Annotated in this window: 103 protein-coding genes and 1 tRNA gene (1 of these 104 cut by a window edge); 50 read left to right on the top strand and 54 right to left on the bottom strand. The window is 67.1% G+C overall.

Going from position 1 to position 111,655, the window contains the following annotated elements; all coding sequences use genetic code 11:
- From atpD to A7X12_RS04080, 6 genes are all read right to left on the bottom strand, one after another.
- A protein-coding gene (atpD, locus tag A7X12_RS04105) for a F0F1 ATP synthase subunit beta (RefSeq protein ID WP_064310376.1) crosses the window boundary here: on the bottom strand, positions 1–41 show its 5' portion. The gene continues 1,432 nt to the left of window position 1, outside the view; 41 of the gene's 1,473 nt are visible here — the first part of the coding sequence; the start codon lies at positions 39–41; its stop codon lies beyond the left edge, outside the window.
- Between the two features lie 27 nt (positions 42–68).
- A complete protein-coding gene (locus A7X12_RS04100; RefSeq protein ID WP_064310375.1) occupies positions 69–944 on the bottom strand; it encodes a F0F1 ATP synthase subunit gamma in 876 nt (291 codons plus the stop codon).
- Between the two features lie 14 nt (positions 945–958).
- Positions 959–2,488: a F0F1 ATP synthase subunit alpha gene (atpA, locus tag A7X12_RS04095; protein ID WP_064310374.1), complete on the bottom strand. Its 1,530-nt coding sequence runs from the start codon at positions 2,486–2,488 to the stop codon at positions 959–961.
- Between the two features lie 10 nt (positions 2,489–2,498).
- Positions 2,499–3,053, bottom strand: a complete 555-nt coding sequence (locus A7X12_RS04090; protein ID WP_064310373.1) for a F0F1 ATP synthase subunit delta — start codon at positions 3,051–3,053, stop codon at positions 2,499–2,501.
- A gap of 235 nt (positions 3,054–3,288) precedes the next feature.
- The gene (locus A7X12_RS25875; protein WP_064310372.1) at positions 3,289–3,996 is read right to left on the bottom strand and encodes a PEPxxWA-CTERM sorting domain-containing protein; all 708 of its coding nucleotides are present in this window, start codon (positions 3,994–3,996) and stop codon (positions 3,289–3,291) included.
- Positions 3,997–4,221: 225 nt separating this feature from the next.
- Positions 4,222–5,727, bottom strand: coding sequence for a DEAD/DEAH box helicase (locus tag A7X12_RS04080; protein WP_064310371.1), 1,506 nt, complete (start codon positions 5,725–5,727; stop codon positions 4,222–4,224).
- A gap of 294 nt (positions 5,728–6,021) precedes the next feature.
- Here A7X12_RS04080 and A7X12_RS04075 point away from each other — a divergent pair, with 294 nt between their 5' ends.
- Positions 6,022–6,399 (top strand): PilZ domain-containing protein, encoded by a 378-nt coding sequence (locus A7X12_RS04075; RefSeq protein WP_232318353.1) that lies wholly within the window; start codon positions 6,022–6,024, stop codon positions 6,397–6,399.
- A gap of 339 nt (positions 6,400–6,738) precedes the next feature.
- Positions 6,739–6,891, top strand: a complete 153-nt coding sequence (locus tag A7X12_RS25870) for a hypothetical protein (protein ID WP_198161878.1) — start codon at positions 6,739–6,741, stop codon at positions 6,889–6,891.
- A gap of 253 nt (positions 6,892–7,144) precedes the next feature.
- On the opposite strand, the gene A7X12_RS04070 is transcribed toward A7X12_RS25870, so the two are convergent.
- Together A7X12_RS04070 and A7X12_RS04065 are read right to left on the bottom strand one after the other, a co-directional pair.
- Positions 7,145–8,779, bottom strand: coding sequence for a glycoside hydrolase family 43 protein (locus A7X12_RS04070; RefSeq protein ID WP_064310369.1), 1,635 nt, complete (start codon positions 8,777–8,779; stop codon positions 7,145–7,147).
- The gene (locus A7X12_RS04065; protein WP_064310368.1) at positions 8,776–10,026 is read right to left on the bottom strand and encodes an MFS transporter; all 1,251 of its coding nucleotides are present in this window, start codon (positions 10,024–10,026) and stop codon (positions 8,776–8,778) included. The genes A7X12_RS04070 and A7X12_RS04065 overlap by 4 nt, the downstream gene beginning before the upstream one ends.
- Positions 10,027–10,163: 137 nt before the next feature.
- On the opposite strand from A7X12_RS04065, the gene ada reads away from it, so the two are divergent.
- Positions 10,164–11,207, top strand: a complete 1,044-nt coding sequence (gene ada / locus A7X12_RS04060) for a bifunctional DNA-binding transcriptional regulator/O6-methylguanine-DNA methyltransferase Ada (RefSeq protein WP_064310367.1) — start codon at positions 10,164–10,166, stop codon at positions 11,205–11,207.
- 40 nt (positions 11,208–11,247) lie between these two features.
- On the opposite strand, the gene A7X12_RS04055 is transcribed toward ada, so the two are convergent.
- Both A7X12_RS04055 and A7X12_RS04050 read right to left on the bottom strand, forming a co-directional pair.
- Positions 11,248–12,798 (bottom strand): S1C family serine protease, encoded by a 1,551-nt coding sequence (locus A7X12_RS04055; protein ID WP_232318352.1) that lies wholly within the window; start codon positions 12,796–12,798, stop codon positions 11,248–11,250.
- 46 nt (positions 12,799–12,844) lie between these two features.
- Positions 12,845–15,010 carry a primosomal protein N' gene (locus tag A7X12_RS04050; protein ID WP_064310366.1) on the bottom strand — a complete coding sequence of 722 codons (2,166 nt, stop codon included), beginning with the start codon at positions 15,008–15,010 and terminating at the stop codon, positions 12,845–12,847.
- On the opposite strand from A7X12_RS04050, the gene A7X12_RS04045 reads away from it, so the two are divergent.
- From A7X12_RS04045 to A7X12_RS04030, 4 genes are all read left to right on the top strand, one after another.
- Positions 14,994–15,539 carry a hypothetical protein gene (locus tag A7X12_RS04045; RefSeq protein ID WP_232318351.1) on the top strand — a complete coding sequence of 182 codons (546 nt, stop codon included), beginning with the start codon at positions 14,994–14,996 and terminating at the stop codon, positions 15,537–15,539. The genes A7X12_RS04050 and A7X12_RS04045 overlap by 17 nt on opposite strands.
- A gap of 63 nt (positions 15,540–15,602) precedes the next feature.
- The gene (locus tag A7X12_RS04040) at positions 15,603–16,019 is read left to right on the top strand and encodes a hypothetical protein (RefSeq protein ID WP_064310365.1); all 417 of its coding nucleotides are present in this window, start codon (positions 15,603–15,605) and stop codon (positions 16,017–16,019) included.
- 33 nt (positions 16,020–16,052) lie between these two features.
- Complete coding sequence (gene fsa / locus A7X12_RS04035; protein WP_064310364.1) at positions 16,053–16,706, top strand: fructose-6-phosphate aldolase; 654 nt, start codon at positions 16,053–16,055, stop codon at positions 16,704–16,706.
- Between the two features lie 277 nt (positions 16,707–16,983).
- Positions 16,984–17,877: a tyrosine recombinase XerC gene (locus tag A7X12_RS04030; protein ID WP_064310363.1), complete on the top strand. Its 894-nt coding sequence runs from the start codon at positions 16,984–16,986 to the stop codon at positions 17,875–17,877.
- Position 17,878: 1 nt separating this feature from the next.
- Here the strand turns inward: A7X12_RS04030 and A7X12_RS04025 are convergent, their stop codons facing one another.
- Genes A7X12_RS04025 through rsmI form a run of 4 tightly spaced genes read right to left on the bottom strand, consistent with a single transcriptional unit; the run spans position 17,879 to position 20,653 of the window.
- Entirely contained in the window at positions 17,879–18,466 is a 588-nt protein-coding gene (locus tag A7X12_RS04025; RefSeq protein ID WP_064310362.1) for a DedA family protein, read from the bottom strand.
- Between the two features lie 15 nt (positions 18,467–18,481).
- The gene (gene gshB, locus A7X12_RS04020) at positions 18,482–19,438 is read right to left on the bottom strand and encodes a glutathione synthase (RefSeq protein ID WP_064310361.1); all 957 of its coding nucleotides are present in this window, start codon (positions 19,436–19,438) and stop codon (positions 18,482–18,484) included.
- A 31-nt stretch (positions 19,439–19,469) separates the two neighbouring features.
- A complete protein-coding gene (locus tag A7X12_RS04015; RefSeq protein ID WP_064310360.1) occupies positions 19,470–19,823 on the bottom strand; it encodes a YraN family protein in 354 nt (117 codons plus the stop codon).
- Positions 19,820–20,653, bottom strand: a complete 834-nt coding sequence (gene rsmI, locus A7X12_RS04010) for a 16S rRNA (cytidine(1402)-2'-O)-methyltransferase (protein WP_064310359.1) — start codon at positions 20,651–20,653, stop codon at positions 19,820–19,822. Before rsmI ends, A7X12_RS04015 begins: the two co-directional genes overlap by 4 nt.
- A gap of 11 nt (positions 20,654–20,664) precedes the next feature.
- Between rsmI and A7X12_RS04005 the strand changes: the two genes are divergently transcribed.
- Entirely contained in the window at positions 20,665–21,864 is a 1,200-nt protein-coding gene (locus A7X12_RS04005; protein ID WP_064310358.1) for a penicillin-binding protein activator, read from the top strand.
- 134 nt (positions 21,865–21,998) lie between these two features.
- On the opposite strand, the gene hemW is transcribed toward A7X12_RS04005, so the two are convergent.
- From hemW to A7X12_RS03970, 7 genes are all read right to left on the bottom strand, one after another.
- Positions 21,999–23,141, bottom strand: coding sequence for a radical SAM family heme chaperone HemW (gene hemW / locus A7X12_RS04000; RefSeq protein WP_064310357.1), 1,143 nt, complete (start codon positions 23,139–23,141; stop codon positions 21,999–22,001).
- Positions 23,142–23,152: 11 nt separating this feature from the next.
- Positions 23,153–23,226: transfer RNA gene (locus A7X12_RS03995), tRNA-Gly, on the bottom strand.
- Between the two features lie 38 nt (positions 23,227–23,264).
- Positions 23,265–24,794 carry an efflux transporter outer membrane subunit gene (locus tag A7X12_RS03990; protein ID WP_064310356.1) on the bottom strand — a complete coding sequence of 510 codons (1,530 nt, stop codon included), beginning with the start codon at positions 24,792–24,794 and terminating at the stop codon, positions 23,265–23,267.
- Entirely contained in the window at positions 24,791–27,991 is a 3,201-nt protein-coding gene (locus tag A7X12_RS03985) for an efflux RND transporter permease subunit (protein ID WP_064310355.1), read from the bottom strand. Before A7X12_RS03985 ends, A7X12_RS03990 begins: the two co-directional genes overlap by 4 nt.
- Positions 27,992–27,997: 6 nt before the next feature.
- The gene (locus A7X12_RS03980; protein ID WP_064310354.1) at positions 27,998–29,230 is read right to left on the bottom strand and encodes an efflux RND transporter periplasmic adaptor subunit; all 1,233 of its coding nucleotides are present in this window, start codon (positions 29,228–29,230) and stop codon (positions 27,998–28,000) included.
- A 196-nt stretch (positions 29,231–29,426) separates the two neighbouring features.
- Positions 29,427–30,353, bottom strand: a complete 927-nt coding sequence (locus A7X12_RS03975) for a Gfo/Idh/MocA family protein (protein WP_064310661.1) — start codon at positions 30,351–30,353, stop codon at positions 29,427–29,429.
- 130 nt (positions 30,354–30,483) lie between these two features.
- Complete coding sequence (locus tag A7X12_RS03970) at positions 30,484–30,864, bottom strand: winged helix-turn-helix transcriptional regulator (RefSeq protein WP_064310353.1); 381 nt, start codon at positions 30,862–30,864, stop codon at positions 30,484–30,486.
- A 99-nt stretch (positions 30,865–30,963) separates the two neighbouring features.
- Here A7X12_RS03970 and A7X12_RS03965 point away from each other — a divergent pair, with 99 nt between their 5' ends.
- Entirely contained in the window at positions 30,964–32,025 is a 1,062-nt protein-coding gene (locus tag A7X12_RS03965) for an SDR family oxidoreductase (RefSeq protein ID WP_064310352.1), read from the top strand.
- On the opposite strand, the gene A7X12_RS03960 is transcribed toward A7X12_RS03965, so the two are convergent.
- Complete coding sequence (locus A7X12_RS03960) at positions 32,022–32,765, bottom strand: FadR/GntR family transcriptional regulator (RefSeq protein WP_064310351.1); 744 nt, start codon at positions 32,763–32,765, stop codon at positions 32,022–32,024. The genes A7X12_RS03965 and A7X12_RS03960 overlap by 4 nt on opposite strands.
- Positions 32,766–32,943: 178 nt before the next feature.
- Between A7X12_RS03960 and A7X12_RS03955 the strand changes: the two genes are divergently transcribed.
- Positions 32,944–33,822, top strand: a complete 879-nt coding sequence (locus tag A7X12_RS03955; RefSeq protein ID WP_064310350.1) for a 2-dehydro-3-deoxygalactonokinase — start codon at positions 32,944–32,946, stop codon at positions 33,820–33,822.
- The gene (locus tag A7X12_RS03950) at positions 33,819–34,442 is read left to right on the top strand and encodes a 2-dehydro-3-deoxy-6-phosphogalactonate aldolase (protein ID WP_064310349.1); all 624 of its coding nucleotides are present in this window, start codon (positions 33,819–33,821) and stop codon (positions 34,440–34,442) included. Before A7X12_RS03955 ends, A7X12_RS03950 begins: the two co-directional genes overlap by 4 nt.
- Before the next feature lie 51 nt (positions 34,443–34,493).
- On the opposite strand, the gene A7X12_RS03945 is transcribed toward A7X12_RS03950, so the two are convergent.
- Genes A7X12_RS03945 through A7X12_RS03935 form a run of 3 tightly spaced genes read right to left on the bottom strand, consistent with a single transcriptional unit; the run spans position 34,494 to position 36,158 of the window.
- Entirely contained in the window at positions 34,494–35,546 is a 1,053-nt protein-coding gene (locus tag A7X12_RS03945) for a ribonucleotide-diphosphate reductase subunit beta (protein WP_064310348.1), read from the bottom strand.
- Positions 35,547–35,604: 58 nt separating this feature from the next.
- On the bottom strand, positions 35,605–35,826 hold the full coding sequence (locus tag A7X12_RS03940; RefSeq protein ID WP_064310347.1) for a hypothetical protein: 222 nt from the start codon (positions 35,824–35,826) through the stop codon (positions 35,605–35,607).
- Complete coding sequence (locus A7X12_RS03935; protein ID WP_064310346.1) at positions 35,823–36,158, bottom strand: hypothetical protein; 336 nt, start codon at positions 36,156–36,158, stop codon at positions 35,823–35,825. Before A7X12_RS03935 ends, A7X12_RS03940 begins: the two co-directional genes overlap by 4 nt.
- A gap of 98 nt (positions 36,159–36,256) precedes the next feature.
- Between A7X12_RS03935 and A7X12_RS03930 the strand changes: the two genes are divergently transcribed.
- Positions 36,257–36,520, top strand: a complete 264-nt coding sequence (locus tag A7X12_RS03930; RefSeq protein WP_064310345.1) for a DUF2171 domain-containing protein — start codon at positions 36,257–36,259, stop codon at positions 36,518–36,520.
- A gap of 786 nt (positions 36,521–37,306) precedes the next feature.
- Entirely contained in the window at positions 37,307–37,540 is a 234-nt protein-coding gene (locus tag A7X12_RS03925; protein ID WP_064310344.1) for a hypothetical protein, read from the top strand.
- A gap of 222 nt (positions 37,541–37,762) precedes the next feature.
- On the opposite strand, the gene A7X12_RS03920 is transcribed toward A7X12_RS03925, so the two are convergent.
- Complete coding sequence (locus tag A7X12_RS03920) at positions 37,763–39,652, bottom strand: ribonucleoside-diphosphate reductase subunit alpha (protein WP_064310343.1); 1,890 nt, start codon at positions 39,650–39,652, stop codon at positions 37,763–37,765.
- 436 nt (positions 39,653–40,088) lie between these two features.
- Positions 40,089–40,970 (bottom strand): AraC family transcriptional regulator, encoded by an 882-nt coding sequence (locus A7X12_RS03915; RefSeq protein ID WP_064310342.1) that lies wholly within the window; start codon positions 40,968–40,970, stop codon positions 40,089–40,091.
- Between the two features lie 140 nt (positions 40,971–41,110).
- Between A7X12_RS03915 and A7X12_RS03910 the strand changes: the two genes are divergently transcribed.
- On the top strand, positions 41,111–42,673 hold the full coding sequence (locus A7X12_RS03910) for an amidase (protein ID WP_064310341.1): 1,563 nt from the start codon (positions 41,111–41,113) through the stop codon (positions 42,671–42,673).
- A gap of 130 nt (positions 42,674–42,803) precedes the next feature.
- On the opposite strand, the gene gpmA is transcribed toward A7X12_RS03910, so the two are convergent.
- Positions 42,804–43,490: a 2,3-diphosphoglycerate-dependent phosphoglycerate mutase gene (gene gpmA, locus A7X12_RS03905; protein WP_064310340.1), complete on the bottom strand. Its 687-nt coding sequence runs from the start codon at positions 43,488–43,490 to the stop codon at positions 42,804–42,806.
- A 76-nt stretch (positions 43,491–43,566) separates the two neighbouring features.
- On the opposite strand from gpmA, the gene A7X12_RS03900 reads away from it, so the two are divergent.
- The 3 genes from A7X12_RS03900 to A7X12_RS03890 all read left to right on the top strand — a co-directional run bounded on the left by A7X12_RS03900 (position 43,567) and on the right by A7X12_RS03890 (position 48,048).
- On the top strand, positions 43,567–44,292 hold the full coding sequence (locus tag A7X12_RS03900; RefSeq protein ID WP_064310339.1) for a dienelactone hydrolase family protein: 726 nt from the start codon (positions 43,567–43,569) through the stop codon (positions 44,290–44,292).
- Between the two features lies 1 nt (position 44,293).
- Entirely contained in the window at positions 44,294–45,397 is a 1,104-nt protein-coding gene (locus A7X12_RS03895) for an FUSC family protein (protein WP_064310338.1), read from the top strand.
- A gap of 134 nt (positions 45,398–45,531) precedes the next feature.
- The gene (locus A7X12_RS03890; protein ID WP_064310337.1) at positions 45,532–48,048 is read left to right on the top strand and encodes a TonB-dependent receptor; all 2,517 of its coding nucleotides are present in this window, start codon (positions 45,532–45,534) and stop codon (positions 48,046–48,048) included.
- Between the two features lie 109 nt (positions 48,049–48,157).
- On the opposite strand, the gene A7X12_RS03885 is transcribed toward A7X12_RS03890, so the two are convergent.
- The 6 genes from A7X12_RS03885 to A7X12_RS03860 all read right to left on the bottom strand — a co-directional run bounded on the left by A7X12_RS03885 (position 48,158) and on the right by A7X12_RS03860 (position 56,573).
- Positions 48,158–48,961 (bottom strand): LytR/AlgR family response regulator transcription factor, encoded by an 804-nt coding sequence (locus tag A7X12_RS03885; RefSeq protein WP_064310336.1) that lies wholly within the window; start codon positions 48,959–48,961, stop codon positions 48,158–48,160.
- Entirely contained in the window at positions 48,958–50,097 is a 1,140-nt protein-coding gene (locus tag A7X12_RS03880; RefSeq protein WP_198161874.1) for a sensor histidine kinase, read from the bottom strand. Before A7X12_RS03880 ends, A7X12_RS03885 begins: the two co-directional genes overlap by 4 nt.
- A gap of 91 nt (positions 50,098–50,188) precedes the next feature.
- Positions 50,189–53,494 (bottom strand): TonB-dependent receptor, encoded by a 3,306-nt coding sequence (locus A7X12_RS03875; protein WP_232318350.1) that lies wholly within the window; start codon positions 53,492–53,494, stop codon positions 50,189–50,191.
- Positions 53,495–53,645: 151 nt separating this feature from the next.
- Positions 53,646–55,772: an NAD-dependent DNA ligase LigA gene (gene ligA / locus A7X12_RS03870; RefSeq protein ID WP_064310334.1), complete on the bottom strand. Its 2,127-nt coding sequence runs from the start codon at positions 55,770–55,772 to the stop codon at positions 53,646–53,648.
- A gap of 31 nt (positions 55,773–55,803) precedes the next feature.
- Positions 55,804–56,316, bottom strand: a complete 513-nt coding sequence (locus A7X12_RS03865) for a hypothetical protein (protein ID WP_064310333.1) — start codon at positions 56,314–56,316, stop codon at positions 55,804–55,806.
- Positions 56,313–56,573 carry a helix-turn-helix transcriptional regulator gene (locus A7X12_RS03860; protein ID WP_064310332.1) on the bottom strand — a complete coding sequence of 87 codons (261 nt, stop codon included), beginning with the start codon at positions 56,571–56,573 and terminating at the stop codon, positions 56,313–56,315. Before A7X12_RS03860 ends, A7X12_RS03865 begins: the two co-directional genes overlap by 4 nt.
- A gap of 110 nt (positions 56,574–56,683) precedes the next feature.
- Between A7X12_RS03860 and A7X12_RS03855 the strand changes: the two genes are divergently transcribed.
- From A7X12_RS03855 to A7X12_RS03830, 6 genes are all read left to right on the top strand, one after another.
- A complete protein-coding gene (locus A7X12_RS03855) occupies positions 56,684–57,850 on the top strand; it encodes an MBL fold metallo-hydrolase (protein ID WP_064310331.1) in 1,167 nt (388 codons plus the stop codon).
- Between the two features lie 51 nt (positions 57,851–57,901).
- On the top strand, positions 57,902–58,357 hold the full coding sequence (locus tag A7X12_RS03850) for a hypothetical protein (protein ID WP_064310330.1): 456 nt from the start codon (positions 57,902–57,904) through the stop codon (positions 58,355–58,357).
- Between the two features lie 63 nt (positions 58,358–58,420).
- Positions 58,421–60,616 carry an excinuclease ABC subunit UvrB gene (uvrB, locus tag A7X12_RS03845; protein ID WP_064310329.1) on the top strand — a complete coding sequence of 732 codons (2,196 nt, stop codon included), beginning with the start codon at positions 58,421–58,423 and terminating at the stop codon, positions 60,614–60,616.
- A gap of 429 nt (positions 60,617–61,045) precedes the next feature.
- Positions 61,046–61,279 carry a type II toxin-antitoxin system HicB family antitoxin gene (locus tag A7X12_RS03840; RefSeq protein WP_064310328.1) on the top strand — a complete coding sequence of 78 codons (234 nt, stop codon included), beginning with the start codon at positions 61,046–61,048 and terminating at the stop codon, positions 61,277–61,279.
- A 90-nt stretch (positions 61,280–61,369) separates the two neighbouring features.
- A complete protein-coding gene (locus tag A7X12_RS03835) occupies positions 61,370–61,897 on the top strand; it encodes a hypothetical protein (protein WP_064310327.1) in 528 nt (175 codons plus the stop codon).
- A 531-nt stretch (positions 61,898–62,428) separates the two neighbouring features.
- The gene (locus tag A7X12_RS03830) at positions 62,429–64,111 is read left to right on the top strand and encodes a putative bifunctional diguanylate cyclase/phosphodiesterase (protein ID WP_232318344.1); all 1,683 of its coding nucleotides are present in this window, start codon (positions 62,429–62,431) and stop codon (positions 64,109–64,111) included.
- A 16-nt stretch (positions 64,112–64,127) separates the two neighbouring features.
- Here A7X12_RS03830 and mutS read toward each other — a convergent pair whose 3' ends face one another.
- A complete protein-coding gene (mutS, locus tag A7X12_RS03825) occupies positions 64,128–66,707 on the bottom strand; it encodes a DNA mismatch repair protein MutS (protein WP_064310326.1) in 2,580 nt (859 codons plus the stop codon).
- Between the two features lie 108 nt (positions 66,708–66,815).
- Here mutS and A7X12_RS03820 point away from each other — a divergent pair, with 108 nt between their 5' ends.
- The 3 genes from A7X12_RS03820 (at position 66,816) to A7X12_RS03810 (ending at position 71,119) form a co-directional block, all read left to right on the top strand.
- A complete protein-coding gene (locus A7X12_RS03820) occupies positions 66,816–68,351 on the top strand; it encodes a hypothetical protein (RefSeq protein WP_064310325.1) in 1,536 nt (511 codons plus the stop codon).
- Positions 68,352–68,441: 90 nt separating this feature from the next.
- A complete protein-coding gene (locus tag A7X12_RS03815; protein ID WP_064310324.1) occupies positions 68,442–70,697 on the top strand; it encodes an NADP-dependent malic enzyme in 2,256 nt (751 codons plus the stop codon).
- Entirely contained in the window at positions 70,697–71,119 is a 423-nt protein-coding gene (locus tag A7X12_RS03810; RefSeq protein WP_064310323.1) for a hypothetical protein, read from the top strand. Before A7X12_RS03815 ends, A7X12_RS03810 begins: the two co-directional genes overlap by 1 nt.
- Here A7X12_RS03810 and A7X12_RS03805 read toward each other — a convergent pair.
- Positions 71,116–71,904: an SDR family oxidoreductase gene (locus tag A7X12_RS03805; protein WP_064310322.1), complete on the bottom strand. Its 789-nt coding sequence runs from the start codon at positions 71,902–71,904 to the stop codon at positions 71,116–71,118. The genes A7X12_RS03810 and A7X12_RS03805 overlap by 4 nt on opposite strands.
- Before the next feature lie 125 nt (positions 71,905–72,029).
- The gene (locus A7X12_RS03800) at positions 72,030–73,175 is read right to left on the bottom strand and encodes an acyl-CoA dehydrogenase family protein (RefSeq protein WP_064310321.1); all 1,146 of its coding nucleotides are present in this window, start codon (positions 73,173–73,175) and stop codon (positions 72,030–72,032) included.
- Between the two features lie 147 nt (positions 73,176–73,322).
- Here A7X12_RS03800 and A7X12_RS03795 point away from each other — a divergent pair, with 147 nt between their 5' ends.
- Positions 73,323–74,771 (top strand): MFS transporter, encoded by a 1,449-nt coding sequence (locus tag A7X12_RS03795; protein WP_198161872.1) that lies wholly within the window; start codon positions 73,323–73,325, stop codon positions 74,769–74,771.
- Between the two features lie 61 nt (positions 74,772–74,832).
- Here A7X12_RS03795 and A7X12_RS25860 read toward each other — a convergent pair whose 3' ends face one another.
- Both A7X12_RS25860 and aceA read right to left on the bottom strand, forming a co-directional pair.
- Positions 74,833–74,988, bottom strand: coding sequence for a hypothetical protein (locus A7X12_RS25860; protein WP_019367690.1), 156 nt, complete (start codon positions 74,986–74,988; stop codon positions 74,833–74,835).
- A 16-nt stretch (positions 74,989–75,004) separates the two neighbouring features.
- Entirely contained in the window at positions 75,005–76,294 is a 1,290-nt protein-coding gene (aceA, locus tag A7X12_RS03790) for an isocitrate lyase (RefSeq protein ID WP_064310320.1), read from the bottom strand.
- A 588-nt stretch (positions 76,295–76,882) separates the two neighbouring features.
- On the opposite strand from aceA, the gene A7X12_RS03785 reads away from it, so the two are divergent.
- Positions 76,883–78,268: a helix-turn-helix domain-containing protein gene (locus A7X12_RS03785; RefSeq protein ID WP_064310319.1), complete on the top strand. Its 1,386-nt coding sequence runs from the start codon at positions 76,883–76,885 to the stop codon at positions 78,266–78,268.
- Positions 78,269–78,334: 66 nt separating this feature from the next.
- On the top strand, positions 78,335–79,852 hold the full coding sequence (locus tag A7X12_RS25385) for a HEPN domain-containing protein (protein ID WP_198161870.1): 1,518 nt from the start codon (positions 78,335–78,337) through the stop codon (positions 79,850–79,852).
- 59 nt (positions 79,853–79,911) lie between these two features.
- Here A7X12_RS25385 and A7X12_RS03780 read toward each other — a convergent pair whose 3' ends face one another.
- From A7X12_RS03780 to A7X12_RS03770, 3 genes are all read right to left on the bottom strand, one after another.
- Positions 79,912–82,011 (bottom strand): S9 family peptidase, encoded by a 2,100-nt coding sequence (locus tag A7X12_RS03780; RefSeq protein ID WP_064310318.1) that lies wholly within the window; start codon positions 82,009–82,011, stop codon positions 79,912–79,914.
- 199 nt (positions 82,012–82,210) lie between these two features.
- The gene (locus tag A7X12_RS03775; RefSeq protein ID WP_064310317.1) at positions 82,211–82,510 is read right to left on the bottom strand and encodes a hypothetical protein; all 300 of its coding nucleotides are present in this window, start codon (positions 82,508–82,510) and stop codon (positions 82,211–82,213) included.
- Positions 82,511–82,531: 21 nt separating this feature from the next.
- Positions 82,532–85,369: a M16 family metallopeptidase gene (locus A7X12_RS03770; protein ID WP_064310316.1), complete on the bottom strand. Its 2,838-nt coding sequence runs from the start codon at positions 85,367–85,369 to the stop codon at positions 82,532–82,534.
- Positions 85,370–85,875: 506 nt separating this feature from the next.
- Between A7X12_RS03770 and A7X12_RS03765 the strand changes: the two genes are divergently transcribed.
- The 8 genes from A7X12_RS03765 (at position 85,876) to A7X12_RS03730 (ending at position 90,817) form a co-directional block, all read left to right on the top strand.
- Entirely contained in the window at positions 85,876–86,523 is a 648-nt protein-coding gene (locus A7X12_RS03765; protein ID WP_064310315.1) for a queuosine precursor transporter, read from the top strand.
- Between the two features lie 20 nt (positions 86,524–86,543).
- Positions 86,544–87,443 carry an acetylglutamate kinase gene (argB, locus tag A7X12_RS03760; protein WP_064310314.1) on the top strand — a complete coding sequence of 300 codons (900 nt, stop codon included), beginning with the start codon at positions 86,544–86,546 and terminating at the stop codon, positions 87,441–87,443.
- Between the two features lie 75 nt (positions 87,444–87,518).
- Complete coding sequence (locus A7X12_RS03755) at positions 87,519–87,815, top strand: YggT family protein (RefSeq protein ID WP_064310657.1); 297 nt, start codon at positions 87,519–87,521, stop codon at positions 87,813–87,815.
- A gap of 3 nt (positions 87,816–87,818) precedes the next feature.
- Entirely contained in the window at positions 87,819–88,127 is a 309-nt protein-coding gene (locus A7X12_RS03750; RefSeq protein WP_064310313.1) for a DUF167 domain-containing protein, read from the top strand.
- On the top strand, positions 88,117–88,992 hold the full coding sequence (folD, locus tag A7X12_RS03745; RefSeq protein WP_064310312.1) for a bifunctional methylenetetrahydrofolate dehydrogenase/methenyltetrahydrofolate cyclohydrolase FolD: 876 nt from the start codon (positions 88,117–88,119) through the stop codon (positions 88,990–88,992). Before A7X12_RS03750 ends, folD begins: the two co-directional genes overlap by 11 nt.
- Complete coding sequence (locus A7X12_RS03740) at positions 88,989–89,612, top strand: MarC family protein (protein ID WP_064310311.1); 624 nt, start codon at positions 88,989–88,991, stop codon at positions 89,610–89,612. The genes folD and A7X12_RS03740 overlap by 4 nt, the downstream gene beginning before the upstream one ends.
- A 155-nt stretch (positions 89,613–89,767) precedes the next feature.
- A complete protein-coding gene (locus A7X12_RS03735) occupies positions 89,768–90,133 on the top strand; it encodes a cupin domain-containing protein (protein WP_198161868.1) in 366 nt (121 codons plus the stop codon).
- Positions 90,134–90,250: 117 nt separating this feature from the next.
- Positions 90,251–90,817 (top strand): carboxymuconolactone decarboxylase family protein, encoded by a 567-nt coding sequence (locus A7X12_RS03730; RefSeq protein ID WP_064310310.1) that lies wholly within the window; start codon positions 90,251–90,253, stop codon positions 90,815–90,817.
- A 12-nt stretch (positions 90,818–90,829) separates the two neighbouring features.
- Here the strand turns inward: A7X12_RS03730 and A7X12_RS03725 are convergent, their stop codons facing one another.
- Entirely contained in the window at positions 90,830–91,534 is a 705-nt protein-coding gene (locus tag A7X12_RS03725; protein ID WP_198161866.1) for an EF-hand domain-containing protein, read from the bottom strand.
- 112 nt (positions 91,535–91,646) lie between these two features.
- On the opposite strand from A7X12_RS03725, the gene ubiA reads away from it, so the two are divergent.
- The 4 genes from ubiA to A7X12_RS03705 all read left to right on the top strand — a co-directional run bounded on the left by ubiA (position 91,647) and on the right by A7X12_RS03705 (position 95,239).
- Positions 91,647–92,579: a 4-hydroxybenzoate octaprenyltransferase gene (ubiA, locus tag A7X12_RS03720; RefSeq protein WP_064310308.1), complete on the top strand. Its 933-nt coding sequence runs from the start codon at positions 91,647–91,649 to the stop codon at positions 92,577–92,579.
- Between the two features lie 31 nt (positions 92,580–92,610).
- A complete protein-coding gene (locus A7X12_RS03715; protein WP_064310307.1) occupies positions 92,611–93,957 on the top strand; it encodes a TldD/PmbA family protein in 1,347 nt (448 codons plus the stop codon).
- The gene (locus tag A7X12_RS03710; protein WP_064310306.1) at positions 93,950–94,723 is read left to right on the top strand and encodes a 3'(2'),5'-bisphosphate nucleotidase CysQ; all 774 of its coding nucleotides are present in this window, start codon (positions 93,950–93,952) and stop codon (positions 94,721–94,723) included. Before A7X12_RS03715 ends, A7X12_RS03710 begins: the two co-directional genes overlap by 8 nt.
- A 195-nt stretch (positions 94,724–94,918) precedes the next feature.
- Positions 94,919–95,239, top strand: coding sequence for a hypothetical protein (locus A7X12_RS03705; protein ID WP_064310305.1), 321 nt, complete (start codon positions 94,919–94,921; stop codon positions 95,237–95,239).
- A 27-nt stretch (positions 95,240–95,266) separates the two neighbouring features.
- Here A7X12_RS03705 and A7X12_RS03700 read toward each other — a convergent pair whose 3' ends face one another.
- The 3 genes from A7X12_RS03700 to A7X12_RS03690 all read right to left on the bottom strand — a co-directional run bounded on the left by A7X12_RS03700 (position 95,267) and on the right by A7X12_RS03690 (position 97,343).
- The gene (locus tag A7X12_RS03700) at positions 95,267–96,343 is read right to left on the bottom strand and encodes a 5-(carboxyamino)imidazole ribonucleotide synthase (RefSeq protein ID WP_064310304.1); all 1,077 of its coding nucleotides are present in this window, start codon (positions 96,341–96,343) and stop codon (positions 95,267–95,269) included.
- Entirely contained in the window at positions 96,340–96,825 is a 486-nt protein-coding gene (gene purE, locus A7X12_RS03695; protein WP_064310303.1) for a 5-(carboxyamino)imidazole ribonucleotide mutase, read from the bottom strand. The genes A7X12_RS03700 and purE overlap by 4 nt, the downstream gene beginning before the upstream one ends.
- Positions 96,826–96,887: 62 nt before the next feature.
- On the bottom strand, positions 96,888–97,343 hold the full coding sequence (locus A7X12_RS03690) for a DUF2721 domain-containing protein (protein ID WP_064310302.1): 456 nt from the start codon (positions 97,341–97,343) through the stop codon (positions 96,888–96,890).
- An 85-nt stretch (positions 97,344–97,428) separates the two neighbouring features.
- On the opposite strand from A7X12_RS03690, the gene A7X12_RS03685 reads away from it, so the two are divergent.
- Positions 97,429–98,466, top strand: coding sequence for a GNAT family N-acetyltransferase (locus tag A7X12_RS03685; RefSeq protein ID WP_064310301.1), 1,038 nt, complete (start codon positions 97,429–97,431; stop codon positions 98,464–98,466).
- Here A7X12_RS03685 and A7X12_RS03680 read toward each other — a convergent pair.
- The 7 genes from A7X12_RS03680 to lnt all read right to left on the bottom strand — a co-directional run bounded on the left by A7X12_RS03680 (position 98,442) and on the right by lnt (position 105,252).
- The gene (locus A7X12_RS03680; RefSeq protein WP_064310300.1) at positions 98,442–99,035 is read right to left on the bottom strand and encodes an NUDIX domain-containing protein; all 594 of its coding nucleotides are present in this window, start codon (positions 99,033–99,035) and stop codon (positions 98,442–98,444) included. The genes A7X12_RS03685 and A7X12_RS03680 overlap by 25 nt on opposite strands.
- Positions 99,022–99,702 (bottom strand): tRNA (guanine(46)-N(7))-methyltransferase TrmB, encoded by a 681-nt coding sequence (trmB, locus tag A7X12_RS03675; protein WP_064310299.1) that lies wholly within the window; start codon positions 99,700–99,702, stop codon positions 99,022–99,024. Before trmB ends, A7X12_RS03680 begins: the two co-directional genes overlap by 14 nt.
- A 50-nt stretch (positions 99,703–99,752) precedes the next feature.
- Positions 99,753–100,493 (bottom strand): EAL domain-containing protein, encoded by a 741-nt coding sequence (locus tag A7X12_RS03670; RefSeq protein WP_064310298.1) that lies wholly within the window; start codon positions 100,491–100,493, stop codon positions 99,753–99,755.
- A 158-nt stretch (positions 100,494–100,651) separates the two neighbouring features.
- Positions 100,652–101,413, bottom strand: coding sequence for an EAL domain-containing protein (locus A7X12_RS03665; protein ID WP_084445067.1), 762 nt, complete (start codon positions 101,411–101,413; stop codon positions 100,652–100,654).
- Between the two features lie 90 nt (positions 101,414–101,503).
- Positions 101,504–102,259 (bottom strand): EAL domain-containing protein, encoded by a 756-nt coding sequence (locus A7X12_RS03660; RefSeq protein ID WP_064310297.1) that lies wholly within the window; start codon positions 102,257–102,259, stop codon positions 101,504–101,506.
- A 148-nt stretch (positions 102,260–102,407) separates the two neighbouring features.
- Positions 102,408–103,619, bottom strand: coding sequence for a methionine adenosyltransferase (metK, locus tag A7X12_RS03655; protein ID WP_064310296.1), 1,212 nt, complete (start codon positions 103,617–103,619; stop codon positions 102,408–102,410).
- 73 nt (positions 103,620–103,692) lie between these two features.
- Positions 103,693–105,252: an apolipoprotein N-acyltransferase gene (gene lnt, locus A7X12_RS03650; protein WP_064310295.1), complete on the bottom strand. Its 1,560-nt coding sequence runs from the start codon at positions 105,250–105,252 to the stop codon at positions 103,693–103,695.
- Between the two features lie 176 nt (positions 105,253–105,428).
- Here lnt and A7X12_RS03645 point away from each other — a divergent pair, with 176 nt between their 5' ends.
- The 8 genes from A7X12_RS03645 to miaB all read left to right on the top strand — a co-directional run bounded on the left by A7X12_RS03645 (position 105,429) and on the right by miaB (position 111,219).
- On the top strand, positions 105,429–106,004 hold the full coding sequence (locus A7X12_RS03645; RefSeq protein ID WP_064310294.1) for a NifU family protein: 576 nt from the start codon (positions 105,429–105,431) through the stop codon (positions 106,002–106,004).
- Between the two features lie 44 nt (positions 106,005–106,048).
- The gene (locus A7X12_RS03640; protein WP_064310293.1) at positions 106,049–106,642 is read left to right on the top strand and encodes a malonic semialdehyde reductase; all 594 of its coding nucleotides are present in this window, start codon (positions 106,049–106,051) and stop codon (positions 106,640–106,642) included.
- 32 nt (positions 106,643–106,674) lie between these two features.
- Entirely contained in the window at positions 106,675–107,319 is a 645-nt protein-coding gene (tsaB, locus tag A7X12_RS03635) for a tRNA (adenosine(37)-N6)-threonylcarbamoyltransferase complex dimerization subunit type 1 TsaB (RefSeq protein ID WP_064310292.1), read from the top strand.
- Positions 107,316–107,792 (top strand): ribosomal protein S18-alanine N-acetyltransferase, encoded by a 477-nt coding sequence (gene rimI / locus A7X12_RS03630; protein WP_064310291.1) that lies wholly within the window; start codon positions 107,316–107,318, stop codon positions 107,790–107,792. Before tsaB ends, rimI begins: the two co-directional genes overlap by 4 nt.
- Before the next feature lie 109 nt (positions 107,793–107,901).
- Positions 107,902–108,318 (top strand): MucR family transcriptional regulator, encoded by a 417-nt coding sequence (locus tag A7X12_RS03625; protein ID WP_064310290.1) that lies wholly within the window; start codon positions 107,902–107,904, stop codon positions 108,316–108,318.
- Between the two features lie 136 nt (positions 108,319–108,454).
- A complete protein-coding gene (locus A7X12_RS03620) occupies positions 108,455–108,877 on the top strand; it encodes a Fur family transcriptional regulator (protein ID WP_010543711.1) in 423 nt (140 codons plus the stop codon).
- On the top strand, positions 108,855–109,736 hold the full coding sequence (locus tag A7X12_RS03615) for a lysophospholipid acyltransferase family protein (protein WP_443029287.1): 882 nt from the start codon (positions 108,855–108,857) through the stop codon (positions 109,734–109,736). Before A7X12_RS03620 ends, A7X12_RS03615 begins: the two co-directional genes overlap by 23 nt.
- Positions 109,737–109,908: 172 nt before the next feature.
- Positions 109,909–111,219, top strand: coding sequence for a tRNA (N6-isopentenyl adenosine(37)-C2)-methylthiotransferase MiaB (miaB, locus tag A7X12_RS03610; RefSeq protein ID WP_084445065.1), 1,311 nt, complete (start codon positions 109,909–109,911; stop codon positions 111,217–111,219).
- Positions 111,220–111,300: 81 nt separating this feature from the next.
- Here miaB and A7X12_RS26140 read toward each other — a convergent pair.
- Positions 111,301–111,655 (bottom strand): PEPxxWA-CTERM sorting domain-containing protein (locus tag A7X12_RS26140; protein WP_232318340.1); only part of this gene is annotated, 355 nt, incomplete at its 5' end.

Raw genomic sequence — 111,655 nt, 5'->3', positions numbered from 1 at the left:
GTGCCCGTGGTCGGGGTGGTGTCTACAGCGGCGGTTGCCATTGTTGCTTTCCTTGCTTCGTGCAGCTTTTAGAGCGCTTCGGCGCCCGAAATGATTTCCACCAGTTCGGTCGTGATCGCGGCCTGGCGGGAACGGTTATACTGGATCGTCAGACGGTTGATCAGGTCACCGGCGTTGCGCGTCGCGTTGTCCATCGCGGTCATCGACGCGCCCTGCTCGCTGGCCTGGTTTTCCAGCAGCGCCTTGAAGATCTGCACCGTCAGGTTGCGTGGCAGCAGATCGGCGAGGATCGTCTCTTCGTCCGGCTCATACTCGACCGAAGCACCCGCACTCGCCACCGTCATCTCCGGCACCGAAACCGGGATCAGCTGCTGCTCGGTCGGCACCTGGGCCAGTGCCGAGCGGAAGTGCGAGTAGAACAGCGTCGCCACGTCGAACTCGCCCGCGAAGAAGCGGTCGGTCACGTCCTTGGCGATGGCGCGCGCTTCGTCATACCCCGGCGTCCGCACGGCAGTGGTGTCGAACTGGCCGACGATCATGCCGGGGAAGGTACGGGCGATCACCGCGCGGCCCTTGCGGCCGACGAGGTAGAACTTCACCGTCTTGCCCTCGGCGATCAGCGTGCGGGCCTTGAGGATCGCCGCCTTGACGATGTTGGCGTTGAACGCACCCGACAGGCCCTTGTCGCCATTGGCGACGATGAGGAGCTGCGTGTCCGCCTTGCCGGTGCTGGCGAGGAGACGCGGCGCATTGTCGCTGGCCCCGACCTTGCTGGCGAGGCTGGCGACCACGCCCTCAAGGCGCTGGGCATAGGGGCGCGCGGCTTCTGCGGCGGCTTGCGCCTTCCGCAGCTTCGCCGCCGCGACCATCTGCTTGGCCTTGGTGATCTTCTGGGTCGACTTGACCGAGGCGATCCGGCCCTTGAGTTCCTTGAGGTTGGCCATCCGGCGGCAGTCCCTTAGGCGAAGGTCTTGGTGAAGGCGTCGAGCACGCCCTTCACCTTGTCTCGCGTACCGTTCTCGAAGGCCTTGGTGTCGCGGATCTCGGCGAGCACCTCGGCATGCTGCGAACGGAAGTGCGCGAGCATCGCGGCTTCGAAGCGGACCACGTCCTTGACCGCGACATTGTCGAGGTAGCCGTTGGTGCCGGCGAAGATCGAGATGGTCTGCTCTTCGAACGACAGCGGGCTGAACTGCGGCTGCTTGAGCAGCTCGGTCAGGCGCGCGCCGCGGTTGAGCAGCTTCTGGGTCGAGGCGTCGAGGTCCGAACCGAACTGCGCGAACGCGGCCATTTCGCGATACTGGGCGAGCTCGAGCTTGATCGAGCCCGAGACCTTCTTCATCGCCTTGGTCTGCGCCGACGAACCCACGCGCGACACCGACAGGCCGACGTTGATGGCCGGACGGATGCCCTGGTAGAACAGGTTGGTCTCGAGGAAGATCTGGCCATCGGTGATCGAGATCACGTTAGTCGGGATATAGGCCGACACGTCGCCCGCCTGCGTCTCGATGATCGGCAGCGCGGTCAGCGAGCCCGAGCCGTTGGCGTCATTCATCTTCGCGGCGCGCTCGAGCAGGCGGCTGTGGAGATAGAACACGTCGCCCGGATAGGCTTCGCGGCCCGGCGGGCGGCGGAGCAGCAGCGACATCTGACGATAGGCGACGGCCTGCTTCGACAGATCGTCATACACGATCACGGCATGCATGCCGTTGTCGCGGAAGAACTCGCCCATCGCGCAGCCGGTATAGGGCGCGAGGAACTGCAGCGGGGCCGGCTCCGAGGCGGTGGCGGCGACGACGATCGAATATTCCATCGCGCCATTCTCTTCGAGCTGGCGGACGATCTGCGCCACGGTCGAGCGCTTCTGGCCGATTGCGACGTAGATGCAGTAGAGCTTCTTGCCTTCGTCGCCCGAGCTGTTCGGGCCCTTCTGGTTGATGAAGGTGTCGATCGCGACGGCGGTCTTGCCGGTCTGGCGATCGCCGATGATCAGCTCGCGCTGGCCACGGCCGATCGGCACCAGCGCGTCGATGGCCTTGAGGCCGGTCTGCACCGGCTCGTGCACCGACTTGCGCGGGATGATGCCCGGTGCCTTCACTTCGACGCGGCGGCGCTCGGTATACTCGATCGGGCCCTTGCCATCGATCGGGTTGCCCAGGCCGTCGACGACGCGGCCGAGCAGGCCCTTGCCGACGGGGACGTCCACGATCGTGCCGGTGCGCTTGACCGTGTCGCCTTCCTTGATCTCGGCGTCCGAGCCGAAGATCACGACGCCGACGTTATCGGCCTCGAGGTTGAGCGCCATGCCCTGCACGCCATTGGCGAATTCGACCATCTCACCGGCCTGGACATTGTCCAGCCCGTGGATGCGCGCGATGCCGTCGCCGACGGACAGCACCTGGCCGATTTCCGAAACCTGCGCTTCGGTGCCGAAATTGGCGATCTGGTCCTTGATGACCTTCGAGATTTCTGCGGCGCGGATATCCATCTTCTTGCCTTCAGCCTTTCATCGCGTGCGCGAGGGAGTTCAGTCGGGTCTTGATCGACGAATCGATCATCTGGCTGCCGATCTTCACGACCAGGCCGCCGAGGAGCGAGGGGTCCACCGACAGGTCGACCGAGACCTCGCGGCCGATTCGGGTACGCAGCTGCTGCTTGAGCGCGTCGACCTGTTCGGCATTGAGCGGGTGTGCCGAGGCCACCTCCGCGGTCGTCTCGCCGCGATGGCTGGTCGCCAGCGCGCGGAAGGTGCGGATGATCGCCGGCAGCTGTGCCAGACGGCGGTTCTCGGCGAGCACGCCGAGGAACTTGGTCGTCGTCGCATCCAGGCCCATCGCGCCCGCCGCAGCGGCCACCGCCTTGCCGGCGTCCTTCCGGCCGATCAGCGGGCTGGTGGTCAGCGCCTTGAACTCGGGCGACTCGTCGAGCGCCGCCCGCACGGTCGCAAGGCTCGCTTCGACGGCCTCGATGGCCTTGGCGTCACGTGCCAGCTCGAACAGCGCGGTTGCGTAGCGTCCGCTTAGGCTGGCCTGAATACCGCCGGAATTCTCCACGCGATTCGTTTCCTCTCGGAGGGTCGGAAGTGACCCCATGCACAAAAGGGGGGCGACGCATACTGCGCCCCCGATGGGTTGCCGGGCTGCTAGCATCGCGGTTCAAGGGATGCAACCCGAGTCGCTGAAACGTCACACGGGCATTTCATGCCTGCATTTGCGTGTGTCGCCAAACGGCAAAGAAAAAGGGCAGGCGAACCATGCGCCTGCCCCGAATTCAGCGTGATAGCCGCGCTCAGGCGACTCGGTAGGCCATGCTGCGGCGGCGACGCAGCATGCCGCCGACGAAGGCGAAGCCGCCGATCATCATCGCCCAGCTGGCCGGTTCCGGCACGGCGGTGAGGAACACCTGGCTCTGCTGGGTGGGCGAGTAGAGCACCTGCAGCTGTTGGCCGGCAATGGGGGCCCAGCCGCCACTGGTGACCTGGGTAAGATAGCTGTTGGCCAGGCTGCGCGCATCATTGCTGTTGCCGCCATAGGTGTAGAAGTCGCCGGCGGTCGTATCATACTTGCCGCTTTCGGTGAGGATTTCCCACACGGCGAGCTGGGTCGCGGCGGAGATTGTCTGCTTGCCCGATAGATCCGTCTCGGCGGCAAGCAGCAGATCGGAATGGGTGAGCAGCGTCAGCATCTGCTGCTGGCGGGTGGGATCGCCCAGGACCGAGCCGATGCCTGCGCGTTCATACGCGCCTTCGCCTACCGGCTTGAAGGGATCGATGCAGTAGCTGAGGAACGAGACGGCCTTGCCGCCTTCGGTGCCGCTCAGCAGGAAGCGGCCCATGCCCGGCCAGGCGCCCAGAAAGTTGCCGGGCGTGTAGACCATCATGTCCGCCATCAGGATGCCGGGATTGCTGTCGACGCCGGTGATCACCACCGCCGCGTCCGCGGCTGCCGGCGCCATCGCGCCGAATGCAAGAGCTGCCGCCATCAGGGCCGTGCGCATTGTCTTTCTGTCCCACCCGTTGAGTTGCACGGGCGGTATCGTGATCGCAGGGGGCGGCGCTAGATTATTGAAATTGGTAAATGGCCGGCTTTGATACAGCCGTGCCGCGATGGGACGGCACGGCGATCCTCCCGGCCGCAAAACGCGAAGGGCCACACCTCGCGGCGCGGCCCCTCCACCATGCTCGCATGGATCGCCTCCCCATGTCGGGGAAGCGCGCGGACGTCAGCGCCCGCGACCCTGACCGCCGCCCTGGCCCTGGCCGCGATTGCTGCCGGGGCGACCCTGGCCGCTGCCGGCCGGACGCGCGTTGAACTTGCGCTTGGGCGCGCCCGGGCCGCGACCCGCGCCTGCCCCTGCACCGGCATGGCCGGCACCTTCGGCGCGACGCGGTTGGTCGCTGCGCGCGCCGCCCTCGGCCCGACGCGGCTCGCCGCTACGCGGCGCATCGCTGCGCGGACCGCCGCGACCGCGGCCGCCCGGCTGGCCGTCGCCACGCCGACCCGAGGCATGCTGCATCGCGCGGCCGTTGCGGCCGTTCTGCTCGTCGCGGCTCGCCGGCATCGGCGAGCGGGTCGACTTGATCTTGTCGGCCTCGGCCATGAAGTTCTCCGGCAGCGGCTGCACGGTGAGCTTCTGGCGGGTCAGCCGCTCGATGTCCTTCAGGTACGGACGCTCGTCATCGGCGCAGTAGCTGATCGCGATGCCGTCGGCGCCGGCGCGCGCGGTGCGGCCGATGCGGTGGACATATTGCTCCGGCACGTTGGGCAGCTCGAAGTTGAACACATGGCTCACCCCCGATACGTCGATGCCGCGCGCGGCGATGTCGGTCGCCACCATCAGCTTGACCTTGCCCGAGCGGAATTCGCCCAGCGCGCGCTCGCGCTGCGGCTGGCTCTTGTTGCCGTGGATCGCGTTTGCGGCGATGCCGTTGCCGGCGAGCAGCCGCACGACGCGGTCGGCACCATGCTTGGTGCGGGTGAAGATCAGCGCGCGGTCGATCTCCGGGTTGCGCAACTGCATCGTCAGCAGCGCCTGCTTCTCGGCCTGCGTCACATAGGTGACGAACTGCTCGACGCGCTCGGCGGTGGTGGCGACCGGGGTCACCTTCACTTCGACCGGATTGTGGATGAACTGGCTGGCCAGCTCGCGGATCGTCTTCGGCATGGTCGCCGAGAAGAACAGCGACTGGCGCTTGGTCGGCAGCTCCTTCACGATGCGGCGCAGCGCATGGATGAAGCCCAGGTCGAGCATCTGGTCGGCTTCGTCAAGCACCAGGATCTCGATGCCTAGCAGGATCAGGAAATGCTGGTCGAGCAGGTCGACGAGGCGGCCCGGCGTGGCGACGAGGATGTCGACGCCGCGCGCCAGATCGGTCTTGTTCTTGTGGACCGAGGTGCCGCCGAACACGGTGGCGATGCGCAGGCCGGTGCCGCTGGCATAATGCTTGGCGTTGTCGGCGATCTGCGCTGCCAGCTCACGCGTCGGCGCGAGGACGAGCATGCGGCAGCCGCGCGGCTGCGGACGCTTGGCGCTGGCGATCAGGCGATCGATCGAGGGCAGCATGAACGCCGCGGTCTTGCCGGTGCCGGTCTGCGCGATGCCGAGCAGGTCGCGGCCTTCGAGCAGCGCGGGGATCGACTGCGCCTGGATCGGCGTCGCGTCGGTATAGCCCTTGGCGGCGAGCGCAGCCAGGACGGTCTCGGAAAGGCCGAGTTCTTTGAATTGCATGGTAAAACCTTATAGATGCGGCCGGCGCGCACGCATCTTCAAAGGGCGCACGCGAAGGCGGGGTCAACAAGTGACGCCCCGCGTGATTTGGGAAGCCGATAAGCGACGAAGCAGAGCCTAGCGGAGCAGGTCCCCAACAGGGGCGCGCCGCCGATCACGCTGCATATAAATGCCTCGTCGTGGTTTCGCATATGGCAGCGATGTTGCGCCGCGTCAAGAAGCGGCGGCGCGTTGGTCAGGCGTTAACCCCGTTTGTCGTAGAGCCGGTGTGCTGGGGCAAGGGAACAGGCACGAGTGCTCGTCGCGCGACTGGAAGTTTGGGGAAGCATGGACGCGCGCGGCGCGGTGCGCTTCCTGGTGAATCGGGAAACCACCGTGCGCGGCATGGACGGCCGCCCGTTCGACGCGGTGGTCGAGAATTTCTCGCGCACCGGCTTCCTGTTCAACGCCGATGTCGAACTGCCCGAGGGCACGCTGATCTGGATCGGCATGTCCGGCGCCGGCGCGCGCGAGGCGCGGGTGGTGTGGCGCGAGGACACCCGCCACGGCTGCGAGTTCCTGATGCCCCTCAGCCAGCGCGACCTGCAGCATGCGTTCCGGAGCAGGGAAAGCATGGTGGAGGATCTGGAGGCGCGGCTGCGGCGGGCGAGCATGTTGCGCGAGGGGGAGTAGGCCCTCCAAATCCTCCCCTGCCAAAGCAGGGGAGGGGGACCATGGGCGTCAGCCCATGGTGGAGGGGCCGCCGCGCCAGCGGCGGAAGTCCGACCTCCCGGCCTTTACCGCGCCTCGCGGCGCGGCCCCTCCACCACCGCCTTCGGCGGCGGTCCCCCTCCCCCGTTGGGGGAGGATCTGAAGGCGCGGCCGCGGCGGGCAGGCATGTTGCGCGAGGGGGTGTAGGGCGATTTATCGGCACCGTCCGATAGGGAGTGCCGTACGGCAGCTCTCGCCCCAGTTGCGGATATTGACACTTGTGAGACAATATCGTCTCTGGTGGCCCAAAGGATTGTTTCGATGCTCCGCTATGGAATCGGCCTAGTTATCCTGATTGCTGCTCTGACTTCTCTTGAAATGCTCGGGATGTCGATAAGCCCGGCGGCGGTTGGCGGAGCAGCCGGCTTTGCTACCATCCTCTGGCTTTACCGTAAAAGGCTGACCGTCGGCTAGCGCCACACTTTTAGACGTAGCAAATCCGCGTATAATCATTCGATGCAGCCGAGAAAACACTCCCGCGTGAGGTTCAATAACCCCGGCGATTGGTTCGTAGAAGGGCGAGGAAAGCCGTTTTTTCCAGCTACGTGGGAGGGCTGGGTTATATTCCTCACCCTCTTGCTCGGCCCGTTCATCGCTGCGGCATTCGGTCTGGGAGGCTAACGGCCGCTTCCCACAAGATTCGGGCATGCGCGACGCGCCTACGGGTTTAGCCCACCGTCGGATCCACCACGAACGCCCGCTCGCGATACGCGAACCAGTCGAAATCCGCCGGCATCCCCGTGCCGCCCATGTCCTGGCAGGCCATGCCGATGAACGCGCCGGTGAAGTTGGGCAGGCCGGGGGCGCTCGCCTCGTCGGAGAGGATCGAGGCGTCGAACAGTTCGGGGAGCCAGTGCCAGGCCTCCGCGCCTGCCATGCGCCAGCCGAAGCGCAGCCGCTCGTAATCCACCTCGCAGCGTAACTCCACTGGCCCCGCCGGCAGCGGGATCGGCGCGGTGAAGGCATCGCCCTGCGGCGCGTCGGGCAGCGCTGTCATCACGCGGAGATGGCGGCCCATGTCCTCGTCATGGCTGACATGCAGGTAGTGGAACTTGGTGCTGTTGTAATAGACCACCAGCCCCGCCGCCTGCTGGAAGTCCTGCGGCTCGAAGTCGAGCACGCAGCTGGTCGAGGTGCAGAAGGCCTGCAGCCGGCGCGCGACCAGCGCCTGGGTGAACACGCTGCCGATCGTTTCGCGCCCGAACAGGCGGAGATGGCCGGGCCGCGCGGTGAGGCTGAAGATGCGGTCGGGCTCGGGGGTGCGCAGCCATTGCAGGTCGATCGGCAGGGTGGCCGAATCGAAGTCGTGGTGCTCCTCGGTCTGCCGCCCCGGCGAGGGGGTGTTGCTCAGCGCCGGCACTTCCAGCTCGGGCAGGCCGCGGCCGTCTCGGGTGTAGAGCCAGCCATCCTCGGCCCAGCGCATCGGCTGGATCGCGGTCTCGCGGCCGAGCACGCAGCGGCCGCGATTCGGCAGCGGGCGCCCACACAGATAGGCGAGCCAGGGTTCGCCGTCCGCGGTGTGGACCAGATCGGCATGGCCCGCGCGCGCCAGCACCGCGTCGGGGCGGGTGCGGCTGGAGAGAATGTACGTGTCCGGGTGCAGCTCGTATGGCCCGGTGATGTCGCGCGACCGCGCCATGGTGACGGCATGGTTCCAGCCGGTGCCGCCCTCGGCGGTGAGGAGGTAGTAGAAGTCGCCGCGGCGATAGAGGTGCGGCGCCTCGGTCAGCCCCAGCGCGGTGCCGGGGAAGATGTTGGTGCGCGCGCCCACCAGCTTGCCCGCCGCCGGATCATATTCCTGCAGCACGATGCCCGCGAAGCGGTTGCGGCCGGGGCGATGGTCCCAGAGCTGGTTGACCACCCATTTGCGGCCGTCCTCGTCATGGAACAGCGAGGGGTCGAACCCGCTCGAATTGAGGTGGATCGGATCGGACCAGTCGCCGTCGATCGTGTCGCAGGTGACGAGATAGTTGTGGAAGTCGCGCAGCGATGCGCCCGAGGCGCCCCCCATCGTCGTGCGGCCATAGCGCTTCACATCGGTGTAGAGCAGGTGGAAGCGGGTGCCGTCATGGGTGAGGCACGGCGCCCACACCCCGCAGCTGTCCGGATCGCCGCGCATGTCGAGCTGCGAGGCGCGCACCAGCGGCCGGGCGACCAGCGTCCAGTTGGCGAGGTCGCGGCTGTGGTGGATCTGCACGCCGGGGAACCACTCGAAGGTCGAGGTCGCGATATAATAATCGTCGCCGACGCGGCAGATCGACGGATCGGGGTTGAAGCCGGGCAGGATCGGATTGCGGATCATCGGGGCGCCTTGACGAGGGTCCAGAGAAGAAGGGCGGCGACGAGGTCGAGCAGCCCGAGGGCGATGAAGAAGGGGCCATAGCCGAGCGAGGCGACCAGCCCGCCGATCAGCAGCGAGAAGATCAGGATGCTGCTGTTGGCGAAGGTGCCGGCAAGCCCCGCGACGGTGCCGAGCTCGTTGCGCGGGAACAGGTCGCTGGCCATGGTGATGACGGTGACCGACAGCGTTTGGTGCGCGAACCCGCCCAGGCAGAGCAGCGCCACCGCCAGCCAGGCGCTCTCGACGCTGGCGACGAACACCATGCCGGTCATCAGCAGCGCGCCGAAGGTGAAGGTCCAGCGCCGCGCGTTGATCAGGCTGATGCCGCGCCGCTGCAGGAACAGCGCCAGGGCGGGTCCGAACATGCAGCCCAGGTCGGCGGCGATGAACGGCAGGAAGGCGGAAACCGCGATCTCGCCCAGGTTGAATCCGCGCACCTTCACCAGATAGAGCGGCATCCAGAAGGTGAGCGTCCCCCAGGTCGGGTCGGCGAGGAAGCGCGGCAGGGCGATGCCCCAGAAGTTGCGCTGGGTGAGCAGGCGGACGATCGAGGGGCGCTCGGCGCGTTCCTGGATATGCGCCTCCTGTCCGCTGAGGATCAGGTCACGCTCCTGGTCCGAGAGGCTCGGATGCGTCTGCGGCGTGCGATAGTTGGCAAGCCAGAGCAGCGCCCAGAGCAGCGCCAGCACGCCGGTGACGACGAAGGCCGCGCGCCAGTTCCACAAGGCGATCGATCCCGCCACCAGCGGTGCCGCAAGTGCCGCACCTGCCGAGGCGCCGAGGTTGTAGATCCCGCCCGCAAAGCCGCGCTCGCGCGCCGGGAACCACTCCGAGACGACCTTGAGGCCGCCGGTGTGCGACGTCCCCTCGGCAAAGCCCAGCATGCCGCGCAGCGCGAACAGCCATTGCCAGCTGAACGCGAGGCCGTGCGCCATGCTCAGCAGGCCCCAGCCGGCGGCGAACAGCACCATGCCGGATCGCAGGCCCACCACGTCGAGGATATAGCCCACCACCGGCTGCAGCATGATGCCGCCCTGAAAGGCCGCGGTGATGTAGGAATATTGCTGCTCGTTGATGTGGAGATCGACCATGAAGCTCGGCGCCGCGACCGCCAGCGTGCTTCGCGTCAGATAGTTGAGCATCGTGCCCAGCATGACGATGCCGATGATCCACCAGCGCAGCGCGCTCGTGCGGTGCCAGAAGGACATGCACTCTCCCCAAACCGCGCCAGCACGCGTGTTAACGTTAACGTTGCCAGCAAAGCGCGCCGACTGCAAGAGCCGGAGCGGCTTTGCGCGCAAGCGACGGGATGCCGCAACTACGCCAATGGGCGTATAGCGATGGCATGACCGATGCTGCAGCCCTCGACGATGCCCGCTGGAACGCCTTCGCCGCGCGCGACCGGGCGCAGGATGGCCGCTTCGTCGTCGCGGTGACGACGACCGGGATCTACTGCAAGCCCAGCTGCCCGGCGCGGCGACCCCGACCGGAGAATGTCCGCTTCTTCGATGCGGGGTGGGAGGCCGCCGCCGCTGGCTTCCGCGCGTGCCTGCGCTGCAAGCCCGACGAAGCCGCACGCGACGCCACTGCCGTCGCCCGTGCCACGGCGCTGCTCGATGCGGCCGAGGAACCGATCGGCCTCGAGGCGCTGTCGGCGGCGGTCGGCTATGCCCCGCATCATTTCAACCGGCTGTTCAAGCGTGCGACCGGCGTGACCCCCGCCGCCTATGCCCGGGGCCTGCGCGCACGGCGGGCCGCCGCGGCACTCGACGAGGAGGCAAGCGTGACCCAGGCGATCTATGCCGCCGGCTATTCGGCCCCCAGCCGCTTCTATGCCGAGGCAGGCGCGCGGCTCGGGATGGTGCCGAGCGCGTGGCGTAGCGGCGGGGCGGGGGTGACGATCCGCTGGACGATCGCGGATACCAGCCTCGGCCCGCTGCTCATCGCGGCGACGGACAAGGGCCTTTGCCGCATCGCCTTCGACGAGGATGCGGACATGCTCGCCCGCCGCTTCCCTGCCGCGACGGTGGTGGCTGGCGACGCGGACTTCGCCGCGCTCGCGGCCGAGGTGGTGGCGATGGTCGAGGATCCCAATCGTCAGCGCGACCTGCCGCTCGACGTGCAGGGCACCGCCTTCCAGGAGGCGGTGTGGCAGGCGCTGCGGACGATCCCGGCCGGCGAGACGCGCAGCTATGCCGAACTTGCGGCGATGGCGGGAAAGCCCGCGGCCGTGCGCGCGGCGGGCACCGCATGCGGCGCCAATCCGGTCGCGCTCGCCATTCCCTGCCACCGCGCCCAGCGCGGTGACGGGAGCATGGGCGGCTATGCCTATGGTCTGGAGCGCAAGCGCACGCTGCGCAGCCGCGAAGGCGTGCGCGAGCGGAAATAGGCGTCGTATCCTCCTCCCACGACGGGAGAGGGTTCAGGCGTTACTGCGCTGCGCCGGGCGCGCAGTGATAGACGAGCTTTTCGTTATAGGCCGAGGGCAGTGCCGCGCGCATCGACTGCTGCAGGCTGGCCAGGCTTGCGCGCTTGGCCTGGTCGGCGGTGCACTGGCTCACCGGTACGGCGGGCTTCACCTCGCGGACCTTCTCCATGTCGGCGGCGGAGAGAAAATAGCGGGTGTCGGTCAGCGTCTCGCTGTCCGGATCGAACTCGCGCACCGTTACCGTCTGCTCGTCGGCGGGGACGAGCACGCGCTGCCAGCGGCGGCCGGACTCGGCATATTGGGTGCCGCCGTCGAAACAGCCGTCCGGGCCTGCGTTCAGCCGCACTGCTTCGCCTGCCGACACCGTGATGCGGCTGCGATCGGGCTGGAGGGTGCAGACCAGCGGCCCCTGCGCGGTGTCCGCCGGCAGCTTGGCCTCGGCCGTTTCGTTGCCCTCGCTCGGCGCGGCGATGCTCGCCTCGTCGAAGCTCGGGCGCAGTACGAACAGCGCCACCGCACCGAGCAGCAGCGCTCCGCCGCCGACGGCGGTCCAAACGCCCGCCCGCTGCTGGTCGCGCGAGAGCAGCAGTCCTGCCGCGCCGAGTGCCAGCGCGCCGAACACCAGCAGCACCGCCGCGCCGGCCATATAGGTTTCTCGGGTGGACTCATTCGCCGCGCGCGCCTTGTCGATCGCGGCTTCGCGGGCGCGGGCGGCGGCGGATTCTGCCTGCGCATTCCGGTTGGCGGCGTCGGCGCGATCCTTTTCCTCGGCCGCCTTGTCGAGCGCGCTGCGCTGGTCGACGCTGATGCACGGCGCCGCCACCGATACGAAGGGCTGCTTGGCCTGGGTAAGGAATCCGTTCAGCTCGGCATCCGAGATGGCGAAGGCGAAGGTCGAATCGCCCTCCTCGCTGTTGGTGATCGCCGAGTTCACGCCCAGCACGCGGCCGCAGGCATCGAGCAGCGGGCCGCCCGAATTGCCGCGCGCGATATTGGCGGTGTGGAGCAGCACCGAAATGCCCTCCAGCGTTCGAGTGCCGGCAAAGCCGCCCTGCGAGCGCACCGGCGATTGCGGGGTGATGAAGTCGGCGGCCGACCGCGCCGTGGCGACGTCGACATTGCCGGGATAGCCGAGCGCGATCAGCGTTTCGCCGTCGGTGACGGCGGCGCTGGACAGCGCCAGCGTCGGCAGCTTGGCGCCGCTGAACTCGATCAGTGCCAGGTCGCGCTTGGTGTCGATCGCGATCAGCTTGCCCTGGAAGGACTTGCTCCCCTCGGACGGCACCACTCCGATCACGACATTGCCGGGATAGCGCGAGGCGAGCTCGACGACATGCGCGTTGGTGACGACGCGGTTCGGCGCGACCGCAAACCCGCTGCCATGGCCGAAGCCGACCACCTCGTCGTCCGCGACCGCGATGGTGACGATCCGCACGACACCGCGCCCGGCCGCCGATATATCGTCGGCATGGGCCGGCGCGGCCCAGGCAAGCAGCGTCACCATCAGCACGAAGATGAGCCGCATGCGCGAAAACAACCCGGTCAAAGTCATGCCGCGCGCTTTCGGCGAAAAGCGGCGGCGGTTCAAGCGGCGACGCTCACACGAAGCTATAGGGATCCACGTCCACTGCCACGCGTACCCGGGCGCTCCAGCTGAGGGCGCCCAGCCAGTTGCGCACCACGTCCTGCACGTCGAAGCTGCGCCTGGCGTGCACGAGCAGGCGGAATCGATGCCGCCCGCGCAGCATTGCCAGGGGCGCGGGGGCTGGGCCGTAGACGTGCATCTCGGCGAGCTCCGGCGCCGAACGGCCGATCATCCGCGCGGTTTCCTCCGCCGCCGCCTTGTCCTCGGAGGAGACGATGATCGCAGCATAGCGGCCGAAGGGCGGCGCTTCGGCGTGGCGACGCGCCTCGGTCTCGGCCGCATAGAAGGCTTCGGCATCGCCGGAGACGAGCGCCTGCATCACCTGCGCCTCGGGCGCATGGGTCTGGATGAACACCGTGCCCGGCTTCTCGCCGCGACCGGCGCGCCCCGATACCTGCATGATCTGCTGGAAGGTGCGTTCGGAGGCGCGCAGGTCGCCGCCGTCGAGCCCGAGATCGGCGTCGACCACACCGACCAGCGTCAGGTTGGGGAAGTGATAGCCCTTGGTGACCAGCTGGGTACCGACGACGATGTCGATCGCGCCATGCTCCATCCGTGACACGAATTCGGCGGCCTTGGCCGGGGACCAGAGCGTGTCCGAGGTGACGATGGTGGTGCGCGCCTCGGGCCACAGCGCCGCCACCTCGTCGGCGATGCGCTCCACGCCCGGGCCGCAGGCGACCAGCGTGTCGTCGGACTTGCATTCGGGGCACATGCTTGGCGTCGGCATGGTGTGGCCGCAATGGTGGCAGGACAAGCGATGGAGCAGCCGGTGCTCGACCATCCACGCCGTGCAGTTCGGGCACTGGAAACGGTGGCCGCAGTGGCGGCACAATGTCAGCGGCGCGTAGCCGCGGCGGTTGAGGAACAGGAGCGACTGTTCGCCGCGCTTGAGCGTCTCCTCGATCGCGGCGACCAGCCGGGGGGCCAGCCAGCGGCCGCGCTCCGGCGGCTCGCGGATCAGGTCGATCGCCTCGATCTTCGGTAGTTCGGCGGCGCCGTAGCGGCCGGGCAGCTTGAGCTCGGCATAGCGGCCGACTTCGACCTGGTGCCGCGTCTCGATCGCCGGCGTGGCGGAGGCGAGGACCACGGGGCACCGTTCGAACATGCCGCGCATCACCGCCACGTCGCGGGCGTGATAATGCACGCCATCTTCCTGCTTGAAGCTGGTTTCGTGCGCCTCGTCGACGACGATCAGGCCGAGCTTGGGATAGGGCAGGAACAGCGCCGAGCGCGCGCCTACCGTCACCATCGCCTCGCCGCTGGCGATCGCGCGCCAGGCGCGGCGGCGCTCGGAGCTGCGCAGACCCGAATGCCACGCCACCGGCTCGCAGCCGAAGCGGCGGGCGAAGCGGGTGAGGAAGGGCTCGGTCAGCGCGATCTCGGGGAACAGCACGAGTGTCTGCTTTCCGGCCTCGATCGCGGCGGCGACCGCCTCGAAATAGACTTCGGTCTTGCCCGATCCGGTGACGCCGTCGAGCAGGAAGGGCTGGAAGGCGGCGGTCTCCACCGCGGTGCGCAAGCCGCCCGCCACCGCTCCCTGGGCGGGGTTGAGTTCGGGGGGCGCGAAGGCGGGATCGGGGAGCGGATAGGGGGCCTGGGTGTCGACGGTTACGGCCTCGATCGCGCCGGTCTTTACCAGGCCGCGGATCACGGCGTCGGAGACCTCGGCGATCGCGGCGAGCTCGCGCACCAGCCCTTGGCGCTGGCCGATCCGCTCCAGCGCCTGGGCGCGCTGCGGGGTCAGGCGGTCGGGGACCGCGCCGGTCGCGCGATATTCGGTGATCGTCGGCGCTGCCTCGAACGCCGCCGAGGTTCGCAGCGTCATCGCCAGCACCGAGGAGGGCGGGGCGAGATAATAGTCCGCGGTCCACTCGATCAGGCGGCGCACGGGCGCGGGGATCGGCGGCGCGTCGGCGACGGCGAGGATCGCGCGCAGGCGATTGTCGCCGATCTCCTCGGTCGGCAGCCGCTCGGGCTCCCACACCACGCCGGCGAACTGGCGCGGGCCGATCGGCACGATGACGATGCTGCCGGGCTCGACCGCCATGCCATGCGGCACGCGATAGTCGAGCGGCCCCAGAGCCGGATGGAGGACGAGAATGCGCGCGCGGGACATGATCGGCCCTCATATGGGCATTTTCGACGGAACGGGAATCCCGTATCGCCGGTTCGTCGTCCAAGGAGACCCGCCGATGCTGTTGCTCGCCCTGCTGCTCGCCCAGACCGCGCCCGCCCAGGCGACCACCGCGTGCAAGGCGCCCGACGCCAGCCTGCCGGTCGCGCTCGCCGGCTGGAGCACCCCCGGCGACGAGCTGGTGGCGGACAAGGCAGTATCGCTGGCGACGGTCGACGCCTCGACGCTCAAGGGCCTGCCCAAGGGCGCCAAGCCGGGGCGGGCGGCGACGATCGAATTCCGCATCGCCAAGGCCGGCACCTATGGCATCGCGCTCGACCAGCCGGGCTGGATCGACGTGGTGCCGGGGGCGGCTGGGGGCGCGGCGCTGAAGTCGGTGGCGCATGGGCATGGGCCGGATTGCTCGACGATCCGCAAGATCGTGCGCTTCGAGCTGGCGCCGGGCACCTACCGGGCCTTCGCCAGCGGCCTGGCGCAGACCAAGGCGAAGATGATGCTGGTGCCGAACTGAATCGGCTTGTTCTCGGGGTGGAACGAATATAGAACAGCGACTCGCTGAACAGGGGAGTCGGCGATGCTGATATTCGTAGCTGGAATGATGTTGACGGTGCCGCAATGCACCGAGCTTCCGCGATCCTTGTCGGGCTGGGAACGCAGCGCCGACGGGCTTGATACCCGCCATGCGACGACGATTGCCGCGAAGAACGGCGCGGCGGAAACCCAGGTGACCATCCGCAAGGCCGGCACCTTCGGCATCGCGGCGGACCAGCCCGGCTGGATCGACGTGGCCAAGGGCAGCGGCCGTCCCTTGCGCATGGCCTCCCGCGCGCCGGGTGTCACCTGCGCGAAGATCGATAAGATCGTCTATTACCGCCTCGAACCCGGCACCTACCGCGTCACCATCGGCAAGCTGCAGAAGCCGCAGGTGAAGCTGATGCTGGTCTATGGCAACCCTTCGCAGGGGTTTGCCCGGCGCGGCCGGGTCGGCTAGGCGGGCGGCAACACTCCACTGGAAGGTTCTGCCATGAAGTTCTTCGCCGACACCGCCATCATCGACGACATCCGCGACCTGGCCGATGCCGGGCTGCTCGACGGCGTCACCACCAACCCGTCGCTGATCGCCAAGTCGGGCCGCAACTTCCTCGAAGTGGTGGCGGAGATCTGCGAGATCGTCGAAGGCCCGGTCTCGGCCGAGGTCGTCGCGCTCGATTTCGAGGGCATGATGCGCGAGGCGGAAATCGTCCGGAAGATCGCCGACAATGTCGCGGTCAAGCTGCCGCTGACGATCGACGGCCTCAAGGCGTGCAAGGCGCTCACCGACGACGGCACGATGGTCAACGTCACCCTCTGCTTCTCGGCCAACCAGGCGCTGCTCGCTGCCAAGGCGGGCGCGACCTTCATCTCGCCCTTCGTCGGCCGCCACGACGATATCGGCTTCGACGGCATGGACCTGATCGAAGACATCCGCCTGATCTACGACAATTATGATTTCGCCACCGAGATCCTGGTCGCCAGCGTCCGCCACCCGATCCATGTGCTGCAGGCCGCCAAGATCGGTGCCGATGTGATGACCGCCCCGCCGGCGGTGATCAAGCAGCTCGTCAAGCATCCGCTGACCGACAAGGGCATCGAGTCGTTCATGGCCGATTGGGCCAAGACCGGCCAGACGATCGGTTGAGTCTGGGTTGAAGCGTAACTTCCCCTCCCGCTTGCGGGAGGGGTTAGGGGAGGGACTGGCGTGGAAGGTTCGGACTCCGCTGCGGCCTTCCCGTCGCCCGGTCGTGCGATGCACCCGCGTCCGGTCAGGTCCCTTGTCATTCCCGCGAAGGCGGGAATCCATTGGCGCTGATGCGGCGGTTCGTTCCTCCGGCGTACAGGCGAATGGATTCCCGCCTCCGCGGGAAGGACGACGGTCTCTTTGGGGGGCTCAAGTCCAAGGCAGGGGCGCCGCACCCATGACCGACCTCCCCCTCCCGCGCCGCTTCGCCGAGCATCTCGGTCGCGACCGGCGGCGCTCTGTGCACACGATCCGTGCCTATGAGGCGACCGCCATCCGGTTGCTGCGCTTTCTCCAAGAGCATTGGGGCGGCCCCATCGCGCAGGACACGCTCGCCAAGGTCGGCGCCGCCGATCTACGAGCCTATCTCGCCCATCGCCGCGGCGAGGGGCTGTCCAATGCCTCCGCCGCGCGCGAGCTTTCCGCCGTTCGCGCCTTCCTGAAATTCGCCGGCGGCGACGATGCCCAGCTGCCGCGCTTGCGTGGCCCCAAAGTGAAGAAGGGCCTGCCCCGCCCGATCGCGCCGCACGAGGCCGTGGCGCTTGCCGAATGGGCGTCGGACGAGGCGCGCGAGCCCTGGATCGCGGCGCGCGATTGGGCGGTGCTGCTGCTGCTCTACGGTGCCGGCCTGCGCATCGGCGAGGCGGTCGCGCTGAGCGGTGCCGCACTCCCGCTGGGCGCGACGCTGCGCGTCACCGGCAAGCGCGACAAGACACGCGACGTGCCGTTGTTGCCGGAGGTGCGTGCGGCGATCGAAGCCTATGTCGCCGCCTGCCCCTGGGGCACCGCGCGCGACCTGCCGTTGTTCCGCGGCGCCAAGGGCGGCCCGTTGCCGCCGGGCGCGATTCGCAAGGCGGTGCGGTCGGCACGTACCAGCCTGGGCCTGTCGGACCGCACCACGCCGCACGCGTTGCGGCACAGCTTCGCAACGCATCTGCTCGGTCGCGGCGCGGACCTTCGCGCGTTGCAGGAATTGCTCGGGCATGCGAGCCTAAGTTCGACGCAAGTCTACACCGCGGTCGATGCCGCGCATCTCCTGGATGTGTATCGAAACGCCCATCCGCGGGCCTAGGCTATGCTTGGCGCGGCTTCCAGGTCAGCACGCGCCATACATAGAAGACCAGCATCGCCGCCACGCCGACGATGATCGCGGGCGTCACGAAGCGGTCGATCTCCGCCACCGCTCTGCCCAGCCCATAGCCGACCCCCACCAGTGCCGCGTTCCAGATCGCGCTGCCCGCCGCCGTATAGGCACAGAACCGCCAGAAGGGCATGTGCATCAGGCCGGCCGGCAGCGAGATGATGGTGCGGCCGAACGGCATGAAGCGAAACACGAAGATGGTGGGCCCGCCCCAGCGATCGAAATAGCCCTTGAAACGCTCGACATCGTGCCATTCGACCGTCAACCAGCGACCCCAGCGCGCCACGAAAGGCTGTAGCCGCTCATAGCCTAGCCGCCGCCCGATCTCCCACCAGAACAGATTGCCGAGCACGGTGCCGAGCGTGCCGACCACGACGAGCAGCACCGGGTCGAAATGTCCCTTTGCCGCGCCGATGCCGGCCATGCCCATGATCGCCTCGGAGGGCACCGGGGGCACGACATTTTCCAGCACCATCAGCAGGAAGATGCCCCAATAGCCCCAGCCGAGGATCATCGCCATCGCGTCAGGATCCGATCAGCCGCGCGCGGCGACCCGGGCCTCGATCGCGTCCCAGATCATGCCTGCCGTATCGGAGCCGTTGAACCGGTCGATCGCGACGATGCCCGTGGGCGAAGTGACGTTGATTTCGGTCAGCCATTGTCCGCCGATAACGTCGATACCGACGAAAAGGAGCCCGCGCCTCTTCAGTTCCGGGCCCAATACCGCGCAGATTTCCTTCTCGCGGGTCGTCAGTTCGGTCTTCGCCGCCGATCCGCCGACCGCCAGATTCGAACGGATCTCGCCCTCGCCGGGTAGCCGGTTGATCGCGCCGGCGACTTCGCCGTCGACCAGCACGATTCGCTTGTCGCCCTTCACGATGTCCGGAAGGAAAGCCTGCACCATATGCGGCTCGCGATAGGCGGTGTTGAACACCTCGATCAGCGAGGAGAGGTTGGCGCCGTCGCGGCCGATCTTGAAGATGGCCTTGCCGCCATTGCCGTGCAGCGGCTTGACGACGATCTCGCCATGCTCGGCGAGGAACGCCTTGGCCTCGTCCACCGAACGGGTGACGAGCGTCGGCGGCATGAATTGCGCGAAATCGAGCACCCACACCTTTTCCGGCGCGTTGCGCACATGGGCGGGGTCGTTCACCACCAGCGTGCGATCGGCTATGCGTTCGAGCAGGTGGGTCGCGGTGATATAGCCCAGGTCGAAGGGGGGATCCTGGCGCATCAGCACGACATCGGCCTTTTCGCCGAGATCGAGCTTCACCGGATCGCCAAAGTGGAAATGGTCGCCCGCGACGCGTTGCACCGTCACCGGGTGCGCGCGGGTCCACACCCGGCCGGCGCTGTAGTTCAGGTCCTCGGGCGCATAGTGGAACAGCCGGTGGCCGCGCGTTTGCGCCGAGAGCATCAGCGCGAAGCTCGAATCGCCCGCAATGTTGATCGAATCGAGCGGGTCCATCTGCACGGCGACGGTGAGCGACATTGGGCCTCCGAGGGTGTTTTGTCGGGCTACATCACCCGATCCAGGCGTTCTCGATATGGCGAGGCAGCGTGCGCGGGGCAATGAGGATCACGTCCACGCGGATATCATCGCCGGGCCCGGCATAGCGCGGCATCAACAGTTCGGCGGCGGCTGCGACGCGGGCGAGGCGGCGCTCGTCGATCGCATAATCGAGTTCGGCCGCGGATTTGCGCGTCTTCACTTCCACGAACGTCACCAGGTTGCCGCGCCGCGCGACGATGTCGACTTCTCCCGCCGGCGTGCGGATGCGCTGGCCGAGGATGCGCCAGCCGCGGAGCCACAGCCACCAGGCGGCGCGGCGCTCGCCGTCGCGACCACGGGCCTCGGCAGCACGGCGGTCCCTCATCCCTTCAGCTCCATTGCGCGGGCGTATAGCGCCTTGCGGTCAAGCCCCAGCTTCTTGGCAACCTCCCCCGCCGCCTTGGACGCCGGCAGGCGGGTCAGCGCCTCGGCAAGCGCGGTGTCGGCATCCTCTTCGGTCGCGGGCGGCGCTTCGCCGGGCGGGCCGACGATGATGACGATTTCGCCCTTGGGCGGCGCCTCGGCGTAGCGCGCGGCGAGGGTGGCGAGCGTGCCGGTCACGCATTCCTCGAACTTCTTGGTGATTTCCCGCGCGACCCCGGCCTCGCGATCCCCCAAGCCCTCCGCGAGCGCGGCGAGGCACGCGGCGAGGCGCGGTCCCGATTCGTAGAGGATCAGCGTCGCCTTGATCGCGGCGACTTCCGCGATGGCTTCCGCCCGCGCATGCGCCTTGCTCGGCAGGAAGCCGAGGAAGAAGAAGCGGTCGGTGGGCAGGCCGGCCAGCGTGAGCGCGGCGATGGCGGCGCAGGGGCCGGGGATCGTCACCACGGTGTGGCCCGCCGCGCGGGCGTCGCGGACCAGCTTGTAGCCGGGGTCGGAGATCAGCGGCGTGCCCGCGTCCGAGACCAGCGCCACCGCTTCGCTCCCCATCCGCGCGATCAGGCCGGGGCGCACCGCATCTGCATTATGGTCGTGATAGGGCTGCATCGGCCGCTTCACCCCGATATGGCGGAGCAGGCCGGCGGTTACGCGGCTGTCTTCCACTGCAACCACATCGGCTTGAGAGAGTATCATGCTGGCGCGCGGCGACAGGTCACCGAGATTGCCGATCGGGGTGGCGACGATATAGAGGCCGGGCGCAAGCGTGTTTTCCATCGGGGAGTGTCATGGCAGAGGGCAGCGGCAGATCGCAACCGGGACGCATCGCGTCCCTTCGTTTGGCCGTAACCGGTCTCGCGCTTTTGGCCAGCGCCTGCGTCGCGCCGCGCGGCGGTCCGCCGACCGCGCCGCTCGCCCCGGCCGAGCGCCCGGCCGAGCGGCCGAACACGCCGATCCAGCAGGGGCTGCCGCAGGACGTCGCGCGCCACCGCGTGGCGCTGCTCGTGCCGCTTACCGGCACCAATGCCGGGCTCGGCCGCTCGCTGCAGAATGCGACGCAGCTTGCGATCCTCGACACCAACACCGATGCGATCCGCATCACCAGCTATGACACCGCCGGCCCCGGCGGGGCGGTCGCCGCTGCCGAGCGCGCGGTGGCCGAGGGCAACAAGCTGATCCTCGGGCCGCTGCTGGGCGAGGATGCCCGCGCGGTCGCGCCGATCGCGCGCAAGGCGCGGGTGCCGGTGCTCAGCTTCTCCAACGACGCCAGCGCCGCCGGGAACGGCGTGTACCTGCTCGGCTATTCGCCCACCCAGTCGATCGAACGCGTCGTCGATTATGCCAAGGGGAACGGCATTACCCAGTTCGCCGGGTTGATCCCCTCCGGCGTCTATGGCCAGCGCAGTTCGACGGCATTTCTCCGCGCGGTGGAGAGCGCCGGCGGCAAAGTGCTTGCCATGCAGAATTACGATGCACGGCCGGGTTCGATGAACGCGGCGATCGCGAAACTTTCGGGCGTTTCCTATCAGGCCATCCTGATTGCGGGCAGCGCAGGATCGGCCACGCTCGCGGTGCCGGCCATTCGCCGCACCCCCGCCGGCAAGGCTGCGCGCGTGCTGGGCACCGAATTGTGGAACACCGATTCGGCGATCGCCAGCCGCCCGGTACTCAACGGATCCTGGTTCGCCAGCGTGCCGGACGGCGTCTACCGTCAATATGCGGTGAAGTATCGCACCCGCTTCGGCGCGGCCCCGTACCGGCTGTCGGCGCTGGGCTATGACGCGGTACTGCTGACGGTGCGGATCGCGCGCGACTGGAAGAACAACACCGACTTCCCGGCATCGATGTTGGTCGACCACGACTTCGGCGGCGTCGATGGCGCCTTCCGTTTCGGCCGCGACGGCATCGCCGCACGCGCGTTGGAGGTGCAGGAAGTGCGCGACGGCTCGATCGTGACGGTGTCGGCCGCGCCGGCCAGCGCGAACTGACCGCGGGCGCTCGGCACAAACCTATAGTTTGTCATCCCGGCGAAAGCCGGCATCGAGCGGGGTGGTGCTCAAGGGTCTTGCCGTCACCCGGAGGCGAATGCACCCCGGCTTTCGCCGGGATGCCAACTCCAGGTTCAAGCGACGATCTCGCGCAGAATGGCTTCGAGCACGGGCATGCCCGCGTCGGTGATTCGCAGCCGGCTTCCCTCGCGTGCCGCAAGGCCATGCCCGACCAGCCGTTCGAGCGCGACGGCATCGATCGGCGAAGCACCATCTGCCAGTGCAGTGATGCGCTCGAGATTCACGCCTTCGCCGATCCGTAGCCCCATGAGCAATGCCTCGACCGCACGGTCGACCGGCGCAAGCCGATCCTCGCGCTCCATGCCATGGCCGTTGCGGTCGATCGCGGCGAGCCAGTTCTCCGGCTTCTTGTGGCGCAGCGTTGCGATTCCACCACGGCGACCATGCGCGCCGGGGCCGATGCCGGCATAGTCGCGGTAGCGCCAATAGGTGAGGTTATGTCGGCTCTCCGCACCTGGCCGGGCATGGTTGGAAATCTCATAGGCGGGCAGCCCTGCCGCCGCGGTGATCGCCCGTGTCGTCTCGAACAGATCGGCGCCGGTGTCGGCATCGGGGATCGTCAGCTGGCCCTTGGCGGCGAGCGTTGCGAAACGCGTGCCGGGCTCGATCGTCAACTGGTATAGCGAGAGATGCTCGGTTCCGAAGCCGATGGCGCGACGTAGCTCCGCTTCCCAGGCTTGCAGCGACTGGCCGGGCCGGGCGTAGATCAGGTCGAAGCTCACGCGCGCAAAGGTCGCTTGTGCGGTCGCCAATGCGGCCAGCCCCTCGTCGACGCCATGTGCGCGGCCCAGGAACCGGAGCGCATCGTCGTCAAGCGCCTGCAACCCCAGCGATACGCGGTTCACGCCCGCCGTGGCGATATCCGCGAAGCGCGCAGCTTCGACCGAGGAGGGATTAGCCTCCAGCGTGATTTCTATCCCGTCGGCGAAGGTCCAGGCCTTGGCGGCGGCATCGAGAATCGCCGCCACCGTTTCGGGCGGCATCAGCGAGGGTGTCCCGCCGCCGAAGAAGATCGAGCCCAACTGCCGGCCCGGCAGCGCCGCGGCCTCGTACGCGAGATCCGTTAACAGCGCATCGCGCCATCGCGCCTGATCTACGCTTTCGCGGACATGGCTGTTGAAGTCGCAATAGGGGCATTTTGACACGCAGAACGGCCAATGCACATACAGCGCGAGAGGGGCGGAATCATATGTCATGGGGCAAGGACTGGAGCGGGTAGCGGGAATCGAACCCGCGTATTCAGCTTGGAAGGCTGCTGCACTACCATTGTGCTATACCCGCCCGCTGCCGATGCGCCTGCCACAAGCAGGGGCGTTCGGTCAACCGCCTGGATTCGCCGTCGTTCCGCCGCCATTTGCCGGCTGCGGGCCTTGCTGCGTCACATCCAGCTGCGAATCGCCACCCAACGCGCGGTAAAGGTTTACCCGGTTCGTCGCCGCAGTCAGCTGCACCGTCACCAGCTGCTGCTGCGCCGAATATAGCGAGCGCTGCGAAACCAGGCTCTGCAGGAACGTGTCGATTCCGCCACGATACCGTGCCTCGCTCAGCCGATATGTGTCTGCGGCCGCATCGGCCTGGAGCTGGGTTGCACGCAGCTGGGCGTCGATCGTCCCGCGGGTCGCCAGTGCGTTGGCCACGTCCCGGAAGGCTGTCTGGATCGCGCGTTCGTAGCTGGCGACGGCAGCCTGTTGCTGGGCCTCGCTCAGCTGCACGCTGGCGCGCGCGGCGCCGCCACGGAAGATCGCATAGCTCGCGTTGCCGCCTGCCTGCCAATTGAACGCGTCGCCGTTGAACAGGCTGGACAGCGCCGTACTGGCGAAACCCAGGACGCTCGTCAGGCTGATCCGCGGGAACAGCGCTGCGCGTGCCGCACCGATCTGCGCGTTGGCGGCGCGCAGTTGATATTCGGCCTGCACAACGTCCGGGCGACGCAGCAGGATACCCGAATCCAGCCCCGCCGGTACTGCTGCGATGGTCGCGGCCGCCTGCTCGATCGAGACGGGAAGCAGCGCCGGGTCGATCTCTGATCCGGCGAGCAACCGCAGCGCGTTCACGTCCTGCGCCAGCGCCGTGGTCTGGCGCGCGACGTCGTTCTGGGCGGTGGCAAGCGTCTGCTCGGCCTGACGGAGGTCGGTGCGGGGGGCTATGCCGCCTTCCAGTCGGGCACGGGTGAGGCGTACGCTGTCTTCCGCGCTCTTCGCCGTCTGCTGGGCCACGGCGAGGAGGCTCGCGTCGGAGGCGTAGTTGAGCCATGCGGTCGCGATGTCGCCGACCAGCGTCAGCCGCGTCGCGCGGGCGCCGGCCTCCGTCGCGAAATAGGTATTCTGCTGAACCCGCGTGAGGGACGCGAGGCGACCGAACAGGTCGAGTTCGAAACCGGTGATACCGATCTGAGTCGAATAGTTGGTGCGCAGGCCGTTGCCGCCGCCGCCCGCGCCCGCGCCGCCTACATTGCCGCCTGTACCGGTGCCGCCGGTGTTGCCTCCGTTCGCGCCGTTGCCGATGGTGGTCACATTGCCTCGCCGCTCGGTGACGCCCGCGCTGGCATCCACTTCGGGAAACTGCGCGCCGCGCTGGATGCGATACTGCGCGCGCGCCGCCGCGATGTTGGCCGCTGCCACGCGCAGGTCGCGGTTGTTGACGAGCGCCTGCTCGATCAGCGCCTGCAGCCGCGCGTCACGGAACACCTCGCGCCAGGGGAGCGCGGGCAGGGTCGCCTCGCTCGTCCGCAGATAGGAATCGCCGACCGGCCAGCTCGGCGGCACGGGCGCGGCGGGGCGCACGTCCTTGGGCGCCATCGAGCAACCCGCGAGCGCGGCGGTGGTGAGGAGCGTCAGCGCGCGCTTCATGCCTGGGCCTCCGGGGTGTTGCGATGGCGGCGGTTGCGCAGCGCGGCCAGGCCGTCGCGCACGCCGCGGCGGACGAGCACGAAGAACAGCGGGATGTAGAAGATCGCGAGGATCGTCGCGGTCAGCATGCCGCCGATCACCGAGGTGCCGATCGCGACCCGGCTGTTGGCGCCGGCGCCGGTGGAGATGGCAAGTGGCAGCACGCCGAAGATGAAGGCGAGGCTGGTCATCAGGATCGGGCGGAGGCGGATCCGTGCGGCGTCCAGCGCTGCCTCGATCACCCGCTTGCCCTGCTTCTCCGCTTGTTCGGCAAACTCGATCATGAGGATCGCGTTCTTCGCAGCCAGACCCATGGTGGTGAGCAGGCCGATCTGCAGATAGACGTCGTTCTGCAAGCCCCGCAGCGTCACCGCGAAGATCGCGCCGACCAGGCCCAGCGGAATGATCAGCAGTACCGCGATCGGGATCGACCAGCTTTCGTAGAGCGCGGCGAGGCAGAGGAACACGACCAGCAGCGACACGCCGTACAGGAGCGGCGCCTGGCCCGAGGAGAGCCGTTCCTGGTAGGACAGGCCCGCCCAGGCGACGCTGGTGCCGGGGATCTGCGCGGCGAGTTCGGCGATGCGCTTCATCGCCTCGCCCGAGCTCTTGCCGGGCGCCGCCTGGCCGCTGAACTCGAACGACTGGACGCCGTTGAACCGCGCCATCGAGGTCGGCGCGGTCGCCCAGCTGGTCGAGGCGAAGGAGGTGAACGGCGCCATCTGGCCGTTGCTGCTGCGCACGAACCATTGCGCGAGGTCGCTCGGCTCCGAGCGATAGGGGGCATCGCCCTGCACATAAACGCGCTTCACGCGGCCGCGGTCGATGAAGTCGTTGACGTAGCGGCCGCCCCAGGCGGTCGACAGCGTCGAGTTCACATCGGCCTGGGACAGGCCCAGCGTGGCGAGCTTCTGCTGGTCCAGGTTGACCTTGAGCGTGGCCACGTCGGGCAGGTCGGTCAGGCGGACGGCGGCGAGTTCCGGATCGGCCATTGCGGCCGCGAGCAGCTTGTCGCGTGCCGCCAGGAATTGCTCGCGCGGCATGCCGCTGGAATTGAGCAGCTCCATGGTGAAGCCGGTCGACTGGCCGAGGCCGCGGATCGCCGGCGGCACCAGCGCGAAGACTTGCGCGTCGCGGAAGTTGCGGAAGGCGGCGGATGCGCGGTTGACGATGCCGTCCGCGCTGTTTTCCTGGCCCTTGCGATCGGACCAGTCGGCGAAGTTGAGGAAGCCCTGGCCGGTATTCTGGCCGGCGGGGCCGCCGCCGCCACCGCCGCCCGCGACCGAGAACATCACCGAGACGTTCTTGGCTTCCTTGGTGAGAAAATACTTCTCCACCGCCAGCTGCACCTCGCGGGTGCGCGACATGGTGGCGCCGGCGGGCAGGCGGATCTGGAGCGAGGCCGCGCCCTGGTCCTCGGTCGGAAGGAAGCCGGTGGGCAGGCGGACGAACATCAGCACCAGCACGGCGCACACCGCGACGTAGAGCAGCAGGAAGATCCACTTGCGGTGGATCACCGCCTGCACCCAGGCTGTGTAGCGCTCGACGCCGCGGTCGAATCCGTTGTTGAACGTGGTCTTGGCCGTGGTCAGGCCGCGCCCGACCCAGGGGAATTTACGGGCGAACCAGGTGTCCTCGATGTCCTTTTCCTGGCTCTTCTGCTTGAGCAGCGTCGCCGTGAGCGCGGGGCTCAGCACCAGCGCGACGAGCACCGACAGGACCATGGCGGAGACGATCGTCACCGAGAACTGGCGATAGATCACGCCGGTCGAGCCGCCGAAGAACGCCATCGGCAGGAACACCGCCGACAGCACCAGCGCGATCGCGACCAGCGCCACCTGGATCTCGTCCATCGAGCGGATCGTCGCCTCGCGCGGCGTCATGTCCGGATTCTCTTCCATCAGGCGCTCGACATTCTCGACGACGACGATCGCGTCGTCGACGAGCAGGCCGATGGCGAGGACGAGGCCGAAGAGCGTGAGCGTGTTGATCGAGAAGCCGAGCGCGTAGAACACGCCGAAGGTGCCGAGCAGCACCACCGGCACCGCGATCGCCGGCACCAGTGTCGCGCGCCAGCTCTGCAGGAAGACGAACATCACGATGACGACGAGCACGATCGCCTCGAGCAGCGTCTTCACCACTTCCTCGATCGAGAGCTTGATGAAGCCGGTGGTGTCGTTGGCGTAGGCGTATTTGAAGCCCGGCGGGAAGCCCTTCGAGGCCGCCTCGACCTGCTGCTTGACGAGGTCGGCGGTCTTGAGTGCGTCGGCACCCGGGGACAGCGAGATGGCGAGGCCGGCACCCGGATGGCCGTTGATGCGGCTGGAGGAGTTGTAATTGTCCGAGCCAAGCTCGACCCGGGCGACGTCGCGCAGCTTCACCGCGGCACCGGTCGGATCGGTCTTCACGATGATGTTGGCGAACTGTTCGGGGGTCTGCAGCCGTGACTGCGAGGTCACCGTGGCGTTGAGCATCTGCTCTTGCGGCATGGGCTGGCCGCCCAGTTCGCCCGCGGCGATTTCGGTGTTCTGGTTCTGGATCGCGGTGATGATGTCGTTCGGGATCAGCCCGTAGCTCGAAAGCCGCGCGGGGTTGAGCCAGATGCGCATCGCATAAGGGGCGCCGAACACGTTGGTGTCACCCACACCCTCGATCCGCGACAGCGGATCCTGCAGGTTGGAGGCGAGCCAGTCCGAGACGTCAAGATTGGTTTTCTGATCGGTCGAGTCATAGACGCCGACGATCATCAGGAAGTCGGGGTTCGACTTGGTGACGGTCAGGCCCTGCTGCTGCACCTGCTGGGGCAGGCGGGACAGCGCCTGCTGCACCTTGTTCTGCACCTGCACCTGGGCGATGTCCGGGTTGGTCCCCTTCTCGAAGGTCGCCGAGATCGTCACCTGGCCGCGCGAGGTGGACGAGCTGCTGAAATAGAGCAGCCCGTCGATGCCGCTCAGCTGCTGCTCGATCACCTGGGTGACGCTGTTCTGCACCGTCTCCGCCGAGGCGCCGGGATAGGTGGCGCGGATGTTGACCTGCGGGGGCGCGATGTCCGGATATTGCGCGATGGGCAGCGAGAAGATCGCGCCCAGGCCCATCAGCATCACGATGATGGCGAGTACCCAGGCAAAGATCGGCCGATCGATGAAGATGCGGGACATGGGGGCTCAGCCCGCCTTGGCCTGGCTGCCGCCCTTCGTCTGGGCGCCGCCTTGCCCCTGGCCCTTCTTGGGCGGCTCGATCTTTTGCGGCGTGTTGGCAGGCACCGGCTTGATGTCCATGTCCGGCTTGAGGTTCGCCGTGCCCTGCACGATCACCTTGTCGCCCGGCGCCAGCCCCTGGGTGATCACCCAGTTCTGCCCGACCGTGCGATCGGCGACGACGGTGCGCGCTACAGCCTTGTTGCCGGGCCCGACGACATAGACGGTCGCATTGCCCTTCGGATCACGCGACACGCCTGCCTGCGGCACGAGATACGCCTGGGTATCGATCGCCTGCGCGAACAGTGCGCGGACGAACATGCCTGGCAGCAGGATGTTCTGGGGGTTGGCGAAGCGGGCGCGCAGCGTGACGGTGCCGGTGCTTTCGTTCACCATCACCTCGGAGAATTCGACCGTACCGGCCATCTCGTAATCGCTACCGTCTTCCAGCTTCAGCCGAACGGCCGCGCTGGCAGGGGTGATGCCGTCCTTCGCCAGCGCCTTGCGCAGCGCCAGCATGTCGGCGCTCGACTGCTGGATGTCGACATAGATGGGATCCAGCCGCTGGATCGTCGTCATCGGATCGGTCTGGTTGGTGGTGACCAGCGCGCCTTCGGTGACGAGGCTGCGGCCGATCCGGCCGGTGATCGGAGCGGGGACCTTGGTGAAGCGCAGGTTGATCCGTGCGGTCTGCAGCGCGGCGCGCTGCTGCGCCACCTGTGCGGCCGCCTGGCGCGACGCGGCGACGGCGTCCGTATAGTCCTGCTGGCTCACCGCCTGCATCGCCGCGAGCGGCTTGTAGCGATCGGCCTTGATCCGCGCGGCCTCCAGATTGGCCTGCGCGTTCTGCAGATTGGCCTGGGCCTGCGCGGTGCTCGCCTGATACAGGCTGGGATCGATCTGATAGAGCGTCTGCCCCTGATGGACGATCGTGCCTTCCTGGAAGAAACGGCGTTGCACGATGCCCGCCACCTGCGGCCGTACCTCGGAGGACTGGAATGCGGTGACGCGACCGGCCAGTTCCGTGGTAACCGGAACGCTGCTCGGCTGCACCACCACATAGCCGACCTGCGCCGGGCCCGACGGGCCCTTGCGGCCGCCCTGCTTGCCCGCACTATCGCCCCCGCTGCACGAGGCGAGGAGCAGGGCCGATGCAAAGACGATCAGGCCCGAACGGCCATAGCTGGTCGGAGCGTTCAAATTTCAGAACCCGCTTAGGGGTGGCCCGAGGAATACCGAACCACCGGTCACTGCCAAACTCGGCATTAGATGCCACGTTTCCGCAGTGCCATAAAAGAGTTGTCGCAAAATATGTCGAAAGACGTAGCGACTGCGACATGTCGTCCAGGGCTTGCCTGCATCCGCTGCGTCCGCAGGCAGATGCAGGCGGACGCGCTCAGAATTCGAACGTCTCGCCGATCGCCCGCGCGCCTACCAGGAAGGCATCCGCGACCAGCTGGAGCGGACGCACGTCGACATCGCTTTTCCCCGCGGCCACCAGCTCCGCGAAGCGTGCGTAGAGCCGCGCATATTCGCGGTCCGGCGCCTTCTGCTCGTCCTCTCCGGGCAATTGGAGGATGCTGCCCCCCATGGCAAGGCGCAGCATGCCCGCGTCGGTATCGATCTCGATGTCCCAGGTCTGGGGCCCCGTCTGAAGGAAATCGAACTCGGCGGTCACCGGTGCACCCGCGCTGCGCATGTGCAGCTTTGCGCGAAGCGGCGAGGCGCGTCCTTCGGGGACTTCCATCCAGGCCGAATCGAGCAGCAGCGCGCCCGGCAGGATCTTGGTCGCGATGGACAGGGCGTTGATTCCGGGGTCGAACACGCCGAAGCCGCCCGCCGCAAGGATCCATTCCTGGCCCGGATGCCAGCGACGGATGTCCTCGCGCCAGGCGATCCGCACTGCCTCGATCCGCTTGTCGGCCAGCCAGTCCTTGGCGGGCTGCACGCCCGCCGCCTCCCGCGAATGCCAGGTGGTGAACAACGTGACGCCGTTCGCCTGCGCCCGCTCGGCCAGATCGGCGATTTCGGTCAGCGTCGCGGCGGGCGGCTTTTCGAGCATGACGTTCAGCCCGGCCTCGATCGCTATCCGTGCCTGGTCATAGCGGCCTTCGGGAGGGGTGCAGAGCGAGACCGCGGTCAGACCGTGCCCGGCGGCGATCAGCGACTCGATGTCCTTGTGGGCCGCGACTCCCTCGACGGATGCGTGGCGGCTCGCGGTCGCGACCAGGTCGAACCGGTCGCTTTCAGCCAGCGCGGGCAAATGCTGGTCACGTGCAATCTTGCCGATGCCGACGAGGCCCAGGCGAATCCGCTCCGACATATCCATCATCCTTTTTGTACGATTTATTCACGTCCTATGGCCGCGCACGCTCGGCATCAAGTCGCATCACGGAGGATTTCACGCCGATCCCGCACGAAGCTCTCCGTGCACTACGCCGACAAGAAACGGATCATGCACGGCGTGCGCTGGGCCTGCTCCCGAGCTGGTCGAGTGCATCGGCATTGTCACGCCCCCAGGCATAGAGCAGCTCGACCGGTTCCACGAAGCGACGGCCAAGGGATGTGAGCCGATATTCCACGGCGGGCGGTACGGCGTTCTGCACGATCCGGTCGATCAAGCCCGCTTCCTCCATGTCCCGCAGGGTCTGGGTAAGCATCTTTTTCGAGATGCCGGGCAGGCTGCGCAGCAGTACGCCGCTGCGGGCCGCACCTTCATGCCGGGCGTGCAGGGTGTGGAGCACCATGCTGGTCCATTTGGTGGCGAACAGCGCCAGCACGCGACGCGGCCCGCAATCCTCCCGCCATTCCGATTCAACCGATCCTGGACGCATGACTGGGTACCTTTGGGTGCCTAGGTTCCGATTTGGTGCCGTCTAGAAGCGGCGCGGGTGCCTGCCTAGTTCCCGATCCAGCACAAGATGGAGACAGAAATGGCCAGGACGGCATTGGTGGTAGGCGCCAGCGGCATCGTCGGGAGCGCAACCGCGGATCTTCTCGTCGCGCAGGGCTGGTCGGTGCACGGCCTGGCGCGCAGGCCTGTGGCGCAAGCGGGCGTGGCGCCGATCGCCGCGGATCTGACGAACGCCGCCGCGACGGCACGGGCACTTGCCGATGTGTCGCCGGATGCGGTGTTCCTCACCACCTGGCTGCGGCAGGACAGCGAGGCCGAAAATATTCGCGTCAACGCGGCGATGGTGCGCAACTTGCTGGACGGGCTGCAACCGCCAAGCGGTCCCCGCCACGTCGCCTTGGTGACCGGCCTCAAGCACTATCTCGGACCGTTTGAGGCCTATGGAAAGGGCGTGCTGCCGCAAACGCCGTTCCGCGAGGAGCAGGGACGGCTCGATGTCGACAACTTCTACTATGCGCAGGAAGACGAAGTGTTCGCCGCTGCCGCGCGCGACGGCTTCACCTGGAGCGTGCATCGCCCGCACACCGTCATCGGCAAGGCCGTGGGCAACGCCATGAACATGGGCACGACGCTTGCCGTGTATGCCACGCTCTGCCGCGAGACCGGCCGTCCGTTCCGGTTCCCCGGATCCGCCGCCCAATGGTCGGGCCTGACCGACATGACCGATGCCGGCCAGCTCGCGCGCCATCTGCTCTGGGCAGCGGAAACCCCCGCCGCGCGGGATCAGGCGTTCAACGTCGTGAATGGCGACGTTTTCCGCTGGCAATGGATGTGGGGGCGTATCGCCGGCTGGTTCGGTCTGGATCCGGCACCGTTTGACGGCACCGTTCATCCGCTCGAGGCACAGATGGCGGGCGACGCCGGCCTTTGGCGGCAGATCGCCGAACGAGAGGGGCTGGCGGAGCCGGTGCTCGGACGGCTTGCTTCGCCCTGGCATACCGATGCCGATCTGGGGCGGCCGATCGAAGTGGTTACCGACATGTCGAAGAGCCGAAGGCTCGGCTTCACGGCCTATCAGCCTACCGACGACGCCTTTTTCGCGCTGTTCGCGCGGCTGCGCGCGGATCGCCTGATCCCCTAGGCGGCCGTTTCGTTGCCTTCGGCGGCGTCGATCAGTTCGACGACATCGCCGATCAGCGCCTGCATCGCCCTGCGGGCGCGGGCGGGGTCGCCGGCGGCGATCGCATCGTGAACGGCGGCATGATCCGCGACGCTCGCGCTGCGACCTTTGATTCGATTGGTGAAACGGATCGAGGTGCGCAGTGCGGTCGCCACCATGTCGCGGAACTGGGCGTAGAAGGGATTGCCCGAGGCGCGCAGTACCGCGACGTGGAAGGCGATGTCGGCGTCCAGCGTGTCGTCCAGCCCGCGCTCGGCGGCCTCCATCCGGGCGAGGCCCGCGGCGATCTGGCGCCGGTCCTCCTCCGTGCCGAACCGCGCAGCCAGCGCGGCGGCCTCCGGTTCGATGGCGATGCGCAGCTGGCTGAACTGGCGCAGCAGGTCGACCGAAAATTGCCGTTCGAGCAGCCAGCGCAGCACATCGGTATCGAACAGATTCCAGGAGGAGGCGGGCTGGACCACCGTGCCTTGCCGCGGCCGCGCGCTAAGCAGCCCCTTGGCGGTCAGCATCTTCACCGCCTCACGCGTTACCGATCGGCTCACCCCATGCTGCTTGGCGAGCTCGGCCTCGGTGGGGAATGGGTGTTGCTCATAGCGACCGGTGACGATCGCGCGCCCCAGCGCGTCGAGCAGGCCGTACGTCAGGTTGCGTCCAAGTCCCGTGCGTACGTCGCTGGACGGAGTCGATAGAGACGTGGACATTCTCGGTGGCGTTTCCTGTTCCTGCCGCGGCGGTGCATGTGCTTGGCGCGGGGACAAACTAGCGCAACCACGCCGCTGGACAACCCTGATATATCCTATAAATGAACCGCGCCGCCTGCTGGACCCTCTTTCTGCCGTTGCGGCGTTGCGGGATGGCATCGCTGAGAGGAATGCCGCCATGGTGAAGCGCTTTTCGGGTTCCTTCCTCGCGGTGGACTGGGGGACGACCAACCGTCGCGTCTTTCTGATCGAACATGGTGCGGTCATCCATAGCGAGCGCGATGACAAGGGCGTCACCGCCGTCACGGATTTCGTCGCCGAGGCAGCGGGCATCCGCGCCCGGCATGGCGACCTGCCGCTGCTGATGGCAGGCATGGTCGGTGCCAATATCGGCTGGGCCCCGGCGCCCTATGTGGCGGCGCCCGCCGGCATCGCCGAGCTGGCGGCCGGGCTTCTCTGGGTCGAGGAACGCAGCGCGATCGTGCCGGGCGTCTCGACCATGGTCACCGGGCGTCCGGACGTGATGCGCGGCGAGGAAGTGCAACTGCTCGGCGCGGTGCATGCCGGCCTGGCGCCCGCCGATGCGCTGCTCGTCCAGCCCGGCACGCATTGCAAATGGGTCGAGATGGCCGATGGCCGCATCGCCGACTTCACCACCGCGATGACCGGCGAGCTGTTCGCCACGTTGCGCAAGCACGGCCTGCTGGCGGCGCAGCTTGGCGGCGAGGTGCATGTCGGCCCCGCCTTCCATGCGGGCGTGGAGGAGGGGCGCAAGCGCGATCTCGCCGCGTCGCTGTTCGGCATTCGTGCCGCCAAGATGCTGGGGGTGCGCGACGATGCGGACGCGGCGGCCTTCGCCAGCGGGCTGCTGATCGGCAGTGACGTCGCCGCGCGGCTGGCGCATGCCGGGCACGACACCGTCCATATCCTGGCCGACCCGATGCTGGGCGGCCTCTATGCCGCCGCGATCGGCGCGCATGGGCGCGAGGCGGTCATCGCCAGCAGCCAGGATGCCTTCCTTGCGGGAATTCTCGCACTTTCGGAGCAGATTGCATGAGCCACCTTGCCGCATTCGACGCCGCCTTCGCCCGTTGCCCGCTGATCGCGATCCTGCGCGGCGTGCGACCTGACGAGGTGGAGGCGATCGGTGACGAGCTGGTCGCTGCCGGCTTCACGCTGATCGAAGTGCCGTTGAACTCGCCGGACCCGCTGGAAAGCGTGTCCCGCCTCGCCAGGCGCTTCGCCGGCCGTGCGATCATCGGCGCGGGCACGGTGCTGCGGGTGGAGCAGGTACAGGCCGTGGCGGACGCCGGCGGCACGATGATCATCTCGCCCAACGCGAACCTCGACGTGATCCGTGCGAGCGCGGCGGCGGGGCTCGTCTCGCTGCCCGGCATCCTGACCCCGAGCGAGGCCTTCGCCGCGCTCGACGCCGGCGCGACGGCGCTCAAGCTGTTCCCGGCCGAGGCGGCGAGCCCGACGGTGCTCAAGGCGATGCGCGCGGTGCTGACCGAGGCGCGGATCCTGCCGGTGGGCGGCGTGTCGCCGGATACGATGGCGCCCTGGATCGCCGCGGGCGCACCCGGCTTCGGCCTGGGCTCGGCGCTCTACAAGGTGGGGATGCGCGCCGAGCAGGTCGGCGCCAACGCGCGGGCGTTCGTCGCCGCGCTGGGATAAAGCGGGTTTCGCAATCGCCCTTCCCGCACGCGAGAAGGGCGATTGAAAAGCTTACTCCGCCGCGATCCCCGCCTTGGCGAACATGTCGCCTTCGATCGCGTCTTCGTTGGCGATCGTGCTGGTCTTAGCCTGGCGGCGCTTGTCGAAGCTGTCCCACACCTCGTTCCACTGGCCGCGCGTAGCCGCCTTCGAATATTCGGTGGCGCGCGTCTCGAAGAAGTTGGCGTGCTCGACGCCGTTGAGCAGCGGTGCGAGCCAGGGCAGGGGATGCTCGTCGATCATGTAGATCGGCTTGAGGCCCAGCTGGCCCAGCCGCCAGTCGGCGATGAAGCGGACGTACTTCTTGATGTCCTTGGGCGTCATGCCGTTCACCGGGCCCATCTCGAACACCAGGTCGATGAACGCGTCCTCGATGCGTACGGTCTTCTGGCACATGTCCAGAATGTCGTCGCGCACGCTCGGCGTCATGCAGTTCCGTTCCTTGCAGAAGGTGTGGAACAGCTTGATGATGCCCTCGCAGTGCAGGCTCTCGTCGCGGATCGACCAGGTGACGATCTGGCCCATGCCCTTCATCTTGTTGAAGCGCGGGAAGTTCATCAGCATCGCGAAGCTGGCGAACAGCTGCAGACCCTCGGTGAAGCCGCCGAACATCGCCAGCGTCTTGGCGATATCCTCGTCGGTATCGACGCCGAAGGTGCTCAGATAGTCGTGCTTGTCCTTCATCTCCTTGTACTGGAGGAAGGCGCTGTATTCGGTCTCGGGCATGCCGATCGTGTCGAGCAGGTGGCTATACGCCGCGATGTGCACCGTCTCCATGTTGGAGAAGGCGGTGAGCATCATCTTGATCTCGGTCGGCTTGAACACGCGGCCGTATTTCTCGTGGTAGCAGTCCTGCACTTCCACGTCGGCCTGGGTGAAGAAGCGGAAGATCTGGGTCAGCAGGTTGCGCTCGTGATCGGTCAGCTTCTGCGCCCAGTCGCGGCAATCCTCGCCCAGCGGCACTTCTTCCGGCAGCCAGTGGACCTGCTGCTGGCGCTTCCAATATTCATAGGCCCAGGGATATTCGAAGGGCTTGTAGGTCTTGCGGGCTTCGAGAAGCGACATGGGGGTACTCCGGCAGGTAATCGTTAGATTTGAAAAAGGTGAATAGCGGCGGGCCGGGTCATGCGACCCCTCCCGCACTTGCAAAGGCCAGCGCGAAGCCGGTGAGGAACAGGCCGAGCGCGACCAGCATCATGCCGCCGATGCGCAGCGCATAGGTCGCCGGCTCGCTGGCTTCGACGCGCAGCAGCCCCCGCGCCGCCGAAGGGCGGAGGAGGACGATCAGTCCTGCCGTGCCAGCAGCGATGCCGAGGCCGGCCTGAAGGGTGAGCATGCGCGTCATTGGTCGATCACCCGTCCGCGGACGGTCTTCATCCCATCGCGCACGACGATCCGCTCGCGATAGACGACCTTGCGGCCACCCTGCGCGCCGACGCCCAGGAACACGACGCCGATGAAGAAGCCGAAATCATACCAGCCGCCATTGTTCGGCACCGCATAGACAGCGACCTCCGGGAAGATCAGCGACAGCCCCCAGGCCACGGGGAAGATGAAGCCGTGCCACAGCCCGAGCAGGAAGCCCGGCGCCTGGGGGGCCACGGCGCCCGGTACCTGGTGCGCGCAGGCGGCGAGCAGGGCGAGGGCGGTGAAGGCGAAGAGGGCGCGGATCTTCATGCAGCTATCCCTGCGTATGGCTGACGTCCCTTGGGGCAGCGTGCATCGTTTCGCGAGCGCGTGCGTTCGGTGCGCGAACCCCTAGCAGGAGAATACCCATGGCAGATCTGAGCGCGATCAAGGAGCATATGGAAGTCATCGGCGCCGACGGCGTCCATGTCGGCACCGTCGACCATGTCGAGGGCGATCGCATCAAGTTGACCAAGAAGGATTCGGCCGCGCAGGTCGAAGGCGCGCATGGCAGCCACGAAGGGCACCATCACTATGTCTCCGGCGGCCTTGTCGCCGAAGTCGAGGGTGACAAGGTCCGCCTGTCGGCCAATGCCGATGTTGCGGTCGAAATCTTCGAAGAAGAAGCCTGAACGCGCTGCGCGGGGGAGGCTTCGGCCTCTCCCGCCCCGTCGCCGCGCCGCACGCACGGTGCCGCATACACCGTCTTCGCCCCTTGCCGGAACGGCAGCTGCGCCAGAAGCGCGGGAGGCGGCAAGACATGCGTGCATAAGAAGCTTTCGGCGATCCTTGGTCTGTCAATATGCCGCGTGCGGCACTGCCCCTTTCGCGGCTTTGCACCTTACCGGAAGCGCCCGGCGGGCGCTACCAAAATAGCGCTGCCGATGGCCGCTTTGATTGTGGATAATTCGATATGTAGAGGCCGGGCGGCGTGGCTTGCCCCCAGATATGGTATTCGCTGCGGAGTTTCCGTTTTGACCCGGTCGCACGTCGTTGGCCAGCCGCGCAGGCTGCGCGCGCTACTTCACGCGCGGAAGCGGACGTGCGCTGTTGAGGGCGCGCGGCGGAAGACCGCGCTGGCCACCGAGTGCCACCGCCATCCCCGCGCGTCGGCGCCCCGTATCCGCTCCATCTTGAACTAAACGTTGATCTGCAGCTCGTTGTCGGACGTAATTACTAGATCAGGGCGCTGCGTCGGTTGGAAGGTCCAGGTCAATTCCATCCGAAATGACTTGGCTTGCTATGATCTTTGGACCGTGAAGCGTTCGCTGGAGTCTTGCGGGTATTGATGCTGCAAGCTGCTGCTGTCGGACATAAACCGTTGCTGTTTCGTAACTTTGCGGGACTGCCAAATCGTGGAAATTAGCTGGTAACGTTTCCTTGTAGATCATGCTAAAAGCGAGTCGGGGAGATCGGCTATGCATTATCGCTTTTATGCATTGGACGGAAACCGGGGCATTCGCGCCGGTCACGATCTCGATGCCTCGCAAGACGCAGAAGCCCTTCTTCTGGCAGCGCAATTTGGCGAGGCGTCCTGGGAACTGTGGTGCGGTACGCGAAAGATCGCCCATGTCTGCGGTGATGAAGGCGTGCCGCCCGAATGCGCGGCGTCGGCTGCCCTCGGCAGGGGCGCCAGCAGGATTTCCGCCTAGTTCCTCTCCGCGTCGGCTCCCATTCTGCGGTGAGGAACCGTATCGGGGGGCGCGCCGCGTCCCCCGATACGACACGACGCGCGGAGGGATTTGCGATCTCGGCGAGGCGCTCCTCCAGATAGGAAGCGGTTGTGTGGCGAACGCAAAAACGCCCTCCCGATCGGTGGACCGGAAGGGCGTGGAAGCTTCAGGCAGCCGCGCCGTGGCGCTGCCCGCGGCGGCTTACTGGCAGGCCAGGCATTCGTCGTAATCGGTCGATTCACCCAGATCGAACTTGGGCTTCTCGATCGTGTTGTCGGCCTCGACCCCGCCTGCGAAGCCGGCGCGCTGCACCGACTTGGAGCGCAGATAATAGAGCGACTTGATGCCCAGTTCCCAGGCACGGAAGTGGAGCATCAGCAGGTCCCACTTTTCCACGTCCGCCGGGATGAACAGGTTGAGCGACTGCGCCTGGTCGATGAACGGCGCGCGATCGCCCGCCAGTTCGAGGATCCAGCGCTGGTCGATCTCGAAGCTGGTCTTGTACGTGTCCTTCTCTTCCGGCGTCAGGAAGTCGAGGTGCTGGACCGAGCCGCCCTGTTCGAGGATCGAATTCCACACCGCGTCGGAATTCTTCGACTTCTCCTTGAGCAGCTTCTCCAGATACGGATTGCGCACCGAGAAGGAGCCGCTGAGCGTCTTGTGGGTGTAGATATTGGCCGGGATCGGCTCGATGCAGGCGCTGGTGCCGCCGCAGATGATCGAGATCGACGCCGTCGGCGCGATCGCCATCTTGCAGCTGAAGCGCTCCATCACGCCCATGTCGGCCGCGTCGGGGCAGGGCCCGCGCTCGACCGCCAGCGCCATCGAGGCTTCGTTCACCTGCGCGCTGACATGCTTGAAGATGCGCAGGTTCCAGCTCTTCGCCATCGCGCCTTCGAACGGGATGCCGCGCGCCTGGAGGAAGCTGTGGAAGCCCATCACGCCGAGGCCGACCGAGCGCTCGCGCGCCGCCGAATAGCGGGCACGGGCCATCTCGTCGGGCGCGCGCTCGATATAGTCGGTCAGCACATTGTCGAGGAAGCGCATCACGTCCTCGATGAAGCGCTTGTCCTTGTTCCACTCGTCCCAGGTTTCCAGGTTGAGCGAGGAGAGGCAGCACACCGCGGTGCGATCATTGCCGAGATGGTCGCGACCCGTCGGCAGCGTGATTTCCGAGCAGAGGTTCGAGGTCGAGACCTTGAGACCCAGATCGCGGTGATGCTTCGGCATGGTCGAGTTCACGTGGTCCGAGAACACGATGTACGGCTCGCCGGTGGCGAGGCGGGTCTCGACCAGCTTCTGGAACAGCGCGCGCGCATCGACGGTCGAGCGGACCGAGCCGTCCTTCGGGCTCTTCAGCTGCCATTCGGCGCCTTCGCGCACCGCTTCCATGAAAGCGTCGGGGATCAGCACGCCGTGGTGCAGGTTGAGCGCCTTGCGGTTGAAATCGCCCGACGGCTTGCGGATCTCGAGGAACTCCTCGATCTCGGGGTGCGAGATGTCGAGATAGCAGGCGGCCGAACCGCGGCGCAGCGAGCCCTGCGAGATCGCGAGGGTGAGCGAATCCATCACGCGGACGAAGGGGATGATGCCGCTGGTCTTGCCGTTGAGGCCCACCGGCTCGCCGATGCCGCGCACGCTGCCCCAATAGGTGCCGATGCCGCCGCCGCGCGACGCGAGCCAGACATTCTCGTTCCAGGTCTGGACGATGCCGTCCAGGCTGTCCGGCACCGAGTTCAGATAGCAGCTGATCGGCAGGCCGCGGCCCGTGCCGCCGTTCGACAGCACCGGGGTGGCCGGCATGAACCACAGCTTGGAGATATAGTCGTACAGGCGCTGGGCGTGCGCCTGGTCGTCGGCATAGGCCGAGGCGACGCGGACGAACAGGTCCTGGTAGCTTTCGCCGGGGAGCAGATAGCGGTCCTTCAGCGTCTCCTTGCCGAAATCGGTGAGCAGCGCGTCGCGCGCATGATCGACCTCGACCGGATAGGGCGGCGGCACGATCGCCTTGCTGTCGAGCGCCTTGCTGGCGGGGGCGGCTTCGATGGTGGCGGTCTCGTTCACGCTGGTCTCACTATCTCTGAATTCCATCACTCGGACCCCTGTCTTCTGCATTACGCAACAACCGACTCGGGGCACGGTAGCGATCGTAGCACCAGCCGGGTTTGCGCGAGAACAAAAAGTGTCCATCGGCCCGGCGCCCGGCACGAGTCTACCCAAGCCGCATTTGGGGATGCGAACGTTGGGTTACCAGTGCTTGGGCTTGCCCCTTGGTGCGACCACTACAGATTGTGCCAATCCGAGTCCGGGCACAAGAGCCCAAATGAAGCTGGAATGCAACGGCTCATCGCTGAATTGACTCGACTCGTGGCGCATCCCGAGCGGGGAAAAAGCCGCGACGCGCGGTCGTCCCTTGCCTTCCAAAAAGGCAAGGGAACGAACGCGGAACTGCAAATAAATTTTGGGGGATGAATCACCGCTGCCACCACCGCTGGTGGGCGCGGCGGCGCGCGCTGCACCATGGGCGCTATTTCAGCGGCAGGTAGAGCTCGGTGACCGACTCATGCTCGGGCACGTCGGGAAAGAAGGCGACGCGCCGGGCGAAGAGCGGGAAGTCGCCGGGCTCCTCGCCGCTTTCCGGCAGCCATGCGCGGTAGAGGAACAGGGCGGCGGGTTCGAGATCGTCGGCATGACCCACCACCCGCAGCATCGCGCAGCGGCCGGCGGGGATCAGGCCGGGTTCGATGCCATGCACAGGGTCCGCCATCGGGTGCGCCGCGCCGGCGCACAGGTCGAGGCGATAGTCCTCGGGCGGCGTGGTGCGCGGATCGGTGTGGAAGATGGTGTAGGTGGCGCTCGCCGGCGGACGGTGGCCGGTCGTCTTGCGCCAGGCGATGAAGCGGCGGATCGTGTCGCCGAGATGGGCGGGGTCGCCCCGGTGCGTGAGGAAGGCCACCGGGGTAGCGGGGAAGTCGAGCGTCGTCACGTCGTCGAGGGCAAAGCGGGTCTGCATCGTCTGGCTCCTTGCTTGGGTGAGCGGCGCGAGGGCCGCGTGCCAGGGGTGCCAGTCCGGCGCCGCGCGAAACTGCGAGGGCGCCTGTCCGAAGCGCTGTCGAAAGGCCCGGGCGAACGCCTCGGGCGCTTCGTAGCCGGCGTCGAGCGCGATATCGGTCACGGCCTCGCCTGGCCGATAGGCGAGGCGATAGGACGCCCGCTTCATCCGCACGAGCTGGACGTAGCGATGCACCGACACGCCGAACAGCGCGCTGAACTGGCGGTGGAAATGATGCTTCGAAAACGCCGCGACACCCGCCAGCGTCGCCAGGTCGAGATCCTCCTCGGCATGCGTGTCGACATGGTCGAGCACGCGCTGCATCCGGGCGTGATAGCGGGCGAGCGGCGTCTGCATCTTTTCCTCCGTGGCGCCGCCTTCCTACGCGGCGGGGATTCGGGCCGCCCGACCGATCTTGCCCATTGTCCGTTGGGGCAGGATTGCGCTCGGTCCGGCACAGGCTAGGCTGCCCGCGAACCAGACAAAAGGGGGATGCGATGCGGGCTTCGGGTGTGGCGATGGTGGCGCTGGCCGCGGCGAGCCCGGCGGTGGCGCAGGTTCGGGTGGAGGAAGTGCCGGCGACGAAGATCGCCGCCGACCTCGCGTCGGGCAAGACCAGCAGCGCGGCGGTGACCGCCGCCTATCTCGCGCGCATCGCGGCGATGGACCGGAAAGGCCCGACGCTGCGCGCCGTGATCGCTGTGAGCCCCGATGCGCTCGCCCAGGCGCGTGCCAGCGATGCGCGGCGCAAGGCGGGCAAGGCGCTGGGGCCGCTCGACGGCGTGCCGGTGCTGATCAAGGACAATATCGAGACGAAGGAACTGCCGACCACCGCCGGCAGCCTCGCGCTCAAGGAGAACCGCACCGGCCGTGACGCCCCGCTGGTGGCACGGCTCCGCGCGGCGGGCGCGGTGATCGTCGGCAAGACCAACCTCAGCGAATGGGCGAACATCCGTTCCGATCATTCGATGAGCGGCTGGAGCGCGGTCGGCGGGCTGGTGCGCAATCCCTATGCGCTGGATCGCACGGCGTGCGGCTCGTCTAGCGGCTCGGGCGCGGCGGCGGCGGCGAGTCTGGCGGCGGTGGCAGTGGGGACCGAGACTGACGGCTCGGTGGTATGTCCCTCGGCGATGAACGGACTGGTCGGCCTCAAGCCGACCTTGGGGCTGGTCAGCCGTAGCCGTGTCGTGCCGATCAGCCACAGCCAGGATACGCCGGGGCCGATGGGGCGCAGCGTGGCCGATGTCGCGCTGCTCTTTTCGGCGATGGTCGGCGAGGATCCCGCCGATCCGGCGACCAAGGGCGCCAATGCGTATCGCAAGGAGTACGCAGCAGGCCTCGCTGCCGATGCGCTGAAGGGCATGCGGATCGGCTATTGGCGGCCGGAGATGGCCGACGATCTCGCCGCCCGCTTCGACAAGGCGCTGGACGAGCTGCGCGCGGCGGGCGCGACGCTGGTCGAGGTAACGATGCCCAAGCTGGATGGGCTGGGCGAGGCCGAGGGGCTGGTACTCTACACCGAGCTCAAGGCCGATCTCGCTGCCTATCTGGCCACCACGCCGGCGGCAGTGAAGGTCCGCACGCTGGCCGATGTGATTGCCTTCAACAAGGCGCATGCGGGCGAGGAGATGGTGTTCTTCGGCCAGGAGACCTTCCTGAAGGCCGAGGCGACCAAGGGGCTCGACGATCCCGACTACAAGGCGGCGCGCGCCAAGTCGCAGCGTCTGGCGGGGCCGGAGGGGATCGATGCGATGCTCAAGGCGGCGGGCGCGGAGATACTGGTGACGCCCACCTATGGCACACCCTGGCTGAGCGATCCGGCGCATGGCGACCAGTTCGTGGGGCCCTCGGCGAGCGAGCTGCCGGCGGTGTCGGGCTATCCGCACCTCACCGTGCCGATGGGGCTGGTGAACGGGCTGCCGGCGGGGCTGTCGTTCCTCGGCACGGCCCATGCGGACGGGCTGCTGCTGCGTGCGGGCTATGCGTACGAGCAGGCGAGCAAGGCGCGGGTGGTGCCGCAGTACCGCGCGACGATCCCGGCGGACCTGGGGCCGCGGTGATACCCAAACTAAGCCCCTACTCCTGGGAGGAGGGGTTGGGGTGGAGGGATTCCAGAACGTGCGTTGGTCTCGGTGAGACACTGCCCCACCCCAACCCCTCCCCTGAAGGGGAGGGGCTATTTCGCCACTCTTACCGCTCGCTCAGATAATAGCGCTCGATTTCCTTCAGGTCCCCATCCAGCTGATACACGATCGGCTGGCCGGTCGGGATTTCCAGGCTGACGATCTCGTCGTCCGGGATGCCCGACAAATGCTTGACCAGCGCGCGCAGCGAGTTGCCGTGGGCGGCGATCAGCACGCGCTTGCCCGCCTTGAGCTCGGGGGCGATCCGCTGCTCCCAATAGGGCAGTACGCGGGCGATCGTGTCCTTCAGGCTCTCGGTCTGCGGGATCGGGATGCCGGCATAGCGTGGGTCCTTGGTCAGGTCCCAGGGCGAGCCTGCCTCGGGGAGCGGCGGCGGCACGTCGAAGCTGCGGCGCCAGATCTTGACCTGGGCGTCGCCGTGCTTGGCCGCGGTCTCCGCCTTGTCGAGCCCGGTCAGGCCGCCATAATGGCGCTCGTTGAGGCGCCAGTCCTTCTCTTCCGGCAGCCACAGCCGGTCCATCGCCTCCAGCGCCAGGTGCAGCGTCTTGATCGCGCGGCTCTGGAAGCTGGTGAAGCACTGGTCGAAGTCGAGGCCCTTCTCCTTCATCAGCGTGCCGGCGGCGGTCGCCTCGCGCGCGCCCTGCTCGGTCAGGTCGACGTCCCACCAGCCGGTGAAGCGGTTCTCCAGGTTCCAGGCCGACTGGCCGTGGCGGATCAGGACGAGGGTGGGCATGGGCGTTCTCCTTGTAACTGCGCGTCGCCGTCCTTAGCGAAAGGGCCGACAGGGACAAGCGCAGGAGACGATACGCATGGCATTGGTTCGGCAGACGCTGGTCTATGACGGCCCCGGCGGTCCGTTCGAGGGCGTGGCGGCATGGGACGATGCGGTTTCGGGCAAGCGCCCGGCGGTGCTGGTGCTGCCCAACATCCTCGGCCAGAAGGAAGAGGACAATGTGAAGGCCGATGCGCTGGCGGCGCTCGGCTATGTCGCGCTGGTCGCGGACGTGTACGGGCAGGGCAAGCGCACGACGCTCGGCGATCCGGAGATGGGCCGCTACATGGCCGAGCTGAACGCCGATCGCGGACTGCTCCGCGCCCGGCTGGAAGCATCGCTGGAAGCGCTCGCCAGCCTAGCACAGGCGGACGGCGCCCGCATGGCGGCGATCGGCTTCTGCTTCGGCGGCAAGTGCGTGCTGGACATGGCGCGCGCCGGGCTGCCGATCCTCGGCGGCGTCTCGTTCCACGGCGTCTATGATCGGCCCGACTATGCCAATGTGTCCCCGATCACCGCGAAGCTGCTGGTCTGCCATGGCTGGGAAGACCCGATCGCCCCGCCCGAGGCGACGGTCGCGCTGGCGCAGGAGCTGACCGACGCCGGTGCCGATTGGCAGCTCCACGCCTATGGCCATGCCGGCCATGCCTTCACCGATGTCAGCCGCAAGGGCGGCGACAACCCCAAGGTCGCCTTCGAGCCCAGGGCGGACCGTCGCAGCTGGCAGGCGATGACCACTTTCCTCACCGAGCTGTTCGGGTGAGATGAATCATCTCGCGGCCAGCTGGAACGCCCTGATCGCGCGGATCAGCCCGCGCGCCGTCGATGTCGGCGAGTGCGTGGTCTCCGTGCTGCTGGCGATCCTGGTGGCGCATGCGATCGGCGGCGACAACGTCGCCTGGGCGGCGTTCGCCGGCTATATGGTCATGCGCGGCCATGCCAGCGAAACGGTGCTCCGCGGCCTGCTGCGGATCGTCGGCACCGTCGCGGGCGGGCTGCTCGCGCTGGGACTGGCGCCGCTCGTCACGACCAGCTGGATGGGCAGCGCCATCGCGATGATGGCGGTGGGCACGCTGAGCCTCTATCGCGCGCTCACGGCACGCCGCGCCTATGCCTGGCTGTTCTTCGGCCTCACCTTCGCGATGGTACTGCTGGACAAGATCGAGGCCCCGACGATCGCGCTGGATCAGTTCGTCCTTACCCGAATCCTGGAGACCGTGGCAGGCACGCTCGCCTGCGCAACCGTCAGCATCGTCTCGACGCTGACCTTGCGACGGCGCTGGCCGGCGCCGCCCACACCGCCGCCCGTGATCGCCTTCTGGCACCCTGCCGCGTTTCGGCACGCCTTGCAGGCGGGGATCGCGCTGGCGCTGCTGATCGGTGTTGCGCATGCGTTCGCGCTTCCGGCGCTGGCGCAAAGCGCTGTGGGCGTGATGGCGGTGATGCTGGTGCCTGTCCATGGCCTCGGCGCGAGCGGTCTGGTGCCGGTCAGCGTGCGGCTGGCGCAGCGGTTCGTCGGCTGTCTGGCCGGCGCGGCGATGTCGGCGGTGTGCCTGCTGCTCGCGCAGGGACATGCGCCGGTGCTGATCGCGGGCACCGCGATAGGCGTGGCGATCGGGCGCACGATCGAGAACGGGCCCCACAGCTATCGCTATGTCGGTACCCAGTTCACGCTTGCCGTGCTCGTGATGCTGGTACCGGACAGCTATGCCGATGGCGATGTGCTGCCGGGCGTCGAGCGGCTGATCGCGGTACTGATCGGCATGGCCGTGCTGGAGCCGGTGCTGCTGGCCGGCCATTGGCTCGGCCCCCGCCATGCCCCGGTCGCGCGGAGCCGGCAGGGGCTGGACGAGCCCGGCGGCGTCTGAACGGCTGCGCCTAACCCGTCGAAGCAAAAAGGCAACGTCACGCCAGTTTTATCGAAACGCCTCCGAACTGAAACATCGCGTCCCTAGCGGCCCCTCATCTCCTTACCGCACCATCAGACCTGGGGGGTCGCAGAATGAAGTTCCACCATGCTCTCCGCGCGACGGTTTCCGTCGCCGCCTTCCTCACGGTCGCCGCCGCGATGCCCGTACAGGCACAGGAAAGCAGCACCATCGCCGCTGCCGACGACAATGCCGGCGGCAGCGACACGGATACCGCCGGCAACATCGTCGTCACCGCCAAGACGACGCGTTCGGCCACGGCGCTGTCCTCCGAGGAAATCCAGAAGATCCTGCCGGGCGTCTCGCCGCTCAAGGCGATCCAGACGCTGCCCGGCGTGCTCTACATCACGGCCGATCCGTGGGGGAACAATGAGCAGAACGCTCAGATCTTCATCCACGGCTTCAATTTCCAGCAGCTCGGCTACACGATGGACGGGGTGCCCCTGGGCGACCAGAGCTACGGCAACTATAACGGCCTGTCGCCGCAGCGCGCGGTGATCTCGGAGAATGTCGGCCGCGTGGTGGTGACCACCGGCGCGGGCGATCTCGGCACCGCCTCCACCAGCAACCTCGGCGGTACGGTCGAGACCTTCTCGGCCGATCCGGCCAAGGCGCTGGGCGGCACGATCAACCAGACGGTGGGCAGCTACGGCACCTCGCGCACCTATCTGCGGCTCGACAGCGGCGCGTTCGGCCCGGGCGGCGAGAACAGCGCCTATGTGTCCGGCGTCCGCCAGCGCGCCCGCGCCTGGGACTTCAACGGCATCCAGGGCGGCTGGCAGGCCAACGCCAAGTTCGTCCATGACAATGCCGCGGGCAAGCTGACCGTCTTCTTCGACTATTCGGACAAGACCGAGCCGAACGAGGACGCGACCAGCTTCTTCAAGCCCTCCCCGGGCAAGACCGCGAGTCCCGCGCAGCTCTACACGCCGGGCACGCGTCCCTTCTATTATCCCGATCTCGCCGGCATGCGTGCCTATATGGACGCCTTCGGCAACACGCCGTCGACGCAGGGCGGCAACTATCGCAACTATTATTCGGATGCCCAGCGCACCGACTATCTGACCTATGCGCGCTACGACGCCAAGCTGGGCGACCGGATCACCTGGTCCAACACCGGCTATTACCACCATAACGACGGCGTCGGCGTCGTCGCCGGGCCGCTCGGCCAGTCGATCACGGTGATCCAGGCCTATCTCGATCCCAACTACGCCACCGGCCCCAAATACGGGACGAACGCCAATGCCTCGGCGGCGCTGGTCGCGGCGACCGGCGGCTCGGGTCTGGTGACCCGCACGACGGAATATCGCATCGATCGCGAAGGCGGCATCTCCAACCTCGACCTCGATCTCGGCGCGCACCAGATCCAGCTCGGCGCCTGGTTCGAGCACAACAGCGCCACCCAGTGGCGCCGCTGGTACGGCTTCGACGTCAACAACCCGAACGCCAGCACGCCCTATATCCGCCCGTCCAACCCGCTGTTCACCCAGTATCAGGGCGAGGCGCGCGTCAACGTGCTGCAGCTCCATGTGCAGGACGCGTGGAAGGTCAACGAGAAGCTGCGCGTCGAGGCCGGCGTCAAGACCAGCGCCCAATGGGCGAACGGCTGGTTCCCGGTGCAGCCCAAGGCGGGCTCGCTCTCGGGCCTGACCGGCAATCTGCCGAGCGGCCGGATCAACACCAAGAACTGGTTCCTGCCCTCGGTCGGCGCGACCTATGACCTCAACGGCCATGAGCAGCTCTACTTCAACGTCCAGAAGAACCTGCACCAGTATATGGCCTATCTGGGCGGCGGTTCGCTGTCGCCCTGGTTCACCGGCAGCCAGTCGGCGTTCAACAGCTTCGCCCAGCAGGGCAAGCCGGAGACCAGCTGGACCTACGAAGCCGGCGCGCGCACGCATCGCAGCTTCGACGGGATCCTGAGCGGGCTCGACGCGCAGGTGAACTATTATCACGTCACCTTCAGCAACCGATTGCTGGCGATCAGCACCAATCCGGGCGGCATTGCCGGCGGCGCGATCGCGGGCGGCACCTCGATCCTGGTAAACGTTGGCAGCGTGCACACCGACGGTGTCGACGCCGCCTTCACCCTGCACTTCGGCCGCATGCTGTCGCTCTACAATGCGACGTCGTACAACAGCTCGACCTACCAGAGCGACTACAGCTCCACCGCGACCGGCATCGGCGCGGCGGTGCCGGGGTGCGTCGGCGGCGGCGTGGTGGCCGGCGGCGTCGTGCCGACCTGCGGCAAGCAGGTGCCGGGCTCGCCGAAATGGATGAACAAGTCGGTCGCGACGCTGTCGCTCGGCGCGTTCGAGGCGCAGGTGACCGGCGACTATGTCGGCCGCCGCTATGCGACCTATGCCAACGACACCAGCGTGAAGTCCTACTTCCTCACCTCGCTGCGCGTCGCCGCCAAGCTGCCGTCGGAACTGGTGCGGCTGAAGAAGGCGGAGCTCAGCCTCAACGTCACCAACCTGGCGGACGTGGGCGGCTGGTCGACCATCTCGGTGGGCTCGGCGACCAACAGCTATTCGGTCTATCCGATCGCACCGCGCCAATTTTTCGTGACGCTCTCGGCCGGGTTCTGACCGCCTTCCGCGCAACCCCGCTTGCCGATGGCGGCGGGGGGGCTGCGGGCATGAAAAAGGCCTCGTCCGATCGGGCGAGGCCTTTTTCGTCGGTTCCGGCGAGCCGTCCTCAGTGGACGAAGCGCGCCACCACGTCGCGATAGGAGCGCGAGACCTTCACCTGCGCGCCCGAATCGAGCACCAGGAAGCACTCGCCATTGGTGTGCGGCTTCACCTGGCGCACGAGATCCAGATTGACGATCGTCGAGCGGTGCACGCGCTGGAAGCGGCGCGGATCGAGCCGCTTCTCCAGATCCTTCATCGTCTCGCGCAGGATCAGCGTGTTGTCGCCGGTATAGATGCACATATAGTCGCCGGCCGCGTCGATCCGCTCGATCGTGTCGACGTCGACGCGGAAGATCTGGCCGCGATCCTTGATGTTGATCAGCTTCTCGAAGCGGTTGGAGGCCGGCTCGGTGCCGTCGCCGGTGGCGATGTCGTCCACCGCATCCGGCGCCACTTCGGCGAGCACTTCCTTCAGCTTCTCCACTTCCTCCACGCCGCGCTTTTCGGCGAGGCGCTGGCGGACGCGGTCGAGCGTGTCGGCCAGCCGCGAAGGCTCCACCGGCTTCATCAGATAGTCCACCGCCTGTGCCTCGAAGGCACGGATGGCGTGGTCGGAATAGGCGGTGACGAAGACGAACAGCGGCGGTTCGACTTCCATCAGGCCCTGGATCACCGAGAACCCGTCGAACCCAGGCATCTGGATGTCGAGGAAGACGAGGTCCGGCTTGTGCGTCTTGATCGATCGGATGGCTTCGCGGCCATTGGAGCATTTGTCGATGATTTCGACATCCTCATGCTCCTGGAGCCGGAGCTCGAGTCCCTGAATCGCCAGGGATTCGTCGTCTACGAGGATGGTACGGATGGTCATGCGGCCTCTCGGTTCGGTTCCTCAAGCTGGAACGGTATTTCGATCTCAACGCTGAAACCTTCCCCGGGTTTCGTTCGCGTCTCGAAACGATGGTCAGGCCCGAAGGCCTGTGCCAACCGCTCCCGGATATTGGCGAGCCCCACGCCAGTCGAAAGCGTCGGCCTGGGACGCGCTTCGATCAATCCCGGACCCGTATCGGACACGGCGATCTGCACCCTATCGCCGGTGAGCCGAGCCGAAACGATGATGTCGGCGCCATCCTCCTGCGTGCTGACGGCATATTTGATCGCGTTTTCGACCAGGGGCTGGAGCAGCAGCGACGGCAGCCGGCCCTTGGCGACGCGCGGATCGAGATCGAAATGCATCCGCAGCCGCTCGTCGAAACGCATCTTCTCGATCTCGAGATAGAGCTTCAGCGTCTCGATCTCCTGCGCCAGCGTGACGTGCGCGGTCGGCTCGTTGGCCAGCGTGTAGCGCAGGAAGGAGGAGAGGCGGGACAGCATGATGTTGGCCCGTTCGGTCTGCTTCAGCAGTACCAGCGTCGAGATCGAGTTGAGCGTGTTGAACAGGAAATGCGGGTTCAGCTGGTAGCGCAGCATCGCCAGCTGGGCGCTGGACGCCTGGTTCTCCAGGATCTGCATCTGGTCGATCTGCTGCTCGACGATCAGGTAGAAATTGATCCCGAAATAGAGCGCCGACCAGCCCGCCAGCACCGTGAAGGTAAGGAAGCTGTAGCCGATCACCCGGGCGAAGGTGATGCCCGGCTCGGCCGCGGTGAAGGAGTAGGTGAAGGCTTCCAGCACCGCATAGACCAGCGTCGCCGCACCCAGCGTCGCCAGGGTCAGCAGCACCGCCGGGATGCGCGGCAGGCGGCGATAGAAGCCGTAGAGCGCCGAGAGCAGCAGCGTCAGGCAATAGCCGACGATCGCCTCGATGATCGCCTTGATCAGTCCTTCGACCGAAAAACCGTTCGAGATCGACGATACGGAGCGCAGCAGCAGATAGCCGCTCCAGCCGGTCGCCTGGAGAATCCAGAAGGCCCGCCCCTTGTCTTCGAAAAAGGGACGCGAAAACAGATCCGGCTTGGACAGGCCGAAGGTCCTGGCGCGCGTCTGCGGAAGGGAAGTCTTTGCCACGCTGCGCCTGTACCATCGTGATGGCGAGGGGGCAAAAAAAATGCCGGGTGCGTGTGGCGCACCCGGCATTCCGAAAGGTTGATCGTGCCGCTTAGAAGCTGAAGCGGGCGCCGACGCGGATCGCGTAGAGCGACGAACCGTTCGCGGTGATCAGGTCGTCGGCAAGGTTCTGCGACGACGTCGGCTGCGAGTAGAGATACTGGCCGCACGGATTGGTGCCGTTCGCCACGCAGGCCACCCGCACTACCGACTTGTAGTAGGGGAAGGCGGTACGGAGCTGCTGGCCCCAGCGCGGGTTGATCAGGTTCGTGAAGTTCTCGATGTCGGCGAACACCGAAACGCGCGAACCGAGGAACGCCGGGACTTCCTGCTCGATGTGCAGGTCGACCTTGGTGAACCACTTCGAACGAAAGCCGTTACGCGGCGCGATCTGGCCGCGATAGTTCTTCAGCCCGCTCGAGGCGATCAGCGATTCCACTGCCGTCTGCGTCGCCTGGTCGGCATAGATGACGCGGGTGTCGTTCACCTGCGGCACGTAGAACAGGTAGCGGTTGTTGTTGCCGACGGTGCCGAACACGTTGCCCGGCTGGCCGCGGCCATTGGCTTCCTGGAAGGTGTAGCTGAACGGCGAGCCGCTGCGGGTTTCGCCGAACAGGTCGATCCGGGTCTTGTAGTCGCCGAAGAACGCGTGGTCGAACGACACGTTGTACTTGAACGCGCTGCGGACCTCATCGTTCGAGTGGCCATAGCCGCCGAAGTTCGGATCGAAATAGGCGCCGTTGTTGTAGATCGACGAGGCGATCGACGAGGTCAGGCCGCCGGCATCCTTCACCCACTGGTAGGTGTAGCTGCCGCCCACGGTCAGGCCGAAGTCGAAGTTCTTCTGGAAGTGCACCACGCCGATCAGGCTGCGGCCCTTGTCGGTGTTGGTGAGCAGATAGTCGCCGTTGGTGTCGGTCGGATTCGCGGTGATGATGCTCGCATAGCGCGGGCGGCCATCCGGGGTGGTCGTGCCGTTCTGGCGCGAACGGATGTCGGTCACGATCACCTGGTTGCGAACCTTCGAGTACAGGCCGTCGACGCCGAAGTTCCAGCCTTCGCCCAGTGCACCCAGCGGGCCGTCATAGTTGACGGAAAGCGTGGCGCGCAGCTGCGACGGGAGCTTGAAGTTCGGATCCAGCGCGTTGAGCGTGGTCAGCGTGTTGGGGTTCGAGGTCAGGCCGGCCGCCGCGGTCTGCAGCGCGGTGTTCGCCGCCGCCGGGATGGCGTTGATGTTGACGTTCTGCAGGATCGACTGCGCGGCCGGATTGGTGATGTTGTTCAGCTGGTAGATGCCGCCATCGGTCTGACGCGCCGAAATCGAGGTGTTGAGCACGCCCGTGTTCGAGAACGAGTTGCCGATATAGACGTCCGGCGAACCACCGCCGAAGATCGCCACGCCGCCGCGGACGGAGACGTGGTTGATCGGCGTGTAGTCGAAGCCGAAGCGCGGCTGCAGCAGGCCGCGGCCGCTGACGAAGCTGCTGTTCGAGAAGCCGTAGCGGTTCGAGAAGACCGGGTTGGCCGCCGGGCGCGTATGCCCGCCGAACAGATCGTAACGCACGCCCAGCGTCAGGTTCAGGTCGGGCGTCGCTGCCCAGTTGTCCTGCACGCCGAAGGTGTAGGTGTCGTACGAGAACTTGGCCGCCGCATCGTTCGGGTTCAGGCTGCCGGCGTTGTTGTAGCTGAACGACTGGGCGTTGCGGTTCGCGAAGTCGAGCAGCGAGTCGAAATAATAGGTGCCCGCCGACGGGTTCACGAAGAGGTTGTAGTTCTTCGTGTGCTGATATTCGGCCAGCATGCGGAAGGTGTGCGAACCGGCACGCAGGCGGCCGAGGAACGAACCGCCCCAGGTTTCGACCTTCAGGATGTTCGACTGGCTGGGACCGCCGGGGCCGATGATGACCTGCGGGGTGTTGGCCGGGCAAACCGTGCTGGCGTTGGTGGTGACGCTGGTGCCGTTGTTGCTGCGATCCGAAACCGGCGCGGTGCAGATGCTGAACTGCGCGGCGCGGCCCATCAGCGGGAACTGGCCGCTGTTGTACTTCTTGTAGAGCGCGCGGATTTCGGTGGAGAACTGGCTGCTCCACTCCGAGTTCAGCTGCGCGACACCGGCATAGGTCTCGTTCGGCTTGGTGTAGGCGTTCGACTCCAGGCCCAGCGAGGTGGTGCTGGTGGTCGTCGGGACGATCAGCTCGTCCTTGGTGTAGATGCCGGTCAGCGCCAGGCGCTGGGTGTCCGAGATGTTGGCGTCGATCTTGGCGACGACGCGGTCGTCCTTGTCGCCATTGTTCCGGAGGATGCCGCCGGCGTTGTAGCCGTAGAGCCTCTGTGCGCCGTCCTGGATGAGCTTGACGACGCTCGAGGTCAGGCCGGGGACCGGGCTGCCGGCGTTGTCGTCGGCGGGGCCGTAGGTGACCGGGAGGCCGGCACGGACGCGCTCGGCGGCGACCATGAAGAACAGCTTGTCCTTGATGATCGGGCCCGACAGCTCGGCGCCGAAGTCCTTCGAGGTGAAGTTCGGCTGCACGATGCGGCCGCTGGTGTTCTTGATGTACGGCTTGGTGCGGTGGCCGGTCAGGTCATCGCTGTTGTAGCTGTAGAAGCCGGTGCCGTGGAACTCGTTGGTGCCCGACTTCAGGATCGCGTTGACCACGCCGCCCTGGAAGAAGCCTTCGCGGATGTCGTACGGGGCGACCTTGACTTCGAACTGGCCGATGGCGTCGAGCGGCACGGGGCCGCGGCGCGACGGCAGCGCGTCCGGGTTGAGGCCGAAGCTGTCCGTGATCGGCACGCCGTCGATGGTGAAGCGATTGAAGCGCGGGTTCTGGCCGGCGAACGACACCTGGCGGCCGTTCGACGAGCTGGTGTCGAGCGTGGCGAAGGGGTCGCGGCGCATCAGGTCGCGGATGTCGCGGTTGACCGAGGCGACCTTCGAGATGTCTTCGGCGGTCAGGGTGGTCGTCGGGCCGGTGGCACGCGAACCTGCGCCGCTCACCGAGCGGGCGGTCACGACGAGCTCAGCACCGCCGCTGGCGTCGGCAACTTCGACCGGCAGCTCGAACGGCTGACCGGCGAGGGTGAATATGTCGGTGACAGTCTTGCTACCCGAACCACTCGTCACTTCAACGGTGTAGGGGCCGCCGGTGCGCAGACCCGAGAAGGTGAAGTTGCCCTGCGAGTCGGCCTTGCTCTGCGAACGCGTACCCGACGGGACGTGCGTGGCGACCAGCGTCGCATCGGCGACGGGGGCGCCGTTGGCGGTCACGGTGCCGCGGATGGTCGAGGTGGTTTCCTGTGCGTGTGCGGCAACCGGAAGAACCAGCGCGGCCGCAGCCACGCCTGCAAGAAAGTGCATTCGCATCGAGAGTTCCCTTTTTTAGCCTGTGGCTACCAGTCGTGGCACTTTTCGCGCCATCTGTCTGGCTGCCCCCTGCTTGGCTTTGATTGCGGAATTGTGACAGTCAATCCTTGCGTAACGTTCCACTATGGTGCGTTGCAAAAAGGCATCACTCGGAAGCGCTTACAATTGCCAGCCAATCGCTCTCGGTGATGACCCGGATTTCCAGATCCGCTGCTTTTTTTAACTTTGAGCCCGCCCCCGGGCCGGCAATGACCAAGTCCGTCTTCGCCGATACCGAGCCGGCGACGCGCGCGCCAAGGCGCTCTGCCTGGGCCTTGGCCTCGTCACGGCTGAGCGCCTCCAGTGTGCCGGTGAACACCAGCGTCTTGCCCGTGACCTCCGAGGCGCGTGATTCCACGACGAAAGGCGGCGGCGATACTTCTCGCAGAAGGTCCTGCCAGACGGCGCGGTTATGCGGTTCGTGGAAGAAGTCTGCCAATGCATGGCCAACAGCGGCACCGACATTCTCTACGCCGATACGTTCCGCGATCGCCTTGTCGAGCCTTGTGCTATGCTTGGCTTCGGTTTCGCCGAGCTGGGGCAGGGTGGCATCGCGCAGGGCGATCAGCTCGTCGGCGAGTGCTTCCAGCGCAGGCAGGGTGACATAGCGCTTGAGCAGATCGCGCGCGGTGATCGCCCCGATATGGCGGATGCCGAGGCCAAACAGGAGCCTTGCCGCGTCGGGCGCGCGTTTCGCCTCAATCGCGGCAAGCAGCCCGTCGACCGACTTTTCCTGCCAGCCTTCGCGGCCGAGCAGGTCGTCCCGGTAACGGGTGAGGCGGAAGATATCGGCAGGTTCGGCGATCCAGCCCAGGTCGAGCAGCTCGATCAGCGTCTTCTCGCCCAGCCCGTCGATATCGAGCCCACCCCGGCTGACGAAATGCTTCAGCCGCTCGAGTCGCTGCGCCGGGCAGATCAGCCCACCGGTGCAGCGGACGTCGACTTCGCCTTCCTCGGCAACGGCCTCGGACTGGCAGATCGGGCAATGGGTGGGGAAATGCCAGTCGGCGCGCGGTTCGTCGCGCGTCAGGTTCTCGACGATCTGCGGGATCACGTCGCCGGCGCGCTGGAGCACCACGCGGTCGCCGGGGCGGACGCCGAGGCGGGCGATCTCGTCGGCATTGTGGAGCGTCGCGTTGCTGACGACGACGCCGCCCACCGTCACCGGCTCGAGCCGGGCGACCGGCGTCAGCTTGCCAGTACGGCCAACCTGAATGTCGATTGCCTGGAGCGTGGTCTGCGCGCGCTCGGCCGGAAACTTATGTGCAAGGCCCCAGCGCGGGGCGCGGCCGACATATCCCAGCCGCTCCTGCCAATCGAGCCGGTCGACCTTGTAGACCACGCCGTCGATATCGAACGGCAGGTCGGCGCGGCGTGTCTCGATCGCGCGATACTGGGCGAGCGCGTCCTCGAGCGTGGGCGCGCGGACGAACAGGTCGGAGACCGGGAACCCCCAGGCGCGGATACGGTCGATCGCTTCATATTGCTTGTCGGCGAGCGGTTCGCTCAGCTCGCCCCAGCCCCAGGCGAGGAAGCGCAGCGGCCGCGTCGCGGTGACGGCGGCATCTTTCTGGCGCAGCGAGCCGGCAGCGGCGTTGCGCGGATTGGCGAACTGGCGCGCTTCCTTGCCGGTCTCCTCGGCTTCGAGCAGCAGCCGCGCGTTGAGCGCCGCAAAGTCAGCCTTGGCCATATAGACTTCGCCGCGCACCTCGCAGACCGGCGGCGCGCCTTCGATGCGATGAGGGATGTCGGCAATGGTGCGGACATTGGGGGTCACGTCCTCGCCGATCCGGCCGTCGCCGCGGGTGAGGGCCTGCACCAGCACGCCGTCCTCGTAGCGCAGCGAGCAGGAGAGGCCGTCGATCTTGGGCTCGGCGGTGAGTTCGACGGGCGCATCGTCGGCCAGCTTGAGGAAGCGGCGCACGCGGCCGAGGAAATCGGCGACGTCCTCGTCGGCAAAGCCGTTGTCGAGGCTGAACATCTGCCGCGCATGCGCTACCTTGGCGAGCGGGCCCGACGGCGTGGCCCCCACCTGGCGGGACGGCGAATCGGCGCGGACGAGGTCGGGGAAGGCGGCTTCGAGTTCGGCGTTGCGGCGGACGAGTGCGTCGAAGTCCGCGTCGCTGATCTCCGGCGCGTCTGCATCGTGATAGCGGCGGTTGTGGTGCGCGATCTCCGTGGCGAGGCGTTTGAGCTCGGCGGCGGCGTCTTCGGGCGTAAGGGGCAGCGTCATGCCCGCAGCTAGGGGAAGGGGGCCTGCGCGATCAAGCCTCCTCCTCGGCCGCGTCGAGCGGGCGCGTCGCCCAGCTGGCGTAGAGCGTGGGGACGGCGCCATAGAGGGGCATCAGGAAGAAGGTGCAGCCCATCGCCCGGAAGCTCATGTCCGACGCCGACCAGTTGCTTAGCGCGGCGGCTGCGGTGATGCCGCAGAACAGCGCCAGTCCTGCGAAGCCCATGGCGGCGAAGCCGACGAGGAAAGCGCGACGGCGCAGATCGCGGTCCCACTCGTCGACATTTTCCGTGGTGCCCCAGGGCTTCAGCGGGCCGAATAGCGGGCAAAAGGTGGCGATCACGAAGCTGCATGTCAGCAGGGCGTGCCCGAGATACGCCGGCCGCGCCGTCGAAAGGAACTCGATCCCAAGCTCGGGTATCGCCAGCGCCAGCGCTACCACTGGCGTCCAGCGCAGCAGGCGGCGGCGCGGTGCGCCTTCGGCAAGCGCGGGGATGCCGGTGCGGCGGGAAAGGTCGTCCAGCGTTGCAATAAAGCGATTGGTCATGCCTCTCTCTCCTGAGCGTGGATTCCGGCGCGCTGCAGCGCGTCAGCCACGGGTTCGAAGGGTTCGAAGGAAAAAATCAGCTCCACCGGCACGCCGAAAACCCGAGCGATGCGCATCGCAAGTTCGAGGCTGGGCTTGTAGTCGCCACGTTCGAGGTAGCCGATCGTCTGCGGGTTGACCTCCACTGCCTCGGCAAGCGCGCGGCGGCTCAGGCCGCCTTCGGCACGAAACAGTGCAATACGATTGTGAATGACCATGGAACTATCGGCCCTACAGTTCGATTCGTTGTGTATATACAACAAGTCTTCGGGTCAATGCACCGGTAGACAGTCTTGATCTGCGGCAACGCGATTGCGAGAGGGACGGTATGGCAAAGGCAAGGACGTTCGCGCGCTGGTTGATCGCCGCATTGCTCTGGATCGTGGTAGCGCTCTGCTTGTTCCTCACGCTCGTTCCGCCCTTCCTCGACCGCATCTATTATCGCGGCGTCGAGACCGGGCATTTCGACGGGCAGCGCTTCGCGAATCCCGATGGCGAGACGGCGCCCGCCCCGGCGCTCGCTTTCGTGTTCCTCGCGCACCGGGTCGCCAGCGCCACACAGCAGCCGCTATGGCCGACCAGCATTGCCGTGGCCCGGGGCCGCCCCCCGGCGCGCGTGGGCGGGCAAACGATGAAGGTCACCTGGATCGGCCATGCCAGCGTGCTGATCCAGACTCAGGGGCTCAACATTCTCACCGATCCGGTATGGAGCGACGTGGCGGGGCCGTTCGGCATCGGGCCGAAGCGGGTAGCTGCGCCTGGTGTGCGGCTGGTCGACCTGCCCAAGATCGACCTGATCGTCGTCAGTCACAACCATTATGACCATCTCGACCTCGCGACGTTGAAGAGAATTTGGCAGCGCGACCGGCCGGTGATCGTCACCGGCCTGGGCAACGACAGCGTGATCGGCCAGGCGGGCGTGCCGGCGCGGGGACTCGACTGGGGGCAGCGGCTGGTGTTGCGGCCCGGCATCAGTGTCGTCGTGACCCGCAACCATCACTGGAGCAGCCGCTGGTTCGCCGATCGCAATCGCGCCTTGTGGTCCAGCTTCGTGGTGACGCTGCCCGGGGGCAATCTGTTCTTCGCGGGCGACACCGGCTGGGGTGACGGGAAGTGGCCCGCCGAAGCCGCCGCGCTGGGGCCAGTGCGGTTCGCCGCGATCCCGATCGGCGCCTTCCGCTTCAAGCCCGGCCAGATGGCGGCGGATGCGCATATCGGCCCGCGCGACGCGATTCGGGTCTGGGAGGGGCTGGGTCGGCCCTGGGCACTGCCGATCCATTGGGGCACCTTCCGGCTTTCCTGGGAATCCTATCGCACCCCGCCCGACATGCTGGCGGCGATGCTGCGCTGTGGCGGGACCGACTCCGGCCGCTTCACGGATCACGCCATCGGGCAGAGCTTCGACATACCGGCGATCGGTACACCGCCCGTATCGCCGAGCGACGCCGGAATCGCGCGCTGCCGCGCGGAGGGGCGGTTCGACCAGTTCCGCTAAGCTTGAGACGCTTCGCAACCGTTCCTAAGAGAAGGGCGGGGACGGGGACGCATGTACGACAAGAACGGCGCAGGGCGCCACTACGCAACGAGCGCGGCGGGCATCGGCAAGGCGCTGGTCGCCGGAAGCGGGCTTAGCGGCCTGCTGATCCTCCTGCTGCTGATCGCGGCGGGGCAGCGTGCACCGATGGCACTGCTGGCCGGCTGGGCCATCGGGACGCTGCTCGCCGGCATCGCGCTCGCGGCAGTAGGCGGCCCGATCTGGTTGCTGCTGCACGCGATCGAGTTGCGCCGCGGCCGCTACGCCGCGGCAGTGACGGGGCTGCTTGGGCTCGGCCTGTTCGTCGGCGCGCAAAACGGCGGCGGCATGTTCAGCCTGGCACCGATCGATACGCGCAGCTGGCTGCTGGGGCTGGCGTTCAAGCTCGCCCAGGCCGCGGCGGTGACGCTGCTCGCGGGCGGGATCGGCCTGGCGATGTGGCGCATCGCCTACCGCCCAACACCCTGATCGCCCAAGTTCCTGATCGAAAGGCCGCTTTTCAGACGGCGCCCCGCACCCCATATTCCGGCCATGGCGATCCAGATCCGGACCAACCTTGCCGAGCCCGAGACGGGCCAGGCCTTCATCCCCCACCGTCCGCAGCGCCCCGAAAAGGCGGAGGGCGGCAAGGCGTTCAAGCTCGTCTCCGAATACCAGCCCTCGGGGGACCAGCGCTTCGCGATTCCGGAACTGGTCGAGCAGGCGCGGGCCGGCGAGCGCGACCAGGTGCTGCTCGGCGTCACCGGATCGGGCAAGACCTACACCATGGCCAAGGTGATCGAGGAGCTGCAGCGCCCCGCGCTGATCCTGGCGCCGAACAAGATCCTCGCCGCGCAGCTCTATGGCGAGTTCAAGAACTTCTTTCCCGAGAATGCGGTCGAATATTTCGTCAGCTATTACGATTACTATCAGCCCGAGGCCTATGTGCCGCGCTCGGACACCTATATCGAGAAGGAAAGCTCGATCAACGAGGCGATCGACCGGATGCGCCACGCCGCGACCCGATCGCTGCTGGAGCGCGACGACGTGATCATCGTCGCCTCGGTGTCGTGCCTCTACGGTATCGGCTCGGTCGAGACTTACTCCGCGATGATCTTCGACCTGAAGAAGGGCCAGGTGGTCGACCAGCGCGAGATCATCCGCAAGCTGGTGGCGCTCCAGTACAAGCGCAACGACGCCGCCTTCGGGCGCGGCGCCTTCCGCGTGCGCGGCGACAATCTGGAGCTGTTTCCGTCGCACTATGAGGATACCGCCTGGCGGATCAGCTTCTTCGGCGACGAGATCGAGGAGATCGTCGAGTTCGATCCGCTCACCGGCAAGAAGGTGGCGAGCCTCGACTATGTCCGCGTCTATGCCAACAGCCACTATGTGACGCCGGGGCCGACGCTGAAGCAGGCGATGGAGGCGATCCGCCACGAACTCACCGAGCGGCTCAAGGAACTGGAGATCGAGGGCAAGCTGCTGGAACTGCAGCGGCTGGAGCAGCGGACGAACTTCGACCTGGAGATGATCGCGGCGACCGGCTCCTGCGCGGGCATCGAGAATTACAGCCGCTTCCTCACCGGCCGCCTGCCGGGCGAACCGCCGCCCACTTTGTTCGAATATCTGCCCGAGAACGCGCTGCTGTTCGTCGACGAAAGCCACCAGACGATCGGCCAGATCAACGGCATGTCGCGCGGCGACCACAAGCGCAAGCTCACCCTTGCCGAATACGGCTTCCGCCTGCCGAGCGCGATCGACAACAGGCCCTTACGCTTCAACGAATGGGACGCGATGCGGCCGCAGACCACCTATGTCTCGGCAACGCCCGGCGACTGGGAAATGGAGCGCACCGGCGGCGTGTTCGTCGAGCAGGTGATCCGCCCCACCGGGCTGATCGACCCGCCGGTGGAGATCCGGCCGGTCGAGGAGCAGGTGCAGGACCTGATCCAGGAGTGCAAGGCGACGGCCGCCAAGGGCTATCGCACGCTGGTGACCACGCTCACCAAGCGCATGGCCGAGGACCTGACCGAGTATATGCACGAGGCGGGCGTCAAGGTCCGCTACATGCACTCGGATACCGAGACGCTGGAGCGCATCGAGCTGATCCGCGACCTGCGCATGGGCGTGTACGACGTGCTGATCGGCATCAACCTGCTGCGCGAGGGGCTCGACATTCCCGAATGCGGACTGGTCGCGATCCTCGACGCCGACAAGGAAGGCTTTCTGCGCTCCGAGACCTCGCTGATCCAGACGATCGGCCGTGCCGCGCGAAACGTCGAGGGGCGGGTGATCCTCTATGCCGATCGCATGACCGGCAGCATGGAGCGCGCGCTCGCCGAGACCGGCCGTCGTCGCGAGAAGCAGATGGCGTACAACCTTGAACACGGGATTACGCCGGAGACGGTCAAGAAGAATATCGGCGACATCATCGCGCATGTGTCGAGCAAGGACCAGGTGACGGTGGAGATCGACGCCGATCGCCCGCACATGGTCGGCCACAATCTGCGCGGCTATATCGAGGAGCTCGAGAAGAAGATGCGCGACGCCGCCGCCAACCTCGAGTTCGAGGAAGCCGGCCGCCTGCGCGACGAGATCCGCGCACTCGAGGCGGAGGAACTCGGGCTTCCGGAGAGCGAGCGCAAGGCGCCGGTGATGGGGCGGTCGAACGAAGGCAAGCCCGGCACGCGGAAGACGCGGTATGGCAAGCAGACCAAGACGAAGTTCGGCGGGCCACGGCGGGGATAGGTAGCGCTCCCCTCGCCAAGGGCAGAGGTGATCGCGGGTGTTGCCGCTGTTCCCCTCCCGCGAGCGAGAGGGGAACAAGATGTCGACTGAATTCGGCTTGGCTGATCTAGCGCACCCTCCCCCGCCAGGGGGAGGTGTCAGGCGCAGCCTGACGGAGGGGGAGGAAGCACCACGGCGAGTGGGTCGCCGACCTCCCCCTCCGTCGCCTTCGGCGCCACCTCCCCCTGGCGGGGGAGGAAACAGTCTCGTTCTTCTGGTTCCTATTTGGCCGCCATCACGGTCCGGTCGCGGCGCATGATCGCGCTATGGCCTGCGCTGACCGTGAGGCTGTGCTCGGCGACCGTCTTCATGAACACCTGGTGCGGCCAACTTGCATCAAACTCTCCAGTTTCTTGATATGGTCGCCGAGTTCGGGCTGAGTATGGAAGAATGAGCGAGCCGCATTACCACATCAATCTGCTCTGGTCGGACGAGGATGGGTGCTGGATCGCCGACGTCCCTGACTTGCGGTATTGCACCACGCACGGGGATACCCCCGAGACAGCGCTCGCCAATGTCCGTGAAGCCATGGAAGGGTGGATCGAGGCCGCGCGCGCAAACGGCCTGCCCATACCGGAGCCGCGCTACCGTCCGGCAATCTATGCGGCCCGCTTCGCCGCCTGACGCCCCGCGTGTCGCCGCCAGCTTGCGTTCCGTCGTGATCGCTGCAGCCGCCGGTTGAGCCGCCCCTCGCACGCGTCCATAAGCCCGGCCATGCGTTTGCTTTCCCTGTTCGCCGGCGTCGGCCTCGTCGCGCTCGCCGGCTGCGTGCCTGCTCCTTCCACGCCGCCGCCCGCACCTGCGCCCCGCCCCGTGCCGGTGCCTGCGGCCCCGCCGCCGCCCAGGCCCGCCCCGACGATCGGCGCGGACTGGCGCGACTGGCCGCTGACGCCCGGCGATTGGCACTATCGGAACGGCACCGCGACCTATGGTGTCGCCGGCGGCGCGCCGCTTGCGATCCTGCGCTGCGACCTGGCTGCGCGACGCGTGACGCTAGCCCGTACCGGTTCCGCCCCGGCGACCCTGACCTTGCGGACCACCAGCGCCGTCCGCGCCGTGCCTGCTACGCCCGACCCGCGCGCACCCGGCATGCTCGCCATGGCCTTTGCCGCGAACGACAGCTTCCTGGACGCGCTCGGCTTCAGCCGCGGGCGGTTCGTGATCGAGGGCGGGGGCTTGCCGGTGCTGGTCATTCCGGCCTGGCCGGAAATCCTGCGGGTGGCGGAGGATTGCCGCAAATGAGGCGACGCGGCGCACCGCTTCGGCCCAGACGTCCAGAATCGCACCGATAAAAATCTTTTACAAGACTTGTTCTGCGACTCAGGGGCGTCCTACATGTCAAGTGTGTCGAGAGGCACAGGCTCTTCAACAAGCGAAAGGAGGTGATCCGATGTCTCATGGTTCAGCAGTGAGGTCGGTTCAGTTCGTTCGGGAGACGCGCCGCTGATCCTGCCTTGCGAACGGAAGCCCTCCGTTCGTACCGCCGCCGGGAGGTATTTTCCTCCAATCAACGGTGGCAGCTGCAGGTAACGCGGTCCGCATGGTCTCCCGGGCTGGAGCTCTCCGGCCGCTGACCATGTCGGGGGTCGCCGGGTACCCAGGATTGGGGCCCGGCGGCCTCTTTCATTTTGGGCCTGTGAAACGCGCAGTTTCCGCCGCGATCGCTGGTTAGCGAAAAGTTGCGCTTCCGATATGGACATACCCCAACTAGGCGGGGTCCGAGTCGGCAGGGCAGAAATGCACGCTCCAGGGATTTTTGCAGCGGAGCGCCCGATGCGGCAGGCAGACGAGGGAGATGCGGACGCAGGGTGCGATACCTGCCTGCGCATGATGCTGGAAGCGCTGCCCTCGCCGGTACTGGTCATCGACCGCGGCGACCGCATCGTGGAGGTTAACACCGCCTTCTGCGCGCTCGCCGGCAAGGACCGGGCGTATTGGCTCACCACGCCGATCGAGGAATATCTCTCCCCCGAACAGCTGCTGCGCTTTACCGCCGAGCACGCCCAGGTATTCGCCACCGGCGAGGATCTTGAGACGGAGGAGGTGGTCGACGGATTTGACGGATCGATCCGTCACGTCGTGACTCGCCGTCGCCGCATCCTGCACGAGGGCGAGCCGCTGGTGCTCACCATCCTTACCGACATCACCGCGCTGCGCGCGGCGGAAGCGCGGATCCGCCATCTTGCCTATCACGATGCGCTCACCGGCCTGCCCAACCGCGCCGCGCTGAACGAGCAGCTGGCGGCGTCGCTCGGCGCTTCGGGGCGGTCCGGGCTTGTGATGATCGATCTCTATCAGTTCAAGGACATCAACGACGCGTTCGGGGATTGTGTCGGCGATGCCCTGCTCCGGGCTTTCGCCTACCGGCTCGCGGGCGCTGCCCGCGGGTCGGACCGGGTAGCGCGCACGGGCGGGGACAGCTTCGCCATGCTGGTGGAGGACTGCCCCGATGCCGCGGCAGCCGAAGCAGCCTGCCGTCGCCTGCTTGCGCTGGTGGATGCGCCGCTGTCCGGGCCGGCGGGCGAGGTGGCGCTGGGCATTTCGATCGGCTGCGCCTGGGCGGAACCCGGCCTTTGTCACGACGAACTGCACCGCCGCGCCGAATTTGCCCTGTATGAGGCCAAGCGGCAGCCGGCCAACGAGTTCCGCCTGTTTGATGCCGCGCTGGCCGCCGAGGTGCAGGCGCGGCGCACGCTGGAGAAGGACCTGCGCAAGGCATTGGCGGCCGGCGACCAGCTCGACGTGCATTATCAGCCGGTGATCGATGCCGGGGGCCACCGTGTGGTGGGCGTCGAGGCGCTGGTGCGCTGGCATCACCCGCAACAGGGCACGATCCCGCCGGCCGCCTTCATTCCGATCGCCGAGGCGAGCGGCCTGATCGTGCCGCTGGGCGAATGGGTGCTGGACCGCGCCGTCGCCATGATGGTGCGTTTTCCGCATATCTCGCTGGCGGTGAACCTCTCGCCAATTCAGCTCCGCAGCCCGGAGATCGACACGCGCATTCTGGCGATCCTGGCGCGACACGGCATGGATCCGCGGCAGTTGCAGCTGGAAGTCACCGAAAGCGCAATGCTGGCGATGGACGCGGGAGTCGAGGCGGGGCTCGCGCGCCTGCGCGAGGCGGGCGCGCAGCTGGTGCTTGACGATTTCGGCACCGGCTATTCCAGCCTTTCCCACCTCCACAAGCTGGCGATCGATCGCGTGAAGATCGACCAGAGCTTCGTGCGCGATCTCGGCCGGTCGCAGGATGCGCGGGCGATCATCCAGGCGGTGCTGGGCATCGGCCAGTCGCTCGGCATCGGGGTGACGGCGGAAGGCGTTGAAGACGAGATACAGCAGCTGTTCCTGCGCTCCTTCGGCTGCCACGAATTCCAGGGCTATCTTTTCTCTCGGCCGCTGACCGCAGGCGACGCCGCCATCTTCCTCGAAGCGCATGCGGAGCGGGAAGCCGCCTAACGGCGCCCAGCGACCGCTACGCTTCTCCGGCGAGCCCCTTCAGCTTGTAGAGTATGTCCAGCGCCTCGCGCGGACTTAAGGCGTCGACATCCAACGTCTCCAGTTCGTGGCGCAAGGCGTCGACCTTCTCCTCCTCGGCATGCGCCGCGGCTGCGAACAGCGGAAGTTCGTCCAGCCCTGCCGCAAGGCCGCCGGTCTTCGCCCGGCCGGCCTCCAGCTTGTCCAGCACCGCCTTGGCGCGCTTGACGGTGGCAGGGGGCATACCGGCAAGCCGAGCCACGGCGAGACCGTAGCTGCGATCCGCGGGGCCCTCCGCCAGTTCGTGCAGCAGCACCAGCTCGCCCTTCCACTCCCGGGCGCGGACATGGTGGAGGGAGAGCGCGTCGCAACGCTCGGCGAGCCGGGTCAGCTCGTGATAATGGGTGGCGAAGAGGCAGCGGCAGCGATTGTCCTCATGGATCGCTTCCACCACGGCCCAGGCAATGGCCAGTCCATCATAGGTCGAGGTACCGCGCCCGACCTCGTCGAGGATCACGAAGCTGCGCGGGGTCGCCTGCGCGAGGATCGCGGCGGTCTCGACCATCTCCACCATGAAGGTCGAGCGGCCGCGTGCGAGATTGTCCGAGGCGCCGACGCGACTGAACAGCCGGTCGACCAGCCCCAGCGACGCGCGGGCGGCGGGGACATAGCTGCCGGCCTGGGCGAGCACCGCGATCAGGGCGTTCTGGCGCAGGAAGGTCGACTTGCCGCCCATGTTGGGGCCGGTGACCAGCCACAACCGCGAATCTTCGGAAAGCTTGCAGTCGTTGGCGACGAAGCGGCCTCCCGCGCGTGCGACGGCGGCTTCCACCACCGGGTGTCGCCCGCCTTCGATCTCGAAACAGCTATGTTCGACGAGGTCGGGCCGTGTCCAGCCGCCTTCCGCTGCCCGCTCGGCGAGACCCGCAGCAACGTCGATGCGGGCAAGCGCATCGGCGGTGGCCGCGATCGGCTCCCGGCAGGCTAGGGCTTGGCCGGTCAGGTCTTCCAGATGCGCCGCCTCGGCGGAAAGGGCGTGGGCGCCGGCTTGCGTCACCTTCACCGCAACATCGTGCAGCTCCGGCGCATTGAAGCGGACCACGCCGGCGAGCGTCTGGCGATGGGTGAAGCCGCTATCCGGCTTCATCAGCGCATCGGCCGAGCGGGCGGGGACTTCGATATGATAGCCGAGCACGCCGTTGTGGCGAATCTTCAGGGCGGAGATGCCGGTGCGGGCGCGATATTCGCCTTCCAGTGCGGCGATGGCGCGTCGGCCGCCGGCGCCGGCGTCGCGAAGGTCGTCGAGCGCGGCGTCATAGCCTTCGGCGATATAGCCGCCATGCGCGGCGTCGACCGGGGGCTCGGGCACCAGCGCGCGGGTCAGCAGGTCGATCAGCGCGCCGTGGCCGCGCAACTGGGGTGCGAGCTCGCGGAGCATGGCGGGGGCGTCGGCCAGCCGGTCTAGCTTCTCGCCCAGCCGCCAGGCGCCGTCGAGCCCATCGCGAAGTTGGCCGAGGTCGCGGGGGGAACCGCGTCCGGCGGCGAGGCGGCCCAATGCCCGGCCGATATCGGGCAGGGCACGCAGCGTCGCCCGGATGCCGTCGCGCAGGCCGGCATCGTCGTGGAACAGGGTGACGAGATCCAGTCGCGCGTCGATCGCAGCGCGGTCCATCAACGGCGCGGCGATGTCGGCGCCGAGCAGCCGCGCGCCGGCGCCGGTAACGGTGCGGTCGACGGCGTCGAGCAGGCTGCCCTTGCGGGCGCCCGCACTGCTTACCGTCAGTTCCAGGCTCTCGCGCGTCGCTGCATCGATCGCCATTGCCGCTTCGGCGCGGCTGACGCGCGGCGGGCGGAGAAAGGGCAGCGATCCCTTGGCGGTATGCTCCAGATAGGCGACCAGTCCGCCCGCCGCCGCCAGCCCGGCGCGCGAGAACTGGCCGAAGCCGTCGAGCGTCGCCACGCCGAACAGCCGCTTCAGCCGCGCCTCGCCGCCCGCGCTGTCGAAGTCGATTTTTGGGCGCAGCGCCGTCATCAGCTCGGCGAAGTCGGTGGCGTCGCAGGCGATCGTCTCGGCGGGGTTGAGGCGGGCGAGTTCTGCACCCAGCCGGGCCGCATCGGTCTCGATCAGCTCGAACCGGCCTGTGGAGATGTCGGCGCAAGCGATCGCGACGCCGCCGCTCGCTTCGCCCACGGCCGCGCACCAATTGGCGGTGCGGCTGTCGAGGAGCGCTTCCTCGGTCAGCGTGCCTGCGGTGACGACACGAATGATCGCCCGCGCCACCAGTGCCTTCGAGCCGGCGCGCTTCTTCGCTTCCTCGGGCGTCTCGGTCTGGTTGGCGATGGCGACGCGGTGGCCGGCCTTGATCAGTCGGGCGAGATACCCCTCCATCGCGTGCACGGGCACGCCGCACATCGGGATCTTGTCCCCTTCATGCTCGCCGCGGGAGGTCAGCGCGATGTCGAGCACCGAACTCGCGATCTTCGCGTCGTCAAAGAACAGCTCGAAGAAATCGCCCATGCGATAGAATAGCAGGCAATCGCCAGCCTCTTCCTTGAGCGCAAGATACTGGGCCATCATCGGGGTAGGGGCGGCGGAGGACATGCTTCCCGCTACCGGATCGGCGGGGGGCGGCACAACCGCCGCCATGGGGTGACGGCTGGGGAAACTGGGGATAAGGCCCCGGGCATGACGTTCTTTTCCGCGCAGGCGCGTGTGGCCGCGGTACTTCGCTGGCGCTGGATCGCCATGCTCGCGCTGCTTTCGACGCTGCCCTTCTGGTTCGTGCGGGTGCCACCGCTGGTGGACGTGCCCGGCCACATCGGTCGCTTTGCGGTGCAGCTGGCGCCGGTGGACAGCGTGCTGCACCGCTATTTTACCTTTACCTGGCGGCCGACGCTCAATCTCGGCGCGGACCTGATCGTTCAGGCGCTGCATCCCTTGCTCGGGCCGGTGGCGGCGATGTGGCTGGTCTGCGCGGCGGTGCCGGCGTTGACCGTGCTGGGCCTGCTGGCGGTCACGCGGCGGCTGAATCCCAAAGGCGCGGCCGCGCTGCCTTGGGCACTGCTGTTCGTCTACAACGACTCGTTCCTATGGGGCTTCGTCAACTATGCGCTCAGCGCCGCCCTGTCCCTTTGCGGCTGGGCGCTGTGGATGGCGCTGGAGCGGCGTCGCGCGCTGCGGGCGGCGGTCTTCGCCTTGTTCGCGCCCGCGCTGTTCGTCGGCCATGGCGAGGGGGGCGCGCTGCTGCTCCTCTGGGTCGCCGGCTATGAAGCGGACCGGGCGGGGCGCTGGTGGCAGCCGGGGGCGCTCGGCAGAGTCGGGGCACGGCTGTGGCCATTCGTCTTCGTTGCGGTGCCGGTATGGCTGTCGGCCGGGGGCGAGAAGGGCGGCAAAACCGTCTGGGACTTTCCCGGCAAATTCGACGCGCTGTTCAACATGCTCCGCGACCAGAACATGGCGTTCGACCTGGTAAGCCTGATCGCCGCCTTCGCCGTGCTGGTCTGGGGTTGGTTGCGCGGCGCAAGGCTGGCCAAGCCGGGACGGTTGGCGGTCTGGACGACCTTCGGGATGTTTCTCGTCGCGCCCTATCAGCTGGCCGGCACGGCCAATGTCGACGCGCGCCTGATCGCCCATGCCATGCTGCTCGCTCTCGCCCTGCAAGATTGGAGCTGCGTACAGCGTCGATCCCGCGCGTGGGTTGCCGCCACAGGCGCGTTGCTGCTGCTGCTGCGCTTCGGCGTGACCACGGCGAGCTTTGTCGACTATGGCCAGCGATACCATCGCGAGTTGCAGGCACTGGACCATGTCGCGCGGGGCAGCAGGGTGTTGAACCTCACCCTTACGGATTGCGGCCTGCGAGGATGGCGGAGCCCGCGCATGACGCATCTCGCCAACCTTGTTACGCTCGAGCGGGATGCCTGGGTGAACGCGCATTGGGCGGTCAAGTCGGTGCACCTGCTGGAATCGCGCTATGGGCCGGAGGGCTTCGCCACCGATCCCTCGCAGCTCGTCTCGCCGCCCGATTGCGTGGGCGATACGGGAGCGGGCCGCCATCGACACAGCATCGCCCAGCTGGCGCCGATCCTGCCCCTGGACCAGGTCGACTATCTATGGCTGATCGACGTGGCGCTCCCGCCAGGCTTTCACGATGCCCGCCTGGTGCCGGTATGGCGTTCCGGTAGCAGCGCGCTGTACGCCGTCCACCCTGCCCCCCGGACGTAGGGGAAAGCACGGAATCCACCTTCTCTGGTTTGCAATCGCCGCCCCGGGCTGCTTAAGGGGCGCAAACATTCATTAGTAGGAGCCGAGCGGATGGCCGAAGAGAGCAACGTCCAGTTTTCCGATAGGGAGGCGCTGCGCTATCACGCCGAGGGCCGCCCCGGTAAGATCGAGATCGTCGCCTCCAAGCCAATGGCGACCCAGCGCGACCTTGCGCTTGCCTATTCGCCCGGCGTCGCGGTGCCGGTGCTGGCGATCTCCGAGAACCCGGCGACCGCCTATGACTATACGGCGAAGGGCAATCTCGTTGCCGTGATCTCCAATGGTACCGCTATTCTGGGCCTCGGCAATCTCGGTGCCTTGGCCTCCAAGCCGGTGATGGAGGGCAAGGCGGTGCTGTTCAAGCGCTTCGCCGATGTCGACTCGATCGATCTCGAGCTGAAGACCGAGGACGTCGATCGCTTCATCGACGCGGTCGAACTGATGGAGCCGAGCTTCGGCGGCATCAACCTGGAGGACATCAAGTCTCCCGAATGCTTCGTGATCGAGCAGACCCTGCGCGAGCGCATGAACATTCCGGTGTTCCATGACGACCAGCACGGCACCGCGATCATCGCCGCCGCCGGCATCATCAACGCGCTGTACCTTACCGGCCGCGACCTGAAGACGACCAAGATCGTCGTCAACGGCGCCGGCGCGGCCGCGATCGCCTGCACCGAGCTGATCAAGGCGATGGGCCTGCCGCAGGACAACCTGCTGATGTGCGACCGAACGGGCGTGATCTATCAGGGCCGCGAAGGCGTGAACCAGTGGCAGTCCGCCCACGCCGCCAAGACCGATCGCCGCACGCTGGCCGAGGCGCTGGACGGCGCGGACGTGTTTCTCGGCCTCTCCGCCGCGAATGCGTTGCCCGCCGAATTGCTCGAGAAGATGGCACCGAAGCCGATCATCTTCGCGATGGCCAATCCCGATCCGGAGATCACCCCGCCCGAGGCGAAGCGGGTGCGTCCGGACGTGATCATCGCCACCGGCCGTTCGGACTATCCGAACCAGGTCAACAACGTGCTCTGCTTCCCGTTCATCTTCCGCGGTGCGCTCGACGTGCGGGCGACCGGCATCAACGATGCGATGAAGGTGGCTGCGGCGCGCGCGCTTGCCGAACTCGCCCGCCAGCAGGTACCGGAGGAAGTGGCGACCGCCTATGGCACGTCGCACAGCTTCGGCCCCGACTATATCATCCCGACCCCGTTCGATCCGCGTCTCATCGAGATCATTCCCTCGGCCGTGGCGCAGGCGGCGATGGACTCGGGCGTCGCAACGCGACCGATCATCGACATGACGGCCTATCGCCAGCAGCTGCGGGCGCGCATGAACCCCACCACGTCGGTGCTCAGCATGGCCTATGAGGGTGCCCGCGCCCGGCCGAAGCGCGTCATCTTTGCCGAGGGCGAGGAAGAAGTGGTGCTGCGCGCCGCCATCGCCTTCCAGGAAGGCGGCTATGGCACGCCGGTGCTGGTCGGCCGCGAATCGGTACACGAGCAGCTGCGCGCGCTCGGCGCCAATCCCGATCATTTCGAGCTGCACAACAGCGTTAACTCGCCGCTCGTGAGCGAGATGGTCGAGACGCTCTATACGCGCCTCCAGCGTCGCGGTTATCTCCACCGCGATTGCGAGCGGATGGTCAACCGCGACCGCAACATCTTCGGCTCGCTGCTTCTCCGCCTGGGCCATGCCGACGCGATGATCACCGGCGTTACCCGCACCTATGCCGAGACGATGCGGCAGGTGCGCCGCGTGATTGACCCGGTGGACGGCCGCACCCCGTTCGGCATCCATGTGCTGGTCGGCCAGTCGCACACGGTGTTCATCGCCGACACCACGGTAAGCGAGCGTCCGAGCGCCGAGGAACTGGCCGACATCGCCGAGCGCACCGTGCAGGTCGCTCGCCGCATGGGGCATGAGCCGCGCGTCGCGCTGTTGAGCTACTCGACCTTCGGCAACCCCGAGGGCAAGTGGATCGACAATATCCGCGACGCGGTGAAGGTGCTCGACGCACGCGGGGTGAGCTTCGAATATGAAGGCGACATGGCGCCGGATGTGGCGCTCAACCCGAAGCTGCTCGCCAACTATCCCTTCGCGCGCCTCTCGGGCCCGGCCAACATCCTGATCATGCCGGGCCTGCAGTCGGCCAACATCTCGGCCAAGCTGCTGCGCGAGCTGGGCGGCGACTCCACCATCGGCCCGATGCTGATCGGCATGGAAAAGTCGGTGCAGATCGCGCCGATGACCTCCACGGCGAGCGAGCTGGTGACGCTGGCGGTGCTGGCCGCCGGCGACATCGCACGCTGATGTCCGTCGACTTGCTCGGGCCGCTGGTCTCGCGCGATACGCTCGTGCTGGCACCGGTGCTCGGCATCTATCTGCTGGCATCTGCGGTGGGTTTCCTTCGGATTCCCACCGCGGTTGCCGATTTCTCCCGCAACCTGTGCCAGCATCCGGCGGCGATGCATGCCGTCGGGGCGGTCGCATGGTTCGTCGGCGCGAGTATCGTCTCGTTCCATCGCCATTGGGGCAATCTCGCTGAGATTTCGGTGACCGGAACGGGAGTTTGGTGGGCTTTCGAAGGTGCAGGCATGTTGGCGTCGCCTGCCGCAGTGGCCCGCGCGCTGCAGCATCCCCGCTACATTTCCACCATGCGCGCGATGCAGTGGGTTGCACTGCTGGCGGGGGGCTATCTCTTATCGGTGGGCTTACTCGGCCGCGCAGCCTAGCCGTCGATGCTCGCGCCCAGCGACGCGTTGACCAGGCCGCCATCGACGGTGACGGTTTCCCCCACCAGATAATCCCCCGCGCGGCTGGCGAGGTAGATCGCCGCGCCGGCCATGTCCTCGGCGACGCCGATGCGCCTGGCGGGGATCGCCTGCGCCACGGTGCCGCCATGGTCGCGCGCGGCCTTGTTCATGTCGCTGGGGAAGGCGCCGGGGGCGATCGAGGTGACGTGGATCTGGTCGCGCACCAGCCGTGCCGCCATGCGCCGGGTCAGGTGGATCAACGCCGCCTTGGACGCCTGATAGCTGTAGGTTTCCCACGCATTCAGTCGCTGGCCGTCGATCGAGGTGATGTTGATCACCTTGGCCGGGCGTTCCGCGCTGCCCGCCGCCTGAAGCAAACCATGCAGCGCTTGGGTGAGGAAGAAGGGCGACTTGACGTTGAGGTCCATCACCTTGTCCCAGCCCTTTTCGGGAAAATTCTCGAACGGTTCGCCCCAGGCGGCGCCCGCATTGTTGACGAGAATGTCGAGCCGGGGTTCCCGTGCGGCCAGGTCCGCCGCTAGGGCCCGGCAGCCGTCGACGGTCGACACGTCATGCGGTAGCGGGATCGCGTTCTGCCCCAGGGCGGCAGCGGTGGCTTCGCAGGCGTCGGCTCGCCGCGACGAAACATAGACCTTCGCGCCCGAGGTGACGAAACCCTCGGCGATCATGCGCCCGATTCCGCGCGAGCCGCCGGTGACCAGCGCCACCCGTCCATCGAGGCGAAACAGCGAAGCTACGTCCATGCCAAACTCCCTCTCCCCATCCGGGAGGGGGCGGGGGAGAGGGGCAGTCTCTCGATCCCGGCCCATCGGTTCGTGTGTTCGACTGCCCCTCTCCCAACCCTCTACCCCCAAGGGGAGAGGCTTTCTTACCCACCGCGCTTCAGCGTCTCGCGCGCGATGATCAGCTGCTGGATCTGGCTGGTGCCCTCGTAGATCCGGAACAGCCGTACGTCGCGGTACAGCCGCTCGATCCCGTAATCGGCGATATAGCCGGCGCCGCCGAAGATCTGGACCGCGCGATCGGCGACGCGGCCGACCATCTCGCTGGCGAAGTATTTCGCCGCGGCGGCTTCCATCGTCGTGTTGCCGCCCGCATCTTTTGCAGCGGCGGTCTCCAGCACCAGCGCCCGCGCGGCGAGTGCCTCGGTCTTCGAATCCGCCAGCATTGCCTGGATCAGCTGGTGTTCGGCGATCGGCTTGCCGAACTGCTTGCGCTCGCTGGCATAGGCGACGCAGTCGGCGATCAGCCGCTCGGCCACACCGACGCACACCGCGGCGATGTGCAGCCGACCGCGGTCGAGCACCTGCATCGCGATTCGGAACCCCTCACCCTCCGCCCCCAGCCGGTTCTTGACCGGCACCGGCACGTCCTCAAAGATCACGTCGGCGACCCGCGCGCCCTTCTGCCCCATCTTGTTTTCGGGTTCGCCGATCGAGACGCCGGGGAGGTCGCGCGGCACGAGGAAGGCGGAGACGCCGCGACCGCCCGCTTCCTCGCCGGTGCGCGCCATCACGGTGAACAGCTGCGCCTTGTCGGCATTGGTGATGTAGCGCTTGGTGCCATTCAGCCGGTACACGTCGCCGTCGCGCACCGCGCGGGTCTTCACCGATCCGGAGTCCGAGCCGACATCGGGCTCGGTCAGCGCGAAACTGGTGATGATCGCGCCACGGGCGATCTTCGGCAGCCAGTGCGCCTTCTGCTCAGGCGTGCCGGCGATCACCAGCCCCTGGCTGCCGATGCCGACATTGGTCCCGAATGCCGAGCGGAAGGCGGGCGTGGTGCGCCCCAGCTCGATCGCCACCCGGGCTTCCTCGGCCATGGTAAGGCCGAGCCCGCCATGTTCCTCGGCGATCGATAGCCCGAACAGGCCGAGCGCCTTCATCTCCTCGACGATATGCTCGGGGATCGCATCTGCCGCCTCCACCTCCGCCTCCAGCGGGCGGAGCCGCTCGGCGACGAAGCGGCGGACCGTGTCGAGCAGCGCGTCGAACAGCTCGGGTTCGAGGGCCATGGCCATCCTCTCGGTTCTAATTGGCGGCAGGTATAGCGGCTGCCTGGCGTGCTGCAAGCCGTACCCGATCTTCCAAAGTGTTTCGTTTGCCGGGGCGGTCCTGCCCCTGTATCGGGAAGAGCGGGGGACGTAGTGGAGAAGCAGTTGATGGCCGGTCGCACCGCCGACACCCCACCCGTGCCGCCAAGCCGGCGCGTGGCGACGCCGACGATGCTCGCCTATGGCTTCGGTGCCGCGGCGTACGGCGTGAAGGATTTCTGCTTCGTCACCTTCCTGCTGCTATTCTACAATCAGGTGGTGGGGCTGCCCGCCGCGCAGGTCGGCTTCGTAATCATGTGCGCGTTGCTGTTCGACGCGTTCGTCGACCCGGCCATCGGCATGCTCTCGGACCGCACGCGGAGCCGCTGGGGCCGCCGCCATCCCTGGATGTATGCGGCGTGGCTGCCGATCGCGGTCGGCTGGCTGTTCCTGTGGAACCCGCCTGCCTGGGGCCAGAGCGCGCTGCTCGGCTGGCTGTTCATCACCGCCGTGGTGGTGCGCACCGCCGTCTCCGCCTTTGAAGTCCCATCCCAGGCGCTCAGCCCCGAACTCTCGTCCGACTATGAGGAGCGCACCCGGATCATGGCCTATCGCTTCCTGTTCGGCTGGGGCGGGGGCATGGCGATGTTGATGCTCTCCTATGGCTGGTTCCTCGCCGAACGGGCCGGCCAGCCGCACGGCCAGTTCGACCGGGCGGGCTATCCCGGTTTCGCGATCGGCGGGGCAGCGCTGATGGTGGTGGCGATCCTCGGCTCGGCGCTGGGGACCCACCGCGAGATCAAGAACCTGCCGCCGGTGGAAGTCGAGCCCCAGCCGCTCCGCCAGAGCATCGCCGAGCTGTTCGCCACGCTGCGCAACCCGGCCTTCCTGGTGCTGATGACGGCGGCACTCAGCTATTTCGTCGCGCAGGGCATCAGCTTCTCGATGTCCAACTATCTCTACGCCCATGTGTGGCGCTTCGGGAACCTCGCCTTCCAGTTGCTCGGCGCGACGCTGTTCCTGGGCGTCGTCTTCGCCTTCTTCCTCGCCCCGAGACTAGCGCACCGGATGGGGAAGCCGCAGGCGGCGACGATGGCGATGGTGTTCGCCGTGCTGCTGCTCGCCGCGCCCTATCTGCTCCGCCTCGCCGGGCTGTTCCCGGCACCGGGGAGTCCGCTGCTGCTGCCGGTGCTGTTCTCGATCTTCACCGTCAACGCCACCTTCGCCGTGTCCTCCACCATGCTCGGCGCCTCGATGCTGGCGGACGTGGTCGAACACAGCGAGGTCGAGACCGGGCGGCGTTCCGAGGGCGTGTTCTTCGCCGGCTTCTTCTTCGTCCAGAAATGCTCGAGCGGGCTCGGCATCTTCGCCACCGGCCTGATCCTAAGCCTCTCCGGCTTCCCCGACGGCGCCAAGCCGGGAACGGTTCCCGAGGGGGTGATCGACCGCTTCACGCTGATCTTCTGCGCCGTCTACCTTTTGCTCGGCGCCATCGCGGCGTTCTTCTACCGGCGCTTTCCCTTCGGCAAGGCGGAGCATGCCGCCCGGCTGGCGCAGCTTGGCGCGCGGGCCGACTGACACTGGAAATGCCCGCCAGGTCCTTGACCCGGCGGGCATCCTTTCCTCCCCGGGAAAGGCGTCAGGCCACGCGGCCCAAGCGATGGTAGAGGTTGGAGAACTTCACCGATTCCGGCTTGTCCTTCACCGCCTGCAGATGGGCCCCGACGGCCTCGCGGAGCAGGCGGAAATCTTCGGTGGAAAAGACGGCGCGGCTGCGCTGCGGTTCGTTCGACATGGCAATGCTCTCCTGATTACGCGGCTTCACTGGTGAACTGGGCGGCTTCGGTGCTCTCGGCGAGCGCGGTGGTGGAGCTGGCGCCCCCCGCCACGGTCTGGGCAATGGCGTCGAAATAGCCGGTGCCGACCTCGCGCTGGTGGCGCGTTGCGGTATAGCCGTCGGCCTCCGCCGCGAACTCGGCCTGCTGCAGTTCCGAATAGGCCGCCATGCCGCGATCCCGATAGCCGCGCGCCAGCTCGTACATGCCGTAGTTGAGGCTGTGGAAGCCGGCGAGGGTGACGAACTGGAACTTGTATCCCATCGCCCCGATCTCGCGCTGGAAGCGGGCGATGTCGTCCTTGTCCAGGTTCTTCTCCCAGTTGAAGCTGGGCGAGCAGTTGTACGCCAGCATCTTGTTCGGATGCGCCTTCTTGATCGCCTCGGCGAAGCGGCGGGCGTCGTCGAGATTGGGTTTCGAGGTCTCCCACCACAGCAGGTCGGCATGGGGCGCGAAGGCGAGGCCGCGCTGGATGCAATGGTCGACGCCGGTCCCCTCCTTCAGGCGGAAGAACCCCTCGGGGGTCCGCTCACCGGTGAGGAACTGGTGGTCGCGCGCGTCGACGTCAGAGGTGATCAGCTTGGCCGATTCCGCATCGGTGCGCGCGCAAATCACCGTGGGTACGCCGCACACATCCGCCGCCAGCCGCGCCGCATCGAGATTGCGGATATGCGCCTGGGTGGGGATCAGCACCTTGCCGCCGAGATGGCCGCACTTCTTCTCGCTCGCCAGCTGGTCCTCGTAATGCACGCCCGCTGCACCGGCCGCGATGTAGGACTTCATGATCTCGAAGCAGTTGAGCGGCCCGCCGAACCCGGCTTCCGCGTCGGCGACGATCGGGGCGAACCAGTCGCGCGTCGCGCCGCCTTCCATATGCTCGATCTGGTCGGCGCGCTGGAGCGTCGCATTGATCCGCCGCGCCAGCTCCGGCCCGGCATTGGCCGGGTAGAGCGACTGGTCGGGGTACATCTGCCCGGCGGTGTTGGCATCCGCCGCGACCTGCCAGCCCGACAGATAGATCGCCTTCAGCCCGGCGCGGACCATCTGCATCGCCTGGTTGCCCGACAGCGCGCCGAGGGCATGAACATAATCCTCGGTGCGCAGCAGCTCCCACAGCTTGAGCGCGCCGCGGCGGGCCAGCGTATGCTCCACCGGCAGCGAACCGCGCAGCCGGGCGACGTCGGCGGCGGTGTAGGGGCGCTGGATCCCGTCGAATCGCCCGGCGGGGGCGGGGACGAGATCCTCGAAACCTAGCGGCTGGGGCATTGTGAATTCCTTGACTGACTGCGTAAACCTTGTGTGCGTAAGTTGGCAAAGTTTGCGTAGGTGGGGAATTCAACTTCGGGTTTGCATAGGGTGTGGGTGTGTGCTGGGTTGCGGGACCTCCTTGTTGTGGTGTAAAGTATTTACATGTGAGGGAATGTTGTTGATAAGAACGTAACAAGAACGCTCAGTGTAGGAAAGTCGCCTGCGTGGTGCCGGCCCTCCAGCCGTCATCCCGGCGGAAGCCGGGATCCATTGCCGCTCCGGCGCGGCAGGAGGGGCGGCCGACAGGCAGATGGATCCCGGCTTTCGCCGGGATGACGGTGGCGGGGGTGGTCCTCCCAAAATTCCTCCCCGGAACGGGGAGGGGGACCGCGCCGCGCCGGCGGCGTGGTGGAGGGGCCGCCGCGCTAGCGGCGGTGCGGGTGGAGGATGGGCAGGGACCACCGCGCCTGCGGCGCGGCCCCTCCACCATGCTGCGAATGGTCCCCAGCATCGGGTCGATCGTGCCCCCGGCACGATCTTGAATTGCCGGGGGCAATTCAACCCGATGCTCGTTCCGGGGAGGAATTTAGGAGAGCAGGAGCACCCATGGCCGAACGCAAACTCTTTGCCGGGCACGCCATCCGGCGCCTGCGCTTCCAGCTCGGCGTCACCCAGGCGGCGATGGCGGAGGCGCTGGAGATTTCGCCCAGCTATCTCAACCTGGTCGAGCGCAACCAGCGGCCGATCTCCGCCGCGCTGATGCTCAAGCTGGCCGAGACCTATGACTTCGATCCCCGCCGCCTCGCCGCGGCCGAGCCCGGCGGCGGGGCCGAGGCGCTGCGGCGGCGGCTGGCCGACCCGATCTTCGCCGATCTCGCGATCGATCGCCACCAGCTCGAGGAATGGCTGGCCGGCGCGCCCGACGGCGCCGAGGCCTTCGCCCGCGCCTATGACCGGATGGGCGGCGGCGGCAGCGCCATGCCCGCGCCCGGCGCCGCGCAGGATCCCGGCCCCCAGGTCCGCCGCGCGATCGAGCGATGGCGCAACCATTTCGCCGATCTCGACGCCGCCGGCGAGGCGCTGGCCGACGAACTGCGCATGGCCGGCGAGCCCTATGGCGCGATGGCCGATCGGCTGCGGGTGAAACACCAGCTCGCCGTGCGCATCCTGCCCGCCGAGGTGATGGGCGATGCCCTGAAACGGCTCGACCTGCATGCGCGGCAGTTGCAGCTGTCCGAGGCGCTCGATCCCAGCGCGCGCGCCTTCGCGCTGGCCGAGCAGCTGGCGGTGGAGGCGCGCGACGAGATCGAGGCGCTGGTCCGCGGCGCCGGGCTGGACCGCGCCGCCGAACGCCCGTTCCGCCGCCATCTCACCGCCTATTTCGCCGCGGCGGTGACGATGCCCTATGCCCGCTTCCTGCGCGCGTGCGAGGCGAGCGGCTATGACCTGGAGCTGCTTCAGCGGCGCTTCGGCGCGAGCGCGGCGCAGGTCGCGCACCGGCTGACGACGCTGCAGCGGGTGGGCGCGCGGGGCCTGAGCTTCTTCCTGATGCGGTTCGATCGCGCGGGGCAGGTCTCGAAACGCTATGCCGGCGCCAGCGGATCGGCGCTGGTCGAGGCGGCGGTGCCGTGCCCCTTGTGGAACGCCTATGACGCCTTTGCGCGGACCGACGAGACGGCGGTGCAGCTGGTCGAGCTGGAGGACGGCGCGCGCGCCTTCACCATCGCGCGCTGCGTGCATCCGCATGGAGGAGCCCCCGGCGGGGTGCGCCCGCGCTTCGTGATCGCGCTGGGCCTGCCGGCGGCGGAGGCGGGGACGCTGGCGGCGGCGCGCGGCGTGGACCTGGCCGGCCGCGCCGCGCCGATCGGGCTGGGGTGCCGGGCGTGTACGCGGCTGGCGTGCCCGCAGCGCTCGGCAGCGCCTGCGGGGCGGGCGGCGGCGGGAAGCGAGCGCGAGCGTGGGGTTACGGCGTTTGGATTTGCGGGGGATTGAGGGGGCGTTCTCAAAGCGATCGTCTTATGATCTGGTAGTTAGACATGCGACGCAATGGGTGTGGTGATGGGTAAGAAGGCCGAGGATATCTATCGGATCGCTGAAGGTGCGACGATCGGTGGTTGGTACACTATCAATGGTCGCCGTGTTTTGGGATCTCTATTTATTTCTAAAGGCGAAACCAAGTTGTTTCTACAGGATGAATTTCCAATTAATATTGGAGACATAGACCATATTAATGGAGAGCTTCACAATCTTGAAAAGATAACACTTGTTAGATGTGTTGCTGGATCATTTGGATCTACAACAACGAGGGGTGTTATTTACTACACCGCAGAGATTTTTCCGCATTTTATCGTATATGGGAAAATGTCCTTTGACCCCTCCCTGAAAAATGTCACATCTTCATCATTTCGCGTCGATGATGCAAATAGAATATTCAACGACTTCGACGCTTTTGGGACATTTTTCGATAACGGTGATCTAATAGATAGCATTGCTTCACAGTACAGGCAATCTTACGGGCGTGAAATACCTATTGGGCCAGCCCCAAGGATCGCGTTCTTTTCGGGTAGAGAGGTCATCGTAAGCGTCGATACCGCCTTGGGCGTGTTCAGAGCACTAAATTCCGCCGGCATGCCTTCTTTTCAGACTGGTACGCGGGCCAGCATTGTCGGCAGGGCATATGCAGATGTTACGTTCGGCGAACCCATATCATTTGGAGAAACTATCAATAGAGTTTCTCGATTTTGCGCATTTCTTGGGCTTATTGCTGGTCGCCCTCAAAACATAGAATGGGTAAATATCGATATTGCCGACGGTAGTGAGGTCGTCAATTTAAGGGTGTACTGGTGTCTTCCTCCGTCACGAGATGGGGGCAGTGAATCCAAATTTTCTAACTCTCTCGACATTTTGATCGATGCGGTTATGGATTCGGAAGAATTTTCTCGCGTTTTGACGGGGTGGATCGACCTAGAGATAAATCGGAATTTGCCGAGAGAGCGGGCTCTCGGTTGCTACGGAGAGCAAAACTTATTTCGTCCAGACAGATTGGTAACTGCAGCTAATGTCTTCGATCTTTTGTCGCAAGATGCACTGCCGAAGGAACCCCAACTGGAGGGTTGCTTGATCAAAGCCAAAGAGGTGGCGAAGACTGCATTTAAAGCGCTCCCGCCCTCCGATGAAAGAGACTCAATTCTTGGCGCGCTTGGGCGCATCGGCAAGCCAACGCTACGACAAAAAATTTCTCACAGGGCCCAATTGGTCATAGATGCAATGGGTGTGAATTTAAAAGAAATCGATGTTGTTATCGATGAATCGGTGAAATGTAGAAACTATTTTGTGCATGGGTCGAATTGTAAGATCGACTACGACAAGAATTGGCACTTGATGGCTTTCCTAAGTCGCGCCTTGGAGTTCATTTTCTTAGCTGCGGAAATGGTAGATTCGGGGTGGAAGATATCAGAATGGTACGAGAAAGGATCTTCTCTCGGTCATCCATTCAATCAAGTGTTACATGAATGGGATTCGTGTGCCCAAGAGTTGATTTTGCTCCGAGCAAAAGATCCCTCTTCGGGCGGATAAATTTTTCTTCTCCTCCAAAGCGCTCACTATAGAACGCTTAGGAGCAGAAGACGTAGTTCCTACCCCTCCACCCCCAACTGCCAAAGCACGAACGCCATCTCGTCGGCGTACTCGCGCAAACTCTCCCACCGCCCGGACTTGCCGCCATGGCCGGCGCCCATATTGGTCTTGAGCAGCAGGATGTTGTCGTCGGTCTTGGTCGCGCGCAGGCGGGCGGCCCATTTGGCGGGCTCCCAATAGGTCACGCGCGGGTCGTTGAGGCCGCCCGAGATCAGCATCGGCGGGTAGGCTTGGGGCCTCACATTGTCGTACGGGCTGTAGCTGCGGATCAGTTCGAACGCCGCCTTGTCCTCGATCGGGTTGCCCCATTCGGGCCACTCGCCGGGGGTGAGCGGCAGGCTCTCGTCGAGCATGGTGTTGAGCACGTCGACGAACGGCACGTCGGCGATCACCGCGCCCCACAGCGCGGGGTCCGAATTGACCACCGCGCCCATCAGCTCGCCGCCTGCCGATCGGCCGGCGATGGCGATCCGGCCCGGCGCGGTATAGCCGAGATCGATCAGCCCCTTCGCCACGTCGACGAAATCGTTGAACGTGTTGGTGCGCTTCTCCAGCTTGCCCTCGTGATACCAGTGCTGGCCGAGATCGTCGCCGCCGCGGATATGGGCGATGGCGAAGGCCATGCCGCGATCGAGGAACGACATGCGGCTGGTCGAGTAGCCCGGCGGGATGGCGTGGCCATAGGCGCCGTAGGCATAGAGATAGAGCTTGCCGGTTCCGTCGCGCGGGAAGTCGTGCGGGTAGACGATCGAGACGGGGACGGCGGTGCCGTCGCGCGCGGTGATGGTCAGGCGCTCGGTGCGGTATTTGCTGCCGTCATAGCCGCTGGGGATTTCCTGGACCTTCAGCGTCTCCAGCGCGCCCGTCGCGACGTCGTAATCCTGGACGGTGCCGGGGGTGACCATCGATTCATAGCCGAGGCGGAGCTTGGTGACGGCGTACTCCGGGTTGTCGCCCAGGCCCGCGACATAGCTCGCCTCGGGGAACTTCAGGCGCGTCGGCGGGACGCTCGCGTCGTAGCGGTGCAACTCGATCTGATCGAGCCCGTCCTCGCGGCCCTCGACGATGAAGAAATCGGCGAAGCAGGCGACCCCGGTCATGTAGAAATGGCGCGAGGGGGCGATGCGCTCGGTCCATTCGCCGGGCGCGGTGATCGGCGCGGTGACGAGGCGCCAGTTGGTGTCGGTATCGTTGGTGTGGATGAACAGCGTGTCGCCGTGCGTGTCGACATCATACTCGCGGCCGGTCTTGCGCGGGGCGACGAGGATCGCCCCGGCGAGCGGATCGTGCGCGGGGAGGAGGCGGATCTCGCTGGTCTCATGGTCGCTGGTGGTGAGCAGGATCCACTTGCGGTCGCTGCTCGTCTCGACGCCGACCGAGAAGCCGAGTTCCTCCTCGTGATAGACGACCACGTCCTCCGCCGGATCGGTGCCGAGGCGGTGGAGCTTGATGGTGCGGGTGCGCCAATGCTCGTCGGTGAGGCCGTAGAGCAGCGCGTCGCCGGTCGCGGTGAAGACGAGATTGCCGATCGAGCCTTCGATCGCGACATTGCCCCAGCGGCCGGCGGCGCCGGCGATGGCTTCGTCCGGGGTGGTGGCGCTGGTCAGGTCCTTGAAGCGGATGGTGTAGCGTTCGGAGCCGTTGTCGTCGGTCGAATAGGCCATCAGCGTGCCGTCCTCGCTGATGCTGACCGCGCCGACGCGGAAATATTCCTTGCCCGCGGCGAGCGCGGGTTCGTCGAGGATCAGTTCGTCGGGGCCGCCGGCGACGGGCTTGCGCCACCAGCGGGGATATTCGCCGCCGGTCTCGTAATCGGTCCAGTAGAGCCAGTCGCCATCCTTCTGGGGGACGGTGGATTCGTCTTCCTTGATGCGGCCGCGCATCTCCTGGAAAAGCGTCTCGGAGAGTGCCTTGTGGGGCGCCATGATCGCGTCGAAATAGGCGTTCTCGGCCTCGAGATAGGCGAGCACGTCCTTGTCGGTGACCTCGGGATAGCCAGGGTCGCGCAGCCAGGCCCAGGGGTCTTCGATCGTGATGCCGTGGCGGGTGAAGCTGTGCGGGCGGGTCGCGGCGACGGGCGGCTTGGGGTTTTCGCTCATGGCGACGTTGTAGGAAGTCGTGGGGGTTGGGCAAGTCCCGATGCCCCAAGATCCTCCCCCGGAGGGGGAGGGGGACCGCCGCCGAAGGCGGTGGTGGAGGGGTGTCCCCGCTGCCGTGGAGGACACGCCCCCAGCGGTTACACCCCTCCGTCGCGCTGCGCGCGCCACCTCCCCTTGCAGGGGAGGATTTCAGAGGCAGTTACGCCCGCGTGCCCGTGATCGGGAAGCTGCCGAACGCGCCCGCGGTGACGGTGCCGTCGAGGCTGTCGCCGCTCACGGTCGCTTCGCAGGTGAGCGTCATCGGCATCGGCACCGAGATGTCGAGCGACCAGGTCAGCGTGTCGCCATTGAGCTTGCCGTCCTTGATCTCGGTCTGGCCCATCGCGCCGTTGAAGCTGCCGGTGAAGCTGTCGCCGTCGCTGGTGACGGTGAGCGTCGCCTGCTGGTCGCCCAGCGGCGACTTGGTCACGGTGTTCCAGCTGCCATCCACATTCGCCATTTGGATCTCTCCTTCGCGTGATTACTTGGTTGCCGGCGGGGCCTTCCCCGCCAGAGAACTCGCGCTGATCACCTCGACAGGCAGGCCGAGGCTGTCAAGCTGCGGGCGGACCTTGGCGGCGTCGCCCACCACCACCCAAACGAAGCGATCGACGTCGAGTGCCCCGCGTGCCGCAGCGTCAAGCTGGGCGGCGGTCATGCTCCGATATTTTTGCGCGATGCTGTCGTAATAATCGTCCGGCCGGTGGCGGATGTCGTTCTGCTGCATCGCGGCGAGCACCGCGTTGGCGGTTTCGAATCGCCCGGCCAGCTCGCGCGTGCTGCCGGCGATCTCGCGGGCGAGTTCGGCGGGGGTGACGCCGCTGGTGGTGAGGAAGGCGCGGACGTCGTCGCGGATCGACTTGATCGAATCCCCCGTGCGATCCGCCTGGACCGGCGCGTTGACCGCATAGGGCACGGCGTGTTCGAGCCAGTTGAACCCGCCGCCGGCGCCGTAGGACCAGTGCCGCGTCTCGCGCAGATCCATGTTGATCCGCGAAAGGAAGCCGCCGCCCAGCACCTGGTTGGCGGTGACCGCGACAAGCAGGTCACTCGCCGGATCGAGCGGGGTCATCTGCCCGGCGACGATCAGCGACTGGGGCGAGTTGGGCCGATCGACCAGCACGATGCGCGGGCTCGCCTGTTGCGGCTTGGCGGAGAACGCCTTCACGCCGTCGGCGCCTTCGCCCTTCCAGTCACCGAAGCGGGCGTCGAGCGCCGCCTTCACCTGCGCCAGCGGCAGGTCGCTAACGACGAACACCTTGGCCTTGTCCGGCCGGATCCAGGCGCGGTGGAAAGCGACCAGCTCGTCGCGCGACAGCTTGGCGACCACGGCCGGATCCCCCGAGCCATTGGCGAGCTTCGCATAGGGATTGGCCGGGCCGTAGAGCAGGCCCGGCATCGCCCGGTTGGCGAGGCCGCTCGGGCTGCTCAGCTCGAACTGGATTCCGGTGAGCGTGGTGGCGCGGAGCCGTTCGACTTCCGCCGGGGCGAAGGCCGGGTGGCGGACGATGTCCGAGAAGAGTTCGACGCCGCCGCCGAGATTGGCGCTCGGCACGCCCAAGGTGAGATAGGTGCGATCGGCCGAGCTGCCCTCGCCGATCTCCGCACCCAGCCGTTCCTTGGCCTCCGCGATCGCGATCGAGCTGCGGGTCGTCGTGCCTTCATCCATCAGCGAGAGAGTGAGGTTCTGCGTCCCCGGCTTGCCGTCCGGATCGGCGGTGGCGCCGGCGTCGAAGCTGAACACCATGCGCGTCACCGGCACCGCGGTCTGGCGCGCGTAGATCAGCTCGGCCCCGTTGGCGAGGCGCGTGCGCTCGACGGTGGGGAAGCGGATGTCGCGGATCGGGCCGACGTCCGGCAGCGGCCCGCGATCGCCCTTGGGGATCGCCTCTTCGGCGGCGGGCTTGGCGGGGGCGACCGCCGCGGCTTCCTGATAGGCTTCGCGATCGCCGGGTTCGACGATGATGGTGAAGGCGGGACGGGTAAGCCATTTGGCGGCGGCGGCGCGGGCCTTGGCGGGCGTCATCTTCGCCACTTCCTCCAGACGCTTGCGGAAGAAGCCGGGATCGTTCGAGTAAAGTTCACCCTCGGCCAGCACCGATGCTTGGGCGCGGGTGGATTGCAGGCCCTTGATCGTGTCGCTGACGCTGGTGGTGGCGACGCGCTGCACCTCGTCGGCGGTCGGGCCCTTGGCGATCAGCTCGGCCAGGATCGCGTCGATCCGCTTGTTGACCGTGGCCGGTTCGACGCCGGGCTTCAGCGTGACCGAGATGGTGAAGGTGCCGGCCTGCGAGAAGGTCTCGGCATAGGCGGAGGCCTGTACCGCCAGCTTTTCCTCGCGCACCAGCGCATTGGCGAGCCGCGAGCTGGCGAGGCCGCCCAGCACCTGGCCGAACACGTCGAGCGCGGCGGCATCGGGGTCGTTGAGGCCGGGGATCGCCCAGTTGCGGGTGATCGCGATCGCGGGCACGCGGTCCTTGAGCACCACCGTCTTGGGGGCTGGCAGCGTCGGGATGGTGACCTTGGGCAATTCGCTCTTCGGGCCCCGCGCGATCTTGCCGAAATATTTCTCGACCAGCGGCCGCGCCTCGGCGGCGTCGATATCGCCGGCGAGCGAGAGCACCGCGTTGTTCGGGCCATAATGGTCGTGGAACCAGCCCTTCACGTCGGCGACGCTCGCCTTGTCGAGATCGGCCATCGAACCGATCACCGAATGGCCGTAGGGGCCGTTGCCGAACAGGCCCTCGGCCAGCGTATATTCGACCAGGCCATAGGGCTGGTTGTCGCCCTGGCGCTTCTCGTTCTGGACGACGCCGCGCTGCTCGTCGAGCACGCCCTGGGTGATGGCGGGGGTGAGCCAGCCCATCCGGTCGCTTTCGAGGAACAGCGCGCGTTCGAGCGCGGGCCGGGGCACCGTCTCGAAATAATTGGTGCGGTCGTAATAGGTGGTGCCGTTGAGATCGGTGGCGCCGACCTGCTTGAGCGGCTCGAAGAAATCGCCGGGCGCGTTCTGCGAGCCGTTGAACATCAGATGCTCGAACAGGTGCGCGAAGCCGGTCTTGCCGGCAGGCTCGTGCTTCGAGCCGACATCGTACCAGACCGACAGCGCGACGACGGGCGCCTTGCGATCGGTGTGCACGATCACGCGCAGGCCGTTTTCGAGGGTGAATTGCTCATAGGGGAGCTTCACCTGGTCGACGAGCGTGGAAAGCGGCGCGGGGGTGATGGCCGTGGCGGGCGCCTGCTGCGCGATGGCGGGCAGGGCGGGTACGGCAAGCGCGATCAGGGCAGTGCTGCAGAACAGGCGAATGGACGGCATCGAAGCGGAATCCCCCGGGATTGGTTGCGGGCGGTACCATAGCTGCGCGAGCGGGGGCGGCAAGCGGGGGCGTGCGGGCGGTCAGGCGTGCGAATTGCCGCCAAGAGCCTCAGTTGCAGTCATTGCCGACAATGATACGACTGCTCGATGCCTCATATTTTGCTATTGGCTCTTGCCCTCGCTTTGATCGCATTCGCGGTCTCGCAAGGGTACATCGGCGTGCACGGCGCAGCTGTGTATCGAACTAAAAACCCTAAACTTTTCTGGGGGCAAATAGCACTATTAGGTGCCGGGGCAATCGTGTTGGGAGTGGCCATTGCGCGCGGCGATCTGTGACTGGTTTGAAAGACCGACATTCATAATCCGCCTTCCGCTTCCCACCAACACAGTCGCCATTCGACGGAAGCGCCGAGCGCTGCCTTTGGCGGCTTCACGGCCCACAGCCGAGACACCTCCACCCCTCACGCCATCTTCCACCGCGCCGCCTTTGGCGCTAGCACCCGGCGATGGATACCCCCAAGCTCGCCATCCCCCGTTCGCTGTTCGTCTACGCCATCCTCTATGGCGGTATGGTCTGCATGGCGGGCGTGCTGGGGGTGAAGCAGGTCGCGCTCGGGCCGCTCGCGGTGGAGGCGGGGATCTTCGCCTTCCTGCTGCTCGTCGTGCTGTCGAGCGCGGTTGCCGAGCTGCACGGCCAGGCGATCGCCACCGGGCTGGTGCGGCTGGGCTTCGTGCCGCTGCTGATGTCCGCCGCACTAATCCAGCTGGTGCTGATCCTGCCGACCGATCCCGGCATGTACCCGCCCGCGGTCGCCGCCTTCCCGATTGTCGTCGGGCAGGGGATGCGGATGATGCTCGCCGGGTTCATCTCCTACGGCACGTCGCAGACGCTCAACGTGTTCATCTTCAACAAGCTGCGCGGGCGCGAGGGGCCGGGCGGGCTCGTCTGGTTCCGCGGCATGGTGGCGAGCGTGGTGTCGCAGATCGTCGATACCGTGCTGTTCATCAGCATCTCCTTCCTCGGCGAGCGGCCGATTCTGGCGCTGATGGGCGGGCAGATGCTTACCAAGGTGGTGCTGTCGATCGTGCTCGTGCCGTTCCTGATCACCGGCGCGGTGACGCTGGGGCGTGCTCTCGATGGACGTAGGGCCTGAGCGGCTCTAAAGGGCCGCGCATGACCGACCACGCACCCCATCCGGCGCTGCTCGCCAAGGCCGAAACCCTCACCGAGGCGCTGCCCTATCTGCAGCGCTATGCCGGCGCCACCTTTGTCGTGAAATATGGCGGCCACGCCATGGGCGATCCCGAGCTGGCGCGCGATTTCGCCGAAGACGTGGTGTTACTGAAGGCGGTGGGGATCAACCCGATCGTCGTCCATGGCGGCGGCCCGCAGATCGGCCGGATGCTCAAGCGGCTCGGCGTCGAGTCGACCTTCGTCGGCGGGCTGCGCGTTACCGACAAGGCGACCGCCGAGATCGCCGAGATGGTCCTCGCGGGATCGATCAACAAGGAAATCGTCGCCTGGATCGCGGCGGCCGGTGGCAGGGCCGTGGGCATCTCGGGCAAGGATGCGGGCCTGGTCCGCGCCGAGAAGGTGCAGCGCACCGAGGCCGATCCGCTGCAGGGCATCGAGCGGCATGTCGACCTGGGCTTCGTCGGCGAGCCGGTCGCGGTGGACATCTCGATTCTCCAGTCGCTCGCGGCCTCGGGCTTCATCCCCGTGGTCTCGCCGATCGCGCTGGGTGCCGACGGACACACCTACAACATCAATGCCGATACCATGGCCGGGGCGATCGCCGGTGCCTGCGGCGCCAAGCGCTTCTTCCTGCTTACCGACGTGCCGGGCGTGCTGAGCAAGACCGGCGACCTGCTGACCGATCTCGATGCGGCGCGGGTGCAGGCGCTGAAGGACGACGGCACCATCTCGGGCGGCATGATCCCCAAGGTGGAGACCTGCGTCAACGCGGTCGCGGCGGGCGTCGACGCGGCGGTGATCCTCGACGGGCGCATCCCGCACGGCATGCTGCTCGAAATCTTTACCCGCCAGGGCGTAGGCACGCTCGTCCATAGCTGATTGTCCAACGGACGATCGATCCTATATCGCGCCTGAAACGGTTTCGCGGAGAGTGAATTGACCCAGATTGGCCTGATGCTGCTGCAGATCGTGCAGGTGGTGCTGAACATCGTCTGGTGGATCATCGTGATCCAGGCGGTCCTGTCGTGGCTGATCGCGTTCAACGTCATCAACACGCACAGCGATTTCGTCCGCTCGGTATGGACGGCGCTGCAGCGGATGACGGAGCCGCTCTATCGCCCGATCCGCCGCATCCTGCCGGACTTCGGCGCGCTCGACATCTCGCCGCTGGTGGTGCTGCTGATCCTCTACATCCTGCAGACCATCGTGATCCCGCGGATTGCGTTCATGATCGCCGGCGCCGCGCTCTGAGCCGTGCCTGCCTGGCGGCCTAGCGCCACCGGAATCGAGATCGCCGTGCGCGTGACGCCCCGGGCGTCCCGCGACGTGCTGGCGGCGGGGACCGACGAGCATTTCGCCGCGCGCCTCGCCGCGCCGCCGGTGGAGGGCGCCGCCAATGCCGCGCTGGTGCCGCTGGTCGCCAAGGCGTTTGGGGTGCCGAAGCGCGACGTGACGCTGATCGCGGGCGAAACGTCGCGGCTGAAGCGACTTTCGATCGCCGGCGACGGTGCGGCGCTGGAACAAATCGCCCGCAGCCTCTATGGCGAGGCGCATGACGGCTGAGATCATCGACGGCAAGGCATTTGCCGCGGGCCTACGCGCCCGCATCGCGACCCTGGTTCCTGCATTCGAAGCGGCGGCGGGGCGCGTGCCCGGCTTGGCGGTGGTGCTGGTGGGCGAAGACCCCGCCTCTGCCGTCTATGTCCGCTCCAAGGGCAAGCAGACCCGCGAGGCCGGCATGGCGAGCTTCGAGCACAAGCTCCCCGCCGACACCAGCCAGGCGGACCTCCTCGCGCTGGTCGACCAGTTGAACGCCGATGCCAGCGTCGACGGCATCCTCGTCCAGCTGCCGCTGCCCAAGCATATCGACGAGCAGGAAGTGCTGCTGCGCATCTCGCCCGAGAAGGACGTCGACGGCTTCCACCCGGTCAACGCCGGCCGCCTGGCGACGGGCCTCGAGGGCTTCGTGCCCTGCACCCCGCTCGGCTGCCTGATGCTGTTGCAGGACAAGCTGGGCAGCCTGTCCGGCCTCGACGCGGTGGTGATCGGCCGCTCGAACATCGTCGGCAAGCCGATGGCGGCGCTGCTCACCAAGGCGAGCGCGACGGTGACGATCGTCCATTCGCGTACCCGCAACCTGCCGCATTATTTGAAGCACGCCGACATCGTCGTCGCGGCCGTGGGCATCCCCCACTTCGTCAAGGGCGAGTGGCTCAAGCCCGGCGCGACGGTGATCGACGTGGGTATCAACCGCACCGACGACGGCCTGGTCGGCGATGTCGACTTCGACGGCGCGGCGAGCGTTGCCGGCGCGATCACGCCGGTGCCGGGCGGCGTCGGCCCGATGACGATCGCCTGCCTGCTGCGCAACACGCTGGTCGCCGCGCACCGCAACGCGGCGGTTCCGCTCGAGGCAGACGCGATTTGATCGAGCTGTTCGTCTCCGCCTTCGTCACTTTCTTCGTCATCATCGACCCGCCCGGCTGCGCGCCGATCTTCGCGGGGCTGACGGCGGGAACCGATGCCGTGCATCGCCGCGCGATGGCGGTGCGCGCGGTGATGGTCGCCTCGATCATCCTGCTCGGCTTCGCGCTGTTCGGCGAGGCGCTGCTGCATGCGCTGGGGATCAGCCTCAACGCCTTCCGCATCGCCGGCGGCATCATGCTGTTCCTGATCGCGCTGGAAATGGTGTTCGAGAAGCGCACCGAACGCCGCGAGGATCGCGCCGAGAAGGTGAAGGCCGAGGATCCGGTCGACATCTCGATCTTCCCGATGGCGATGCCGATGATCGCCGGCCCGGGCTCGATCGCCTCGGTGATGCTGCTGATGGCGCAGAGCAAGGGGATCGAGCAGTCGCTGGTCGTGCTCTCGGCGATGCTGGCGGTGCTGCTGCTGTGCGTGCTGGCACTGCTCGCGGCGGGGCCGATCATGCGGATCGTCGGGGCGAAGATCGAGGCGGTGGTGTCGCGGCTGCTCGGCGTGCTGCTCGCGGCGCTGGCGGTGCAGTTCGTGATCGACGGCATCCGCGCGGCACTGGCGGCGGGGTAGGGCTGGGGCCGTCCACCGTCGCACGATCCGCGCCGGTAGCGGATGGGACGCCTGATTGGTCCGCGCGGCTCCGCGATTGCTGCCATGCAATCGGCTGGTATGATGATCACGAACGAGGCCGGGTCCACCTTCGGGCCGCCATTTTGGAGTTTCTTGTGCTGTCTCCAACTACGCTTGCCGCCGCGTTCGATCGCGTGACCGAGTATTGGTCGCCGAAAGTGATCGGGCAGGTCAATGACCAGCTTCTCAAGGCGGCGAAGCTGAAGGGCGAACTCGTCTGGCACGCGCATGACGGGCAGGACGAGCTCTTCTACATCGTCAAGGGCGGGCTGCGGATCGAGTTCGAGAACGAAAGCGTCGAGCTGAAGGCGGGCGACTTCCTGACGGTACCTAGCGGCGTCCGCCACAATCCCGTCGCCGAAGAGGAATGCTGGGTGCTGCTGATCGAGCCCGCCTCGACCAAGCACACGGGTGAGGAGATCACGTCGCGCACGCGCAGCCTGGAAGAGCAACTGCGCTAGGCGCCGGTGCTGCGCGTGCTCTGACTATCCCCGCGTACGATCGCCGGAGCCATCCGCGCGCTGTAGCATTTGTGCAGCGCGGCAGCTTCGCCGCGTCCAGCGAAGGACTGCACGACCATGCGCCTGCCCCTCCTGAAGCCCGACCAGCTCTCCGACGACCAGAAGCCGCTCTATGCCGACATGCAGCGCGGCATTTCGTCCAACTTCAACGCTTTCGTCGCGGTGGGCGAAGACGGCAGCCTGATGGGGCCGTGGAACCCCTGGCTGCACGAGCCCCGCATCGGCGGCGCGATCTGGGAACTCACCAAGGCGATGTCGATGGAAGCGACGCTGCCCGATCCGGCGCGGCAGGTCGCGATCCTCGTAACCGGCGCGCATTTCGATGCGGCCTATGAGATCTATGCCCATGTCGCGGTGGCCGAGACGGAGAAGATGTCGCCCGCGCGCATCTCGGCGATCTGCGCGGGGCTCAAGCCCGCCGATCTGGACGAACAGGAGAATGTCGCGTTCGACGTCGCCTATGCGCTGGTCAAGGGCGGGGTGCTGCCCGAGCCTTGCTACCGGCTCGCGGTGGATACCTTCGGCCAGCACGGTGCAAACGAGCTGATCTATCTGGTCGGGCTGTACAGCCTGGTGTCGGTGACGCTCAACGGCTTCAACGTGCCGGTACCTGAGCGCGAATGAGGGCGGGGGGCCTCAGCCCCCCATGCTGCCACCCATCGAACCGCCCATATAGCCGCCGCGGTGACCACCGCCGCCATGGCGTCCGCCACCGCCACCGCCGCCACGTCCACCGCGACCGCCGCGCTTGAACGCACCAGGATGGAGGTCGGGCAACTCGTCCTTGGTGAGCTTGCCGTCATGGTTGGTGTCGAGCAGGTCGAAGCGGCGCTTGGCGGCGCTCATGAACTCGACCGGGCTGACCCCGCCGTTGAGGCTCGAATCGGCCGCGGTCACCGGCTCCGGGCTGCCGAGATAGTTGAAGCGGGCAAGCCCGCTCAGCACGCGGGTCGAGCCGATATCGGCAGCCTTCACCTCGCCATTGTCGCCCATGGTCGGGCCGCCGGTTTCGAAGCCGCCGCCGCGCGCCTCGGGGGCGAGCACGGTCTCGTAATATTCGATGTCGGCCGGATCGATCTCGCCGTCGCCCTTGCGGTCGAGCACCTTGAACCAGCGCATCGCATCGTCGCGAAACTCGTCGAGCGTCAGCGCACCGTCATGATTGGCGTCGGCGCCGTCGAACCAGGCGTCCTGCGGCGCCTTGCCGTCGGTGGTCCCGCGAAACGGCTCGCCCATCGGGCTGACGAACAGGCCGCGCGGCCGCGGCGCCGCCTGCTGGTCCTGCGCCTGCGCGACTCCCGATACCGCCAGCACCAGACTCGCGATCCACAAACCCCGCATTCTTTCCCTCCCGGTGAATCCCATGCGCCCCGCTATGCCCCGATTGTCGCGAAATTATGCCCGAAAAATTTCGGCTTGGGGCCGGGCTGGTGATTGTGGCAGCAGGAAGCGCATGACCGGCGCCACTCCCATCGTTCCCGATACCGAACATCGCGGCCTGCTCGGGCTGCTGCCCCGCAGCTGGCGGCCCTATGCGCTGCTCGCGCGGTTCGATCGACCGATCGGCTGGTGGCTGCTGTTCCTGCCCTGCGCCTGGGGAGCGCTGCTCTCGGGACTGCCCAATGGCGACTGGTGGCGGATCGGCGCGATGCTGGCGGGTGCGATCGCGATGCGGGGGGCGGGCTGCGTCTACAACGACATCGTCGATCGCGACCTGGACGCACAGGTCGAGCGCACCCGCAGCCGTCCGCTGCCGAGTGGGGCCGTCTCGGTGCGCGCGGCCTGGACCTGGCTGCTGGTGCTGCTCGCGATCGGGCTGGGCGCATGGCTGGCGATGCCGCTCCCGGCCAAGCTGTGGTCGCTGGCGACGCTGCCGGTGGTCGCCGCCTATCCCTTCATGAAGCGCATCACCTGGTGGCCGCAGGCGTTCCTCGGCATCGTGTTCGGGTCGGGCGCGCTGGTCGGCTATGTCGCGGGCGATCCGCAGGCGGTGTTCGCGAGCCGGCAGGGCGCGCAGTGGCTGCTCTATGCCGGGACGATTCTTTGGGTGATCGGCTATGACACCATCTACGCGCTGCAGGATGTGGAGGACGATGCTATCGTCGGCGTCCGTTCCTCGGCGCGGCGGATGGGGGCGCAGGTCCGGGGCGGGGTGGCGCTGCTCTATCTGGGGGCGCTGGCGCTGTGGGGCTGGGCCTTCTGGACCGCGCGGCCCGACCCACTGGCGCTGTTGGCGCTGCTGCCGGCGGCGCTGCACCTCGCCTGGCAGATCGCCACGCTGAAGCCCGCCGACGGCGCCAATGCGCTGCGGCGTTTCCGCGCCAATCGCGATGCCGGCTTCCTGATGCTGGCCGCCTGCGCGGTGGTGGGTTTGTCCGGACTTTGATTTTGTGCCTCCGCGCCCCTAAGTCGCGCGGATGCTGAACAACGAACAGGCCCTGGAGCGCGCCGCCGACGCCGTGGCGCGTGCCCGCCGTGCCGGGGCCGATGCCGCCGACGCCGTCTTTTCCGCCGATCGCTCGCTCTCCGTTTCCGTCCGGATGGGCGCGCTGGAGGATGTCGAGCGCTCCGAGGCCGAGGAGCTCGACCTGCGCGTATTCGTCGGCCGGCGCTCGGCGAGCGTCTCGACCAGCGACCTGACCAGCGACGCCATTGCCACGCTGGTGGAGCGCGTGGTCGCGATGGCACGCGAGGCGCCGGAGGACCAATGGGCCGGTCTGGCTCCCCAGGACCGGCTGTTGCAAGGGCTGCCGCCGCAACTCGATCTCGACGACGGGGCGGAGGTGGAGCCGGTCGCGCTGAAGGCGCGCGCGCTTGCCGCCGAGGAGGCCGCGCGGGGCGTGGCGGGCGTCACCAACAGCGAAGGCGCGGGCGCGGGCGCCAGCCGGGTGCAGCTTGCGCTGGTAACCAGCCATGGCTTTGCCGGCGCCTATGCGCAGAGCAGTCACGGCATCTCGGCCAGCGTCCTCGCCGGCAGCGACGGTGCGATGGAGCGCGATCATGCACATCATTCCGCCCGCCATGCAGCGCAGCTCGACAGCCCCGAGGCGATCGGACGGCTGGCCGGCGAGCGAGCGGTGGCGCGGCTGAACCCGCGCAAGATCCCGAGCGGGGCGATGCCGGTGGTGTTCGGTCGCCGGGTATCCTCGGGCATGCTCGGCCATTTGATGGGGGCGATCTCGGGTGCGGCGATCACGCGGAAGACCAGTTTCCTGCTCGACGCGCTGGGCACGGAGATCTTCGCGAGCGGCGTGACGATCTGGGACGATCCGCACCGCCCCCGCGGCATGCGCTCGCGCCCGTTCGACGGCGAGGGGCTGCCGGTCAACCGCATGCAGATCGTCCGTGACGGCATGCTGGAGACCTGGCTGCTCGAAAGCGCGGCCGCCCGCCAGCTGGGACTGGAGCCGACCGGCCATGCCACGCGCGGCGGGGGCGGGGCGCCCGGCGTGTCGCCGAGCAACCTCTATATGGAAGCGGGCCATGTGCCGGCCGAGACGCTGATCGGCGAGATCGACTATGGCCTGCTGGTTACCGAACTGATCGGCCAGGGGGTGAACGGCGTGACCGGCGACTATAGCCGCGGCGCGGCGGGGTTCCTGATCGAGAAGGGGGAAATCACCGTTCCGGTCTCGGAGATCACGATCGCGAGCAACCTCAAGGACATGTTCCGGGCGATCACCCCCGCCAACGATCTGGAGTTCCGCTACGGCATCAACGCGCCCACCCTCCGCATCGACGGGATGACGATCGCCGGTGCCTGAGCTCGCCGCCGAAATCACGGCAATCGCCGCCGAGGCGGGTCGTCACGCCATGGCGCGCTGGCAGAGCGATTTCGCGCGCTGGGAGAAGGCGCCGGGCAACCCGGTCTGCGCGGTAGACCTGGAGGTCGACGCGCTGCTTCGCGAACGGCTCGGCGCGCTGCTCCCCGACGCCGGCTGGCTGTCTGAGGAGACGGTGGACAATGCCGACCGGCTGGCACTGTCCCGGCTCTGGGTGGTCGATCCGATCGACGGCACGCGCGATTATTTGCGCGGGCGGCCGGGCTGGGCGGTCTCGATCGCGCTGGTGGCGCATGGCCAGCCGGTGATCGGCGTGCTCGACGCACCCGCGCGCGGCGAGGTGTGGACGGCGCGGGCCGGGGCGGGGGCATGGCGGAACGGCGTGGCGCTGCGCACGGCCGAGCGGGCCGAGCTGCCGGGCGCGCGGGTGCCGGCCGACCAGCTCCCCAAGGTTGACCGCGACCTGGTGATGGTCCCCAAGCCAAATTCGATCGCGCTGCGCATCGCGATGGTGGCGGCCGGCGAGGCCGACCTCGTCGCGACGCTGCGCTGGGGGCATGAATGGGACATCGCCGCCGCGGTGTTGCTCGCCCGCGAGGCCGGCGCGGCGGTGACCGATGCGCTGGGCCAGCCGCTGGCGTTCAACACCCCCGCGGGCGAGGCGTACGGCGTGCTGGCGACAACGCAGCGCATCCACGCAGCCGCAGTGGCGCGGCTGGCGGATCGGGTGGAGCCGGGGAAGCGCTAGGTCGCGCCGCGTGTCGACGGAAGGCCGGTCGCGCTTGCCTTGTAGCTCATCGGCGGCTTGCCGTTTACGGTGATCTTGTTCCACCGCACAATCTCGGCAGGCCGGGGGCGACCGGATTCAGTCGCGGGGAGGCAGCGCGGCGCAGTGCCGCTCTAGCCCGTGCCTTCGAACCGACAGCGTGCTAAGGGCCGCCCCATGTCGAAATCCCTGAGCACCAGCGGTGCCATCGATCTGGATGGCGTGACCTATGATTGGCGTCTGCAGCGCGAGCCCCATTTGTCCGACGACGAGGGCTGGAAGGGGATGACCATCGCGGTTGCCCAGCGCGATGCCAAGCGCGAGGCGTGGCTGGAATTCCCGGCGCCCAAGCGGCTGCTCAAAGGGCTGCCACGCGGGCGTCTCCAATTGGACGATGCGACGATCACGCGCTGCGTCCGCTCCGCGCTCTCGGCCGGGTGGGACCCCTTGTCGCGGGGGAAGCCCGAGGTGTTCGTCGTCGATTCGGAAGGCAATTGAGCCGCCACGCGCGCGGGTGACGAGGGGCTAGCCCCGCTTCACCCGCGTGACATGCCCCATCTTGCGCCCCGGCCGGGCCTGGCCCTTGCCGTAGAGGTGGAGATGGGTGCCCGGCTCGGCGAGCAGTTCGGGCCAGCGATCGGCCTCGTCGCCGATCAGGTTCTCCATCTCGACATGGCTACCGGTCAGCGCGGTCGAGCCGAGCGGCAGGCCGCAGATCGCGCGGACATGGTTCTCGAACTGCGAGGTCTCGGCGCCCTCGATCGTCCAGTGGCCGCTGTTATGCACGCGCGGCGCCATTTCGTTGAACACCGGACCCTGCTCGGTCGCGAAGAACTCGCAGGTCAGCACGCCGATATGGCCCAGCGCCTCGGCGACGCGGCCGGAGAGCGCCGCCGCCTCGGTCCAGTGGCGGGCGATCTCGGGGGGGGCGGGCAAAGTGGAGCGGGCGAGGATGCCGTCCTTGTGCTCGTTCCAGGGCGGCGGATAGCTGGCCAGCGTACCATCGAGCCCGCGCACGGTAATGATCGAGAATTCGTGGCTGAAGGTAACGAAGCCCTCGAGGATCGCCGGGCGCTCGCCGATCGCCGCCCAGGCCGCCTCTGCCTCCGAGGCATCGTGAAGGCGCACCTGGCCCTTGCCGTCATAGCCGAGCCGCAGCGTCTTCAGGATCGACGGCGCGCCGATCTTCGCGATGGCGGCGTGCAGCTCGTCGCGGGTGGTGACCAGCGCCCAGGGCGCGGTGCGGCCGCCGAGCTCCGCCACGAACGACTTCTCGTTGGCGCGGTCCTGCGCGATCTCCAGGCTCTTGGCGCCGGGCCGCACCGGAACCTTGCCTGCGAGATGCGCGACGGGGGCGAGCGCGACATTCTCGAACTCGTAGGTGATCACGTCGGCATGGCTCGCCAGTTCGTCGAGCACGATATGGCTGTGATAGTCGGCGCGGGTGAAGCTGGACGCGGTCTGCGCCGCGATGCTTTCCTCGTCGGGGGCGAGGACATGGGTGCGATAGCCGAGCTGGGCTGCGGCGACGGCGATCATCCGGCCGAGCTGGCCGCCGCCGAGAATGCCGATGGTGGAGCCGGGGGGGAGGATGTCGCTCATGCCGGTTCCTCCGCGACGCTGTCGGTCTGGGCGGTGCGCCAGGCGATCAGCCGCTCCGTGAGGCCTTTGTCCGACGTCGCGAGGATCGCGGCGCCGAGCAGCGCGGCGTTCTTGGCGCCCGCCTTGCCGATCGCCAGCGTGCCGACGGGGATGCCGCCGGGCATCTGGACGATCGAATAGAGGCTATCGAGCCCCTTCATCGTCTTCGATTCGACCGGCACGCCCAGCACCGGCAGATGGGTCATCGCCGCGGCCATGCCGGGGAGGTGCGCCGCGCCGCCGGCGCCGGCGATGATCACCTTCAGGCCGCGGTCCGCGGCGCTGGTGGCATAGTCATAGAGCCGCTGGGGCGTACGGTGGGCGGAGACGACCTTCGTCTCGTGCGGGACGCCCAGCTCCTCGAGGATCGACGCGGCGTGGCGCATCGTCTCCCAATCGGAGGTGCTGCCCATGATGATGCCGATTACTGGTGCGTCCGCCATTGCCTGCCCGACCGTGGAATGGAAGCGGGGTGTTAGTCAGGCCGGGGCTGCAGGGCAATGGGCTACGAATCGAGTTCGAGCAGTTCCTGCCGGACATGAATCGCCTTCAGCGACATCCGCACCTCGACGAGGAAATAGAGCAGGCCCGAAATCAGCAGCAGCATCGAGATGATGAAGGCGACCGCGATCCAGATTCCGACATGGAGATTGGCCAGCCGCGACACGAACATGATCGCCACGACGAAGCAGATGGCGAGCGCGCTGGCGGTGCATAGGAAGATTGCGTTGTTGATCACCGAGATGCGGCGATCGATGATCCGAAGTTCCCACACATGGCGGTCATGCTCGGGGCCGCTGGAGCGGGGGTGGAGCTCCTCGATGATGCGCGCGCGATCGACGATGCGGGCGAGGCGGCCGACCATCGTGTTGAGGAACGCGCCGATGCCGGCAAGCAGGAAGACCGGCGCGATCGCGGCCTGGATCGTTTCCGAAACGGTGGAGAGGTAGAAGCCTTGCATGCATGTTCCTTATGCAAGCGGTGGTGCGCCGCGTGCAAGCATGGGCTGCACCGGATAGTAACGGGTGAGCGGCTAGGCCGGATGCATGGCTCCCGTCGTCCGTTTCGAACCCGGCCTTGCCGATGTGCTGGACGACGCCGCGCGGTGCGCAGCGGAAAGCCATCGCTTCCTCCGCCGGGCCTGGTACGCCGCGGCACTGCAAGCCTATGGCGGGACGGCGCGGACGCTGGTGGTGGATGCGGGGCATGTCGCCGTGGCGGCGCTGCCGCTGGTCGCCAAGGGGCCGCGCGGGCTGGGGCTGGCGGAAGTCCCCGGCTGCTACTGGCCGTTCCGCAGCTTCCCCGTGGCGGAGGGGGCGAGCGAGGCGACCGCGGATGCGATGCTCGGCGCGCTGGCGCGGCAGGTGCGGGCGCTGCGGATCGGGCCGGTCTATGACGGCGATCCCGCGCTCGACTGGTTGAAGGCGCGCGCGCTGGCGACGGGATGGACGCTGCTCGACCGGTTCGTGGCGGACTCCTTCATGCTCGACATCGGCGCGGCCGAGGGCTGGCCGCGTGGGTCCACGCTGCGGAAGAACCGGCACCTGGAGAAACACCTCGCGGCGGCGGGCACGCTTGCCTGGGAATGGGGGGCGCCCGACGTCGACGCGCTGGCGGATGTCGAACGGCGCAGCTGGATCGTCGACCGCACCGACGGCTGCGACGCCAAGTTCACGCCCGAGGGGCACGGCGCCTTCTGGGAGGCTGCGCTGCACGATCCCGTGCTGGCGGGCATGCTCTCCGCCGCGGTGCTGCGGATCGAAGGGCGGCCCATGGCCTTCTCGTTCGATCTGGTCACCGGTGCGCGCTGCTACGCCATCGCCAACAGCTATGATCCGGCGGTGGCGAAGCATTCGCCGGGCAAGCTGCTCCAGTATCGCAACCTGCTGCGCGCCCGCGACCGGGGCGTGACTTTGATCGACTGGGGTGCGGGGGACAGCGGCTACAAACAGACCATGGGCGCGACCAAGGGCCCGGCGATCCGCGACTGGATCTTCGTCCGCCCAGGGCTGGAGGCCCTTGTCGCGCGGATGTTGCGGGGGGCGTGGTGCCGCAGTGGTCAGGCGGCGGGCGGCCAGGCCTGAGCCGCGAGCCGCTCGCGCAGCGCGAGGACGAGGACCGCGGTCTTCATGTCGGCCAGCGCGCCCATGCCCATCGCCCATAGGTCGTCGAGCCGCATCTCGATCACTTCGATATCCTCGTGATCGTCCGCCAGTCCGCCGCCCGCGCTCGTGCGATCGGCGCGGCTATAGGGCGCTAGATAGAGGCTCAGCCGCTCGGTCGACACGGCCGGCATCGAGAAGAAGTGGCCGACCAGGATGATCGTACCCAGCGTCACCCCGCATTCCTCGACGGCTTCGCGGCGCACACTTTCCTCCGCCTCCTCGCCGGGATCAATGCGGCCGGCGAGCACCTCGAACACCGATTCGGTATCACCGCGAAAGATCAGCGGGGGGCGCGACTGGCGGACCAGCAGCACCGTGCCGCGATCCGCATCATAGGGCAGCACGCCGACGGCATCGCCATGGTCCTCGATCTGGCGCGTGATCCGGCTGCCGTCCGGCGTGCGCAGCGTCGCCAGCAGCATGCGTCCCCAGCCCTCGAAGACCGTCTCGACGCTCTCGATGCGGTGGCCGGGTTCAGACCCGGACATAGCGGAAGTACCAGACTTCATGCCCCTGGCGGCGCGCCTTGCGCTCGTAGCGCGTCTCCGGCCAGTCGGCCGGACGGGTGAGGAAGTCGCGGGAGGTCTGCGCCTGCCAGACAAAGTCCTTGCGCTGGCCCATCACCATCATCGCCCAGCGGCAATAGGTGGGATCGTCGGTGCCGAGGCGGAATTCGCTGCCGGGCTTCAGCTTGGCGGCGATCAGGTCGAGCGGGCCGTGGTTCACCATGCGGCGCTTGGCATGGCGTGCCTTGGGCCAGGGATCGGGATGGAGCAGATAGGTGCGGCTGAGGCTGGCGTCGGGCAGCCGCTCGATCACCTCCAGCGCGTCGCCCATGTGCAGGCGGACATTGTCGAGCGCGCCGTCGCGGATGTGGTTCAGCGCCCCGACCACGCCGTTGAGAAAGGGTTCGCAACCGATGAAGCCATGGTCCGGGCGCATCGCCGCCTGGCCGGCGAGATGCTCGCCGCCGCCGAAGCCGATCTCGACTTCCAGGGGGCGGTCGTCGCCGAACAGGGTGGCGGCATCGAGCGGGCCGGATTCGGGCACGCTGACCCGCGGCAGCAGCTCCTCGACAAGGGCGGACTGGCCCTGGCGGAGCTTGTGGCCCTGGCGGCGGCCATAAAGACGACGGATGGTGGTAGGATCGGCCATGGGGGGCAGCGCATAGTCGCGCCGCCGCGCGCTGGCAAATCCCGGCGTATTCAGGCGGCGATGCGGTGCGGCATGACGGGGGCGCCCCAGGGGCGGGCCGGCCGGGTATAGCGACGGGCGCGGGGCGCGAAGTCGCGTTTGCCTTCGAAGTGGCGGAGCCCGGCCTCCAGGGCGGCGCGCTGCGCCATCTCGTCGGTTGGGACAGGTGCGGTGACCGTCACGCCCATGCCGTTGGCAAGGCGCAGCACGCCTTCGATCAGGCGGGCGCGGGCCGGCGCGACGTCGAGCCGATGCGCAAGCGCGCCGGCGAGGCGGATCAGCCGGGGCGAGCAATGGGCGAGCAGCCCCAGCCCCAGCGGACCGGCAGCGAACTCGCCGAGCGCGATCATCATGCCGCGATCGGTGCAGGCGTGGATCATGGCGGCGGCGGCGTCGCGATCGGTCGCCTCGTCGGCGCTGATTTCGACGACGACATTCTCGATCGGGAAGCGGTGGCGAAGCGCCGCGCGGAAGAGGTGGGCAAGCAGGCGATCGGGGGTCCCTGCGCGAACCTGGACGGGCACCACCAGCAGCGCGCCTGCGGCGACGAGCCCGGCGTCGGCGGCCGCGGCGAACGCGCGATCGAGGCGAAGCGCCTCGAGTTCGGCGCGGTCTTCGCGCAGCAGGATCGCGTCGACGCCGTGGAAGGCCTGGGGACGTGCATGGATGCCGGCGTGCCAGGCGAAAGGCTCCGTGCTGCCATGCGCCGTGATCGGCTGCAGATCGATCCGGAGATCCATCGTGGTTGCCATGGTACGTGCTCCTCTACCCGATTCTTCTGAACCTGAACGAGAGGTACCCAAAGCTGCGGCGTGCTCCCATTCCGGGCGTCGCCGCAGCGGATTCAAACGGTTGGGGAATCTACGCAGCTTGCTTTCGCGAGCCTGCAAACGATTCCCCTGATTCGCGCTCAGGCTGCTGCGTTCAGCCTCAGCGCCGGTGGGGGCAGCACGCCCACCTGCGGCACGGCGATCAAGTCGCCCTGCATCAGCGTCACGTCGAGCGCGCGCAGCCGGTCATGCTCGGCGCGCGTGGACACCCCTTCGGCGATCAGGCGGATGCGTCCTTTCTTCGCGATCTCCACCACCCGCTCGACGACGATGCGCCGTGCCCAGCTGCTGCACAGGCTGTGCACCAGTTCAGGGGCGAGTTTCAGCGTGTCGGGGGTGAAGGCGGAGACCAGGTCGAGTCCCATGTCGCCGGCGCCGAAATCGTCGAAGGCGATCAGGAAGCCGAGCTTGCGATAGGCCTTCATCAGCGCCAGCATGTGCTCGCTTTCGAGATGGTCGCGGTCGCTGAACTCGAACACCAGCTCGCGGGCGGGGAAGCCGAGGCGGCGGACGATCCGCAGCATGCGATCGGCGTCCGCTTCGGGATCGGTAATGTAGCGCGGCATCACCTTGATCGCGAGCCGGGTGTGGCGTTCGGTGATGCCCAGTTCCATCGCCTGTTCGATCGCCGCGATACGGCAGCGCAGATCGAAGGTGGGGCGCTTGTCCTCCGGCAAGGTCTCCACAAAGGCGGCCGGTCCTTCGCCTGCCGGACCGCGGAAGGTCGCTTCATACGCAGTGACGATGAGCGTGCTGGTGTTCACGACCGGCTGGAAAGCCATCGCGAACCAGTCCCGGGGCATCGGCTCCTGGCGGGGGGCGGGGGCGATTTGGTCGAGCACGGGGCATCTCCAAGCTGGATCCCCTTGATTCGAAACTAGGAGCAAGTGATTACCCGAGCGTTGATGCCCATGCTCGGGGAACCACCGTGATCAGGCCGTCGCGGCAGGCCGGGGGATGCGGGTGGGGGGCAGCATGCCGGGCACCGGCGGCGCGACCAGATCCCCCTGCACGTGGAAGATCCCGAAGCTGCGCAGGCGTTGCAGCACCGCCTCCCGCGCGACGCCGTCGGCGATGACGCGGATGCCGTGTTCGCGCAGGCGCGGCGCCAGTTCCTCCAGCATGAGCCGGCGTGCCCAGCTGGCGTCGATGCCGTTCACCAGTTCGGAATCGAGCCGAACCATGGCGGGGCGATAGCGGACGCAGGGACTGAACCCGATCGGGTCATAGCCGAGGCCGAGAAAGGCGGTCAGCGCGCCGGCGCGGCGATGCCTCTCGACCAGGTCGGCAAGCTGCTGGCCGGGCGTATCGGCAAAGCCGTGGATGCCGAAGATCAGGCGTTCGGTCGCCAGGCCGGTACGCCGCCCGGCATCGGCGGCAGCTGCCAGCGCGGTTTCCGCGGCGCCGGCGTGCGGTGCGTGGATCGGGATCAGCAGGCGCGCGGTGGTCGCGCCCAGGCCGGCTTCCATCGCCTTGTACACCGCGCCCGCGGCGACGCGGCGATCGAGTTCGGCATGGCGGTCGGCGGGAAGCTGGGCGAGGATCTCCTCGCCCTCTTCGCCGGCGGGGCCGCGCAGCACGGCTTCATAGGCGAAGACGCGGCCGGTGATGACGTCGTGCACCGGCCGAAACGCAAGATGCAGTCCCGGTGCGGGTGCAGCCTGGCAGTCCTCCGAGTCGAGAACCATTCCCAATCCCTCCATGGCCCGTGTTAACCATGACGGGCCCAACCCGTTTTATAGGCGGTGTGCGAAACGGGCGGGCATGACGGGCATGAAAAAGCCCCGCGCGGCGGGTGCCGGCGGGGCTCTTTTCATGTTCGGATCAGAAGACCGATCAGGCGGCGAGTGCGGCCTTCAGGTCCTCGACCAGGTCGGTGCGCTCCCAGGGGAAGAAATCGCCCTCGGGCTTGCGGCCGAAGTGGCCGTATGCGGCGGTCGGCTGGTAGATCGGCTTGTTGAGGCCCAGGTGCGTGCGGATGCCGCGCGGGGTGAGGCCGCCCAGCTTCTCGATGCCCTGGATCGCCTGCTCGATCTTGTCGTCGCCGACGCGGCCGGTGCCGTGGGTGTCGACATAGAGCGACAGCGGCTTCGACACGCCGATGGCATAGGCGAGCTGGATCGTGCAGCGCGCGGCGAGGCCGGCGGCGACGATGTTCTTCGCCAGATAGCGGGTGATGTACGCCGCCGAACGGTCGACCTTGGTCGGGTCCTTGCCGCTGAACGCGCCGCCGCCATGCGGGCTGGCGCCGCCATAGGTGTCGACGATGATCTTGCGGCCGGTCAGGCCGGCGTCACCGTCCGGGCCGCCGATTTCGAACGAGCCGGTCGGGTTGATGTGATATTCGGTCGCGTCCGAGAGCAGCTCGGCCGGAAGCAGGTCGGCGACGACCTTCTTCACATAGGCGTGAAGCTCGGCTTCCTTGTCGCCCGCGTCATAGCCCGGCGCGTGCTGGGTCGAGACGACGATGGCGGTCGCGGCGACCGGCTTGCCGTTCTCGAAGCGCAGCGTGACCTGGCTCTTGGCGTCCGGCTCGAGGAACGGCGCCGCGCCCGAATGGCGGTCGGCGGCCATGCGCTCGAGGATCTTGTGGCTGTAATAGAGCGTCGCCGGCATCAGGTCCGGGGTCTCGTCGCAGGCGAAGCCGAACATGATGCCCTGGTCGCCGGCGCCTTCGTCCTTGTTGCCCGAAGCGTCCACGCCCTGCGCGATGTGCGCCGACTGGCCGTGCAGGTTGTTCTCGAAGCGGAAGGTCTGCCAGTGGAAGCCCGACTGCTCATAGCCGATGCGCTTCACCGTCTCACGGACGGTCTTCTCGATCTCTTCCTGCGCGCCCGGGGCCCAGGCGCCGTTCTCATAGACGCCCTTGCAGCGGATCTCGCCGGCCAGAACGACCAGCTGGGTGGTGGTCAGAGTCTCGCAGGCGATACGCGCTTCGGGATCCTTCGACAGGAACAGGTCGACGATCGAGTCGGAAATCTGGTCGGCGACCTTGTCGGGATGGCCCTCGGAAACGGACTCGGACGTGAAGAGATAGTTGGAACGCATGTAAATTCCTCAGGTTGGGAAGGATCGCCGGGCCGTTGCCATGCCCATATAAAGCTTTCCTTATATGTGCTCCCTAGCGGGCGAAGCGCCGATTGGCAATCGCGAACAACCCCGTAAACACCGCCATGAGCAGCACCATCCAGTTGCCGAGCCGGGAGAACAGCGTCGGCGGCAGCGGGCGGGGCAGCGGCAGGCGGATCGCGCCGGCCTGGTTCGGGGGGATCGTGCCGAGCAGGCGGCCATGGCCGTCGATCAGCGCCGAGATGCCGGTGGGGGTGGACCGCAAGATCGGCAGGCCTTCCTCGATCGCGCGCAGCCGGGCCTGGGCCAGGTGCTGCGGCGGGCCCCAGCGGCCGAACCAGGCGTCGTTCGAGGGGTTGAACAGGAAGTCGGGGCGGTGGGCGCGGTCGACCACTTGTCCCGAGAAGATGATCTCGTAGCAGATCTGGATGCCGGCATTGCCGAAGCCGGGCACGGCGATCGCGCTCGGGCCGGGGCCGGGGAGAAAGTCGACATCGCCCATCACCAGGCGGGCGAGGCCCAGCGGGGCGAGCAGCGGGCGCATCGGCAGATATTCCCCGTACGGCACGAGGTGCGCCTTGTCGTATCGGCCGCCCAGCATGCCGTCGGGACCCAGCGCCCAGACCGAGTTGCCAATACCGGCCAGCATGTTGTCGCGACTGAAATACGCAGCGGTGCCCCCGATCAGCGCCTGGTCCCACGGACCCAGCACCGCGGCGATGCGCGCGCGGACCAGGCGCGGGTCCTGGCGGTACCATTGCACCGGATAGCCGTCCTCGACGAAGTAATCGACCATGCCCTCGGGCCAGACGACGAGGCGCGGCAGCGTGCCGGGCTTGCCGCTGAGCGCGATCATCCGGTTCAGGAGAAACTCGGCATAATCGGGTCGGCTGACCGCGTCCTGGCCGATGTTCGGCTGGACGATCACCACCTCCTTGCCGCTCGCGGTGCTGATGCAGCGGATCCGGTCGCAGCGATCGGACCAGGCGAGGTTAAGCGCGAGCAGCCCCACCGCCACGACGGCGAAAGGCCGATACTGGCGCTGGGTGGCGAGGTAGAGGCTTCCGGCAATGGCGAGCGTCACGCCCGAGAGCGCATAGGTGCCGATCAGCGTCGCGAGGTTGCGCACGCCGGGTACCGGCACCCAGACCACCGCCAGCGGATTCCACGGATAGCCGGTGAAGGCTACGCCGCGCAGCCATTCGGCGATGGTCCATGCCGCGGCTGCGGCGAGGACATAGCCCAGGTCCGGCTCTACCCAGCCGGATCTGGGCTTCACCGTGCGGGCGAACAGCCAGGCCGCGCCCATCGCCAGTGCGGGGTAGATCGCCAGATACACGGCGAGCAGCGCGACGGCGAAATAGCCGAGCACCGGCGGCATCTTGTCCTGAAAGTCGAAGGCGTGCTGGATCCAGTTGTCGCCCAGCGTGAAATGGCCGAGGCCGAACAGCCAGCTGCGCAGAAGCGCCGAGCGGAGCGTCGGCGCCGCAGACACCAGCGCGAACAGCGCCGCGAAACAGAGCAGGGCCAGCGGCCACCATTCCAGCGGGGCAAAGCCGGTGGCGGAGACAATGCCGAGGATCAGCGAAACGAGCAGCGGACGGCTAAACATCGCGGGCGGGCCTACACGATGCGCAGGGCGAGGGGGAGGGGTACTCTATATCGCGAGCCCCTCCCTTTCCGGGGCCGTGCTCGAACGCATAGCTCGCTTCCACCCTCCCACAGGCAACCCTGCGTTTCCCGCTACCCGGCTTGATCCTGAGCAAGGACGCGCCCATGTGAACGGCCATGTTGATCGAGACCGAAGCCACGCCCAACCCCGCCACGCTCAAGTTCCTGCCCGGCAGGATCGTGATGGAGGCAGGCACGCGCGACTTCGCGAGCCCCGAAGAGGCCGAGGCCTCGCCGCTCGCCGATGCATTGTTCGGTCTTGGCGATGTGACGGGCGTCTTCTTCGGCCGCGACTTCATCTCCGTGACTGCCGCGCCCGGCGTGGAATGGACGAGCCTGAAACCCGATGTGCTCGGGATCCTGCTCGATCATTTCTCGGCGAACATGCCGCTGTTCGCGCAAGGCAGCGCCGCCGGCTTCAGCGTGCCGCCCGAAAGCGCCGACTTCGGCGACAATCCCGAAGATGCCGACATCGTGGCGCAGATCCGCGAGCTGATCGAGACGCGCATTCGTCCGGCCGTCGCCAATGACGGCGGTGACATCGTCTATCGCGGCTTCGATCAGGGCAAGGTGTTCCTGCAGATGCAGGGCGCGTGTTCGGGATGCCCTTCGTCCACCGCGACGTTGAAGAACGGCATCGAGCAGCTGCTGAAATACTATGTACCCGAAGTCACCGAGGTGCGCGCGATCTAAGCACGCCCGGTTTTCCTCCCCACCCGCACGAAAGGACGCAGGCCATGGGCCAGCCGCTGAACGACGTTGCCCTCGACACGATCTTCCGCACCGCGCGGAGCTTCAACGGCTATACCGATACGCCGATCACCCAGGCGGACATCGAGGCGATCTACGACCTGCTGAAGATGGGGCCGACGTCGATGAACCAGCAGTCGGCGCGGTTCGTGTGGGTGCTGAGCCAGGAGAACAAGGACAAGCTGGCCGACCTCGCCAGCGGCAGCAACGCCGAGAAGATCCGCAAGGCACCGGCCAGCGTCATCATCGGCTACGACCTCAACTTCACCGACTATCTGCCGGAACTCTTCCCCCACGCGCCCGAGGCGAAGAACTGGTTCCCCACCGAGGAATCGCGCCGGCCGCACGCGTTCCGCAACTCGACCTTGCAGGGCGGCTATTTCATCATGGCGGCGCGGGCGCTGGGCTTCGACACCGGCCCGATGTCCGGGTTCGACAATGCCAAGGTCGACGAAGCCTTTTTCGGGGACCAGCCGAGCGTCCGGTCCAATTTCATCTCGACGCTGGGCATCGGCGACCCGTCGAGCGTTCATCCGCGCCTGCCGCGCCCCGCATTCGACAAGTTCAATCGGGTGATTTGACCTGCACCGGATTCTTTGGGTAGCGCGGGGCAATGGCTGAAGCCCCGCGACTGCTCGTTATCGAAACCGCTACGGCGGCCTGCTCCGTGGCCCTGCTGGCGGGCGGCGCCGTGCTGGCGGAGCGCCACGAACGGGTCGGCCGAGGCCATGCCGAACGACTGATCCCGATGATCGGCGAACTGCCCGGGGGCGGCCGCGCCGATGCGATCCTGGTCGATGTCGGTCCCGGCAGCTTCACCGGCGTGCGGGTCGGCCTTGCCGCCGCGCGCGGGCTTGCGATCGGCTGGCGCGTGCCGGTCCACGGCTATTCCTCCCTCGCGCTGCTCGCCGCCGCGGCGCTTGCCGGCGATTCCGGCCTGGATCGTCTTTCCATCGTGCTGGAGGGCGGGCACGGCGAAGTCTTCGTCCAGCATTTTGCCGGTCCGCCGTTGACGGAAACCGCGCCGCTTGCCTCGCTGCGCCCGGATGCGGCGCTTGCCGCACTCGACGGGCGCGCCGCGATCGGCAGCGGGGTGCGCCACCTCGCCTCGCTTTCCGACGGGCTTGATCTGCGGGAGGCATTGCCGCGCGCGGCGGACGCCGTGTTGCTGCCTGCCGCGTTCGCCGCGCTTCCGCCGCGTCCGCTCTATGGTCGCGGGCCGGATGCCAAGACCCTGGCCGAACGAGGTCTCGCATGAGTGCCGCGCCCCGGCCGATCGAGCTGCGCGAGGGCGGGGTGCAGGATCTCCCTTCCGTCAGCCGCATCATGCAGGCCGCGTTCGATCCGGCATATGGCGAGGCTTGGACCCAGCCCCAGTGCATGGGGATGATGGCGCTTTCCGGGGTGTGGCTGCTCGTCGCCAGCATCGGCGGGCGCGATTGCGGCTTCGCCATGGCACGCGCGATGCTCGACGAAGCCGAACTGTTGTTGCTGGCGACCAGTCCCGCGGTGCGGGGGCATGGTGTGGGCGGTGCGTTGTTACGGGCAGTGATTGCTGAGTCGCGCAATCGCGGTGCCACCAAGCTGCATCTCGAAGTTCGCGCAGGCAATGGAGCAATCCGCCTCTATCACCGCGAGGGCTTTCAAAAGGTTGGTGAACGTCGAGGCTATTATCGCGGTACTAGCGGTGAAGCGTTGGATGCTCTCACTTTGGCACGTTCGCTTGCATAAAATTTATAATCCTCGCGACTTGATCTCTTGCCAATCGTTGGGCTTCGAACGATAGGGCGTCTCAGGCGATAGATAGAATAATCGCCGAGAACGGGTCGAAAGGAATATCATGGAAGCTTCATCTGAAATTCAGGAAACCCTCATCGCGCTGACCGCCGATATTGTCGCTGCGCATGTCAGCAACAACAGCGTCGCGGTGTCGGACCTTCCGCAGCTCATCCAGAACGTGCACGGCGCGCTCACCGGTCTCGGCACCGTCCAGCCGGAGCCGGAAGTGAAGCAGGAACCGGCCGTTTCGGTCCGCGCTTCGGTGAAGCCCGACTATATCGTCTGCCTTGAGGACGGTAAGAAGCTGAAGATGCTGAAGCGTCACCTGATGACGCACTATCAGATGACCCCGGAACAGTACCGCGCCAAGTGGAACCTGCCGGCCGACTATCCGATGGTCGCCCCCAACTATGCCGAGCAGCGCCGCAGCCTGGCGAAGAAGATCGGCCTGGGCACCAAGCGTCGCAAGACCCGCTGATCGCACGTCCGCAAGGATCGAGAAGAACGCGCCGGCCCGGACCCCCGTCCGCGGCCGGCGTTTTCGTATCGGCTCGATCAGCGTCAGCGATCGGCTTGCCCTTTTCGGATGACGTCAATGGCGCTACAGCGTGCCCATGGCTCGCAAGATTGATCTCGAAGCGCTCTGTCACGAAAAGGGGCTGCGCATCACCGAACAGCGCAAGGTGATCGCGCGCGTTCTTTCCGACGCAGACGACCATCCCGACGTGGAAAAGGTCTATGAGCGCGCTGCCGCGATCGATCCCGGCATCTCGATCGCTACCGTCTATCGCACGGTGCGGCTGTTCGAAGAGGCAGGCATTCTCGATCGCCACGATTTCGGCGATGGCCGCGCGCGCTACGAGCCGGCCCCCGAGGCGCATCACGATCACCTGATCGACGTCGAAAGCGGCAAGGTGATCGAGTTCGTCGATCCCGAGCTGGAGCTGCTGCAGAAGCAGATCGCCGAGCGGCTGGGCTTCCGCCTCGTCGACCACCGCATGGAACTGTACGGGGTTGCGCTCGACCGCAAGAACTGAGCGCGCCCGGCGCCGCCGCGAGGAAGCGACCCAGGGGCTGCCCACGCGGCTGACGGGCGCGGAACTGGCGCGCGTCTGGTTTCGCGTCGCGCGGCTCGCGCTGGCGCTACTCGTCCATGTGCCGCTGCATTATCTGTTCCGGCTGGTCCGGCTGCCCTCGCCCTGGCCGCGGCTGTTCCTGGCGAGCGCGGCGCGGATCGCGGGCGCCAAGGTGAAGCGGGTGGGCACGCCGCTGAAGCGGGACGTGTTCTATGTCTCCAACCATGTCAGCTGGATCGATATCCTCGCGCTGGGCGGCGCGAGCGGCACGGCGTTCGTCGCCAAGGCAGAGATCGGCGCCTCTCCGCTGGTGGGGTGGCTCGCGGGCCTCAACCGCACCGTCTATGTGAAGCGCGAGAACCGTATGGGCGTCGCCGAGCAGATCAATCAGCTGCGCGACGCGCTGGCCGAGACCTGGGCCGTGACCATCTTTCCGGAAGGCACCACGACCGACGGCAAGTCGCTGCTGCCGTTCAAGACGCCGATGCTGCGCGTGCTGGAGCCGCCGCCGCCCGGCGTGATGGTGCAGCCGGTGATGCTCGACTATGGCGCGGCGAGCGAGGACATCGCCTGGATCGGCCAGGAGCGGGGGCTGAAGAACGCCAAGCGCGTGCTCGCGCGCAAACAGCGCTTTCGGCTGCGCGTGCATTTCCTCGAGCCGTTCGACCCGCGCGACTTCCCCGGCCGCAAGGCGATCGCGGCGGAGAGCCGGCGGCGGATCGAGGATGCGATGGTGCGCACGCTGGGGCATCCGCTGCGCACGTTCCGGTTCGCGGATGATCCGATCGGGTACAAGACGCCGGCGCAGCAGCAGGGCTGAACGCCGCCCGCGTTCCCCAGCCCCTTCCCCTTGCGGAAGGGGCTGGGGGCTGAAACGGCGTCACGCTTCTTCCATGTCGATCCCTCTCCTGACCCCTCCCGCAAGCGGGCGGGGAGCGAAGGCGTCCAAGGCCTGTTTTCTGCCGTCATTTCCGCGTATAGGCGCGCCGATCATGACCACCCCCAAGACCTATCACGTCAAGTCGTACGGCTGCCAGATGAACGTCTATGACGGCGAGCGCATGGGCGAGCTGATGGCTGCCCAGGGACTCGTCGCCGCCGAGGCGGACCAGGCCGATCTCGTCGTCCTCAACACCTGCCATATCCGCGAAAAGGCGACCGAGAAGGTCTATTCGGAGATCGGCCGGCTGAAGCTGCGCGAGGCGGGCAAGCCGATGATCGCGGTTGCCGGCTGTGTCGCCCAGGCCGAGGGCGAGGAAATCGCCCGCCGCGCCAAGGTGGACGTGGTGGTCGGCCCGCAGGCCTATCACAACCTGCCGGATCTCGTCGCCAAGGCCGCCAAGGGCCAGCTGGGTCTCGACACCGACATGCCGATCGCGAGCAAGTTCGGCAAGCTGCCCACCCGCCGCAAGGTGGGGGCGAGCGCGTTCCTCACCGTGCAGGAAGGCTGCGACAAGTTCTGCACCTATTGCGTGGTGCCCTATACCCGCGGCGCCGAAGTGAGCCGCCCCTATGCGGCGATCGTCGACGAGGCCAAGGCGCTGGTCGATGCCGGCGCGCGCGAGATCACGCTGCTCGGCCAGAACGTCAATGCCTGGGGCGATAACGACGGCCGCGGCCTGCACGATCTGATCGTGGCGCTCGATCGGATCGAGGGGCTGGCGCGGATCCGCTACACGACCAGCCATCCCAACGACATGGCCGAGGGGCTGATCGAGGCGCACGCCCATGTGCCCAAGCTGATGCCGTTCCTGCACCTGCCGGTACAGGCGGGCAGCGACCGCATCCTGAAGGCGATGAACCGCAGCCACACGCGCGATTCGTACCTGCGCATCATCGAGCGCGTTCGCGCGGCGCGGCCGGACATTGCGTTATCGGGCGACTTCATCGTCGCGTTTCCGGGCGAGACCGAGGCGGAATTCGAGGAGACGCTGCAACTGGTCGACGCGGTCGGTTATGCGCAGTGCTTCAGCTTCAAATACTCGCCGCGTCCGGGTACGCCGGCGGCCGAGTGGGTCGACCAATATCTGCCCGACGCGGTGGCCGACGAACGCCTGCAGCGGCTGCAGGCGGCGCTGGGCCGGCATTCCCAGGCGTTCAACGAAGCGAGCGTCGGTCGGCGCTGCTCCGTTCTTATCGAGCGCGTGGGCCGTCGGCCCGGGCAGATGATCGGCAAGTCTCCCTGGCTGCAATCGGTGCACCTGGAAACGAGCGCGAAGATCGGCGACCTGATCGAGGTCGACCTCGTCAGTGCCGGCCCCAATTCGCTGGGCGGGCGTGAGGTGGTGTCGGTCGCGGCCTGATCGGGCGGTGCGCCAACACGCGAAAGGCCCGGCATCCGTCAGGGGATGCCGGGCCTTTGTGTTTGCTTTGGCTGGCGGTGTTTAGGCGCGGGCGAGCATCTGGCCCTGCCTGCGGCGGCGGACCGCTGCCCCCGCGAGACCGAAGCCGCCGATCAGCATCGCCCAGCTTGCCGGTTCGGGCACCGCGCCGCCGGTGGTGCCGGTGAGGCGGAAGCCGAGATTCTGTTCGCGCAGGCGACGCCAATTGCCCTCGCTGCCATGGAGATAGGCGACCAGCGGATCGGATGCGCCGCCCGGCATGTAGCTGGTGCTCCCCGCGTCGGCTGCCGAAAAGACGATCCAGTAGGAGCCTGCCTGAAGATTCCAGCGCAGTCCTTCCGCGCCCTGCCAATCGACGAGGCCGCGATTCACGAACGCCGTGGAGTAGAGCAGTTTC

This window comes from Sphingomonas sp. TDK1 (genome assembly GCF_001650735.1).
Classification (GTDB): domain Bacteria; phylum Pseudomonadota; class Alphaproteobacteria; order Sphingomonadales; family Sphingomonadaceae; genus Sphingomonas.
This window is presented reverse-complemented; position numbering and strand designations above follow the sequence as displayed.

Excerpts from the sequence above, each read along its gene's own strand:
- A7X12_RS04100 (WP_064310375.1), bottom strand. The coding sequence starts at position 944 with ATGGCCAACCTCAAGGAACTCAAGGGCCGGATCGCCTCGGTCAAGTCG.
- atpA (WP_064310374.1), bottom strand. The coding sequence starts at position 2,488 with ATGGATATCCGCGCCGCAGAAATCTCGAAGGTCATCAAGGACCAGATC.
- A7X12_RS25875 (WP_064310372.1), bottom strand. The coding sequence starts at position 3,996 with ATGCGCACGGCCCTGATGGCGGCAGCTCTTGCATTCGGCGCGATGGCG.
- A7X12_RS04080 (WP_064310371.1), bottom strand. The coding sequence starts at position 5,727 with ATGCAATTCAAAGAACTCGGCCTTTCCGAGACCGTCCTGGCTGCGCTC.
- A7X12_RS25870 (WP_198161878.1), top strand. The coding sequence starts at position 6,739 with ATGCTCCGCTATGGAATCGGCCTAGTTATCCTGATTGCTGCTCTGACT.
- A7X12_RS04070 (WP_064310369.1), bottom strand. The coding sequence starts at position 8,779 with ATGATCCGCAATCCGATCCTGCCCGGCTTCAACCCCGATCCGTCGATC.
- A7X12_RS04065 (WP_064310368.1), bottom strand. The coding sequence starts at position 10,026 with ATGTCCTTCTGGCACCGCACGAGCGCGCTGCGCTGGTGGATCATCGGC.
- ada (WP_064310367.1), top strand. The coding sequence starts at position 10,164 with ATGACCGATGCTGCAGCCCTCGACGATGCCCGCTGGAACGCCTTCGCC.
- A7X12_RS04055 (WP_232318352.1), bottom strand. The coding sequence starts at position 12,798 with ATGACTTTGACCGGGTTGTTTTCGCGCATGCGGCTCATCTTCGTGCTG.
- A7X12_RS04045 (WP_232318351.1), top strand. The coding sequence starts at position 14,994 with ATGCGCGCGCGGGACATGATCGGCCCTCATATGGGCATTTTCGACGGA.
- A7X12_RS04050 (WP_064310366.1), bottom strand. The coding sequence starts at position 15,010 with ATGTCCCGCGCGCGCATTCTCGTCCTCCATCCGGCTCTGGGGCCGCTC.
- A7X12_RS04040 (WP_064310365.1), top strand. The coding sequence starts at position 15,603 with ATGCTGATATTCGTAGCTGGAATGATGTTGACGGTGCCGCAATGCACC.
- fsa (WP_064310364.1), top strand. The coding sequence starts at position 16,053 with ATGAAGTTCTTCGCCGACACCGCCATCATCGACGACATCCGCGACCTG.
- A7X12_RS04030 (WP_064310363.1), top strand. The coding sequence starts at position 16,984 with ATGACCGACCTCCCCCTCCCGCGCCGCTTCGCCGAGCATCTCGGTCGC.
- A7X12_RS04025 (WP_064310362.1), bottom strand. The coding sequence starts at position 18,466 with ATGGCGATGATCCTCGGCTGGGGCTATTGGGGCATCTTCCTGCTGATG.
- gshB (WP_064310361.1), bottom strand. The coding sequence starts at position 19,438 with ATGTCGCTCACCGTCGCCGTGCAGATGGACCCGCTCGATTCGATCAAC.
- A7X12_RS04015 (WP_064310360.1), bottom strand. The coding sequence starts at position 19,823 with ATGAGGGACCGCCGTGCTGCCGAGGCCCGTGGTCGCGACGGCGAGCGC.
- rsmI (WP_064310359.1), bottom strand. The coding sequence starts at position 20,653 with ATGGAAAACACGCTTGCGCCCGGCCTCTATATCGTCGCCACCCCGATC.
- A7X12_RS04005 (WP_064310358.1), top strand. The coding sequence starts at position 20,665 with ATGGCAGAGGGCAGCGGCAGATCGCAACCGGGACGCATCGCGTCCCTT.
- hemW (WP_064310357.1), bottom strand. The coding sequence starts at position 23,141 with ATGACATATGATTCCGCCCCTCTCGCGCTGTATGTGCATTGGCCGTTC.
- A7X12_RS03990 (WP_064310356.1), bottom strand. The coding sequence starts at position 24,794 with ATGAAGCGCGCGCTGACGCTCCTCACCACCGCCGCGCTCGCGGGTTGC.
- A7X12_RS03985 (WP_064310355.1), bottom strand. The coding sequence starts at position 27,991 with ATGTCCCGCATCTTCATCGATCGGCCGATCTTTGCCTGGGTACTCGCC.
- A7X12_RS03975 (WP_064310661.1), bottom strand. The coding sequence starts at position 30,353 with ATGTCGGAGCGGATTCGCCTGGGCCTCGTCGGCATCGGCAAGATTGCA.
- A7X12_RS03970 (WP_064310353.1), bottom strand. The coding sequence starts at position 30,864 with ATGCGTCCAGGATCGGTTGAATCGGAATGGCGGGAGGATTGCGGGCCG.
- A7X12_RS03965 (WP_064310352.1), top strand. The coding sequence starts at position 30,964 with ATGGCCAGGACGGCATTGGTGGTAGGCGCCAGCGGCATCGTCGGGAGC.
- A7X12_RS03960 (WP_064310351.1), bottom strand. The coding sequence starts at position 32,765 with ATGTCCACGTCTCTATCGACTCCGTCCAGCGACGTACGCACGGGACTT.
- A7X12_RS03955 (WP_064310350.1), top strand. The coding sequence starts at position 32,944 with ATGGTGAAGCGCTTTTCGGGTTCCTTCCTCGCGGTGGACTGGGGGACG.
- A7X12_RS03950 (WP_064310349.1), top strand. The coding sequence starts at position 33,819 with ATGAGCCACCTTGCCGCATTCGACGCCGCCTTCGCCCGTTGCCCGCTG.
- A7X12_RS03945 (WP_064310348.1), bottom strand. The coding sequence starts at position 35,546 with ATGTCGCTTCTCGAAGCCCGCAAGACCTACAAGCCCTTCGAATATCCC.
- A7X12_RS03940 (WP_064310347.1), bottom strand. The coding sequence starts at position 35,826 with ATGACGCGCATGCTCACCCTTCAGGCCGGCCTCGGCATCGCTGCTGGC.
- A7X12_RS03935 (WP_064310346.1), bottom strand. The coding sequence starts at position 36,158 with ATGAAGATCCGCGCCCTCTTCGCCTTCACCGCCCTCGCCCTGCTCGCC.
- A7X12_RS03930 (WP_064310345.1), top strand. The coding sequence starts at position 36,257 with ATGGCAGATCTGAGCGCGATCAAGGAGCATATGGAAGTCATCGGCGCC.
- A7X12_RS03925 (WP_064310344.1), top strand. The coding sequence starts at position 37,307 with ATGCATTATCGCTTTTATGCATTGGACGGAAACCGGGGCATTCGCGCC.
- A7X12_RS03920 (WP_064310343.1), bottom strand. The coding sequence starts at position 39,652 with ATGGAATTCAGAGATAGTGAGACCAGCGTGAACGAGACCGCCACCATC.
- A7X12_RS03915 (WP_064310342.1), bottom strand. The coding sequence starts at position 40,970 with ATGCAGACGCCGCTCGCCCGCTATCACGCCCGGATGCAGCGCGTGCTC.
- A7X12_RS03910 (WP_064310341.1), top strand. The coding sequence starts at position 41,111 with ATGCGGGCTTCGGGTGTGGCGATGGTGGCGCTGGCCGCGGCGAGCCCG.
- gpmA (WP_064310340.1), bottom strand. The coding sequence starts at position 43,490 with ATGCCCACCCTCGTCCTGATCCGCCACGGCCAGTCGGCCTGGAACCTG.
- A7X12_RS03900 (WP_064310339.1), top strand. The coding sequence starts at position 43,567 with ATGGCATTGGTTCGGCAGACGCTGGTCTATGACGGCCCCGGCGGTCCG.
- A7X12_RS03895 (WP_064310338.1), top strand. The coding sequence starts at position 44,294 with ATGAATCATCTCGCGGCCAGCTGGAACGCCCTGATCGCGCGGATCAGC.
- A7X12_RS03890 (WP_064310337.1), top strand. The coding sequence starts at position 45,532 with ATGAAGTTCCACCATGCTCTCCGCGCGACGGTTTCCGTCGCCGCCTTC.
- A7X12_RS03885 (WP_064310336.1), bottom strand. The coding sequence starts at position 48,961 with ATGACCATCCGTACCATCCTCGTAGACGACGAATCCCTGGCGATTCAG.
- A7X12_RS03875 (WP_232318350.1), bottom strand. The coding sequence starts at position 53,494 with ATGCACTTTCTTGCAGGCGTGGCTGCGGCCGCGCTGGTTCTTCCGGTT.
- ligA (WP_064310334.1), bottom strand. The coding sequence starts at position 55,772 with ATGACGCTGCCCCTTACGCCCGAAGACGCCGCCGCCGAGCTCAAACGC.
- A7X12_RS03865 (WP_064310333.1), bottom strand. The coding sequence starts at position 56,316 with ATGACCAATCGCTTTATTGCAACGCTGGACGACCTTTCCCGCCGCACC.
- A7X12_RS03860 (WP_064310332.1), bottom strand. The coding sequence starts at position 56,573 with ATGGTCATTCACAATCGTATTGCACTGTTTCGTGCCGAAGGCGGCCTG.
- A7X12_RS03855 (WP_064310331.1), top strand. The coding sequence starts at position 56,684 with ATGGCAAAGGCAAGGACGTTCGCGCGCTGGTTGATCGCCGCATTGCTC.
- A7X12_RS03850 (WP_064310330.1), top strand. The coding sequence starts at position 57,902 with ATGTACGACAAGAACGGCGCAGGGCGCCACTACGCAACGAGCGCGGCG.
- uvrB (WP_064310329.1), top strand. The coding sequence starts at position 58,421 with ATGGCGATCCAGATCCGGACCAACCTTGCCGAGCCCGAGACGGGCCAG.
- A7X12_RS03840 (WP_064310328.1), top strand. The coding sequence starts at position 61,046 with ATGAGCGAGCCGCATTACCACATCAATCTGCTCTGGTCGGACGAGGAT.
- A7X12_RS03835 (WP_064310327.1), top strand. The coding sequence starts at position 61,370 with ATGCGTTTGCTTTCCCTGTTCGCCGGCGTCGGCCTCGTCGCGCTCGCC.
- A7X12_RS03830 (WP_232318344.1), top strand. The coding sequence starts at position 62,429 with ATGCGGCAGGCAGACGAGGGAGATGCGGACGCAGGGTGCGATACCTGC.
- mutS (WP_064310326.1), bottom strand. The coding sequence starts at position 66,707 with ATGATGGCCCAGTATCTTGCGCTCAAGGAAGAGGCTGGCGATTGCCTG.
- A7X12_RS03820 (WP_064310325.1), top strand. The coding sequence starts at position 66,816 with ATGACGTTCTTTTCCGCGCAGGCGCGTGTGGCCGCGGTACTTCGCTGG.
- A7X12_RS03815 (WP_064310324.1), top strand. The coding sequence starts at position 68,442 with ATGGCCGAAGAGAGCAACGTCCAGTTTTCCGATAGGGAGGCGCTGCGC.
- A7X12_RS03810 (WP_064310323.1), top strand. The coding sequence starts at position 70,697 with ATGTCCGTCGACTTGCTCGGGCCGCTGGTCTCGCGCGATACGCTCGTG.
- A7X12_RS03805 (WP_064310322.1), bottom strand. The coding sequence starts at position 71,904 with ATGGACGTAGCTTCGCTGTTTCGCCTCGATGGACGGGTGGCGCTGGTC.
- A7X12_RS03800 (WP_064310321.1), bottom strand. The coding sequence starts at position 73,175 with ATGGCCCTCGAACCCGAGCTGTTCGACGCGCTGCTCGACACGGTCCGC.
- A7X12_RS03795 (WP_198161872.1), top strand. The coding sequence starts at position 73,323 with ATGGCCGGTCGCACCGCCGACACCCCACCCGTGCCGCCAAGCCGGCGC.
- A7X12_RS25860 (WP_019367690.1), bottom strand. The coding sequence starts at position 74,988 with ATGTCGAACGAACCGCAGCGCAGCCGCGCCGTCTTTTCCACCGAAGAT.
- aceA (WP_064310320.1), bottom strand. The coding sequence starts at position 76,294 with ATGCCCCAGCCGCTAGGTTTCGAGGATCTCGTCCCCGCCCCCGCCGGG.
- A7X12_RS03785 (WP_064310319.1), top strand. The coding sequence starts at position 76,883 with ATGGCCGAACGCAAACTCTTTGCCGGGCACGCCATCCGGCGCCTGCGC.
- A7X12_RS25385 (WP_198161870.1), top strand. The coding sequence starts at position 78,335 with ATGGGTAAGAAGGCCGAGGATATCTATCGGATCGCTGAAGGTGCGACG.
- A7X12_RS03780 (WP_064310318.1), bottom strand. The coding sequence starts at position 82,011 with ATGAGCGAAAACCCCAAGCCGCCCGTCGCCGCGACCCGCCCGCACAGC.
- A7X12_RS03775 (WP_064310317.1), bottom strand. The coding sequence starts at position 82,510 with ATGGCGAATGTGGATGGCAGCTGGAACACCGTGACCAAGTCGCCGCTG.
- A7X12_RS03770 (WP_064310316.1), bottom strand. The coding sequence starts at position 85,369 with ATGCCGTCCATTCGCCTGTTCTGCAGCACTGCCCTGATCGCGCTTGCC.
- A7X12_RS03765 (WP_064310315.1), top strand. The coding sequence starts at position 85,876 with ATGGATACCCCCAAGCTCGCCATCCCCCGTTCGCTGTTCGTCTACGCC.
- argB (WP_064310314.1), top strand. The coding sequence starts at position 86,544 with ATGACCGACCACGCACCCCATCCGGCGCTGCTCGCCAAGGCCGAAACC.
- A7X12_RS03755 (WP_064310657.1), top strand. The coding sequence starts at position 87,519 with ATGCTGCTGCAGATCGTGCAGGTGGTGCTGAACATCGTCTGGTGGATC.
- folD (WP_064310312.1), top strand. The coding sequence starts at position 88,117 with ATGACGGCTGAGATCATCGACGGCAAGGCATTTGCCGCGGGCCTACGC.
- A7X12_RS03730 (WP_064310310.1), top strand. The coding sequence starts at position 90,251 with ATGCGCCTGCCCCTCCTGAAGCCCGACCAGCTCTCCGACGACCAGAAG.
- A7X12_RS03725 (WP_198161866.1), bottom strand. The coding sequence starts at position 91,534 with ATGCGGGGTTTGTGGATCGCGAGTCTGGTGCTGGCGGTATCGGGAGTC.
- ubiA (WP_064310308.1), top strand. The coding sequence starts at position 91,647 with ATGACCGGCGCCACTCCCATCGTTCCCGATACCGAACATCGCGGCCTG.
- A7X12_RS03715 (WP_064310307.1), top strand. The coding sequence starts at position 92,611 with ATGCTGAACAACGAACAGGCCCTGGAGCGCGCCGCCGACGCCGTGGCG.
- A7X12_RS03705 (WP_064310305.1), top strand. The coding sequence starts at position 94,919 with ATGTCGAAATCCCTGAGCACCAGCGGTGCCATCGATCTGGATGGCGTG.
- A7X12_RS03700 (WP_064310304.1), bottom strand. The coding sequence starts at position 96,343 with ATGAGCGACATCCTCCCCCCCGGCTCCACCATCGGCATTCTCGGCGGC.
- purE (WP_064310303.1), bottom strand. The coding sequence starts at position 96,825 with ATGGCGGACGCACCAGTAATCGGCATCATCATGGGCAGCACCTCCGAT.
- A7X12_RS03690 (WP_064310302.1), bottom strand. The coding sequence starts at position 97,343 with ATGCAAGGCTTCTACCTCTCCACCGTTTCGGAAACGATCCAGGCCGCG.
- A7X12_RS03685 (WP_064310301.1), top strand. The coding sequence starts at position 97,429 with ATGGCTCCCGTCGTCCGTTTCGAACCCGGCCTTGCCGATGTGCTGGAC.
- A7X12_RS03680 (WP_064310300.1), bottom strand. The coding sequence starts at position 99,035 with ATGTCCGGGTCTGAACCCGGCCACCGCATCGAGAGCGTCGAGACGGTC.
- trmB (WP_064310299.1), bottom strand. The coding sequence starts at position 99,702 with ATGGCCGATCCTACCACCATCCGTCGTCTTTATGGCCGCCGCCAGGGC.
- A7X12_RS03670 (WP_064310298.1), bottom strand. The coding sequence starts at position 100,493 with ATGGCAACCACGATGGATCTCCGGATCGATCTGCAGCCGATCACGGCG.
- A7X12_RS03660 (WP_064310297.1), bottom strand. The coding sequence starts at position 102,259 with ATGGTTCTCGACTCGGAGGACTGCCAGGCTGCACCCGCACCGGGACTG.
- metK (WP_064310296.1), bottom strand. The coding sequence starts at position 103,619 with ATGCGTTCCAACTATCTCTTCACGTCCGAGTCCGTTTCCGAGGGCCAT.
- lnt (WP_064310295.1), bottom strand. The coding sequence starts at position 105,252 with ATGTTTAGCCGTCCGCTGCTCGTTTCGCTGATCCTCGGCATTGTCTCC.
- A7X12_RS03645 (WP_064310294.1), top strand. The coding sequence starts at position 105,429 with ATGTTGATCGAGACCGAAGCCACGCCCAACCCCGCCACGCTCAAGTTC.
- A7X12_RS03640 (WP_064310293.1), top strand. The coding sequence starts at position 106,049 with ATGGGCCAGCCGCTGAACGACGTTGCCCTCGACACGATCTTCCGCACC.
- tsaB (WP_064310292.1), top strand. The coding sequence starts at position 106,675 with ATGGCTGAAGCCCCGCGACTGCTCGTTATCGAAACCGCTACGGCGGCC.
- rimI (WP_064310291.1), top strand. The coding sequence starts at position 107,316 with ATGAGTGCCGCGCCCCGGCCGATCGAGCTGCGCGAGGGCGGGGTGCAG.
- A7X12_RS03625 (WP_064310290.1), top strand. The coding sequence starts at position 107,902 with ATGGAAGCTTCATCTGAAATTCAGGAAACCCTCATCGCGCTGACCGCC.
- A7X12_RS03620 (WP_010543711.1), top strand. The coding sequence starts at position 108,455 with ATGGCTCGCAAGATTGATCTCGAAGCGCTCTGTCACGAAAAGGGGCTG.
- miaB (WP_084445065.1), top strand. The coding sequence starts at position 109,909 with ATGACCACCCCCAAGACCTATCACGTCAAGTCGTACGGCTGCCAGATG.